This is a genomic window from Dyadobacter psychrotolerans, from assembly GCF_004349265.1.
Lineage (GTDB): Bacteria > Bacteroidota > Bacteroidia > Cytophagales > Spirosomataceae > Dyadobacter > Dyadobacter psychrotolerans.
On sequence record NZ_SMFL01000013.1, the window covers coordinates 57,672 to 173,014 of the forward strand.

Here is a 115,343-nt window from a genome sequence, read left to right on the forward strand (position 1 = left end):
CAATGTTTTCTGGATCTGGGCTACACGCTGCTTTACATTTTTAATAACCTCACTGCTGTTGGCTCCTTTGAGCATCATCACGACCGCACCGGAAACCTCGCCTTTGTCGTTGTAGGTCATGGCGCCATAGCGGGTTGCAAAGCTGGTCTTTACCTGGGCCACATCCCGGATAAACAATGGCTGACCATCGGCCAATGATTTAACAGCGATATTATTGATGTCATCCAGATTTTCTACCAATCCTTCGCTGCGGATGTAAAGCACAGTAGGCCCTTTTTCGATGTATGCGCCTCCGGTATTCTGGTTATTATTTTCTAATGCCTTAAAAACATCGTTGATCGTAATATTATAAGAAAGAAGCTTTTGTGGGTCAATTTCAATGGAAAACTGCTTTAATTTTCCTCCGAAACTGCTTACTTCCGCAACGCCTTTCACGCCCAGCAATTGACGGCGCACAATCCAGTCCTGGATCGTGCGCAGATCCGTTTCGTTGTACCGGTGTTCGTAACCTTCTTTCGGGCGAACGACATACTGGTAAATTTCACCAAGACCGGTACTGATCGGCCCCAGCTCGGGTGTGCCGATTCCGGGAGGGATAATGGCCTGAACTTTTAAAAGCCTTTCGGAAACCTGCTGCCGTGCCCAGTAAATATCGGTGGCATCATCAAAAACGATGGTGACCAGTGACAAACCGAACCGGGAAAAACTGCGAATTTCTTTTAGTCCGGAGATATTGCTGTTGGCCTGTTCGATGGGGAAAGTGACTAATCTCTCGATATCCGTTGCTCCGAAGGATGGTGCGACGGTAATGACCTGGACCTGGTTGTTGGTGATATCGGGCACGGCATCAATCGGAAGCCGGGTCAACTCATAGCTTCCGTAGCCGATCAGAGCTACGACGAGCAGGCCGATGATGAGCTTGTTGCTGACAGCGAAGCCAATAATTTTATTTAACATGATTGTATTGTTGATTTGAGAAAAATTAAAATGGATACGCAGTCATTTTAAGGACAATCACCTGCGTTCCTTTAAAAAATCAGCAATACTTGGGAGGCTGCCATATCCCGGACAGATAAGATGAATTGATCCGGTCATTGAGATGGAAGCTGTCCCGTTTCAAGAAATAACAGAATAAAGCTGGCTGAAATAGAAATGTTGGATTTGAAAAAATAGGTGTTACCCAGATCGCGAGATGGTCCTGGCCGGAAAGGAAAGGTAGTTTTTTGTCCAGATCGTAGTCGGAATGTCCGGATATTGCCTGCTGGTAGTGTAGCACAATAAAGTCGATAAAAGTAGATTTTTGATTCCATTTCTGATGCTGGCCGTAATGCTCAATGAGCATAGGTATTTTTACCAGTTCGATCAAATGAAAGTTCGAAAAGAGGTAAATAGCAAGCAACAATATGGAAATCTGCTTTTTCAATGAAGAACTTTTGGTTGATCTAATGATGAGATTATTCCTTAAACAACTCTTTTCAGTTCATCAGGCCGTTTTTTTAGGGGTCAGCACAAACTTGTTTTTAACAGCAATAGACTCCGCAATTTTAGCCACCACCAGCGTAGGGACTTCGATTTTGTGGTCTGTAAGTTTGACATCGAAGGCGCAGGTAATCGTGATTTGCCCACCTGATACGGCAAGCTGGCCTTTCAGTGTCCGGTTCTGTTTCACACCGTGCATGTCCATAATCCCGTCTACACTTACTGGATAACTTCCATCTTTACTGTAATCTATTGGCTCTTTAATTTTTCCCGTAAAAACCGCCGCCGGATATTTCTCGGTTTCCATGTAGTTTTCATTGAAGTGTTCTTCCATGAGTTTATTTGGAAAATGAAACCCACGCTGCTGCATTTTAATGGCAATTTCCCCGTTGGCTGTGTTCAGAATAACCAGCACCTGCTTATTAACTGCTGCAATATTTTCCAGCGGTGTTTCTGAGAAAAAACTCATCTCACCTGTCTTGGTCATATATAATTGACCATAACAGGTTACGGCTATGAGCTGGCTGACCATGACAATCAGCATCAGTCTAAATGTTTTAGTATCCACTGGATTTACGTTTTTTACTTTTATCAAAACTGAATGTACGTGCTACGTTAAAGCCATAGAAAATATCGCCGCTGTTCCATTTTCCGGTAGTCTGTCCAATGAACTGTTTCTCAATCATTCCTCTTGAATTTGTCAGGTGCAGCTGGAATACGTGGCCACCAGTTTCGATATCAAAACCAAGTGAAAGGGTATTTGTAAATCTGGGATCTCTCTGAATGGCGCCGGCGAATGTTTTTGGCGTATACCAATATTCGACGTTGAAAGAAGTCCGCTTGGTCAGTTTGTAACGTCCGCCCATGCCCAATGCATAGAGATTATTGGCATCGATCTGATTTTCTGCCAGGTTCCGGTGCACAATAGTCGGTGTTAGTTGAAGTGAAAATTTCTCACTGAACTTGCGGGCGATCAGCGCTTGAAACGTATAAGTTTGTCGCTGGGCAATCGTATAAAAAGGAAGGTCTGTTGATGAAGTGCTTGAATTATTGGCATCGCTGGCAAAAAGCGTAACGGATACCGGTATATTTCTAAATCCCGACGACTGTTTTAAAAGGCGGTACTTGGCAAATACATCAATGGTTTTCTGGTAGCTGCTTCTGCCGATGCCGATCATCAGCCGGTCCGTAAGCCCGTATTCCAATGCCAGCCTGATTTGGGATTCGTCCAGTCCGAAAAAATTATTCGCGCCAGAATTAACTGCACCAAACCGGTGAGAGATAATAAAGTCCATGTTGTTTTTTCCGACCGTTTCCACGGAATGCCCATTGATAATCCGGGTTCCTTTGAAAGTTGCCGCACTGTAGACGGTCGCCGAATCCTGAACCTGATCCAATTGTTTTAATAAATCGTCCTGTGCAAATGCAGATGAGCCCATGAGCAGCATCGCAACGGCTATACATTTTTTCATTCTCATATTATCTTAAGCGGTAATGGTCAAAATGTTGCTGGCCAGACTGGTTGTATAAACCCGGATGCCTTTTTTCCCTTCACTGTTGAGCCCTTTACCGGTGTTGTCGTATTTGGCTCCATGCGCAGGGCAGTAAAAATGATCTGACTGGTACATGATTTGGTTTTTGCCTTCGTGGCTGCATGTAAGCGTGGCAGCAATATATTCGGCGGTATTACTTTTCGCTATCACGACACCGTCTTTGACTACATAACCTCCATTATTCTTCAACGCCGCGTTTTCGGAAGCGGTTAAATCCAGCGTCAGGTTTGTGGGTGCCGGGCTCACACGTTCATTCGTGCAGGATTGCAGGTTTGCGCCAAAATAAACAGCGGCCAGGGCGGATCCGGCAAAACCCAGCTTTCTCAAAAATTCATGACGGTTTATATTGTCGGCTTTGGTGTTATGGTCCATGATTGTAATTGGGTTATTGTCGTATGAATGATATCTCAAATGTATGTGGAGCTACCTTAGCGTTTCCTCAAGATATTCTTAAGGTTAGCTTAAGATTTTAATCATTGGAAGAGATTCGGCAATGGCTGAACAGTATAACATGCACCTCTAAATCTTAACAAATGTCCTGAATAGCACATGATAAAGTTTACACACAACATTCCATAAGTTGTATACATCACAGATGTGCCTAAAAAGCGGCAAAAGCCTTTTGGTCAACCTATAAATGCTAAAAAAGAAGTTCGGCGGTGGTACCGTGACCGATCGCACTTTTGATCTTAAACTGGATCTGCATGAGCTGACACATCCTTTTTACAATCGAAAGTCCGAGCCCATTGCCTTTAATCTGGGGATGCTTTAAGGGGCTGGCGCGGTAAAAGGGTTCCTGTATTTTATCTATTTCATCCGCAGCAATACCAATTCCGCTGTCGATCACAGAGTACAACACGTTTTGACCGGTCTGACTGATGACAATTTTAATACCTTCCTTGATGATCGAATATTTAACGGCATTGGAAATCAGGTTCTCAATGATGATATCAAGCATGTACGGATCAGCATAAACGTCAGTGTGATCATCGGTTATCAGTTCTACTGACAAATCCTTTTCCGAAATTTGTTGCTGCTGCCGTTGCAGAATGGAACCTGTGAGTTCAGAAAGATCCACACGTTGATGATCCATCGCCTTTTTCTGACTTTCAAATCTTGCCAGAAGCAACAATTGATCAACCAGATAACTGATCCTGTCAATTTCTTTGATCGACAAAGCGACTTTGTCAATGTATTCTCCAGCGGTTCTTGGCTTCCGGATCAAAACTTCAAGCGTACCTTTGATTACCGCCAGGGGTGTTCTCAGCTCATGGGAAGCATCGGAAGTAAATTGTTTTTCACGCTCCACGGCACTTTCTATCCGATCCATCAGATCATTAATCGTAACAACCAGCTTGTTTAACTCATCTTTCCCCGCCGGAAGCGGAACACGCGCCGTAAGATTTTCATTGGTTATTTTACGCGCTGTATCAATTACACTGAGAACCGGTTGAATACTTTTCCCGGCGATCAGGCGTGTCACAAGAAATAGAACGAGCAGCACAATAGGGAAAGCAATCAGTAATACACTTTTGAGATTTTCAAGTACTTTTTCAGACCCGGTTATCGGAATCGCAACGATCAGATAACCAGCTAATTTATCCTTTTCTTTTAAGGCAACCTGAATCTGCGCAATGGCCAGTCCTTTCAATCTGGTTTGAAAAAATACCTTGTCTTTCTTAGTCAGATCTGTACTCAAATAATCCTGCTTCAGGTTCGGCGATTTTTCAATGACTGTTCCGTTCCTGTCCGTTATCTGCACAAATACCGGATTTACTTCGAGTTCACGGTGTTCTTTTTCAAACCATTCCTCTTTATCGGCAATGTAAGGCACACCACCCTTTACACCCACCTCGTAAAAATGTTTATCAGCCTGGAAAGTGATATCTTTTTCCAAACCATTAAAAACCGTAAGGCTCACAATATGATAAATGACAAAAAAAATAACCGCAGTTAAAATCGCCGTACTTAGTGTAAAATTGAAGGCAATCTTATTCTTAAAGGAAGTAGTCATATTTTCAGGTTCAGATCTCTTTTGCAATATAACCTATACCACGGATGGTCTGAATATAGTCTTCTTCCTTTGCAAGTTTGAGCTTTTTCCTCAAAGCGTTCATATAAACATCGATCACACCTGTGCTATAGTCGAAATGGATGTCCCATACACTCTCAATGATCCGGCTGCGCCTGCAAACCTTCCCTTTGTTTCTCAAAAGATATTCCAGTAGTGCAAACTCCTTTTGTGTAAGTTTTATCTCTTCTGTTTCTTTGAAAACCTGATGCGACAAAGTGTCGATCCGAATGGGGCCAAGCGTAAATTCAGCCTGCTCGCCTGTAACCGGTCGCAGCTGAACCTTGATGCGCTCTAAAAGTTCGTCGAAACTAAAAGGCTTTTTGATGTAATCGTTGGCGCCAGACTGCAATCCAAAGATCGTATCCTGAACGGTGTCGCGTGCGGTTAGGAAAATCACCGGAGTTTTAGCAAAATGTTTCCGGAATTCCCTACAGATCTCTACACCGCTTTTGCCAGGTAACATCCAGTCTACCAACAACAAATCATACTCACCGGTAAGCGCCATATCCAGGCCCGCTTTACCATCCGACGCAGTATCCACAGCATAAGACTCTTCCTCCAAACCCTGTTTTAGAAAATTCAGTATTCCTTTTTCATCTTCTATTATCAGGATTCTCATAGGCTTTCATTAAGTCTGATTGGGTGATTACTATAAAGCTAATTGATCGTAACTAATTCAGCATGTAAATGAAGGGCCGCAGTCCTATAAATTGACTTAAGGAATTCTTAAGATCATCTTAAATTTTGGCAGACTTATCGTGGATTTTCAGCAGACTTTAGACAATGATGGTGTAACAAGTATGGCTTTTGCCTCGCTCAAACTTTGTTTTGAGCTTACCATTTAGAGCGGTTTATCAGAACTAATCACCAAACACCCGATGCCAGCAATGATGATAAATTTAAATCAATAAAATCAGCAAGATAGCCCCAGCCATATCCGCCCCACCAACAGCCAGCGCTATGGATATGATATAAAAATACGAGCATAATCTTTGCTGGCAAAAAATGTCCGGTTCTAGAATTCGTGGTCAACTGTAACCCTTACTGGCTCAATATTTATAATGTAATCCAAACAGTTTTTCTAATCACACTACCGGTAGATCGCTTACTGGCAATAAGCTATTTATGAATAGGGACATTACTACAAACGAAGAACTAAGAATTGCTGCTTTGCGCAGTTATGATATTGTTTATGCTGCGGCTGAGCAAGATTATGACGAGCTGACCGCGCTGGCATCGGCAATTTGTAACACGCCAATTTCTCTGGTTTCTCTCATCGATCAGAACCGGCAATTGTTCAAATCCAGGCATGGGCTTACTATAACTCAGACACCCAGGGAATTTTCATTTTGTGCACATGCGATTCTGAATCCAGAGCAACCTATGGTAGTAACCGATGCAAGAGTTGATGAAAGGTTTGCAAACAACCCACTTGTTACCGGTGATCCTCATATCATCTTTTACGCTGGTGTGCCATTGGTTGATAGCAACGGATTTACCTTAGGTTCATTTTGCGTGATTGACCATGCGCCCAAACAACTTAGCGAGCAGCAGCTATCTGCATTGCAAGTCCTGGCAAAGCAGGTTGTAAGGATTTTTGAAAATAAAAAGTTTAGATCAGCTTCAAATACTGATGAGCAGAGCCTTGAAGCAAGGATTGAAAGTTTACTCAGCAAACGGACAAAGCAATTTATTACCGAAAATAAATCACTTAGTAATCTGTACAGGAAGGTCAGCGAAAACAACGATAATTTAAAAAAATCAAATCATAGCCTTCAACAGTTCGCTTTTGTGGCTTCACATGATTTGCAGGAACCACTAAGAAAAATACAGGCATTCAGCGAATTGATTTTTAAACGCCACGCTGATCAGTTAGGGGATGCAGCAGAATATTTATATAAAATAAAATTGGCCGCAGGCAGGATGTCGCAATTGGTTAACAATCTGTTGGCTCATTCCAAAATTCCAGAACAGCAACAGAAAACCTTGGTTTCAATGGACTGGGTCATTCAAACCGTTTTGCAGGATTTGGAACTGGCTATTTCGGAAACCGGTGCTGTCGTCAGCTATGACCCATTGCCGATGATCGAAGCAAACGAAACACATTTATGTCAGGTATTTCAAAATCTAATCGGCAATTCACTCAAATTCAGGCAAGCTGGTGAGCCCTTGCAAATCAATATCCAATACAAGAAACTATTAAAAGCGGATTTGCCCCCATTTGTTCATCCCGGCAAAATTTGTGAAAACTATCACCTGATAGAAGTTGCCGATAATGGGATAGGTTTTGACCAGCAGTATGCAGACAAGATGTTTGGTTTATTTACCAGGCTTGAAAATAGCAGCGAATTTGCTGGCTCCGGTATTGGGCTTTCGATCTGTGAAAAGGTAGTTAGCAGTCATGGAGGAGCTATCTGTGCACAAGGTCAAGTAGGAAAAGGGGCTGTTTTTAGTATTTATCTTCCCTGCTAGTTGCCTGTGCTGCTATTTGTCTTGCCCGGTATCAAATTTAATACGCCAATCAATGAAGAGCAATCCTGAGCAATCACCGACTTTGCCGTTAAGGGAAAAAACGCCAAGCATACTGTGGACTATCTCTCTGAAGAACATAAGATCTTCACAGTCGCCTATGACCGGGCAGGTATAAAAGGCGTCAGGGTAACTCCCAACATCCATAACTCGATCCAAGATCTGGATAAGCTTGTTACGGCCATCCAAATTTACAGTAAGTCGTAAGTCCATATTCAGCGATATCGAATTATTACGATATATCAGGACAAATCAGACAATGGAAATTACAATTAAAGCAATACTCTATCCTATTAACTGTACTATTATAGCTGAAAGGAGCACGAGTGCGGCATAAATTGCTTGATGGCTTGTGTTCATTTTAACCACGGTTTGAATGAACCCGTCTGGGCAAAGTATTTCTGTTAAAATAGTGCAAAACAATTCTGAAGTTTACAAATCTGTTTTTGAGTTCAAAAGGTGTACTATTTTGTTGTCTTGAAAAACAATATCCTATAATCCTTGAAAGGATAAGTAAACAAGACAAAATGGAAGTAGGTTATGCCCGTGTGAGTACGCAAGAACAAAATCTGGATTTGCAAATTGAAGATCTCTCAAATCTGGGTAAAAAAAGTCCTTACGGATAAAATTTCAAGCGCTAAGTCGGAAAAACCGGAGCTCAACAAATGCTTGATTAATATAACCTAACAAATTAAAGCTGCCCCCTAAGAAGCAGCTTTTTCAATTCAGTATTCGCTTGGCAATAAAATCACATCGTTGGTCACATAGATTTTAATCTTTTTTAACGGAAAGCCAGTATATCCGATTGGTTTCGTGAATATTATATGGTCATTACAATCATCGCAAGTAAGTATGGCAGTAGAACCTTCAAGATCAACTTTTAGAGTCCAAACCTGAAACTCTTCATTTTTGATCCGGAGATGATACTGCTGATAAGTAATTTCATCGATAAGCCAGTAGGCCCTAGCTCTTTGGGCAACAAATTTAATTCCATCTGTATACAACGTATTTTTTACTACTGGATGACGATACCACTGTTCAGTTCCTGTAAATACTGCAAGATCCGCATTTGTCAATTGTTCAGTGCTCATATTTTTTCCCTTTAATTGCCCTTCCACCGTTGGAGAACGATGCAAACAGGCACCAAGCGGAAGGCTAATAAGGCAACACCAACACGGGAGCGAAGCGAATGGAGCGGGCAGTGTGATTGCTGTTTAGACTGCATAGCGCAACTTGTATCGTTTCTCTCAGGTGGAAGGATATATTGGAAATCGTTTAAAATCTGATTTAAATCATCGACTGTCAGGTCATCGTTTCCAGTAGTAAATTATCGAACAGATAAAGCAAAACTGTACCGATTTAAAGTGTGTTGATCAAAACCGCTGTTATACCTATTTCCTAGACGATCTATAAATCTGAAAAGTGTACTGATTTAAACATTAGTTTATTTCGGTACACCTTCTTATCATATCTTCATGAAGGTTATGAAAAAAATTCTAAGAAGGTAACTTGTGGCTCCCAACGCCAGAGTCGGCAGAGAGTTTTCCGCATTCATGATTTGCCATTATGGGATAGATAAGAACTATTAATTACGAGTAGGTCTAGGATACTTTTCAAGCGTTCTAGTCATTTCAAGAGTTTTTCTTACGATGTTACTGGACGCATAGTCAATTTCATAGCTGGCATTAGCCACCTTTTCTTCCCTAATAGCTTTCTTACGGATTTTCACAATTGTACCTTGTATATTGTCAATCTTGTTATAATCAAATTTACGAACCATTCAGCTGATAATAAATAAGCATTTAAATTTCTTCCCTTCGAAATTAACTAACGCGGTGCAATTTTCTGCAATGACGGAAATGAGCATATACCGGAATCGACCGTTTAATTGAAGCACAAAGGATAAAATTTGTTGAGTCGCAATTTGTTTTACACTGAAATGACCATTTGTTACTTCAAAATTCTACACAACCATCTTAGATATTTTCTCCAAGTCTTCTAAAAAGTGGTTCGATAAATGTTCGGGAAGGGGTACTACTTTGATCAAAGACTTCCTTTTTCAGGAAGTCTTTTTTTTGGTCCTCATTTATTCTATATTTGATATTTTGCCAGACTTGACGGAGCCTTTTTTTCTTACTTGGCTTACTAGTCAGTCTGCTCTAAAGACGTATCAACGTATCAGAATGAAAGTATCACCCCTTGCACCTTTCAAAATTGTCTACTCAATTTTGAATCATGAATATCTCGGCTACATCTTCGAATCTTTTGTCGTTCAGCTAAATCATCAGGGGGAATTTTCATTTCAAATCCAAAACATTTCTTCCAAAAATATTAAAGAATTCAGTTCAGGCCTGGATGCTACAGATTTCGAACTTGTTGACCTAATTGATGATATTCAGCAGGATGCGATCCTGAAAAAATTTAATTCAAAGAAACTTAGCGCAGTTGATTTCTTTTTAAAAGTTTATGATGTTCAAAAAGGTGATAAGAATACGCAGGAAAATATTGCTCATTATCTGGAATTAAGTAAAGCGCGGATACTTGAAAGACTTGAAGGAAAAGAACTCTTTATTATGGGTGGCGATGGCAATCCGCTTTGGAAACCACTACTTTGGGAGATAGAAAAGGCAACAATACGATTTCATTTCGTCCGCAACGAAGACAATACACACTATTTCCCAACCATCCGTTTCAGATATGAAAAGCTTGATTTCCAATATAAAAACGCGATTCTTATTTGTGAAGAGCCTGCCTGGCTTATCGTTGGTGAAAGTTTATATCACTTCCAGGGACACGTTGACGGCAAAAAAATAAAACCTTTTCTTGCCAAAAAATTTATTGCCATTCCCGGTAATGTTGAGGAACAGTACTACCGAAAGTTTGTCGCTCCTCTCATTGCCTCTTATGATGTGGTCGCCCGTGGCTTCGATATCAGAAACATTACTTCAGCACCAAAAACAATACTTACCATTTCAGATAGTGCCGTCACGTATCGTAAAGCGGAACTTATTATGTTCGCAGATGCGGGCGCATCAGAAGTTTTGCCGGAAGAGCCTGAGGATGATTTCGTGATTCTGGATCTCTCATTTCAATATGGAAATTTTTCCTTCCGAATTGATGACCTGGCGACAGCGTCAAGTGTATCCGTTGAAAAGAAGGGAAATGAATATTCATTCTTTAAAGTTAAACGTGATCTTCGCGCTGAAAGAGATCAACTTGCAAGATTAAAAGACTGGGGACTAGGCATAAAAAACGGAAAAATCCGTTTGCCTAAGTCGGAGGCATTTGGCTGGCTACAAAGTAATGCAGACCAGCTGACTGAAAACGGTATCGCTGTTCGTCAAAACACAGCTGATACCAAACGCTATTTCCTTGGTTATTCGTCCCTCGATATCTCAATCCAGGAAGGAAGAGACTGGTTTGACATTCATGCCCGGGTTCAGTTCGGAGAATTTGAGATTCCTTTTTTACAGCTAAGAAATTACATTCTTAATCAGAAAAAAGAGTTCTTACTTCCAAATGGAGAAACAGCTGTTATTCCCGAATGGTGGTTTACCAAATATTCAGAGCTGTTTTCTTTTACGGAAAGCGGACATGACGAGGACAATCTGCGCCTAAAAATGCATCATCTTGCCCTTGTGCAGGAGCTGCAGGAAGAAAACCTGGCAACCGCAGTCATAAGCAGAAAACTGGAAAACCTCAGGGATTTTAATCACATCGAACCCGCTTCTCCCCCGTTGAATTTCAAAGGTATTTTAAGACCATACCAAAAGTCGGGTTACGACTGGCTGCATTTCCTGAACCAATACCGGTTCGGAGGTTGTCTGGCCGACGACATGGGTTTGGGTAAAACCGTTCAGACTTTGGCATTCCTTCAATCACAAAAGGAAGCTGGGATTTCAGAGCCGTCTATGCTGATTATGCCAACGTCTCTGATTTACAACTGGGATCTGGAAGCAAAACGGTTTACCCCTGACCTGAAAATACTGGTTTACACGGGCACTTACCGTGAAAAAGATACTGCTAAATTCCGCGATTATGATCTAATTCTGACTTCCTACGGAATTATCCGTCTGGATATCGATTTTATCAAATCATTCCGCTTTAACTATATCATTCTGGATGAGTCGCAGGCCATCAAAAATCCGGCTTCCATTATTACAAAGGCAGTCAGGAAATTAAATTCTGCTAACAGACTAATCCTAACCGGAACACCGATTGAAAACAGCACGCTGGATTTATGGTCGCAAATGTCATTTGTGAATCCGGGACTACTGGGAAGTCAGGCCTTTTTCCGTGATGAATTTCAGGTTCCTATTGAAAAAAAGAACGAAGAAGAAAAGTCTAAACGACTGTATAATCTGATCCGTCCATTTATTCTGAGAAGACACAAGTCGCAGGTTGCAACCGATTTACCAGAAAAGGTTGAAAGTATTCAGTATTGTGACATGACCGAAGAGCAGGAAAAAGCGTACGAAGAAGCCAAGGCTTATTATCGTAACCTGATCCTGCAAAGTATAGATTCAGATGGAATTTCAAAGTCCCAGATGGTTGTTCTTCAGGGTTTGACAAAGCTCCGTCAGCTGGCCAATCACCCGCGAATGGTCGATGGCAGCTATGAGGATGGTTCCGGTAAGTTTGAGGACGTACTTCATAAGATACAAACCGTAATAAGCGAAAACCATAAAATATTGATTTTCAGCCAATACATAAAACATCTGGATCTGTTTCGGGCACATCTTGACAAGCAAAAAATTATTTACTCCTATCTGGACGGCTCAACAAAAGACAGACAGTCGCAGGTGGAAAATTTCCAAACTGATGAAGGAATCAAAATATTTTTGATCTCACTGAAAGCAGGCGGATTAGGCCTTAACCTGACCGCAGCGGATTATGTATTTATCCTGGATCCCTGGTGGAATCCTGCAATAGAAGCCCAGGCCGTTGACCGTGCCCACAGGATTGGACAGCAGCGTACCGTTTTCACTTATAAATTCATTACTAAAAACTCAGTTGAAGAAAAAATTCTTGCCCTGCAAAGGACTAAGAAGCAACTGGCTGATGATCTGATCTCCAATGAAGACGGTTTTGTAAAATCCCTCAGCAGGGAAGACGTTTTGGGACTACTTTCTTAAATTATAAGCAGAATTTCAAATAAAAATCCCCGTCTGGTAAAATTACCGGCCGGGGATTTTCAATAACAGGGTCTTAATTTATCAGTTCAATAAAGCAGATGTTTCACGCGTGATCAAAGCTTCACGATCAGGACCGGTTGAAACAAAGGTTATAGGCAAATTAAGTTCTTCTTCCAGGAATTTGATGTAAGCAAGCAACTCCGCAGGAATTCCTTCGAAATCACGAATTCCATCTAATGACTGCTGCCATCCTGTGAAGTCGCGATAAACCGGCTCAACCGTTTCGTCACATAAGTCGTAGGGTAACTGGTCTGTCAAAGAACCATCCGGTAAACGGTAGTTTGTACAAACACGGATTGTATCAAAAATAGTCAAAACGTCAACTTTCATCATGATAAGCTGCGTTACACCATTGATCATCACTGCATATTTCAACGCAGGCAGATCCAGCCAGCCACAGCGACGCGGACGACCCGTTGTCGCTCCGAATTCACGACCTTCTTTACGCATTTTTTCACCCGTTTCTTCCAACAATTCGGTTGGAAAAGGACCGCTGCCAACACGGGTACAATATGCCTTGAATATTCCGAAAACCTCTCCTACCTGGCTTGGCGCAATCCCTAAACCGGTACAAGCTCCTGCCGCCATGGTGGTAGAGCTCGTCACAAAAGGATATGAACCAAAATCAATGTCAAGCAATGAACCTTGTGCACCTTCGGCAAGAACAGACCGGCCGGCAGTAAGCGCATCATTAATCACATATTCACTATCCACCAATGTGAACTGCTTCATAAATTCGATTGCTGCGAAGAAATTCTCCTCTGCTTGTGTAAGCGTAGCAGAATAATCGAATGCATAAAAATCAAGAATGACTTTATGAGCATCAACCAGTTTTTTATATTTATCGGCAAAATTTGGAGACAAGACGTCACCAACTCTTAATCCAAGACGCGCAATTTTATCCTGATAAGTCGGGCCAATTCCTCTCAATGTGGAACCAATTTTGGAATCCCCTTTTGATTTTTCGTACGCAGCATCCAAAAGCGCATGCGTTGGTAATATCAGCGATGCTTTTTTGGAAACGAACAGGTTACTGAACAGGTCCAGGTTATATTTTGCCAGATTTTCAACTTCTCTTTTAAAAACGATCGGATCAAGCACTACGCCGTTTCCAATGATATTCTGGATATCACTGCGAAAAATCCCTGATGGAATTTGGTGTAAAACATGCTTAATTCCGTCAAATTCAAGGGTATGACCAGCATTTGGGCCTCCCTGAAAACGGGCAACAACATTGTAACGCGGCGCAAGAACGTCCACGATTTTACCTTTACCCTCATCTCCCCATTGGAGACCAAGCAATACATCAACTTTCATTCAATAATTGATTACTAAAAAATAAATTCCGTAAGATTCGTCGGCCCAATCATCGGACCGACTGAAGACTAATTAATCCCTTTCGTGGGCGACTGACACTTCCTGTCCTATTTCATTGCGATTCTGGCAATTCTCTTTGGTACAGTTGCCATAAAAAATGAGCGAATGATGAAGAACACTGAAATTAAGCATCTCACCTACCATGTTCTGGATGGATTGGATGCGCGGATCACAAAATTCCATAACCTTATGGCAATCCGTGCAGATCAGGTGATCGTGCTGTTTGTTACCATATGATTTTTCAAATTGTGCAAGGTTTTTACCAAACTGATGTTTAGTAACCAGATCACAGTCAACAAGAACGTCCAGCGTATTGTAAACCGTAGCGCGGCTTACCCGGTAACGTTTGTTTTTCATGCTGATGTAAAGTTCATCTACATCAAAGTGATCTTCACGGGTATATATTTCTTCCAGAATCGCAAAGCGCTCCGGCGTTTTACGAAGTCCTTTATTTTCTAAGTAAGCCGTTAAGATCTTCTTGGCGGCTTCAAAATTTGGTTTGCTGGCTTGTGGCATATCTTTCTGAAATCTTGCGCAAATTACGCTTTTTTACTTAAACAAGGTGACTCTGTGACAGCTAAGCTGAAAATTTGAGGCTGCAAAAACAAAAATCAATTGGATAACAAGTACTGTATGTAATGGTTCATTTACGACTCTTTCCCAATCAGATTGGTATCAAAACGCTGAACATTGTAAACACCTTCAACCTGTTCCAGTTTACTGATCAGTATATCAAGATGGCTTGTATCCTGTACATAAAGGCGGATATCACCGTTAAAAACACCATCTTTCGTATCAATTGTAAGCCCGCGCATGTTGATGTGAAGCTCATTTGAGATGATCCTTGTCACATCATTAATCAACCCAACCCTATCCGTTCCGGAAATATATAGCCCGGCAAGAAATGCTTCCTGCTTGCTCGACTCCCACTTGGCCTTGATGATACGGTTGCCGTGTTTTGACATCAGTTCAGCCGCATTAGGACAGGTTGTGCGATGAATTTTGATACCTTCGTTAATCGTTACAAAGCCAAAAACGTCGTCTCCTGCAATAGGATTACAGCAGGGAGCGAGTTTATAATCAATTTTATCCATGTCATCGCCAATCAGCAAAGTGTCGCTGTCGGCTCTGTCGCCATGAATATTTTTTAAAAGTTTTGTAAAAGCTTTACCATCTCCGTTCACAGCCGCCGGAGGTATAACCGCAGTTTCTGTGGCCTTTCTTTCCTTGGAATCTTTATCGCGCTTAAACCTTTTCAGTTCATCCAGATGAATGTAGGCTTTGCCAATCCGGTAAAAGAAATCGGCAGACGTTTTGCATTCGAAAAAGGCACGAAGCTGGTTTGTTACTTCTGCATTTAATTCAATACCTAGTACTTTAAGTTTTTTCTCAACCAGTTGACGACCGTCTGTTTCATATCTGCGGTTGTCCTCTTTCAGAAAATCCTTAATCCTGGCTCTGGCTTTTGAGGTAACTACAATACGCAGCCAGTCTTCATTTGGCTTTTGTTTAGCGGATGTAATGATCTCGATCTGATCCCCATTATTCAGCACGTAACTGATCGGAACGAGAATCCCTCCCACTTTGGCAGCCATGCAATGTGCACCTACTTCGGAGTGAATATCAAAAGCAAAATCCAGTGCTGTTGCACCACTTTGCAAAACTTTCAATTCTCCCTTTGGTGTAAATACAAAAACCTCCTCATTAAAAAGGTTGCTCCTGAATTCATCCAAAAATTCAATGGCAGCTGTTTTATCACCAAAACCATTTTCCAGTGTTTCTCTTACCTGAGTAATCCACTGCTCTATATTTCCTTTAACCTTGGTATCGTTTCCCTTATATTTCCAGTGAGCCGCATAACCCTTTTCGGCAATTTCATCCATCCGTGAGGTACGGATCTGGACTTCAACCCACTGACCGCTTTTACTCATTACAGTGGAGTGAAGCGACTGGTATCCGTTTGCCCTTGGCGTGCTCAGGAAATCTTTCAAACGATCCGGATTGGGCTTGTAATGATCCGTTACAATAGAATAAGCCTGCCAGCAAATTGCTTTTTCACGATCACCTTCCACTGACGATTCAAGAACGATTCTGACAGCGAACAAATCATAAATTTCTTCAAAAGGTTTGTTCTGCTTACGCATCTTATTCCAGATCGAGTAAATCGACTTAGGCCTCCCTTTTAAAATAAAATTCAGACCCGCTGCTTCCAGATCCTGAGCAATAGGCTCCATGAATTTGGAAATAAAACGATCCCGGATACCTTTGGTTTCCCTTAGTTTTCTGGCAATAGCCCGGTATTCCTGCGGTTCGGTATATTTCAGATAAAGCTCTTCCAGCTCTGACTTTATACTGTATAAGCCCAAACGGTGAGCAAGCGGCGCATAAATAAAAATCGTTTCCGATGCTATTTTCAGCTGTTTGTCACGCGGCATACTGTCAAGTGTACGCATGTTATGCAGCCTGTCAGCGAGCTTAACCAGAATTACACGCACATCATCCGACAGCGTAAGCAGCATTTTCCTGAAATTTTCAGCCTGCTGCGATGTACCGTATTCAAACCTCCCCGAAATTTTGGTGAGGCCGTCAATAATCTTGGCTACTTTTTTTCCAAACAAGCGCTCAATATCTTCAATGCGCATGTCGGTGTCTTCCACAACATCATGAAGTAAGGCAGCAACGATACCGGTGGTACCAAGGCCAATTTCCTCTACAACGATTTGGGCAACTGCCAGCGGATGATAAATATACGGTTCCCCGGACCGGCGACGCATGTCTTTATGGGCCTCCACGGACGTGTAGAAGGCCTTTTTTATGAGTTTGGCGTCATTATCCTTTAAAAAAGGTTTGGCTGTTCTTAATAGCCTTCTATATTTTTTGAGAATATCCTTACGCTCCTGCTCCAGGTCAATAGTGAGGGATTCAACGAGTTGCTCCACTGCTTAGTAGTAATTGGTATGCTTCACCAAAATAACAAATTTTAGCGACATTATTCAATATCATTTTACCTAAAGATAATTTTTTTAAAAAAATTTGGAGGTAATAAAAAAAAATACATACCTTTGCACTCCCAATTCAACGATCACGTTGCATACGGAAACAAAAAAATAAGAGCGGGCGTGGCGGAACTGGTAGACGTGCTAGACTTAGGATCTAGTGCCGCAAGGCGTGGGGGTTCGATTCCCTCCGCCCGTACGAATAACAAGGGACTGACGGGGCGTCGTATTTCCTAATTTAATTAAGAAAACAAACTGCTCCGTAGTTAACCCGTCAAATGCCCTCAGGACTCTGTTTTGAGGGCATTTTTCTTTTCATTTTTCTAAAAAAAGGCATTTACAAATATCATAAAGCAACACATGGAAGTTTTATTAGAGAAGAATTCGCCAACATTAGCCTCACTTAAAGTAAAGCTGACCAAAGATGATTATCAGCCAAAAGTTGATAAAACCATTAAGGATTATTCAAAACGTGTGAATTTGAAAGGTTTCCGTCCTGGAAAAGTACCTGGCCATGTTATTCAGCGCATGTATGGTAAAAGTATTTTGGTTGACGAAGTAAATAATCTTCTGAGCACTGCAGTTAGCAGCTATATCCGTGAAAATAAATTACAGGTTGTGGGAGATCCTATTCCTGACCGCAAAAGCGCTGACGAAGTAAACTGGGATACCCCAAGCGATTTCGAATTCAGTTATAATCTGGGTGTTGCATCAGATTTTGATGTGAACCTGTCTGAACTTCCTGCTGTAAAACGCTACTCAATCAATGTAGACGACAAAGAATTCACAAAAACTTTGGATAGCCTTCGTGAGAGATTTGCTGACAGCACGCATCCTGAAGTAAGCGAGTCAGGCGATATGATTTTTGGCGAGCTAAAACAGGAATCTTCTGAATTCACGACCAACACCGCCATTCCTACAAAACAACTGAAGGAAGAAAGTCTTTCTAAATTCGTTGGTGTGAAAAAAGGTGACGTGATTACATTTGATATTCAAAATACTTTTACTGAGGAATCGGCTATTGCGCATGTTACCGGTAAAAAGAAAGAAGATGTAGGCAGCCTTTCAGGTGAATACACGCTGACGGTTGAAGACATCACCCGCCAGGCTCCTGCTGAACTGAACAACGAATTTTTCGATAAAGTACTGGGTGCAGGGGTTGTTGACTCTGAAGAATCTTTTAACGAAAAAGTTCTTGAAATTATAAAAGGCAATTACGAGCGCGAAACCGAGGCACTGCTTCGCCGCGATATCGAAACTGCTCTGCTTGATAATATTTCAATTGATCTTCCTGCCGAATTCCTTAAAGACTGGCTGGAAAAAACAAACGAAGGCAAATTCACACGTGACCAAATTGAAGATCAGTTCGCTGATTTCCAAAAATCACTAAAATTAAGTTTGATCAAAAATAAAATTGCAGATGCAGAATCTGTGAAAGTGGAATATCCTGAAATTCTTGAGTTCACCCGTCAGATGGTAAAAGGCCAGTTTGGTATTTACGGCGACGACGAGAGCATGAAAGAAACGATTGACCGTGTTGCACAAGGTTACCTAGCTGACAAAGAGCGTGATAACTACACCAGCATATTCAATCAGGTATTTGATGCCAAAGTTCTGGATATTATCCGTGATCAGGTTTCTACCGACGAACAAACAATTGAAGTGAGTGAATTCGAAGCACTTGCAAAAGGAGAAGCTCAGGAAGAAGTTTAATTTTAAAAGTTTACAGTTTTTAGTAAACAGTAAAGAGTTCAAAGTAAGCAGTTGATGCTAATTTTGAACTCTTTCGCTTTTTAGTACTGAGTTAACAGTATAAAATTTACAGGAAACAGCACGAAGCCAATGCAGCAGAAAACTGTTAACTTGAAACTGTATACTAAAAACTTCTAACTAAAAAAACTGTTAACTAAAATCCAATCCTCTCCCTCCGCTCGCCAATTTCGCGGACGATTCCTTCTCCGAACCACAATTTAAATTTCGCTTTCCATTGCTCCGCCTCATTCTGGAGACGGGCGTTAACTGCCATTAGTCTGGTATTTTCCTGACGAAGCCACTCCGTTTCCGAAAGTGTCATAGACCCAAAGCCTAGCAAATCGGGCAATGGCATATCCAGTAATTTGGCAATATTTTCAAGACGTGAGAAGGAAAGTTCGGTTCTTCCCCGCTCGACATCTCCGTAGGCAGTCGTGGACAAACCAAGCATATCGGCCATGTTTTCCTGAGAAAGGCCTTTTTGCAATCTGATTTGCCGAATTCTTTCTGATAAGTTTGATGCTAAACTCATGGCGTTTATTGTTAATTTTCCGACCAGTTATCAATAATAATGCAATATAACCAGGCATTAAAAAGATGACTCTCGCATTTTTCGATAATTTATCACACAAACAGGCAAGGATTATTCAATGAAATATTCAAATTTGTGGTCAGTAAGAAAACAAACTGCAATATTTTTAATAGAAACTAAGATATGGTGCTTTTTGTTCTTCTGAACATGTACCCTTTAAATTACATATCATTTTAAAATTTAGATTTATTCATGGATCACGGAAATGAATTTAGAAAATATGCCGTTCACCATCTTGGGATGAGTGGCCTTAAGGTTGACGGTTATATGAACCACACCATTGAAAATATGACCCGTTCTGTCATTGAAGAGCGTCCGATGAACTTTAGGGAAGTGGATGTTTTTTCAAGATTAATGGCAGACAGGATTATTTTTATGGGAACCGGTGTAGACGATAACATTGCTAACATCATTGTTGCCCAGCTTTTATTTTTGGAATCAGCAGATGCAAAAAAAGATATTCTGATGTATATCAACAGTCCGGGCGGATCAGTTTACGCAGGGTTGGGAATTTATGATACCATGCAGTATGTGCGTCCCGACGTTGCTACTGTATGTACAAGTCTTGCAGCTTCTATGGGCGCGGTACTTCTTGCAGGTGGTGCAGCCGGAAAACGTTCTGCACTACCTCACGCACGTGTCATGATTCATCAGCCATCAGGCGGTGCGCAGGGCACTTCGGTTGATATAGAGATCACAACCCGTGAAATCGTTAAACTGCGTCATGAATTGTATGAAATTCTTGCAAACCACACGGGACAGACTGCTGAACAGATCGGCATCGACTCTGACCGCGACAAATGGCTTCGTGCTTATGAAGCCAAAGAATATGGTCTGATTGACGAAGTTTTGACAAGAGATAAATAAGCTTGCTGAATATCTTTAAAACCGCCTGAGCACAATTTGTTCAGGCGGTTTTTATTTTGTGGCTATCTGTAATTTGGTAAGGCGCTCAAAAAACCGGAACTTTGGGGAAAATTTCCGGCCTGAATAAAAAACGTGTCAGACAAATTGTGGAAAAACCCGTATTAATGGTACTTCATAATTAAATCGTCATAAAAAGCAGCAAAGAAAATTTGACAAGAATAAATTTGGAAGGCGTTGCTGAAACAATATGCCCGGGCATATTGTTAAATTATCTCCTTTATATCGAAAATCATTTAGATTTTCTGCGTTAATAATCAATTGGATCGTACCATCACTGAATATATTGATCAATGGCACAAGTAAGTTGTTCGTTTTGCGGACGTAAGAAAAATGAAGTTGATTTATTGCTTTCCGGAATCGACGCCCATATCTGCAATCACTGTATTGCTCAGGGTTATCAGGTCATCACGGAAGAATTGGGTTCAAAGGAAGACAAAAAAGAAAAGAAATCGAAACTACCCAAGCTTAAATCAATCCCTCCCACTGAAATAAAGCGTTTTTTAGAGCAGTATGTAATTGGTCAGGATGAGGCAAAACGCTCTCTGGCAGTTGCGGTATATAATCATTACAAACGCCTCAACCAGGCTGTAAGCGAAGATGATGTGGTTATTGAGAAATCAAACATCATCATGGTTGGTGAAACCGGAACCGGAAAAACCTATCTGGCAAAATCCATCGCCCGTATTCTTCAGGTTCCGTTTTGTGTGGCGGACGCAACCGTTGTAACCGAAGCTGGTTATGTTGGTGAAGATGTAGAGACTATTTTGACAAGACTTTTGCAGGCAGCTGACTATAATGTTGAAGCTGCTGAACGCGGAATCGTGTATATTGATGAAATAGACAAAATTGCGCGTAAATCGGACAACCCGTCCATTACGCGTGACGTTAGCGGTGAAGGGGTGCAGCAGGCTTTGCTTAAATTGCTTGAAGGATCTTCGGTAAACGTTCCACCTCAGGGCGGCCGGAAACATCCGGATCAGAAAATGATCACTATCAATACAGAAAACATTCTGTTTATTTGCGGAGGTGCTTTTGACGGTATTGAACGCCACATTGGAAAACGTATCAATACACGCCCAATCGGATTTTCAGGAGACAACCGTATTATTGAAATATTTGACAAAGGAAATCTGATGCGGTATGTGACGGCAATGGATCTTAAATCTTTCGGTTTAATTCCAGAATTGATCGGCCGTCTACCTGTTCTGACACATTTAAATCCTTTGGACAGAGAAACACTCCGCCGTATTTTGACAGAACCAAAAAATGCTTTGGTAAAACAATACAGCAAGTTGTTTGCCATGGAAGGCATAAAACTACATATCGAAGATGACGTGCTTGATTTTATCGTAGATCAGGCTATGCAATACAAGCTCGGCGCACGCGGTTTGCGTTCAATCTGCGAATCGATCATGACCGATGCAATGTTTGATCTCCCTTCGCAGAAAGAAGTAAAAGAATTTACACTTTCTCTGGATTACGCACAGGAGAAATTTGATAAATCATCGATGGCCCTATTACGTTCTGTGGCTTAAAATGCTCCTGGAATACGGAATGCTCTGCTCGCTTTTAAGGCTGGCAGAGCATTTTCTTTTTTGTTTAAATAATTCTACTTTGGATTAAAATACCGAATTATGGAAAACTGGTTGGCAAATAAATCAATAGTAGTTATTGGCGGAACAACGGGCTTAGGATTTTCTGCATCCAAAGCCTTTGTCAGAAATGGCGCCAATGTAGTGGTGGTAGGAAGAAATCCGGAAAATTGCCTTGTAGCAGAGCTACAATTGGGAAGTACTGCCCGTGCAAAACAGGGAGATGCCACCCATCCTCAAACGGCACTCGATGCAATTCAGCTTTGTATCCGTGAGTTTGGAAGTTTTGACGGGTTGTATCATGTAGCAGGCGGCAGCGGACAGAAATTTGGAGACGGTCCGCTTCATGAATTGTCATTGCAGGGATGGAATCAGACGCTGGATCTTAACCTTACTTCATTGATGCTTTCCAACCAGGCTGCCATACGCGCTTTCATGGGCATGAACAAAGGCGGAGCGATTCTGAATATGAGCTCTGTGGTTGGTTTTTCACCTGCATCCAAACATTTTTCCAATCATGCCTATGCTACGGCAAAATCAGCTGTCATCGGTTTTTCAAAATCAGTTGCCGCTTCCTATGCTGAGAAAAATATACGGGTAAATGTGCTGGCTCCTTCCATTATCGAGGGACTTGAAGATATTACGGAACAGCAGGAGAAATTTGCAATTTCCAAACAACCGCTGGACGGAGGAAGATATGGAAAACCTGCTGATCTGGACGGAGCTGCAGTTTATTTTATGTCCGATTATTCTAAATTTACCACCGGCCAGGTTCTCACGATTGATGGCGGCTGGGACGTTACCGACGGGCAATCCTGACTAAACTGATATCAAGGTTTGTCAAATGGATATACTCCGAATCATTTTTTTGAGTTTATTCGCGTAATTTCGTTTATATATTATCCTTTGAAGTTACTCCTGTTCTAACGAATATACATTTACATGGCTACCGGACCGATTGTAACACTGACTATAAATCCTGCACTTGACGAAAGTTCCAGCGTTAACCGCATTGTTCCCGACAACAAACTTCGTTGTGAAACACCAACTTACGAAGCAGGCGGAGGAGGAATTAATGTTGCTAAGGCCATTCACAGGCTTGGCGGAAATCCAATTGCTATTTTTACGGTTGGCGGACCCACCGGTCAGCGGCTGCATAAGCTTGTTAAAAGCGAAGGAGTCGAAACCCTGGTGATTGAAACAAAACAATGGACCCGTGAAAACTTTCACATCCTTGAAACCAGTACAGGCTTTCAATATCGCTTTGGGATGCCGGGAACGGAAATGATGCCAACCGAGGTTCGTTCCATTCTTGAAACCATGGAAGAAATTGATCCAAAACCTTCATACATTATTGCCAGTGGCAGTTTACCTCCCGGTGTGCCGGAAGATTTTTACGGGCAAATAGCCAAAATCGCCCACAAGCAGGGAGCCAGGTTTATAGCAGATACTTCCGGTGATGCCTTAAGATTCGCAACTGAAACCGGAGTTTATCTTTTGAAACCGAATATTCTGGAATTAAGCCATCTGGTAGGTGTCGACAAGCTGGAAATGGATGAAGTAGACGATGCGGCACGTGCACTGATCATCAGAGGACAGTGTGAAGTTGTGGTCGTTTCTATGGGCGCTATGGGTGCTATGCTGGTTACCGAAGATCAGGTCGAGCACATTCCAGCGCCTCCGGTTCAGCCAAAAAGTACTGTAGGCGCTGGCGACAGTATGGTTGCCGGTATCGTTTGGACATTATCACAGGGAAAATCACTGCGCGAGGCCGTCCGTATGGGAGTTGCCTGCGGTTCTGCTGCAACCATGAATTCCGGAAGCGAGCTTTTCCGGATGCAGGATGTGAACAGGTTGATGGACTGGCTGAACAGATATGGAAAAAGATACTCTGCATCGGTTTAAACTCAGTTTTCCTGGTATTCAATCAAAAGGAGTTACGGATTATAGTAAGTTTTCCGGCGTAAAGTCTTTAAATAAAAAAGACTAACCATGACCGAGAAACCCTCCCGCCGGGAATTTGCGAAAATAGCTTCTGTAACCGCAGCTGCTGTTGCCACCGCCTTGACTTTCAAGCCGTTTTATATTCTTCATGCCAAACCCAAACCGGATGGGGAGGTAATCGGGCACGGAGCACATAAATACAAGGTACATCAGGGCTGGGGAAATCTTGATTCTTCAAAGTTTCCGATCAACAATTGTCATGAAATGGTTCAGGACAGCAAGGGCCGGCTGATCATGATTGGAGATGAGGTAAAAAACAATATCCTTATTTATGACCGCTCCGGCAAACTGCTTGATAGCTGGGGCCATGAATTTCCCGGTGGGCACGGACTTACCTTGTGGAATGCAAATGGTGAAGAGTTTTTGTTTATCTGCGATCCTAATTTAGGTAAAGTTTTTAAAACTGATTTAAAAGGAAAGATCCTGCTGACTATTGAACATCCTTCAAAAGTAGGTGCTTACAAGGAAACAGACGCTTTTAAACCTACCGAAACCGCAATCGGGCCGGACGGAACCATTTATATTGCAGATGGTTACGGTTCACAATGGATTTTGAGGTACACGCCAAAAGGGGAATACATTGGAAAATTTGGCGGTCCGGGCGATGAAGATGCTCAGTTTTCTACCGCCCATGGAATCGCGGTGGACTATCGGGATAAAACAAATCCAACACTGGTGATTACTTCCCGCGTTCATAATGCTTTCAAAAGATTTACCCTGGATGGCAAATATCTCAGTACAATATTTCTACCCGGAGCATTTGTCTGCCGACCGGTTTTCGACGGAGATACGATGTACGCCGGTGTATGCTGGTCGAGGCTGCGGTATCTGAACCAGACAAATAACTCAGGTTTTGTAACGATTCTTGACAAAAACAACAAGGTAATTTCCAACCCGGGAGGTACCAAACCTGAATACCGCAACGGGGAATTACAATTGATGGTGCAGGAAAAACCTATTTTCATGCATTGCCATGATGTTTGTATCGACAATGATAAAAATATCTACGTTTGCCAATGGAACGCTAAGAAAACCTATCCGGTAAAACTGGAAAGAGTTTAAATATTCTATGCGAGACTTATTCGGATCCGGGTAAGTCTTTTTTATTTTTTGAGAAGCCTTACGGTAGCCCCATTAATAACCATCGTACTAATCGTAAGTATAAGGTATGCCCAGCCAATGCTCATAACTGGCAATAACCAAAATACACCTACCAGAAAAGCTACAAAACCATAACCTGCCAAAAGCAATCCATATAAAATCCGGGCAGCTGCCTGGGGACCTTGTTGTGCATGTGTAAAAACAGCAAGCGTAGAAGTCATAATCGGAAATGGTGTAAGTATACCACTCCATGTCGGGCCGAGATAATCCGCGGCCTGCGTGAGGATCACTACAAAAAATGTAGCGACCAGCATTCTTAACGGAATGTCGTAAACAGGCTGTTTTTTAGATTCGGTTTTCTTTTCTGATTTAGGAAAAATATAGAGAACCCCGGTTAGCACGATCAGATTTAATACAATAGCTGCAGATATTGAAACTGTCCTTCCCAGCGAAGCCAGCGCAACAATAAAGAATGCCAGGTAACTGATCAAAACGCTTGGCAGCCAGGCAAGCCTTGTAGAGGAGATTGCATAAACCAATGCAAAAAATATGGTCCCGATTGAGCCCAGCAGAGCAGAAGGAATTGTTGAAACAGCAAATGGTGCGCCATGCTCGATGGCTATAAAAAACGAAATCGGTCCTGCGATCCAGGGAAAGCCCCCAATAAACCCTCCAAAGCCCTCACCCCACTTTCTGACTGCCATGGTCACGCCGGCAATCAATGGCGGCATCAATAAAATTTTGGTAATTAAAAGGTAAGACAAGTCAGCAGAATCGAAAAGTGAACTGCAAATTTACCAGAAGGCACGGAAACTTGGTAAAACAACGAAAATTCTTCGAAAATAACTTTGCAACAAAGTTGCACATAATGTATTTTTGCAACGTTGTAACAAGAATGAGTTTGCTTCTTCTTACTACCTTAAAGAATTCGCACAGTACAATGGCTTCGCAAATTTGGTAGCCGGACTTAATCGATCCAATGATAAAAATAGTCTTCGTCTTTTTTCTGTCAATTCTCGGCTCATTCACATATGCACAGAATCCGTCCTGTGCCTGTTTTATAAAAGGTGTGGTACGGGATCAGCATTCCGGATTGCCTATCGTTGGAGCAACGGTACTGATTGTTGGCCAGAACAATGGCGTTTTCACCGATCAGCAGGGCAAATATCAGTTCAACAATCTTTGTCCGGGAGCACATGAAATTGAATGCCGTATTGTTGGCTACAACCCTTTTAGACAAAAACTGGATTTAACAGCCGGGCATGAAGAAAATTTTACTCTGCAGGAAAGTGAAGTTCATTTAAAAGATGTGGAAATCACGGCACATCGTACCGACGCACCTTCGTCGCAGCCGCTGACTACTTTATCGGGAACTGAACTATTTCAGACCAGAGGTGAAAATCTTGCAGAAAGCCTGAAAAGCCTTACAGGAGTAACCGCCTTACAAACAGGGTCTTCCATTTCGAAGCCTGTTATTCATGGCATGCACAGCAACCGCGTTTTGATCATGAATAACGGTGTACGGCAGGAAGGTCAGCAATGGGGTTCCGAACATGCACCAGAAATTGACCCGTTTGTTGCAACCCGTTTATCTGTTGTAAAAGGAGCGGCTGGCGTACGATACGGTTCCGACGCAATCGGAGGTGTGATCCTGGTGGAGCCGGAAGAACTCCCTTTTGATAAAACACTGAGCGGAGAAGTAAACCTTGTCGGCTTTTCCAATGGCAGACAGGGAGTCGCGTCGGGAACGTTGCAGGGTAGAGTTAAAGGTTTCACAGGTTTTGGATGGCGGGCACAGGGCACAATCAAAAGAGGCGGTAACATCCGGACACCAAACTACTTTTTAGATAATACAGGTCTCAGTGAAAAAAACTTTTCGCTTTCAGCAGGCTACCGCCATAAAGGATTTGGTTTAGATATTTTTTACAGCCGATTTGATACACAAATTGGTATCTTTTCCGGCTCTCACATCGGCAGCGTAACCGATTTGCTGGCTGTTATTAAAAACGGAGAACCGCTGGTTAAATCCGGATTCAGTTATAACATAGGTCGTCCAAACCAGAATGTGACACATAACCTGATCAAAGCGGAAGCGCATTATCACTTCGATGACGGTAACCGGATCCAATGGACGATAGCCCAGCAACTAAACGACCGTAATGAATTTGATTTACATCGTCCCAGAAATGACTCGATAGCGACCCTTAACCATCCTGAGCTTACTTTTAAACTTAATACGCTGACCAACGACGTCGTATGGGATCACAAACCAATCGCTCAGAAAATTACCGGTCAGGTTGGAATCAGCAGTTTGTACCAATACAATTTGATGAGCGGAAGACCTTTGATTCCTAACTTCAACCAGTTTAACATCGGGATCTTTTGGATTGAAAGATATATTAAAAATAACTGGGAATTTGAAGCAGGCGCAAGGTATGACTACCGGACATTGAGCACACACAGGATTGTTAATCGGGTAAAAGTTTCTAACGATTTTACGTTTTCTAACTTCTCGGGAACGTTTGGGGCTACCAAAAATATATCCCGGCAGCTTTCCGCCCGCCTCAACGTTGGTACTGCATGGAGAGCGCCAAATGTCAGCGAGCTTTTTAGTGACGGCGTCCACCACGGAGCTGCCGCCTTTGAAAAGGGCGATTCAACTTTATTGCAGGAAAAAGCGATCAACACGGTGGGAAGTATTAAGTATTCCTCCGAAAAACTTACCATTGAGCTGGGCGGATACTACAACTATATCGCAGATTATATTTATCTAAAACCTCAGCCCGAACCTATTTTAACGATCCGGGGCGCGTTCCCTTATTTCAAATATACCCAAACTGATGCAATTTTTAAAGGAATTGATTTATCTGTTGGATGGGAAATTATCAAAAATTTTACGCTTACAAGTAAACTGAGCTACCTGCGGGTATATGACAAACGTAACGATGGCTACCTGGTTATGATCCCGCCAAACCGGCTGGACAACCAGTTCAAATATGAATTCCCGAGTTTCGGAAAATGGCAAAAAGTTTCTGTTTCCGCAGGAAATTTACTCGTAGCCCGGCAAAAAAGGGTACCTGCAAACAGCGATTTTTCTCCGCCGCCACCGGCTTACTCGCTTTGGAATATTCAGGCAGGTGGAAGTATCCCAATCTCTAAAAAGAATGAACTGGAAATTAACGTCTCTGTTCAAAATCTTTTCAATACAGCTTACAGAGACTACCTGAACAGATTTCGTTATTACTCCGATGATATGGGCAGGCAGGCTTCGCTTAGGCTGAAATGGAAGTTTGGCGTTTAAATTTAATTTTCACTTTTAATAAAATACGTTGCGCATGAAAATGAATCGTAAAATAATCTGGATGCTGCTTTTTGGGGTAGCTACTTTATTTACTCAATGCAAAGACTCAGGAGCAGTAGTAGAGCCTGATGATGAAAATGAACTGATTACTTCCGTAACACTAAAATTTGCAGAGCAGGGAACGACAAACGTCAGTACTTTCTCTTATAAAGACGCAGATGGTGAAGGAGGAAATGCTCCGACTAAATTTGATACAATCACTTTAAAACCTAATGCGACCTATACGCTTACGATTGAGTTGCTGGATGAAAGCAAATCACCCGTACAGGATATCACAAAAGAGGTAGCTGAGGAGTCGGACGAGCATTTATTTGTGTACACAGCAACCCCTGCGTCCCTCCTTACTTACACTTATGGCGACAAGGATGTCAACAATTTTGCTATTGGCCTTACAGGAAAAGCAGTTACAGGAGTAGCAGGAACAGGAAAGCTAAAAATCCAGCTTCGCCATCAGCCCGGTTCTAAAAACGGAACAGCATCACCAGGAAGTGACGATGTAAATCTTGATTTTGATTTGAAAATACAATAGTCAAAAACACAGGGAGAGACTCTTAAAAGTTATTAAACCCCTTGCGAGTCTCTCCTTTTTTTAATTATTGCATTTGGGGCAGGTACCCTGGATAAGCAGATTAAAATTTTCGGGCTTGTAGCCTTGCGGCAACTGAACCGCCGGAATGTGCAGATTTTCCAGACAATTGGTTTCTCCGCATGCATTACATTTAAAGTGTATGTGATCGTGCTGGTGTTTCTCTTCTGAGCAGTTGTTCGAACACAATGCATAACGCATTCCTTCATCGTCCAGAACTTTGTGAATAATTCCTTTTTCAAGAAAAGTTTTCAAAGTCCTGTAAATCGTAACGCGGTCATAATTTTCACCCAAAGCCCCTTCAAGATCGCCGTGGGATAATGCATTTTTTTTATTTATAAAAGCAGAAAGTACATCTTCCCGGCAGGTGGTTGTCCGAAGATGATGTCCTTTTAGTGTTTCTCTTAATTGCTCCATTATTTCCAACAATTTTAACTGGTTGTCAGGTCTCAGATAATAAGTAAACCTTTCCTGCCAAAGTTAAGTTCTTAGTTTGGTAAAATCCAGTGTTACAATTATCTGTCTATTAAATATAAAATTAATCAAACAAATCTATGCAACAGCGTTGCAAATGATTATAAATAGGCCTATTTTTGCAACGTTATTGTATTTAATATGAAAGCGACACACTCACACGGCAAAGCCGATTATATAGGAATATTAGGTTCAGTACTTTGTATTATACATTGTCTGCTTGTACCTGCGCTGGCTTTTGGCTCAACTCTAGGCCATAAACCGCATGCGCACATCGGTTTAGTATCCCTTGATTACCTTTTTATTCTGATTAACGGGGCGGCTGTTTATTACGCAACACGTGAGCATAAATCTTTATTACTTCGTATTCTTCTTTGGGGGGCACTTACAATTTTCGCCGTATCTCTGATTTTTGAAGGAAAGGCACCATTGTTCACGATACTTGGCTATGTTGGTTCTGCTCTTTTAATTGTTGGCCACCTGATTAATATCTACATCTGCCAGATTGCGCCCCGTATGAAATACCGTGTTTTCTGATTTGGTTACTTATCGTACTGTACTTCAAATCTCTCCAAATCCGGTCGTGCTGTGTGCTTCCGGTTTATTTCATATTCAAAAATTGTCTTTCCTAAATTTGCCATAAACGGTAACCCAACGGTCTCGTAATCATACTTATTATCGTTGATTATCTCATCTTCATTAGCATAAATTACAGCTGTAAGCATAAATTCAATGCCTTTTTCGAAATCGGCCACGTATGCGTTATCCAAAATATAGCCATATGCATCCCCTGATTTATTAAATAAACGAATATGCCTTGGTAAACGCGTTTTGGTAGCGCCAAAGATCAGGAACTTCACATATCCATCGTAATAATCATCGGTATAGTTTGCAGGAAAGCTGGTCTCCACAGGAAACTGCGACATGTATCTGTAAATGAAGGTATAATCGTCTTTCGTGAGATTAAACCTTTGCTCCACCGGAACCTGATCAGGAAAGTAAATGGCTTTTATTAATTTATGTTGTTCCTCCAGCGGAAAGAAATTTTTCTCAGTAAAATCAAAAGGTTTCTGGACCAACCTACCATCATTCAAAAAACCTTTACCCTGCAAAACAGGCGTTGGAGAAAAGTATGTTTTCGCCGAATAACGTGCCGGCTGTTCGTAAACCACCTTTCCATCCTTTTCAAACTTAACCGGATTGGTATACCGGTTATTCTCAGATCCTATGGGTGACTCCAGACGATGCGTAATCCTTGTATTTAAATATCCTTTTTGATGCAGCATCTCATTGAATTCTTCCTGACCAATAAATTCATATAATCTGTTAAAAGCATCATTATCGCTGGCAAGCAGAATTTTTCTGACATAATGGGCCACAGATGGTAAGCCATTTTCAGAAGTTGTATCACTATTTACACCGGTTTGTTCCGGCCGGGCAGCCCCGGTTAACATCGTTGTATTTTTGTCAATACCGAGTTTATTAAGCTTTTCGAAAGCCAAAACAACAGCTGCAAGTTTTACAGTACTTGCAGGATAAAAATAGTCGGCATTGTTAACGTGGTATCCATAAGTTTTAAAGTGCGGTTCGTTTTTCTGATTGCGGTCGATTCGTGTATAAAGAATCTGAATCTTGTATTTATCCGGTTCTTTCAGTATCTGAGAAAACCTTTCCGGATGTTTTTTTAGTAGTTTTTCAATAAAAGAATCCGTCTGAAATTGTGCGAAAGCCGGTAAAGAAAACACACCGATGAACAAGTGGATAAGTAGCTTATGAACACTAAATTTAATCATGGATAATCGGGAGCACGTATAAAACGAAGATACAATAATTTATTTTAAAGGTCGATTTGAATTATATTTTACTGACCGCAGCCTTTACATATTAACTATAACTATGGCGAAAATGGAAGAAAATAATTTACGCAGTCGCGGCTGGTTTGGCAAGTCGGGTAAGGACGGATTTATATACCGCGCCTGGATGAAAAACCAGGGATATCCGGCAGATGAATTTGAAGGAAGGCCTGTTATTGGCATTTGTAATACATTTTCTGAGCTAACTCCGTGTAACGGGCATTTTCGTGAACTGGCTGAATCGGTCAAAAGAGGAGTTTGGGAGGCAGGCGGGTTTCCTTTGGAGTTTCCAGTCATGTCACTAGGCGAAACGCTGATGAAACCAACTGCGATGTTATACCGTAATCTGGCAAGTATGGATGTGGAAGAATCTATCCGTGCAAATCCGATTGATGGTGTGGTGCTGTTATGCGGCTGTGATAAAACAACTCCTTCCCTGGTAATGGGTGCTGCAAGTGTAAATATTCCAACCATTGTTGTTTCCGGCGGGCCTATGCTTACAGGGCGTTACCGCGGTAAAAGCATTGGAACAAGTGACATCTGGCGATTTAGCGAAATGTACAGAAAGGAAGAAATTTCCCAGGAAGAACTTACAACCGCAGAAGCCTGCATGTGCCGGAGTGACGGCCATTGTGCTGTGATGGGAACTGCCTCCACCATGGCTTGTATGGTAGAATCGCTTGGGCTGACCTTACCCGAAAATGCAGCTATTCCGGCGGCAGACTCACGCAGGAAAGTACTGGCGCACCTGTCGGGAAGAAGGATTGTTCAAATGGTTAAAGAGGACCTGCGGTTATCCCAGATCCTGACAAAAGAAGCCTTTGAAAATGCGATTATGCTCAACGCTGCCATTGGCGGCTCGACTAATTTTGTCATTCATCTTTTGGCAATAGCAGGTAGAATCGGGGTGGATCTTTCGCTTGATCACTTTAATGATCTTTGTGCCAAAGTACCTTTGCTTTTGAATCTTCAGCCCTCGGGCGGATATTTTATGGAAGACTTTTACTATGCCGGCGGCCTGCCTGTTGTAATAAAAGAAATGATTGGAATGCTGCATCCGAATGTGATCACGGCAAACGGAAAAACCATGGCTGAAAACTGCGCTAACGCAGAATGCTTTGATGCTGATGTAATCGGCACCTTGGAAGAGCCTGTTAAAAATCTGACCGGACTTGCCGTTGTTCGCGGCAATTTGTGTGTAAATGGGGCTGTGATCAAACCTTCGGCTTCTTTAAAACCTGAATTAATGCAACATCGGGGAAAGGCTGTAGTGTTTGAAGATATTGATGATTACAAAGCCAGACTTGATGATCCTAACCTGGATGTGGATGAGAACAGCGTATTGGTTCTCAAAAATGTTGGACCAAAAGGTTACCCGGGAATGCCGGAAGTTGGCAATATGTCTTTACCTAAAAAGTTGCTTGCTCAGGGGGTAATTGATCTGGTTCGCATATCCGACGGACGAATGAGCGGAACCGGTTTTGGAACAGTTGTTTTGCATGTTTCTCCGGAAGCAGCTGTCGGCGGCGTGCTGGCGCTGGTTCAGGATGGTGACATTATTGAACTGGATGTAGAAAACAGAAAGTTAAATTTAGAAGTAACGAATGAAGAACTCGAACAACGCAGGGCACTTTGGAAACCATTGGAATTGGGCTATAACCGAGGTTATGTTCATTTGCATATCAATCACGTGATGCAGGCGCATGAAGGAGCTGATCTGGATTTTTTAAAAGGAGGCTCGGGAGATAAAGTGACGAGGGACTCGCACTGAGGCTTTTACCCTTTTTATTTACCGGTCGGACGGCGAAAAAGCCGTCCGACCGGTGCGCTATCCCGTCTGATGGCTTTTCCGCCATCAGACGGGTAATAAATAAAGTAATAAAGTGAAACTATAAAAATTCAAAATGACCAATCAAATATTCATTAACCAGGTTGCGATCGTAACCGGTGCCGGACAGGGTATCGGTTTTGAGATCGCAAAACAGCTGGCTCTACAAGGTGCAGGCGTGATTTTGAACGATGCTGATGAAACGATGGCCACACAGGCAGCAAATACGATCCGAAACAAGGGAGGTGATTGTGTTGCTTTTTCAGGAGATGTATCCTTACCCGAAGTTATTGATGGAATGGTAGAAGAAGCGGTGCGTTGTTTCGGAACGCTGACTATTACCGTAGCTAATGCAGGTATAACACTCTTTGGCGATTTTTTTGAGTATCCGCTCGACAGTCTTAGAAAAGTGCTGGATCTTAATCTGATCGGATCTTTTTTGCTCACCCAGGCAGCAGCCAGGCAGATGCGGATACAAAAAACAGGAGGACGAATTTTATTGATGTCTTCTGTCGTCGGCCATCAGGCGCATGAATTTCTAGCAGCTTATGCAATGACCAAGGCAGGATTGGAAATGCTTGCCAAAAATCTGGTTCTGGAATTATCTCCTTATGGAATTACAATCAATACGGTCGCACCCGGCGCTACGCTTACGGAAAGAACGTTAAACGAAGACCCAACTTATCCGAAGATCTGGTCAGCGATTACGCCAATGGGAAGACCTGCAATTTGCGAAGACATTGCCAATGCAGCACTTTTTTTACTTTCACCGCATTCAGGACATATTACCGGACAAAGCCTTGTTGTGGATGGTGGCTGGACTTCCGTGAGCCCCTTGCCGGATTTGAGTAATATGGAGAAAAATAAGGCGGGCAATTAATCCAGTCCGCCCGCAAATAACTGCGCTTCGAGATCGTCCAGATTACCATCCTGAGATACAAAAAGTTCTCTCGGTTTGGATGATGACAATGGTTTGACCGTCATAAAACTGCGGTACTGTTCATCGCTGATAATGTGAAGCTGTAAGGCTCGTTTCAATACCATAGGAAAAGGCACTTTGAAAAAATTCGCAATGTCTGAGGCAAGAAATCCCGGGATCTTTGAAATATCATCTCTGAAAAAGCTTTCCACTTCGCTGTAAGGAAGTAAAGCTTCAAAAATTAACTGTTCGGCTCTGTTGGCAAGAGAAACCGTTGTCGGATACGAACTGCTCAATCCAAGCGAAACCGTAAGCAGGTGAATTTGGTAATTACGCTCGTTAATATCTGCTTTTGCATTTACAAATACCCAGCCTTTCTGCCTGTATATAGCCGAGAATCCTTTGAAAACATCCTCAACATGATGAAGCTGCGCAATTTTTATACCCTCCGGATATGGAAGTTTATGGCCTATCTGATGAACAATATCCTGCGCATAACTAATATCAGCAGCTTCACCTGCCGGTTCAATCATCCAGTCTCCATCAACTAAACCATCAAAAAGAGCATCCGCCGACCGCTGGCTCTCAACCTGTCCCAGATGCAGGACAATACGGTTACCACGGACTGAAAAATCGAGTGGAAGCTGGTTTTTGGGTTGTTTTCTTGGCATAATTATGAAGAACTTAATAGTATGGATATCAAAGATACATCCTTCCGCTTTGCACCGCAATATGATTACTGCTTTTTATCTCCAGTTCAAAGTATTCAGAAGCTGAAGCATGTCCTTTTGGATGTAATCAATGACAGGGCGGAGGGAATCGTTTTTAGTTGCAACGGGGAAATAAATAGCGCCTCTTAAAAAATGATTTGTGCTGTCTGTAGTATAAAACTGATATGGGCTCGGTACATCACCCTCGATTTTAAACAAAGTTACCGTTCTGCCGCTCCTGGTAAGAATCTTACTTTCCTGAATGGATGATGCACGTATCTGATGTTTTCCTGCCAGCTTATATGAATCATTGATGTATTCTTTCAGTCTGTTCTGGTCTTTCATCAAAGGCTTGTATGTGAGCTGTATGTTCGCAGCGAACTGGGGGTACTGTATAAATAACCAGTCCTTCTGTGCGATTGAGAAGGTATCCGGCAGCACTTTCGCCCATTTGGAAAACTCAAAAGTGTAAGGATGAACCTCTGTTAATTTTTGAAACTTATGTGAGGGTAGCGAAATCCTGTTGTATCCCTTTGGTTTTGGCACATAGTTCTGCTCTTCTTTTCCACAGGCGAAAACGGAGAATGACAAAAGTGCATAAACAGCAACTATGACTTTTTGCAGAGAGAAGGTTTTTTTTTGCATGACTTAAAATTTGGCGGTATCAGGGCGCAAAGCTAACGAAAGAGGCTGTATTTTATTTTTGCAAATTTACCGGTTATCACAAAAAACAGGGTAACCCTTTTGGACTACCCCGCCTGATATAAATGTCCGATTATTATTCCACCGTAACCGATTTGGCAAGGTTTCTTGGCTGGTCCACATTTCTTCCACGCATCACTGCGATGTAGTAGGATAGCAGCTGCAATGGAATTACAGAAAGTAAAGGTGTAAGAATTTCATGCGTTTTTGGCACTTCGATTACAAAATCTACCATCGTCGGGATCAGCGTGTCGCCTTCAGTAACGATCGCAATAACCCTTCCTTTTCTGGCTTTCACTTCCTGAATATTCGAGACAATTTTTTCGTACGAGCTATCGTGCGTTGCAAGAAAGACAACCGGCATATCTTCATCGATCAAAGCAATCGGGCCATGTTTCATTTCGGCAGCCGGGTAACCTTCTGCGTGGATGTAGGAAATTTCCTTTAGTTTTAAAGCACCTTCCAGTGCCACCGGAAAATTAAGACCTCTGCCCAGATAAATAAAGTTTCTGGCATAAGTAAATATGAAAGCGATTTCCTTGATTTTTGAAGCATTTTCAAAAACCCGCTCCACCTTCGACGGAATGTTTTCAAGCTCAATTAAAAGCTGCCGGTACGTTTCTTCCGAAATAGTGCCTTTCCTTTTGGCAGTTGCCAGGGCAATGAGCGTGAGCACAGTAACTTGAGCAGTAAATGCCTTCGTACTGGCTACGCCTATTTCCGGCCCCGCGTGTGTATATGCACCTGCATGTGAAGCGCGCGCTATCGACGAACCCACCACATTGCAGACTCCAAATATGATTGCTCCCTTTGATTTGGCCAATTCAATAGCCGCAAGGGTATCTGCCGTTTCACCTGACTGAGAAATTGCGATCACGATATCATTTTCCTCAATTACCGGGTTTCTGTACCGAAACTCAGAAGCATATTCTACCTCCACATTGATACGTGCCAGTTCTTCAAACAAATATTCGGCTACCAATCCTGCATGCCAGGACGTTCCGCAACCCACAATTACTATGCGTTTTGCTTCTGCAAGCTTATCCATGTAGTTGCTCAGTCCTCCCAGATGCAGGTGTGCGTCTTCTGCTTTCAAGCGACCGCGCATGCTATCGGCAATCGAACGGGGCTGTTCAAAAATTTCTTTGATCATAAAATGATCGTAACCACCTTTTTCTATTGTTTCGAGTTCCATTTCCAGCGTCTGGATGTATGGAATCGTTTCTGTATTATCCAGATTTTGAATACTGAGTTTTCCATCTCTTACCAGGGCAACCTCATAGTCGTCGAGATAAACTACATCTTTGGTATATTCGATGATCGGGGTCGCGTCGGAAGCGAAGAAAAACTCATTCTCTCCTACCCCTATTACCAGCGGACTTCCTTTTCTTGCAGCAATAAGCTGTCCGGGATGATCCACAGACATTACCACGATTGCATAAGCACCAACAACCTCCCGAAGTGCCAGTTTGACTGCGTCTTCCAGAGAACCGCCTGCTTCTTTTTGAATGTCTTCTATGAAATGGATAAGAACTTCCGTGTCAGTATCACTATGGAAAACATGACCTTTTTTCAGGAGATTCTGCTTGATGGTTGCGTAATTTTCAATAATACCATTATGGATAATTGCAAGCTTACCGTTGTTGGAGAAATGAGGGTGGGCATTCACATCATTTGGTTCACCATGGGTTGCCCACCTGGTATGTCCGATTCCGATAGTTGATGTCAGCTTTTTACCTGCAAGCTGTCCTTCCAGGTCAGATACCTTTCCCTTTTTCTTATAAATATTCAATTTTGCGTCTTCCAGCAAAGCGACGCCCGAGCTGTCATAGCCGCGATATTCCAGGCGCTTAAGTCCTTTAATAATTAAGGGTAACGCATCCCTTTCTCCCACGTAAGCTACAATTCCACACATAATGATGTCAATTTTAATTTAAGTGTATGTTGTTAAAAACGTACAAATAAATAGCAATCATCAAAGGATAACAAGGCAAACAATAAAAATTATCCAATTAATGCAAAGTGTTCGAACACACTCAATATCAGATTAAAATTTAAATAAAATAACTTTTTGACCTGTTTCCCTGGCCTATCGTCTTAAAACAATCGATTGGAAAAGGCACAAAAAAAGGCAACATTTCTGTTGCCTTTTAAAGAGATATATTTATCTGATCAGCTCATCAGATCCGTATACAGATTGTAATAAGATTCTGAAAATTTTTCATCCTCTTCTTCAAGCTCAACACGTTTCGGTGCATCATTGAAGATCTGATTCAAACTTTCGCTGCAATGTTCGTCAGCTTTAATAACTGCATCAGCATAAGCACAGCCAATTTTAACAAATCCTTCAAAATCCGCAGAGTGAAGATGTGCCAAAGCCTCATCGCTCACATCCATTGCTTTTGCTTTATTCATCAAATCCGCGTCGAATTTGTAATCAAACGCATTGTTATGAACTGTAAATACGCTTTTTGTATCCTTGAACATAGGATCGTTCCTATAAGTCGTTTTAAGATACATTGGAATCAGAGCCGTCATCCAGTCATTACAATGAACAACATCCGGGGCCCATCCTAGTTTTTTAACTGTTTCAAGAACACCTTTGCAGAAGAAAATTGCACGCTCGTCGTTGTCGTCGTAAAAATTATTTTCTTTATCAACGAAAACTGATTTACGGTGAAAATAATCATCGTTGTCTATAAAATAGACCTGCAATTTCGCATTTGGTATAGAAGCAACTTTTATGATAAGTGGCTTTTCTTCATCGCCTACGGTAATATTTATTCCTGACAGTCGAACTACTTCATGAAGCCTGTTTTTGCGTTCATTAATAAGACCAAAACGGGGAACAAGAATTCTAATTTCTGCTCCTCTTTCCTGCATCGCCTGAGGTAATCTTCTCACGTAATCGGCAACATCGGTGGTCTGAAGGAAGGGATTGATTTCACTGGCTACATACAAAATTCGTAGTTTCTCCATATATACTTAGCAGTTTGTGAAAAAAAGTTTTGCAAAATTATACAAAAAAAATCGCAAAATCAAAAGATATTCCAAACAATATGTAATATTGCGCTCAGTTTGGGAATATCCATGCCAAATCTTTTGGAATCACCTTACGGGAGCATTTTTTTACCAGCGAACAGCAAATCCGCCGGATTCACAGAAAACCCCGGCAACTCCTAAAATCCAGGTCTTCATTACATGGAAGTATTTACTTCAATACAAAGTCTGCGCAGTTTTTTACACCAACAGCGTTCCCAAAATAAATCGATTGGACTTGTCCCCACCATGGGCGCATTACATGAAGGACATATTTCTTTGCTCGATACCGCAAAGTCAGAAACCGATATCACCGTCTGCAGCGTTTTTGTCAACCCGACCCAGTTTAACAATTCTGAAGATCTTGCGAAATATCCGAGAACACTCGAGCAGGATTGCAAAATGCTGGAAGAGGCCGGCTGTTCTGCCGTTTTCGCACCCTCTGTTGACGAAATGTATCCTGAACCTCCTGTAATGACTTTTAATTTTGGTACCCTGGAAACAGTCATGGAAGGCGCTTCCCGGCCAGGTCATTTTAATGGCGTTGGAATCGTTGTTTCAAAACTCTTTAATATTGTTCAGGCGGACAGCGCTTATTTCGGGCAAAAGGACTTACAGCAGGTTTCCGTAATCAGGCAAATGATATCAGATCTTGCCTTTCCTGTAAAACTGGTTGTTTGTCCGACCGTGAGAGAAGTAACCGGACTGGCGATGTCCTCGCGCAACCAGCGATTGAGTGCACAGGAAAAGGATTTGGCCGCAAATATTTACCAAATTATCACAGCTGCAAAAGACGCCTTACTGAATGCTGAAGCAGTTGAAAATGTAAAACAATCGGCGGTAGAGAAATTCTTGGCTTTGCCGGAATTTACCCTTGATTATATCGAGATCGTGGATGTTAAAACGCTGCTTCCGCTTGACCGGCTAAAAACAACTGGCTCTACCGCAATTTGTGTCGCTGCTTTGCTTGGGCCTGTCAGGTTAATAGATAATATCGTTTTCTAAAAAAAACGGGTGCAGATGTTACCACCAGCACCCATCTATAAAACCAAATAACTATTAAGACAATTTCCAGTCACCTCTGTATTTGCGGGTCACATACTGATTAGCTTCATCAAAGTTCGTCACCTTCATACTTTTTCCATCCCAAAGCAATTTTTTGCGCCCCGGGAAAGTAAAGTTTTTACCATCAGCACTTGCCTTGCGAAGGTTGTAGCTGCGAATCGCAAGATTACCCATGATAACCGTTTCTGTAAGCGGACCTGAATAATCGAATGTTGAAGTAAGCGCTTTGTGTTCTTTACTGTCAAAACCTGCTTTACAAGCATCTGTCCAGGCTACATGGTGACCAAATTCAGGCAGTGAAGTGTACTTGGTTTCAAATGCTCCTTTTGGCATTGTCAGTTTTTCTCCGCTTTTCAAATACACTTTTGGGTCCTTACCATACGTAGCGCACATCATTACACCCTTATCGCCAATCAGCATCGCACCATTGCTGCTATCCGGCTCGCCAAGTGCGTCATCCGCCGGGATCAGATCCGGGTGGAACGGACGAAGGCCACCGTCATGCCAGGTCATGGTCATTTCCGATTTATTGATTTTCGTAGCAGGGAATTTAATCTGCACACGGGAAGATGGCGGACATCCTTCAGGAATATATTCCGGTGTCCAGTCTTTCAGGAATACTGCGCCCACGCTGCATTCTACCTCAGTTGGATAACCAAGGCCCAGAACGCGGAAAGGAGAATCGATCAGGTGACATCCCATATCTCCCAGAGCACCTGTCCCAAAGTTCCACCATCCGTGCCATTTAAACGGATGATATGCCGGGCTGTAATCAACCCAATCGGCTGGGCCAACATATAAATCCCAGTCAAGTGTGCTTGGCACTTCTGATTTTTGTGTAGGAACCGGAATCCCCTGTGGCCAGATCGGACGGTTAGTCCAAACATCCACTTCTTTCACTGTTCCGATCACTCCCTTTTTAAACCATTCTACCATTTGCTGCTGCGCCGGGTTGGATGCACCCTGGTTTCCCATCTGAGAAACCACTTTATGTTTGCGGGCTGCCTCGGTAAGATAACGTGCTTCATTGATGCTATGCGTCATCGGTTTTTGCACATATACATGCTTTCCACGGCTAATCGCCGCCGAAGCAATCACTGCATGTGTATGATCCGGGGTTGAAACGATAAGGCCGTCAATATCTTTACCCATTTCATCGAGCATTACCCGAAAATCCTTATATTTTTTTGCATCAGGGAATTTATCAAAACATTTTTTTCCATAAGCCCAGTCTACATCACAAAGCGCCACTACGTTTTCTGCTCCCTTATTCCAGGCATTTGTAATGTCAGAAAAACCTTTACTTCCAATCCCAACAGCTGCCAGGTTCATCTTGTCGCTTGGTGCACGAAATCCTTTACCTAAAACATGGCGGGGAACTATAAAAAAACTTCCAATTGCTGCTGCCGTCGTCTTTTGCAGAAAGTCGCGACGGGTTACATCTTTCAGCTTATTTTCTGTACTCATTGGTTTGGTATGAATAATAAAGGTTAGTAATTAATAGTTTAAAGCAGATTACTACGAAAAATTACTTAATGGTACTAATTCAGTCATAAATATAATGATGTTTGGATGTAATCAGAATTACGTTGCTTTTAAATAATTATTGAGAACCTGACAAAATCTTCCCCTGAGATCATGATTTTTAAATCGGAACCGTATCCTTCTACCGGTTGTTTTGAAGGCAAGGTTTTATTCCTGTAACTTTGCCGGAGTAATGCAGTAAATTAATATTAACTCGTACGATTGAGTAATGCAAATAACAATCATGAAATCCAAGATTCACCGGGTTAAGGTGACTCAGGCAGAATTGAATTATGTAGGTAGTATCACCATTGATGAAGATCTGATGGATGCTTCTGGTTTGATAGCGAATGAACAGGTACACATTGTAAATAATAACAACGGCGAACGCTTTGTAACATATGTGATCAAGGGAGAACGCGGCTCCGGTATGATCTGTCTGAACGGTGCGGCAGCGCGGCGTGTGCAGATTGGCGATATCATCATTATCATCGCTTATGGAAGCATGTCGCAGGAAGAAGCAAAAACATTTCAGCCCATGGTCATTTTCCCTGATCACAACAACCGACTGGTATAATTACTTTTTCTTCCGGCCAACTCCCATTTACACAAAGTCCTTACAATGAAAAGTGCGTTACGTTATATAATCTCGCTTGGTTTAGCAGGAGGTTTAATCTGGTTTGTTTTTAAGGATATCGATCTTGCCGACATGCTGGAAAGGTTCGCCCGTTCCGACTGGCGATGGATTGCAATTTCCTGCACGTTTTTATTAATGGCCCACATTTTCAGGGCATGGAGGTGGAGCATGCTCATGGAGCCGCTGGGTTATAAACCAGGCTTGTTTAACAGTTCAATTTCGGTTTTAACCGGTTATTTTGCCAATTATATCGTTCCCAGAATGGGTGAAGTCACCCGTTGCGGAACGTTATACCGTTTGGAACGTGTGCCCGTGAATCTCAGTTTCGGTACAGTTGTAGCTGAAAGACTTTTCGATGTTATCATTTTGCTCGTGCTGATCGGCCTGAACTTCATCCTGGAATTCGAACGATTGAGCACATTTTTTACCGATTTTTTTCAAAGTAAAATATCAGGAGGGCAGGCAGGAGCAAATTCAGGAAGCGGGCTTATCCTTTATCTCTTATTAGCCCTGATCGTATTTATAGCGACCTCAGGCATTTTTATTTTTAAGAATAATGCGGTTAAAGACAAACTTCAGCAAAATGCACTCATTCAAAAAATTGTGGTATTTGCAAAAGGAATGCTTGAAGGGTTATTAAGTATCCGGAAACTGCGTAGCCCGGGTTTATTCATTTTCAGTACTGTTTCTATTTGGGTACTTTATTATCTGGTGTCTTATGTGCTGTTCTTTTGTATTCCCGAAACGTCTAACCTGGGGCCTTTAGCAGGATTAACCTTACTGGTTGTTGGAGCAATAGGCATGACGGCTCCAACGCAGGGAGGAATTGGCGCCTATCACCTTTTGGTGGGCAATGTCATGATTCTTTACGGTTTGTCGCAGAAGGATGGTATCACGCTGGCTACTTTCATTCACGGCGCACAAATGTTGTTTATGCTTGCGATCGGAGCAATTGCATTTTTAATTGTTTTGGTAAAAAAAGATAAATTCGCCGGAGAACCCGCACAGGTTCCCGCCGGCAACTGAAGTAAGTTTTAAATCCTGAATCCTTCACACAAATGAGCCAAACGGAAAGTAAAATTTTACGCCTTGATGAAGCGGTTAACCAGGTTGCCGACTGGCAGCGTGCCGGGCAAAAAGTGGTTTTCACCAACGGATGTTTTGACATCGTTCATCTGGGGCACATTGATTATCTTGAAAAAGCACGGGCTTTGGGCGACCGCCTGGTACTTGGACTTAACACCGATGCATCGGTAAGCCGGTTGAAAGGTCCGCTTCGTCCCGTCGTGAATGAATATGCCAGGGGCCGGTTGATGGCAGCACTTTCTTTTATCGATGCTGTCATTTTGTTCGACGAACCAACCCCAAGTGAGCTGATTGAAGCCTTAAAACCTGACATTTTGGTAAAAGGTGACGATTATACAGTCGAAACAATCGCTGGTGCGGATTTTGTTCTGAGTAATGGAGGTGAGGTAAAAACGATAGCACTTGTGAAAGGTTATTCGACTACCGCCCTGATTGAGAAGATAAAACAAGGCTATCAGTAACCGGACAATATTGCAGAATCCGTACGTTATGTTTAGGTATTGTTTTAAAATGAACAAATTAATTATTTCGTAAAATTTAAAGAAAAATATAATTATGGCTGGTGCATATGTAATTGGTATACTCGTCATGATCATAAGTTTTTATGTTCAGTGGCGTTTAAAAAGAAAATTTGAAGAATATTCGCAGGTAGGATTGAGCAATGGAATGAGCGGAAAAGAAATCGCTGAAACCATGCTTAGAGAAAGTGGTATATATGACGTCCGTGTGGTTTCGGTAGAAGGAAAACTTTCTGACCATTACAATCCACAGGATAAAACAGTGAATTTAAGCCCGGATGTATACTACGGAAGAAGTGTTTCGGCTGCGGCTGTTGCATCTCACGAATGCGGCCACGCGGTACAGCATGCAACTGCTTATAAATGGCTGCAGTTCCGTTCGCAGATGGTACCTTTCCTGAGCGTTTCATCGTCTTATATGCAGTGGATCATTTTAGGCGGAATTCTATTGCTGAATACAACCCCGATTCCGTTGGCAATTGGTGTAGCATTGTTCGCACTTACGACCCTGTTCAGCTTTATTACACTTCCGGTTGAATACGATGCCAGCAACAGAGCATTGGCCTGGATCAAGAACAATAGAATTGTAAATGAGCGTGAATACGTAATGTCGGCAGATGCTTTGAAGTGGGCGGCACGTACCTACTTGGTGGCGGCTATCGGTTCATTAGCAACATTGCTGTACTACGTTGGAATTCTGATGGGTAGAAGAGATTAATCTTTAAGAGAATACCGATTACGAAAGGAGAGGAAATTTATTTTCTCTCCTTTTTGATTTAAATTCGCGAAAGAAAATGATCATCACACTTCCAATGGACTCTATTACAGAAGCACGTCGTTATATCCAAAATGCCAGAGAAATACTAAGTGAAAAGGCAGGAAAGAAGGTGGTCGTTATTCGGACAAAAAGTATATCAGAATGGCTGGGCATACAGCATACTCCGGCGTGCTGGTAGCGCTGGATGCAGTACTTCCAAACGATAATAAAAAAACCAGAAAGAGTGTGGAATGCTATCAGAAAGAACTTTCCGGCATTGACAAAAAAATTACTGCTTCATTTGATGATGTCTACAAAATACTTCACCTATATATGAGCTACGATGGCCTTCAAAATGCAAAAGTGATTGCAATAGCCTTGCAGGAAGCTGAGCATATTATTAGTTGGACGGAAAAGAGGTTGGGATCAGCCGCCTGACTAAAACTAATTTTTCAGCTGATTCCAGTAAACCACCACATTATGAGTTGCCCTGCCTGAGGCGATAACATCCAGGTCACCATCTCCGTCCAGATCAGCGGATGTAACATCTTCACAGGCCATTTTGATTTTTTCATCCAAAGTATATTCCTGCCACTTTTTACCTTCGGCATCAGAACCAACAAATATGCGCACACCGGTTTCACCAATCACATTCGGATTTCTCCATCCCATTACAATCTGGTCACGTCCCTGACCAAAGAAATCTGCACAAACAAGCGCGTGTCCTTCTTTAATTTTATCTGTCAATACAGTACGGTTGTCTTTGGAATAAACGACCAGACTGTTTCCATGCATCGGTTCAACCGTGGTCGTGAACAACTGATTTTTACCCAGGCTGCCGGTACGGATTTCACCAATGCCTTTGTCGGCAACCATCCAGTTTCCCGACGGAGCCCAGCCGTTGGCGCCGTTTAGGAACACCTGTGCTCCTTCCTTTCCTGCGACAGTCATACCCAAAAACCTGCCGGAAACTTCCATAGGTTGAAAATTATGCGTCATGTGCATGCCGGTATCCAGCAACTCATAAGACCAGATGCCTTTTCTGTTTTCCGGTACATCAAAAGCAATTGCCTTCACTCCCGCCCCATCACCTGACACGTTTCCCTCACCATGCAGCGGCAAAACCATTAGCTGGTAATCACCTTCCGTTTTTTTTAACCATTGCATGCGGTGAATCGTAACTTCGTGGTGCAGGCGAACGGGTTCCCAAACCTGGGTCCTGTCATTTGGTGCATTTAAATAGAATACAGCCCCTGATTGTTTGATATTTTTAGTTTCGGATGGATTCCATTGTGCACCTACCGCAACCTCCACTTTTCCGTCACCATCAATATCTCTTGCTGCAATGCAAACATTATCCTGTTCGGTAAGGTCCTTTGCCATCACATAGCGCGTCCACGGCTTGCCCTTTTCACCCGGATTTTTATACCAAACAATTTCTTTTTTATCTGCAAGCAAAATATCAGGTTTGCCATCACCGTCCACATCGCCTGTGGTAACGCCATACCCAATACTTATTTTATCATCGATTACCTCTCCCTTAAAGGTTGCAGTCTGGGCAAATGCAGCTTGTAAAAAAGCGAGGAGCGCTGTGAATAGTATAAATTGCTTTTTCATGTGATTAACTTTCAGAATAAAGTAACAGACAATCATTAATGTCTATTTTTTCCCAATATACTTCAAAAAGATCAATCAGGATATTTGAAAACACAGATTTTTGTGTGGCTTTGATACGCTTTACCTACTTTTGCAAATTAAAGCAACGCAATTAACCATTCATGAAAACGATCCCACTTCACCAGATACATGTTCAATTAGGCGCTAAAATAGTGCCGTTCGCAGGATTCGAGATGCCAGTACGCTATTCGTCCGATATGGAAGAGCACCATGCTGTCAGGAATAATGTGGGCGTTTTTGATGTATCGCACATGGGTGAGTTTAGTGTTAAAGGTCCGAAAGCCCTGGATTTGATTCAGAAAGTTTCGGCCAACGATGCTTCAGTTTTGTATGATGGAAAAGTTCAATACAGCTACTTACCAAATGCTGAAGGCGGTGTGGTAGATGATCTTCTGGTTTACCGGATTGCCGAAGACGACTACATGCTGGTGGTAAATGCCTCAAACATTGAAAAGGATTGGAACTGGATTCAGTCGCAAAATTCGGAAGGTGTGGAAATGACAGACCTTTCAGCAGACCTTTGTCTTCTTGCAGTTCAGGGTCCAAATGCAACCGCGACTTTGCAAAAACTAACTGAATCTGACCTGGCTTCCATGGAATATTACACATTTCAGATCGGAACAATGGCCGGAATTGACAACGTTGTGATTTCAGCAACAGGTTATACCGGTGCAGGCGGATTTGAAATATATGTAAATAAAGAAAATGCGGAGAAAATGTGGAATGCCATTTTTGAAGCAGGTGAAGAATTTGGTATAAAACCTGTTGGTCTTGGTGCCCGTGATACCCTGCGTCTTGAAAAGGGCTTCTGTCTGTATGGAAATGACATCGACGACAACACATCTCCTCTTGAAGCAGGGCTGGGCTGGGTTACTAAATTTTCAAAAGACTTTATTAATTCTACTTCTTTGAAACAACAAAAAGAAGCTGGTCTGCAAAAAAAACTGGTTGGTTTCGAAATGATTGATCGCGGTATTCCACGTGGACATTACGAATTGTGCGACGCAGAAGGAAATCAGCTCGGCGACGTTACATCCGGAACCCAATCGCCAACACTGCAAAAAGGAATTGGTCTTGGTTATGTTCCGACAGCTTACAGCAAACCGGACACTGAAATTTTCGTAAAAGTACGCGAGCGCCTGTTAAAAGCCAAAGTCGTAAAACTTCCTTTTGTAAAAGGTTAATCATTAAGCAGTAAAACTTTCTATTCTTATAATCCCGCATTGTCCCCCGGTATGAAACAACTTGATGTCTGCCTGACGCCTGACCTTCTCCATTTACATAAACTTGATAATTCAATCGTAGTTGTTGCTGACATTTTCCGGGCTACCTCATGTATGGTAACCGGCCTTGCTTACGGAATTAAAAGTATCACTCCGGTTGCAACAATTGAAGAATGTAAATTTTTGCAGGACAAAGGTTTCATCGCTGCTGCGGAACGTGATGCAAAAAAAGAAGAAGGCTTTGATCTGGATAATTCTCCTTTCAGTTATATGGATGAAAGGTTAATCGGTGCGGAAATTGCAATGACAACCACCAACGGAACGTTATCTATCACCAAAGCACGGGCAACCGCTGTAAAAGTAATGGTAGGTGCATTTTTAAACCTGGGAGCCCTCGCAAATCACTTACGTTCCGAGCCTTACGATGTGCTTGTGCTTTGTGCCGGCTGGAAAGGAAGACCGAATTTGGAAGATACACTTTTCGCCGGCGCTCTGGCCGATGCTTTAAAGGATCAGTTTATGCTCAGGGAAGACGGAACACTAATGGCCCAAAGGTTATTCGATCAGTCCAAAGAAAATTTGCTGGCAGCCGTATCCAACTCATCGCACGTGAGAAGACTCCAGAGATTGGGTATACAAAAAGATATCGCTTACTGTCTCCAGAAAGATCTTTACGATATCGTGCCTGTGCTTCGCGGAAGTACTTTGGTTGCAATGCATTAACAGGAACACGCTTTAATTATTGAAATACTACATGTCTAAGTTTATCATTTTTCTTTTTCTTGGATTGTTTGGCTACGCCGGTTCGGTGGTCGCACAGAGAAGTACGGTTACAAAAAAACCGGTTGTTGCTCCTAAAAAAGCTGAACCTGTTAAAGTTGCTGCCCCGGTAAAAACTACACCTGTTATTCAACCGGATACACTGAACAATGCCCTTGCTACTGATTCAGATACAATTCCACAAAGCGGACTTACCGAAAAAGAAGCCGATGAACTGGCTGCAAAGGCAGAAAAGAAAGACACAATTGACGTTTATAAAATTAAAATAGACGACATCGCCTATTTGACTGTATGTCCCGGAACAACAATAAACATTCCGTTTACGACAGAAGGTCCGTTTGACGATGAAAATACTTTTGTAGCACATATTATTGACGCGACGGGCAAATCCGTTGCTATCTCACTTCCTGCCAAAAAGAGCCCTGTGAGAGCCGTTATTCCTTCCTACAAAATTGGAGGGGAAGTTTACCAGCTTCAGATCGTCAGCAACATGTCCGTTGTAAAAAGCCCGCCGGTTTCCATTCGTCTTTTACAGACACCAACCGCGCGCTTGGAAGTGATTGACGGTACACAGGCAGCAAGGATTATGCCTGGCCAGGAGGTACATTTAAAAGTAAATCTGGGTGGGACAGCCCCTTGGTCTTTCCGCCTGTCTGACAGTACCAATGTACTTAATACACTATCAAATCCGCATCATCTAATTGTTAAACCCGCTCAGATCAAAGCATATAAGATCCTTGGCGTAGCAAATGCGTGCGGAAGCGGCACAACTTCGGGAGAAGCTATTGTTAATGTAGACAACAATCCCGAACCGAAACTGGAACTAAAAGAAGTTGATAAAATTGCAAGGGTTTGTAACGGTATTCCGTTTCAGGTTCCTTTTAGTGCGACAGGAAAATTTAAAACAGGAAATCATTTTGTGGTGCAGATTGCCGATCGCACCGGCGCTTTTAAAAACATATCGTCCCCAGATTCATCAGGATACATTGCGACGCAAATCCCGGACACTTATAAACCCGGTGAATACCGGTTGCGTGTAACTTCTTCTGCTCCATATCTTGTAAGCCAGGTTGCAAAAATCACCATCGTTTCTCCAACTGTTACGACACTTTTAAAAGACTCTCTTTATCTGAATGAAGACCAGACAGGAGAATTAACGGTAACTTTCAACGGAGGCGGCCCGCCATGGTTTGTACTGCTGTCGGACGGAACATACGAAAACAACATCCAGGAGTCTCCTTATAAAGTGAAAGTGAAACCTTTTTACGATACCAACTATCAGATTACTTCTGCCGGTGGACTTTGTGGTGTCGGCAAGTTTTCAGGAAGAGCGAAAGTAGCTGTAAAAACACCTCCGGTAGCAATTACCCTTGAAAAGCTTTCACAAAATATGGTTTGTTCAGGTTCGGTAATTGAAATACCATATAAAACCGTCGGGCGCTACAATCCGGGCAATAAATTTGTTGTGCAGATGACAGATAAAAACGGAAGGTTTGTGGATATCCCAACTACAATCACTCCAACAACCATGAATGTGAAACTGACCTCTGTTGCCTCAAGCGACACGATCAGAACTCATAAAATACGTATCATCTCATCTTCTCCGGCGGTGTCGAGTGCTATCGAAGAAATTGACATTATTGCGCCAAACAAGGCGTTGGGAGAGGTATCCGGCAAAGGCTTTATAACCGCAGGCAGATCGACAAGAATCCAGTTAAAATTCAAAAACGGATTACCTCCCTGGTCGTTTACACTTTCTGACGGTACGTCTATTAACGGAACATTTTTAAATCCGTATTTAATTTCTGTCTCCCCTACATCTACAACTGAGTATAAACTTGCGTCATTAAAAAGCGGATGCGGTACCGGAGTTGGAAAAGGTTCTGCATTAATAACCGTCGAAAATTAAAAGGGCGAATAACAAGGATCGTGAGAAACGGAAAGAAAATGGTTTCTGATTTTTTCCACAAGCCGGTAATTACGGCTTGTGGAAAACTATCTTTTCTGTTTTTTTTGATTGTTAAATTAAATTTTGCGGCTGCTCAGGAAGTGCCGCTGGGACAATGGGACACTCATTTCAATTATCAGTCTGCCCGTCATGTTGTAAGTACCGGCAACCGGATTTTTTCATCTTCTTATAACGGACTGTTTAGTATTAATCCTGAAGACAAAAAGATCAAAATCTTGTCAAAAGAAGATGGTCTTAGCGAAACGGGAATTAATAGTTTTGCCTACGACCAGGAATACCGTACGATGCTTCTTGCATATAGAAGCGGGAATATGGATTTATTATATTTAAATGACCAGTCGGAACCCGAACAAATTATTCCCTGGCACGTTTTTACCAATACATCCGGTCTTCCTGATAATAAACAGATTAACCGGATTCTCTTTCAAAAAAGCGTTGCTTACCTGGCAACTAACTTTGGCATTGTTGTACTGAACACAAAATTACAGCAGGTTGGAGAAACCTACCGTTACATTGCAACAAACGGCGCAGAAGCAAATGTAAAAGACATTGCTTTTTCGTCGGATTCGATCTACGCGCTTACTTCTACCGGAATTTTGGCCAGCTCCATGAGCGCCACGGTTAACAGGCAGTTTTTTGGTAACTGGAAGTTGCTTTCCGTACCGTTTACGGCAACCGCAATTGTTTCTCATAACAATCTCATCTATGCCGGTTTTCCCGGAAAGGGCGTATACCAATTAGCCAACGGCTCCTGGATATTAATTTACCCAAGCATCAGTTTCTATTATTCATTTTACAGCTCAACCGAAGGCCTTATTGTTACGCTGGAAAATAGCGTTGTCAGTATTCCTGCCAACGGCTCGCCAGGGGTTTTCAGGTCCTCATTGTTTTTATCTCCAAAGGAATCGATCGTTACTTCTGCTGACAAAATCTGGACAGCAGATAACAAAAACGGGCTGGTGAGCAATACTGAAGGAGATTTTAAAATCTTCCTTCCTGAACAAAAAGACACTACTTTGTTCCCGCGTACTGATTCAAGCATTGTTGCGCCTGATGGATTAACATGGACTCATTTGCCATCCTATCTTGGTGGAGGAATATCCGTAAAAAATCCTCAAACTAATCAGGAACGATTTCTGACTACTGCTACAAATAACGGAGGTCTTCCCTCTTCAACCGTTAACAGCCTGGCAGTAGATCAGGACGGATATATCTGGTTTGCCGGCGATAAAGGAGTAGGTTACTTTCTCCCAGACGAGATACTGACCAATTCCCGGGTAAATGCAGTACTTCCTGTTTTTGGACAAAGAAGACTTTTTTCAAATGAAAAATGTACCGCTCTTGCTATCGAACCAGGAAACAGAAAATGGATCGGAACATTAAACGGGATTTATCTTTTTAATGCAGACGGCACAGAAATGATCAGCCAGTTTACTGCCGAGGAAAGTCCGCTTCCATCAAACGCTGTTACCTCACTACGGTTTGCCCCTGAAACCGGAATGCTCTTTGTGGACACACCAAACGGGATGGTATCTTATCGCAGTAATTCAACCAGTTCGGCCGAAAATTTTTCATCTGTGACTATTTTTCCAAATCCGGTGAGACCGGGTTATGGCGGGCAGATTGGCTTTAAGGGACTTATGGAAAAGTCTACGGTGAAGGTTATGCAGCTTTCAGGAAGACTGGTTTATGAAACGAAGTCAGAGGGCGGCACAGCTTCATGGGATCTAAACGATTATAAAGGAAACAGAGTAAAAGGCGGAGTTTATCTGATCCTGATCATTTCCTCAAACGGAGACCAAAAACTTGCCGGAAAATTGGCAGTTATTGATTAGTATGACAATAGAATAATTTTACTAAGTTTAATCAAAAATCAACAAACACAGTATTAGCCGAGCTTCATGACCCAGCCCGAAAAGCCCCCCTACATCATTGGAATAACCGGAGGCAGCGCGTCCGGAAAGACCTATTTCATGAAATGCCTGCTTGATTCCTTCGCAAAAGAAGAAGTAACACGTATTTCCCAGGACAATTATTATCGTCCGATACACGAAATTCCAAGAGATGAGAATGGTGTCGAAAATTTCGATTTACCCGAAACCATCGATCACCATCTGTTTGCAGAACATATTGCTGTCCTGCGTGCAGGGAGGGAAGTTCATCAGAAAGAATACACCTTTAACAATCCGCTGATTGTACCGGAAATACTTGTTTTCGAACCACGTCCTATCATCATCGTGGAAGGCATATTTGTATTTTATTTTCCTGACATTGCGCGTTTGATCGATCTTAAAATTTTCGTCGACGCCAAAGAACATGTTAAGATAAAACGCAGGATTATCCGCGACAACAATGAACGCGGTTACGACCTGGATGACGTCTTATACCGCTGGGAGCATCACGTAGCACCTACTTACGACAAATTTATCCAGCCCCTCCGCTCAGAAGCCGATGTTGTAATCAATAATAATTCACGCTTTGATACCGGGCTGGAAGTCTTGGTTGGTTTTTTGAAAAAGAAGCTTGAAGAAAGGAAGGAATAAAATATCTGAATAATTTACGATAAAAACAGAGGCCCTCTCGATACATATTGTCAATACCTTCGTATATACATCTGGAAATAATGGTGTATAATCCGGTATTGACTTTAATCGAGATCAAATTGTTAAATTCCTTCTGTCTAAGGAATTTATATTAACTTTGTTTACTGCAACTTTTATATATAAACACTATGAAAATTTCTACTATGCTAAAGCTGGCTTTCATTGTCAGCCTTTTAACATTCTCAGTAAAGTCGAATGCACAATATGCAAACGATTGGCTGAACGATAAGTTCGACCAAACTTTTGTGAAGATTGGAGTTCAGAACGCAGGGTTGCAAAAAATCACTTTTACTCAACTTGGAGCAGCCGGATTAACTGTCAATTCTGCAAATAAGGAATTGCTTAATGTTTATTACCGTGGTCAGCTTGTAAAGATTGTACGAATCAACGAAAATGATTTTGAGTTTTATGCTGAAAAGAATGATGGGTCGAGAGATTCATTACTTTATCGCCCGGTCACTGCACGAATAAACCGTTATTACAGTCATTACTCGGACCTTGGCTCTTATTTCGTAACGATTGGAAAGGCAACCCAAAAAGCCGTATCAGTTGTGCAGCCTGCTTTGTCAGGAGATCCTTTGGGTTATCATTTAAAAACTGACCTGACTTTATTTAATACGGCCACGGTAGATTATTCTCATGGTCCATGGCAACTTTATTATCCTTTCCCAAGCGAAAGTTTTCTAAAAGATGGAGAAACCATGACAGGTCCTTTTATCCTGGGCCAGGCGGTTGTTACAAATAACTTCAGTGTTCCAAGGCTGGTAACAGGCAGTGATGTGCCGTTTCCAAAATTGGATCTGATGATTAATGGTCGCCAGAATGGCACCCAAAAAGTGAAGGTTCTGCTGGGATCTAGTACTGTTCCGGCATTCACCTTTAACTTCAACGGCTTTACCGGTGCTAAAACTCAGATATCAATTGATCCGCAAACAAACATCAGCAACGGGCAGGGTTCCTTTTCCGTGCAGGGCGATGTCGGAGCGTCAGATGTATATAGATTCTCACTTACCTATTATACTTTAACATATCCACAGCAAACGGATATGCAGTCCGGTAGTGAATATCTGTTCACATTTCCGGGAACAACAAATACCGCAAGCAGAATAAAAATACTTAATGTTCCGAGCAATCCAACTGTCATTGACATTTCGGATCCGCTTAATCCAAAAGTGGTAACAGCAACAGTAGCTGATAATGCAATTGATTTGATGATACCACGTGAAACAAATAAAACACTCAAGCTTTACATTACAGGTGGCAATGTGTCTAACGCGCTTATAAGTGCTGCGCCATTCTCAAAAATCACACCTTCTTCCCATAATTACCTGATTATAACAAATGCTGATTTAAGATCAAAGGCGGATGAGTACGCAGCATACAGAGCTTCGGCAGCCGGAGGATCCTTTAAAACACTGGTAGTAGATATTAAAGACGTTTACAATCAATTCAACTATGGTGAGCCAAGCCCGCTTGGAATCAGACAGTTTACCGAATATATGTTATCACAAGGAATAGATGATAATCACCATTTATTCCTGATCGGCAAAGCAGTTTCAGCTACCCGATATTTGACTAAGGAACTGCCTGGTTATGTTCCGACTATGGGTTACCCGGGCTCAGATATCCTATTGGTTGCCGGACTAAATGGTGCTAACGCTGATGCACCTGCTATCCCGATTGGAAGATTAGCAACTAACGACCCTGCAGATATAACAAATTATTTAGCGAAAGTTAAGTTATATGAAACCAAGGCAAATAAAGAACTTTGGAGAAAGCAGGTACTTCATATAAATGGTGGTCACACCAATATATTGAATCCCGGAACTCCTTTTGAGGCACCTGGTCAGATCCCACAGTTCAAGGCAATCCTCGAAGGTTTGGAACCATTGGTTGAAGATCAAAATACGTTTAAAGGAAAAAGTGTAAAACCGTATGTAAAACAAGGTTATGTGGAACCAGGTAATACAGTACCTGTAGATATTTCTGCGGATCTCAACGCTGGCGTAGGGATGATAACCTATTTTGGACATGGATCCCCTAACGATACAGATTATGACCTGGGCAGATTCAGCGCCGTTGCTTCGTACAACAACGTTGGCAAATTCCCTTTCATGTATTTTAATGGCTGTGGTGTATCAAACATTTTTGCCAACTATGGTAACAACACGACCAACCCAAGACAAGAAGCGCTGGCAAATACCTGGGTTTTGGCAAATGGTAAAGGAGCAATTGCCAATATCGGAGGAACTCTGTCAAGCTATGTGGAACCAACAGAAAAATATCTGCAATACTTCTATGCTGAAATATTTTCCAAGCCTGATCCGATCATTTCCGGACGTACCTCTGCAACCAACCGTGAGAGTATCGGTAAAATCATGAGGACAGTTGCCCAAAAAACATTGATCGATAATGTTCCGGCAACTTTGGATATTACCAATATTCATCAATCACTACTTCTTGGTGATCCGGCAATCATTATCCTGAGTGTAGATCCTTCTTCCCTTCCTGTAAGCCTGACATCATTTAAAGGTGAGCTTGTTTCTCCAAAAGAAGTGCTTTTAAGCTGGACAACAAGCGAGGAGGTTAATAACAAAGAATTTAATATTGAAAGAAGCGGGGATGGAAAAGGATTTCACCTGATTGGTACTGTGGATGGAAAAGGTACAACTACCGGGTTAAATATGTATTCTCTTAAAGATACCAGCCCTCTTAGCGGACTTAATTATTACCGTCTGAACCAAACTGACTACGATGGAAAAATCACCACATCAAGAATCATTACTGTGAAGAATGAAGTTGATGGCCATGTAATTTTCCCTAATCCGGTTTCAGGAAATGAAGTAAAAGTAGCGGCTGAAAATGGCGCCGTTGTTAAAGAATGGAAGCTTTATGACATCAAAGGAACTGTAATTAGAAAATCGGTTATCGGAGAAAGTATTTTGTTAAACAACGTATTATCCGGCCAGTATATTCTGGAGGTAACAACTTCAGACAACGTGGTGACGAGAAAAGTTGTCATTAGAAAATAAGCTGAATAAAAGATTAACCAGGAAAATGTAAATATGAACCTCCGCACGCTCTATCTGATTATTATTACTACGCTTATGTTCTCCGGATCATTTGCACAGAAGTTTACAAATTCCTGGATAAAATATAATCAGCCGTACATAAAATTATCTGTTAAGGAAAAAGGAATCCAGCGAGTTTCGCTGGATTCCTTATCAAAAAATGGCTTTCCTGTAAGTCAGACATCAAAATATCAACTATTCAATCGCGGCAAACAGGTTGACATCATAGGAATTGAAGGAAACGCTCTTGTATTTTATGGAGAACCCAACGATGGCGGACTTGACTCAGTATTTTACAGACCCATAACATCAAGGCTTAATCCTTATTTCAGTTACTATACGGACCTGGGATCTTATATTTTGACTGTTTCCACTACAGACATCGCCAGAGCTCAGACCTCGGACCTTGCTCTTGACACTAAAACCACACCGGAAAAATACCATCTCGAAAAGACCGTAATACTGGCTAATACATCAAAGTCTGATTACTCAAACGGTCCCTGGCAAATTTTTGAGCCTACCCCGGCACAAAGTTATTTTGCCGATGGGGAAACGATGACCGGCCCGGCGATCATCGGCTCTGATCTTAAAAACTATGATTTTCAGCTAAATAATTGGGTTACCGGCACTGATGTTCCTAACCCCATTTTGCAGGTAATGGTTAATGGCCGAAATACAATCGGCTTCAACATAAACTTATCTGTTGGTAGCAGAATCGCAAATAATTTTAACTTTCAGGGTTTTAAAGGTACAATAGCTAATATCACCCTCAACCCAATGACAGACATCGCAGTCAACGGCAAGGGTAACTTCTCATTACAGTCTACCAATAACAGCACCAGTGTCAGATATTCACTGACTTATCACATATTAAAATATCCTCAGTCCTTAACCATGGCGGGCAGAAATTTCTCTTATTTCAACCTTACGCCAACTTCAAACAAGGTGAGCAGAGTTGTAATAAAAGATGCTCCAAAGAGCGCTTTGATTTTCGACGTTTCGGACCCGAGTAAACCTGTTCAAATAAAAACAAGTTACTCCGGCGCTGATCTTGATTTTATGGTTACAAGAGTTACCAATAAGGAATTAAAACTATTTGTAACAAATGAATCAAAAACTGTTCAAAAAGTTACGCCAATCGTATATAAAGAAATTAATCCCCAGGATTATAACTACATCATAGTAACCGCTTCTTCGGTAAGAGAATCAGCAGAAGCCTATAGCAGTTATCGGAAATCTGCCGCAGGCGGATCTTTCAAACCTTACATCATCGATATCAAGGACGTTTATGACCAATTCAGCTTTGGAGAACCACATCCGGCCGGAATCAGAAACTTCGCAGATTTTTTTATCAGTAAGGGCGGAAACGATAAATACCTTTTACTGATAGGAAAACATTTAGCGCCTACAAGGTATCTGGTAAAAGAAATACCTGATGAGGTGCCTAGTGTTGGTTTTCCCGGATCTGATGTTTTGCTCGTATCGGGTTTAGCAAATACGAATCAGGATGTTGAAGCAATTCCTGTTGGAAGAATCAGTGCATCAACAAATGAGCTGGTTTATAATTACCTTGATAAAGTCAAAGAATACGAAGCCGGCAGTATTATAGATCGAAAAAATGTGCTTCATCTTAACGGCGGTAAATCTTCTTCTGAAATCTCTCAGTTCAGAGACCTTCTCGCCTCTCTTACTCCCCTCGTACAAAACGCAGGTGGAGAAGTTAAACCGTTTGTTAAACAAACAAATATTGAAGTTGAACCCGTTGTAATTGCTCCGGAAGTAAACGCCGGTGTTGGTTTAATATCTTATTTCGGCCACGGATCTCCAACTGTCACTGACCTGGATTTTGGCTATGTTTCCAAATCCGAAAGAGGGTATCAGAATAAAAGCAAATACCCGCTCATGTATTTTAACGGCTGTGGCGTAGGAAACATTTTCAACTCATATACTAATCCTTTATCTACCGACTGGGTACTAACAAAAGACAAAGGTGCAATAGCTGTAATTGCAAATTCACATTTAAGCTATTATTCGTCATCCGCAGACTATATCAAAGCGCTCTATGCAGAGGTTTTCAGCCCGCTTAATTCAATCGAAGAATCTAAAACCATAGGGCATATACATCAGAAAGTTGCCGCTAATATTACAAAGACGCCCGTTGATGTTTACATGATATCAAACTTGCACCAGGCACTTTTACAGGGAGATCCGGCTCTGAAAATTTCATTTAATAACCTTCCGGATTACACAGTTGCAAATTCCGGCATATTTGTTCGCAGTAAAATTTTAGCGCAAACTATCGAAAAGTCCGACAGTCTGATAGTGAAAATAAATGTTTCAAATGTTGGTAAAATATCAACCTCCGAAAATCTGAATGCAAAGGTGACACTTAGTTTTTCTAATGGCCAGGCGAGTTTAGATAAAACAATCACAAAAGCCATGTCCGAAGCGAAGGGTGAAATTACATTTACGATCGCGAACAATAAATTTTTAAATAAAATCGGTGTCATTCTGGATCCTGCAAACCTGATCAAAGAATCCGGTAAAGAAAATAACTCAGCCGAATTAATTATTCCATGGGAAAATATCAAATCGTTAAACAGTTATCCGGAAGAGTCCGTTGAGGACTTTGTGGCCCCTCAGGTCCTTGCATCATTTAATAACCAGGTCATTGAAAACAAACAAAAAGTACCTGTCGCAGCTCGTTTAACGATACGCTTAACCGACAACAACACTCTTACTGAAAACCCGTCCCTTGTTCAGGTATACCTAAAAAGCTGCTGGGATGAATCCTGTGAATTTGTACAGGTTAACAGTAGTCAGATTGAAGTCTCTAAAATTGACCTCAAAACTCTTTTGTTTTCTCCTGATGTAACACCTTTGAGTGCTGGCCAGTATGAATTGCTGGTAAGATCCTGGGATATGAGAGGTAACACCGTAGTTGAACCTTATCGCGTTCAGTTTGAACTTACCGAATCTGATGAAATAGCGAAAAGTCTGATTGCCAGTCCGAACCCGTCCACTGACTACATCCGATTCAAAACCGAGGTTTTGTCGAATAATAATGAACCCATTGAGTCAAATATATTTATATACGATACGCATGGAAGACTGATTAAAACCGCCACTACAAGTTTTAAATCGGGAAATAACGAGTGGTATTGGTATCCAAAACAGAGCGGAAGTTATATCTACAAGTTTGTATACTACTGGAAAGATGGACGTAAGCAAGAGCTGTCCGGTAAAGTAAGTGTAGTGCGATAGTAAAGGTGGATACTGGCTACAGATAAATTAAAAAAATGAGGCCGACCTAGAAGTTAGCCTTATTTTTTTGATAGCCAGATAGCAATACTAAGTGCCCGGTAAATAAGCCTTGAACAAGTTACATAGTTAAAGTTGGAGAGATCGCTCTTATTTAATGTAGTCCAGGTTATGTCAAATTTCTTTTTATCGATATAATCCCAAACTCCTGACGAACTGCTCAGGAAGTCTCCCCCGCCCTGATTGTACAAATCAATCACAGTTCGTCTGCTGTAAGCGCCCGCCGAGCCCTTTCCGGCTCTTAGCCGTACTTCATCAGGCAGAATCCCCTCTAAACCCTGTCTCAGATGATTTCGTCCGATCCCGTTTCCAAATTTTGTCTCATACGAAGCGGACATGCATAATTCGAATAGCGGTTTATAAAAAAATGGAAACCTAAAACTGATTCCCTTTGAATTGGCCAGAGTAAAGAGGTCACGGGAAACGTCAGGTGAATTCGTCAGATATACACCTTCAACATCGTCAGTATATTGTCCATAAAAATCATAAGGATACTTTTGCTTAGAAAAATCATTCAAAGGTAAGTTTTCGTTGAGTAGAGATGCAGGTAACTTTTGCCCAAAGTATTTCCTCGTTGCCTTATTGAAACTGCGTCGCATATAGCCAAAAATTTCATCCCTTTCCAAACCAAAATGCTTAACGAGCCAAATGATCTTCGATGTATTCTGCTTTAAAATTGCCCGGTCAAGCTCACGAAAACACCAGTATTTTTCAAATGTTCTTATTCTCTGCTCAACTGACAAACTCTCCCAATCAGCAAAAAGATATCCCATCGGCTGAATAACAGCAAATTCTTTCAGCGCATTTCTAAGACCTATAATATCGCGTTTTTCAAGAAATTGATTGAAATACTCATAGGTGCCAAACCCCGTTATGCTGTCTCCATCATGTCCGCTAAGAAGAACATTACAACCTGTTTCAACCGCTTTATTTATTACAGATCCATGCGCGGCGTTAGGGAAAACACCATATCCCGGCCTTCCCAAAATAGAAATATACTCAATCTCATAATCCAAAATCCTGTTTGACGGGACTACGTTGTGGTGATCCAATTTGAATAATTCAGCGATTTTCTCGACGTAGACAATTTCATCAGCATACTTTGTTTTTAAATCAAAATAGAAAGTATTTAGTTTGCCGGTTCCATAAGCCAGTTGAGCAAAAGCGCAGATCGAAGATGAGTCCAAGCCGCCGCTTAAATGTGCCCCAACAACGTTTCCTGTTCCGACAGATGTTATCACAGATTCCTTAAGCGTATCGGAGACAGCAAGAAATAACTCTTCATTTGAATTCGATGACGGCTTATTATATCTTAAATATGTTTCAACAGCCACTCCGCTTCCTGAAATTTTTACACTGTTGCCAGGTGGCACAAGCCTCACATTCTGATAAAAGGTATCCTGATGAGCATTACCAAATTTCGCATCCATTGACAAATATTTAGCAATGTGATACTTATTTTGAAGGGGCCTGTATTCCAACGGAATCAGGCTCATGAGAGTGGGAAGACTATTAGCAAAAACGACAAACTTTGCTTCAACAAAGTAATAGTAAATGGGAATGATACCAAATACCCCGGATATTAAAGTTAATATTTGAGATTTCGAATCCCAGCTAATACCAACAAAGGTAGATTTATCTAAATTTTCTTCAATTGCACTTTCAAGACTTTGGCGATAACCGCTATGCAACCCTTTCTTTTCATACTTTATTCCATCCAAAAGGAAGAACAAGGGATAAAAATTACGTTCGTCTTCGCTTCGGTCCTTTATATAGAAAAAACCACAAGGCAGGTCTATCTTGTAATAGCCTGCCTTGTGGTTTTGTTCGAATTTGAATGATGTGTCAAATGAAATTAAACCTTGGCATATCATTTCAAAAAATTAAGGTTTTAAAGTACCACCACCATCATCATCAACGCTGCCTTTGTTCGCTTTTGTGATTGTAGCAACTTTACCGATAAATTTTAACGAAGGTTTTTTGTACGCCTTACGCGTAGCAGATACTTCCAATGTTTGTAAGTGTTGTGTTTTCATAATAATCAGTTTTGTAAGAAGATTTACAGTTTAAAGGCCATTTTTCATAATATCCATGCAATGTTACGTAATCTTAAAATATAAACCAAACTTAAGGTTAAAAAAGCCCATTCGCTTGATTTACAACTCCTAAAAATTCATGAATTACCTTGAAATCTCTCAGTAAAATCCCGAATTGACATAAACTACCCCGGCTGTGCAAACGTCATTGTCAATTTCCTTTCGCACGGGTTCATAATATCAAATTCAGGTAAAGATTGAAAATAGTACGTTGTATTCGACAGAAAGTAACATCCACTTACTAAATAATTTGTCTGCAAATATATTATTCTAATAACTTTGCCACTCAAAAACCAGAATCCGGTTGATCTAGTTTTATCTAAATATCCAGGAATAATGGTTTAGTACACACACAACGATAAATCTTATAAATCCTCCTCATGAAAAAAAAGTCCCTGGCGCTGCTATGCCTTTTCTATGTGCATGCGCTTCCCTCAGCATTTGCTCAGTTAAACATCACTTTTCCCTTAGATCGCTCCGTTTTGCAGCGTGATAACAACAATCAGGCTGTTATCCATATTGCGGGCTATCTCACAACCTGCGCTGACCGTATCGAAGCCAGGTTTGTTCCAATTAAATCAAACCCTGAAGGTGATGTGATGGGTAAACCCGCTCCGGAAGGAGGTGACTGGCAAATAATCTCCGGTGCCACTACCTGCAACAATTTCAGTAGTTCTATGACTGTCACCGGAGGTTGGTACCGCCTTGAAGTCAGGGGTATCAAAAGCGGACATGCCAACATAGAAAGTTCCGTGCAGCACGTTGGTGTCGGAGAAGTTTTTCTGGTATCAGGGCAATCAAATGCGACAGGCGGAGATGGAAATCTAAGTGGGCCAGGCGCCAGCGAAGACGCGGTGAGCAGTGTGAACTTTCGCACAGATTATGATGCCTACGCCAACATTACCGTGAAATGCCCGGAATATGTACATCTCGATAAAGCAACAACAACAGCTCCATTTGGAAATTATGCATGGTGCTGGGGATTGTTTGGAGACCGGATGGTAAAAAAACTAAATGTGCCGGTCATGATTTTTAACGCGGGCTGGTCGGCTACCGGGATTGAAAACTGGAAACAGTCAATCCCTACAGACGCGGTTTCTTATGCCTGGTATGGCATTCCCTATCCCGCCGGATTGCCTTTTGGCATCATGCGAATCGCGCTAAACCACTACATTGCCCAATCCGGGATCAGAGCAGTATTATGGCATCAGGGAGAAACGGATACCAAAGTGCAAACAAGCCGCGAATTATACCGAGATGACCTGACGAATATTATCAATGAATGCCGTAATCTCTCCGGTAAACCAAATTTGGCCTGGGTTGTGTCGAGAGCTTCCCGTTATACGTTCACTGCGCAGGGTGAGCAAACAGATGCAAGCCATACATCCGAGGCAGTGATCTCGGCCCAAAATGATGTCATCGGCATTACAGGCCCTGGATACAACCCTGCCTACAAGGTCAGCAATGTTTTCGAAGGACCGGCAACAGATGACTACTGGAATAGTGACTACAGGCTGGATCAGGTACATTTTGCAGGTGACGGGCTTGATTCCCTCGCCAAGTTCTGGGTCAATAACCTCAATGATGATTTTTTTCAGAACTCACAGCCATCAGCTGCAATAAAACCGGCGGACGTTGTGATAAATCACCTGACTGGCTCCAATACCATGTTTACAGCCTCTTCGGGATGGAATAGTTATGCCTGGATGAACCAAAACGATTGTAACGTCATCAAATCTACCGATCAGCAATGGACAACAGGGGCGGGTTTGGTTAGACTCAAGACAACCGATACTAATGGTAATGTTGTATTGACACCTTCGTTTTATGTCCCGTCCGCTTCTGCCCTTCCCGTTACGCTTAAATATTTCAAAGGGACTACAAATAACCAGATGCAGGCGCTTCTCCAGTGGGCAACAGCAGAAGAAGTTAATGCTTCACATTTTGAAGTTCAACGCAGTTACGATGCCGAGAATTTTTCTCCTGTTAGTAAAATAGAGGCGTTTGGAAATACAGCCCAAGCCAGAGCGTATAAATTTCGCGACGATCTTCTCACACCCGGCATTTATTACTACCGGCTCAAGCAAGCAGATAAAGATGGAAGGTATGAATTGAGCAGCATTATCAGTCTTGGTGTTTCCGGAGAGACATCGATAAAACTTTTCCCGAATCCTGTTTCAGAAATTCTGAATATTCAGTCTGACAAAGCCATCTATTCGCTCGAGGGTTTTAATTCGGCCGGGATCAAAATTTTGTCGCGGAAGGAAAATGCTGCCAGCCTGACTATTGACATGACTAAGTATGCCCCCGGAATTTATACTTTTAAAGTAAACGGCGAAAGTTTTAAAATTTTAAGATAGGATTAAAATACTGATTTTTAAAAAGGTTGCTGATCAGGTCGGCAACCTTTTTTGTACATGACCCCACCAAGCGGAATATTATGGTTTATAGAAACAAAAAAGGTTTTTATTGGCCTTAAAAAAGAACTTTAACATGTAGCCTTTACTTTATTTTTTAAATTATACTATTTTGGAAACATTTCATACATACACTATTGTTGTGACTATATATTTGGATTTTTCCGGGTTGATAGATTACTTTAAAATAAACTTTCATTCCAAATGCGCATAAAAAAGTCATCCATAATTACCACGCCTGACATCATTTTGATTGGTGCAGGTATCATGAGTGCCACTCTTGGAGTATTGCTTAAAAAATTAAATCCTGCGTTTACCATTTCTATTTTCGAGCGTCTTGATCGCGTAACTGCTGAAAGTTCTGATGCATGGAATAATGCCGGAACGGGTCATTCTGCCTTTTGCGAACTTAACTATACACCTGAAAACGAGGACGGTACAATTGAGATTACAAAGGCTATCAAAATTGCTGAATCATTTGAAGTCTCTAAAGAATTCTGGTCTCATTTGGTTGAGGATGGTGTTATTGAATCACCCGACGAGTTTATACGTCACATTCCGCACATGAGTTTTGTATGGGGAGATGATAACGTAGAATATCTGCAAAAACGATTTGACGCGCTTACAAAACATCATTTGTTTGAAGGAATGCAATATTCTGAGGACAAAGCTGAACTAACCAATTGGATTCCGCTGGTTATGGATGGCAGAAACCCGGATGAAAAAGTTGCTGCAACCAGAATGGAGCTGGGAACGGATGTAAACTTTGGTGCTTTAACAAAGGCAATGTTTGGTTATCTTGAAAAACAGCAAGGTGTAAAACTATTCCTGAATCACGAAGTTGACGATTTTGAGCGCGGAAAAGATGGCTCCTGGACAATAGAGGTCAAAGACCGGGATTCTAAAAAAGCTCATTTTGTTCGTTCCAAATTTATTTTCATCGGTGCTGGCGGAGGCTCATTACCTCTTCTTGAAAAATCAAATATTCCGGAAGGAAAAGGATTTGGAGGTTTCCCCGTAAGCGGGCAGTGGCTGGTTTGTACTAAACCTGAAATTATTGAGAAACACCAGGCAAAGGTATATGGAAAAGCGGCTGTTGGATCACCTCCAATGTCTGTTCCCCATTTGGATACCAGAGTTATTGATGGAAAAAAAGCACTGTTATTTGGACCATATGCCGGATTCTCAACGAAGTTTTTGAAAAACGGATCTTACCTGGATTTACCGCTATCTATTAAATTCAACAACATCAAACCGATGCTGGCGGCAGGTATTCACAATATACCACTGACAAAATATCTGATTGACCAGGTAAGACAGTCTCCTCAGGACAGGCTTGAAGCGCTAAACGACTATGTACCAGGCGCAAAACTTGAAGACTGGGAATTGGAAACAGCCGGACAGAGAGTTCAGGTTATCAAAAAAGATAAGGATGAAGGTGGTGTTCTCGAATTTGGAACTGAAATGGTAACAGCGGCAGACGGCTCGCTGGCTGCTCTTCTTGGCGCTTCTCCGGGAGCATCCACATCAGTATCCATCATGCTCGATTTGATTCACCGCTGCTTTAAAAACCAAGCTACCTCGAAAGAATGGCAGCAGAAATTTAAGGAAATCATACCTTCTTTTGGTAAGTCACTGGCAAAAGATGCAGATCTGGCTTTGAAAACGCGATCAAGAACAACAGAAGTGCTAAAACTTAATACGTCATATCTCGAAGAGGACGTCACTGCCTGATTAATAAAATCAAAAAAGAATAAGATATAAGGGGTTCTGATTCGGTTCGGAACCCCTTATTGTTTATAAAGCGATTGAGGGCTTAGTGATCTTGTCAGACACCTTCTGTTCGATTGGCAGCAGAACATGGAAAGTCGTCCCTTTATCTACCTCACTTTGAAACCATATTCTGCCACCATGTGCCTCTACGATCTGTTTTGAAAAAGGCAGACCAATACCAAAAGCCTGCTCTCCTGCAGTTCCTGTTCTTTTTGACTCACCAAACATATCGTAAACTTTATCCTGCAAAACAACAGGAATACCTATTCCATGATCCGCCACCAACAATTCGACACCTTCTTTATTATGTCTGAGACTTACGCTGATCTCGGTTTCCGGGAGACTGAATTTAATCGCATTTACAATTAAGTTGCTTACAACGCGGCTGATTTTTTCATGATCCGCCATAACCTCAATTCTTTCAGAAGAGTCTACAATAATATTTTGCATTTTTTCCTCTGCCTTAAATCGAAGCTGTTCTACACATTGATCAACCAAATCAGACATATTTACCCATGTCTTTTTCATTTCCGAAGGCCGGTTTGTCAAATTAGCCGTTAAAAGATCATTGATCATGTCAATAGACTGCCAGCTGGACTCTTTTACGAGTTCCAGCATTTTGTGATGTTCCAGATTAAGTTTGGCTTCTTCCAGAATAATATCCGCAATGTTGGCAATAGCACCGATTGGATTCCGTAGATCATGCGCCACCACTTTTAAAATCCGGTCCTTATCATCGCTGCTTAGCTTCAAATCCTCGAGGGTATGTTCAAGCTGTCCATTTTGAAAGCTTACCTGCTTGTTCAGTCTCGTAAGTGTGGCAATGTTATTTTTAGACGCTCGCCAGTTTCGCCATAACAGGAATAAAATTACTACCACAAGCATAGAAAACAGTATGGCTGCATACAGCCATATTTTTTTTAGCTCATTTTCGCGGCTAAGTGATATATATTTATTTTTCTGCTCGAGGCGCTGAAATTCCTTATCTAGATCCGCCGTCACCATTCTCTTATTTACGTCATCAAGAGAATCTTTTAAACTCATATATTTTAGAAGGTGAATATATGCCTCGGCTTTTTGCTGGCGTTTGTCGTAATAATCCCAGTTGAATTTGCTCAGCCGGATTTCAGCCTCAGGATTTTTTACCGAATCAAGGGATAATTCCAGCTGCGACGCAATCCCTTGGGCCTTTTCGAGTTGGTTGGTAGTGATATACAACTCACCTAATTTCAATTTCGATAATTGCGCATCGCGGTTGTCGAACCCTTTTTTACTATTAATTTCTATACTTTTCAAAAGCAGTTTTTCCGCAAAGGCAATATCGCCCGTTTTATAATATAAATCAGCCTGGTTACCATAAATAACCCCTTTGGCCATATCGATATAATCTTTCCTGTCAGGAAATTTCTTTCCATTCTCCGCAATGAAGTCCAGCGTTTGTTTGCTGTAAACCAGCGCACTGTCTATTAAATCAAGCTTGCTGTAACTTAGCGAAATATTTCCAAGCAATTCCTGCTTCATGGCAAAACCACGGAAGTCGTCAGGACATAAATTCATATCCTGGAAACACTGCTTAAAATGGAGTGCCGCCTCTGCATACTTGGCCTGACGATAACTTACCATACCCAGGCGATAGGTATATTCCGCAAGTGCACAGCGATTTAGGAAGGTTTCTGCGGTTACTTTCCCCTGATAGTAACACTGGTAAGCTTCGTTATATTTTTGAAGTCCAAACAGCAAATCACCCTTGCAAAACAAGGTGGTAGCGTATTCGTTTATGTATTCGCTTTTTAATTTTTTCGTGGAAAGCAGTAAAAAAACGCTGTCCAAAGTTTCCACTGCACGATGGAGATCTCCGGTTTTTCGATAATAGTTATCGCCCAGAAAATTGTATCGGCTAATTTCATCACCAATACCCGGGAACATTATTTCCTGGTAAGCGGAATCATAAAAGGCCAATGCTCTTTTTGTATCGCCTACATCAAGAATCCGGTTGGCTTTTTCCCTAATCTGAATTGCATATTCTGTATGATCTCCGCTTTTTGGCGATCCGGTTTGACAAGAACAAACGCTGAGTGTCAGGACACATATCCATACACAGGAGAATTTCAAATAACCAATAAAACTTTGATTATTAAACTTGGGCATATTATTCTGCGTGCCTCCTTTTGAGGGAAATTATAGTTAGGATGGGTTAATCCGAAATGTATACACAAAGAGCAAATACATTTCTTCTATAAAATTACCTCAATAATTCGTTTTCGACACATTTGGTTAGTAATATTTCCACAAACTACTTCTGCAAAAATTGTAAATAGAATTCTGTTTTCCAGAAATTGTTTTTTTCTTATTATTAAAATGTTTTTTAATAGGCTATTTCCAAGACACTCCAAGTTTTGTTTCTGCCAAATATTTGGCATGAAGGTATTCTATCACAGTGCTTTACAACTATAGAGACTTTTTTATCAAAATTTCGATTGACTTACAAATTTAACGACCTCAGAAATCGCAGTCCATCAATCGCAATTGATTCTTTTGAGGGCTCAATTTGCCTCCAGATCGATGCAGCTTTGGCAATAACCTCTACATCAGGCGTGAAAGATTCAATGACGATATCGCCGGAATAGTTGATTTTTTCAAGTGCAGCAAATATTCTGTCCCAGTTAATCTGATCACCGCCGGGTGTTCCGCGGTCACTTCCGGAAGCATGAAGTAAACCAAGACGGTCGGCAGCTTTGATGATCGCCAGCGCGGGATCTTTTTCCTCAAGATTCATGTGAAAGGTATCCAGGTGTACAAATAGCGAATCACTTCCTACATCTTTAATCATTCGCAGTGCTTGTTCGCAGGTATTTATAAAATCAGTTTCATAACGGTTAAGCGGTTCAATAGCGAGCCTTACTTTTTGATCAGACGCGTAAACGCATAAGTCCTGTAAATTTTTCACAACCAAATTCCATTGCTGCCTGTATTCACTTTCGGATACCAGATCCGCCCTGCCTACGGATGAATAAATGGGACCGGCAACCAAATCACTGCCCAGGACCGGCGCAATGTCGATGAGTTTTTTTATATATTCCAGAGAAGTTACCTGCTCTTTGCGGTTACCTCTCAAATCCCGGCCCGGACCAGTGGCAGCACAAACAGAACGGCAAGCGAGGCCACATTTATCCAATTCGCTTTTTATAAAAACAGGATCGATAAGCTCAGGTTCTTCCAGGGCAATTTCAACAAAATCAAAACCCCACTCTTTAAACAACGGAAAGAAAGTTACGCTGTCGTTGGTGAACGGCGAAGAAAACAAATAGGTATTCATTCCAAATTTCATGATGAAGGATTTTTTTTATTGAATAAACTTCTTTTTGAAAGGAAAAATTATCTGCTCCTTATGTGAACAACGCTCATGCTCAACTTTCAAGAACAATCTAACGAGCACGTCCCGCCGGAACCAAAAGCCAAAAAACCCCAGGTTTTAACCTGGGGCATCTTACACATTGCTCAATTTTGGCTTTAGCCAAAGTATTATTATCCTGTGACTCTGTGAATTTTATCTCCAAACCTATCGGTACTACCTACTTTTTTGCTGTGTAAAAACTCTGACACCCTTTTTATTTCCGGTTACAATATCCGGCAGGCCGTCTTTATTAATGTCCTCAACCGTGACGTGTAAACCAACTCCTGAATCATTGTCGATTTCATGTTTGATCCACTGCGGCGTTTTACCCGGTTTGTACTCGTACCAGTTAATTACGGCCGGTTCAAATTCACCCGGGTCATTTCCATTGTGGGCAAAATAACGTTTCCCTGTGATCAGGTCCGGATTGCCGTCGCCATTAATATCGGCCAATGCGAGTCCATGTGACTGTGAAAAGGATTTATCAATTTCATGATGCGTCCAGGTTGCGTTCCCCTGTGCATCTTTCCCCTGCTCGTGCCACCACATTCCATAGTCATGAGCCGATGCGCTGATCACATCATTCAGTCCGTCACCGTTCAGATCCATTACATACATCTGGGAGCAATCCACTCCTAAATCTGCTTTGTGAAAAACCCAGTCAGTATCCTTACCATGTTTCGCTGGCCCTGCGGCCGGACCTTCCCACCAGCCATCTTTTACCAAAACATCTTTTCTGCCGTCTCCGTTAACATCGCCATAGCCAATCCCGTGTGTATACATATGTGTGGATTGTTTTGGGTCGCTGCTGATCACATACTGCGTCCATTCGGTGTCTCCTTTTTTAACCGGTGATTTCATCCAGATTACTTTTTTTGCAGTCGGATCATTGCAGAGAAGATCCAAACGACCGTCACCGTCAATATCCAGCAGCTGCGGGGATTCATTACCTACCGAAGAGTGAATAATATGTTTGGTCCAGTGACCGGGTTTGTTCTGCGGGTTTTCGTGCCAAGCGGCTGCTTTTCCCGGCCAGTCGATCCGGATCAGATCTATCCAGCCGTCCTGATTTACATCCATTGCAAAATCCAGAAAAGAATCGCTATAACTTCCCTTCACGATAAATGAATCGGGTTTGGCCAGTTCATGGGCTTTCCAGTCCGGCGCTTCGAACCAATATGCACCGGCCAGTACATCCTTTTTACCATCTTTATTTACATCGCCCATGGTAGCCCCCTCGGCGATAAATCTCTTTGTCAATTCAGTTTTATTAAAAGAGACGGTTCGCCCTTTTTTTTGCTTCTGAGCAAAAATTGTCTGACTTGTCAACAACAAAAACGCCATACAGCCTGATAGCAACAGATATTTTTTTGTATTAATCATTTCAATTTTATTGGTTTAAGAATATAGGAATTGTCGCTGATCCAGGATGGCATTAAATTATTTAACACTGAGTAAAAAGTCCATAAGTGAATAAAAGTCCTTTTCAGGAATAATATTTCTAAACTGATCAGGCATAACCGTATACTTAGATGCTTTATATTCTTTCATATCACTTTTAGAAACAGAAAATTCCTGCCCGCTTAAATCCGCAAAAACCATGGTTTCGCCCTCTGTTCTACGATATAAACCGGTTATTGCTTTCTCATTTTTTAAAGTGATATTATATGTTCTGAAAGCTTCGGTAATATTTCGGTTTGGATCCAGAATTTTCTGTGTTAAGGCCTTGTGCCCCCAGTTTCCGATTCCATCCAGCTGTGGCCCAACCAGCCCGCCCGTTCCCCTGATTTGATGACAGCTGCTGCAATTTTGAATAAAAATAGCTTTTCCTGCTTCTGTTCCGGCATTAACCGGCTTGTATGCTGCAATACGATTGTCGATAAGCTTTTGTCTTTCCTCTCTTTCGTTTGCTCCGGAAGCCAGGAATTGGTCGAGTTGCTTTTGCTGTTCGACACTCGCATTACCGGCAAACCGTTCTTTAACAGGAACCTCTGCCACAATGTCCGCATTTACCTCATCATCTTTAAAAGCGCTCAACAGGTAAGATATACCCTCCGAAGTATTGGAAAGAACGGTTGCAATAACTACCTGCAGACTCCTTGCTCCGCCGGAAAGCTGTTTTTTAAGTGTTTCATAAACCGAAGCAGAAGGAGCCTGCGCAACCGAAACAGCTAGTTTTTCCCTTAAAACAGGTAGCTCTGACGGATCACTAAGCACAGCTGTCAGGACCGCTGCATTGGCTTTCGGATTAATGCTCATTAAGGCACTGGCTGCTGCACTTCTTACCTTATAATCCATCCAGGTGGCCTGAACAATTTGTTTTAATGCAGGCTCCAGTGATTTTACTTTGTGTTCTCCGGCGATTTCTGCCGCCAATATGCGCTGCTCAACAAGTAAAGCGGGTGCTTTTGCCGGCATTTCCAAAACAGCAGGTTCGAGTTTACCAATTCCCACTGATCCAGTCAGCGAACTGTCGACGGCTTCGATATATCCCATCTGGCCGGCATACGCATTCAGATCAAAGGTTGTATTTTTTATTAAATCACTAAACTGAGCTGTTTGTTTCTGATCAAGTCGATATTCACTGATAACTTTACCGCTTTTAGCCAAACGGATTTTCACTGAATTGTTTGAAATTCCTATTTTCGACTCACGATTATGTATATCATTATCAAATACATTCATGTTTAAAGAGGCAGGCAGCTTAAAGGGAACAGAATATAAAGCCGCCTTTGGCGCATAACCGCTTTTTTCACTCAATACGATCCTGAAAGCCGGCATCACATTTGTTAAAAACTGATCGGACACGATCCAGGGATTTATTTGTTCCCCGGTTCTCACCAGCGGTCTGCTTTTCCAAAGCTCCTGGTCTTCTGAAATATTTTCCAGAAAGCGACGTGATAATCCTTCGCCCCAGGCTTTCATTTTTTGCCCGGGTGTCACGCCGCTTTGTTTCACGCCAGCCTGAATCGTTTTATATAAAGTAAGCTGTGTTTCGGGATCATTGGCAAATTTCTCCGAGATCAGCCCAATGGCAGACTCGAGCTGATAGGGCGAGACATAACGGCCCACATATTCCAGACTATTGATTAAGTCAGAGGTTGGCAGGGTATGGTTCATGACATAATCCAGCACAAAAGAAGCCGACGCGGTAGAGGGCACATCCAGCATCGTTTTGGTTAGCAATAACAATTGCTTTTCATTCCACTTCAAACCAGGCACTTTCCACATCACACTATTATCCCGCAGATTGTTTCTCACGCCAAGCATAGCCGTATACCTCAGATGACTGTCTTCGGGGCTGGTCTTTTCATATAAATTCAGCAAGAGCGAAAGATTTTCCGCCCGTGGAAATTTTGTTAAAATCTCCGCCGCTGTCCGTTTTACAAAAGGGTCACCATTTTCAATACCAGCATATACAACCTTACGATGCTTATCGGATAGAGAACTTCTTTCGGTAAGTATTCTGAAAGCATGCAGCTGAACGACAGTGTTACTATTGCTTAAAGCTTTATCTAAAATATTGTCATCCAACGCACCCAACCGATGCAAAACCCAAAGGCTGTGAACCTGTGCAAACTGATCGGAAGAAGAAGCCAGCATCACTTTAACCGGTTCTATTGCCTTGTCCTTCCACGTATCAACCAGGCGATCAGCAACTTTAAGCCGGGTACTAAGCTGAGGATTTTTCAGTCCATCCAAAAGCTGCTGCACAGTTGCCTTCGACCAGTCTGTTACAACCCTGGATTTATTTGCCTGATCACCTTTGTAAGTAATTTTCCAGATTCGGCCGCTAAGCCGGTCTCTTCCCGGATGATTAAGCGCCACTTCGTAATGGCCAATTATTCGGTTATAAAAATCAGCGATATAAAGCGAGCCGTCAGGTCCAAGTTTTACATCCACCGGCCGAAACCAGGGATCCTTGCTAACCAGAAAAGGTTCTTCTTTTTTTGAAACTGGTGTTGAACCTTTGTAGGTAATGGTGTTTCGATCGATCCGGCAGGTTACAACATCACCTGTAAAAAAACTGTTTTTATAGGTTTCGGGAAACTGTGTTCCGGTGTAATAAACCAATCCTGCAAGGGCAGTTGATCCTAATTCGTAACTCATCATCTCCGGTGCAAAACCAATTCCGACTGGTGCTTTTTTACCAAAATGCGGATAATCTCCTCCGGGAATCAATTGGGTAATTGGTTTGGTATGACAGTCCACTGAAAACAGATATCCTTTTTCATCATAAGCATAACCAAACGGATTTACCCTGCCGAAGGTAGTCTGCTCCACCCTGCTGCCATCCATACGAACCCGAAAGGTATTGCCGGAAACCATTGTGATCGAGTCGCCATCGCTGCCGGCAACGGTTGATGTGTTGGAAAACCCATGGCACACATGCACCCATCCATCATAACCCCGCATGATATTGTTGACCATCCCATGCGTATCCTTATGACCAAACTCCCCCAGTAAAACTTTTTTACTGTCTGCCTTGCCATCATTATTGGTATCCTTAAAGTAGTACAGGTTGGGTATGCTATACGCAATGGCTCCGTCGGACACCGGCATAATGCCAATCGGGATATTCAGGTTGTCATCGAAATTGGTAAAAGTTTCCGCTTTGCCGTCACCGTCTTTGTCTTCAAGAATTGTAATTCTGTCCTTACCATCGCTCATTCCGGCGGCCATCGGGTACTCGGACGATTGTGTCACCCAAAGTCGGCCGCGGTCATCGAACTCCATGTTCATGGGTTTTGTGATGTTGGGTTCGGAAGCAAAAAGTGTCACTTCAAAACCCGGCGGGAGCTGAAACGCAAGCCGTTCCTGTTCCGGAGTTTGATATGCACTTGTACGAATGTGTTCAGCGTAAATATCGGTTGCAGCCGGGTTGGATTTCACCGCTGCCTGACTTACTTTTTCAGTTTTTGGAGCCCGGCAGCTTTGCGCATACAATAGAAATGCTCCGGTAAAAAACGCCGCGACAAGCGCTTTTATGTGTGGCAAAGTTTTCATCAGTTCAGGAACAGCTTAGAATAATTCAGAATTTTATTATAAAAATCATTTTTAAAACAAACTACGGAACCTGCTATTTCTACTAATCAGGGTTCTGAATACCGGTAGTTAAGTCTTCCTGCCGGCGCGACATCTCCATTGATCCAAAAATCCATAATATCACCCTGCTGCTGCATATTATCACTCCATTTAAATTCGAAATCCAGTTTTCCACTTACGCCTAATAAAGCCTTCGGCACTTTAATTTCTAGTTTGTTACCATTCACGGCGTAGTCCACTTCACCCGCCTTTTTCCAATCCCAGGCAGCAGCCGTTTTTTCAAGAATGGCTTTTGTCCCCGGATTAATACGGTTGATCACGACGTCGTATCCTTCCCAGCCTGTATTTTTGTCCCGGTCTGTATTGATAAAGAGCCGCATCCAGTTCGCATCCGTTTTCGGGCTGATCGGAGCAGCAGTTTCTACATAGAAATAAATAAAACTATTGTCACGGGTTACTTTCGAAAGCACAATGTCGTTCCTGCCCGTATTATTCACATACTGCAGACTTCCCCACCCAGGGCTGTTCCTATGGATTGTGTTTCCTTTGTATGACCGGAAGACAGGGTTTACCTTTGCCCATTCGGTAAACTTACCATCGATGGCAACGGTTGTTGGTGAAGAAAAATATTCGGGTGTCGGCATGCCTTTAAAACGTCTGATATTGGACATCATCTGGTAATAATAATTATCTCCGTGACCACCTTTCATGGGTTCCACATCCCGGCTGCCCTCCTGGTTAAATTCATCGGGAAAAGCATTGGTTTGTTTTTGCCACACATCGTAACGTCCTGCAATCCATTCATTCCAGCCTGTAATAAATATAAACTCAGGATTGATTTCCAAAGCCTTGTCCCACTGCTCCTGAAAGTTGTAGCCATAATTTACAGCATCGGGTTCGGTAATCTGCCCGCGGGCGTGTGTATAACTTCTGCCAAAGGCTCCCGGTGCATTCATGGCTGTCAGGCCGCGCTCTTTGCTCCAGTTCTGTGCAACACCCACCGTTGCCTGCTCAAAGCCACCGTCCGGTTTCTTGTAAAAACCATGCTGCGGAAAGATTTCCAGCCAACCCCAATGATCTGCTTTTTCGGGTCCTTTGTTATATACTGGCTGGCCTGTACGGAAGGAAAAAAACTCTCTCATTTCCTTTTTCATCGCCGGATCATTCGTACGTCCTTTAATATCTTCCGAAAAATCCGGTGAACCCATCACGAGCGGTTTACCCTTCCACATAAACCACAAATCCTGGTACTTTCCGGCTTTGTACAGATCTGTATAAATTTCTCTTAAGATTTCCTTGCCGCCATCACCTACCCAAAAAGGCAGCATAAAGGCGATCTGCGGCGTTTTTACTCCGTCTTTTCTGGCTTTTGTAAAAACCTCACATAGTTTCATGTACGATTCTTTCCAGGTAATGTTGCCATTGGTACAATCAAAAACGATCACGTCCACTGCCGCATCCGCAAGCATCTCAGCATGTTTGCGTAAAACCCACTCATCGGTATCCAGGTAATATCCAAACAGCGGTTCTGCCCAAAACCAGGGACTATTACCCTTTGGCCAGATCGGATTTTTATAATCTTCCTTTGCTTTTGGATCGCGGGAAAGATATTCGGTAACGTTGTATGGAGGACTTTTCACACCCGGCTGCGTATGCCAGGTCCAGTAAAACAGTCCCACGAATTTATCTTTTTTAACACTGCCTACATCGCTGTGTTCTGGTAACTTTCTGCCCACTGCATCCGTAGCCGGAAGTCCGTAGCCGGCGTTTTGCAAAACAGGCTGAGCGACTAGAACTGTGGTAAAAATTGAAAATATCGAGGTCAGTACAGTTTTAAGATTCATGATCAGATAGGTTTAAGAAATAGTAATCAGAAAATTTTCAAGGCTAATAGATAATCTAAAATGTTAGCGGATGCCAGGCTGTATTCCATTTTGCCCAGCCTTCCCCGTAAGAATAAGACAGGTATTGCTGAACGGCAGGATTTATATGCCCGCGTTCATCACCGCTCCACCCGCAGTTATGCAGAAAGGGTTTAAGATTGGTACGCAGCTCGCCCGTTTTGCTGAAAAGGATACCATCGGCCGATTCCCAGAGAACAATGTAACTATTCGCAGTAAGTCGTGATGCGGTATGAATTGCCTGGAATTTTTTGAGATCATCGCGGTATTTCACATCACAATGATCGGAAGCGGTAAGTGCACTTTTGTTAATCGCAGTCCCGTGGAAAGTCAGTTCTGCAGGCCAGTTTTCATTTTTGATATCGGCGGTAGCAACACGGGTTGTTGTCAAATCCTGCCCTTCGTCGTTCCAGGAATAGTAGACAAATATTTTTTCATCCATAATTACCATTGAAGGTTCCCCTGCTCCCCAGGAATCGACATCGCCATTAAATGTGACTATTGGCTGAGGGTGTCCACCCCAGCCTGCCCCATTCCACTTTTCCCACGGGCCCGAGGGGGATTTAGAACGGCAAACATAAACGTGGTTAAAAAGTCCGCGAACATCTTCTGTCGATGTATAACCCAGGTAATAATAGTCTCCGGATTTGACAGTACCCGGATCACAAACCGAAAGCCCATCCCTGCTTCCTTCGGTGGGTTTCAATACCATTTTGTCGGCGGTCCAGGTTTTACCTCCATCGGATGTCCGCCGGTAAGCCGCCTGGTCCCAGTAAAGTGCCTCAGAAGTTTTTTCCAAAACGCACCATGCTTCGTAACTTCCATCCACAACCTGCCCGTTGAAATAATTGGTCACATTGGTTATCGGTTTGCTTTTTTTCCAAACGCCGGTTGTTCCCTCAGGTTCGCTTAAAACCCACAGATATTCACCGGCAGGAATTTTAGAAACATTGGTTATCTCAAGAGCCTGATTATCTTTAAAACCAACGTATTTTTTCGAGTCAACCGGCATCGATGCAATCGTTGTATTATAATCGGTTTTCCATTTATAGAGACTGAGTGTCAGATTACTATTGATTTCACCCCAGTTTGGACATGAAACCCGGAGCGAGTAAAATGGTTGGGAAATGGAAAACCGTTGAGCTGCCGTGTTGCCGGAAGCCAAACTGACCGGCAGGTGATTGTCATCTTTTATAAAATTTTCTATTTTCTCTCCATAATAGTCTCCCTCCGCAGCAAACCAGGCGTCGATGGAGCCATCTTTATTCGTCATGAGCGAGGGGCCGTAACGGTATACGCCGGCCACGTAAATATCCCAACCAACCTCTGCCACCGGGACGGCAGAATATCCTTTTTCTACCTCACCAACTTTCTTTGCCGGCTCCTTATTCTTACAGTTCAGAAGCAGCCCGAGTGCTCCGAGTAACAGCATTTTTCTCATAGTAACTGGTTTGGTTGCTACCGGATCGGTTTGTTGTAACGCACTTCACTCCAGTTATTTATACCAATGATCTTTTTTGCAAACTCCGTTGCCTTATCCTCATTAGGTGTATCTAAATCGCGGTAAACATACCAGATCGGTTTTTTGCCTCCGGGATCCTGCGCATCGTCGGGAAACCGGCGCAGCCCTATTCTAAGTCCGCCTTCACCCCGATTATCTACCCAGTTATGAAACTGATAGGCATCGATCCCGTCGAGTACCTGCATCTTTTTCCACAAATAGGCAATACTTGCAGCCTGTTCGTTCAGGTTTTGAGGCGTGTAATCTTTTGAGTTCGGACCTTGTTCGGACAAGTAAACCGTTCGTTTGAATTTGCCTTTGTACATCGCTTCCGGGCGTTTGACCCAGGCATTCAAAACTTCTATGTTTTTGAAGGTGATTAAAGGCGTATCAAATGTAAAATCCGCTTTTTCGTCCAGCCAGCTTTTTGGTTCAAACAGCGATTCAGGATAAGGATGGTGGGCAATCCCCCAGTCAAAATCTCCTTCAACAGCCGAATATTTTAAAAGGATATTCAGCAGATCGCGGGACAGATAAAAATGTTTGTCCTCCGTCCAGTTCCAGAAATGGGTTAGTGTAATAAATGCTTTTGCATGCGGATTGTATTTGCGCGCAATGTTCTGAACGAGCCGCATGGATTTGTGATAAGTATCCATAAAAAGCAGCGTATCCTTTTCACCCATGTTGGTCCAAACCCAACCTGCATCCACTTCATTATGAATAATCCAGCTTTGTACTCTGCCATATTTTTTATCAAGGCGACTATACCTTTTAGCAATGAAATCAATGGCCGCTGCATAATACTCCGCGCCTTTTTCGGAAGTCATGTTGGCCATGCTGTAAATCCCGGAAGGATCGCAATCCGGATGCTGGAAGATTTCACCGATTTCTTTATCGGGACAGTTTATCGCCTTGTCGATCAGTATGATAGAAGAAACGACGATGTTTCTTTTTGCAGTTTCCTGCAGGGTTTTGTCATTCGCTTCAACCCAGCGTTTGTCAGCGTAATAAGTTTTACCACTATATTCAAACGCAATGGTGCTTTCCGAAGCCTTTGAGCGCATCATCTGAGTGATCCACATGTTTACTGTTGCACTGGTAATATTAAGTGAATCAAGATCTTCCATAAATTGATTAGCCGCAAAACCGCCAAGACCCTTTTTGCCGGTTGGTTTTTCGTCCGGCAGATTATTCAACGATTTAATATCATCAGCATATCTGGCCGCAGATTGCAGCTTAAAGTCATTACCCATTTTTTCAACCACAACCCACTTGGAAAGTAACCTGTCAGACTGATGATCCGCAACGGTTACGTAGCGTGGAACAATGATTTTAAAATCTTTCTTCCCTGCAGTAACCGGATATATCCTTTCAAAAGTTTTTATTAAAACAATATCCTGATAAATAGGAACCTCGGCCAAAAACAGATTTTTCCCAGCCTCGGCGACAACTCCTTTAATTTCAATATTCTTCTCATCAACTGAGACATTACTGATTGAGGAGGGAAATTGGGTTGTCAGATAGCTTTTGAGCTTTATTTTAAAATCCAGCTCACTTTTCTTTTTTTGCTCAAGATTTGCTGCTCTTTCTATCTCCTGCGCATTTGGTTTGCGAAAACGGATATTTCGCATCTGAATTTGATACCTGCGTGACGTCCCAAAATCGAGTCTTAGGAAATCTCCTTTTTTACCCCACTTACCCATGTCCTGTTTCAAATCAATCGAGAAACTGGTCCAGCCCTCTCTTACTCCAAGCTCGGTTTTGATGCTCTTGCTTTCTTCTATCGGCGGAGCGAAGAAGATTTGAAAAACATGAAGCGCTCTTGGTGCGAAGTATTCGAAGGTCAATACCGTATTTCCTGCGTCAAGATCGGTTTTCAATGGTTCTGTAAAAAGATAAGGATCCGGTCCGGTAGCTGCAATCTGATAGGTTCCGGGACTGGGCTCGGTGATTTCAAGATCATTTTTCTTGTCATTAACCAGCCTCACCGGGTTCTCCTGCGCATTCGCAATGGACACCGTGAGAAAGAAAATGAGAGACAAAAAGGAATTTTTCATTAATAAAATTTTAAATGAAGCAGTAACTGTCTGCTGATAATCAAAAGCCTATTGACTGACAATAAAATTAAATCGTCCGCCGGGAGCGGCATCTCCGTTAACATACCAGTCCAGCGGATCTGCATCGTTCTGCATATTATCCGACCATTTAAATTCAAAACTCAAATCACCTGATGATTTGAAAATGCTCTTTTTAGGCACCGTGATCATCATTTCATTACCCGCCACCTTGTGCTTCACCGTTTGTACATCCTTCCACAACTTCCCGTCATATTTCTGCAAGGTTTTACCGCCTGCAACCCGGAAATCATAACCCTTCCAGCCAGTTTTGGGATTTTTATCGGCATCGATATACAGGCGCATCCATTTTTCACCGGAGTTTGGTGTGATTACCGTAATCGTTTTAGCGTAGAAATAAACGTTGTTTTTATCCCTGGCCACTTTCATTTTATCAAAATCATTTCTTCCTGTTTTGTTAGTATAAACTGTAACAGGATCTGTTTGAGCTCCAGGATGATTTCTTTCCTGCGTGTCGCCCGTGTAATCCTGATATACCGGAAGTACATCAGCCCAGCCTATAAAATCGCTGATCGTTTTGGCAGCACTTAACTTAGGATTCAATTCGATACCCTTATATTTTCTGATGTTACTTACCAGCTGCATATAATAATGATCTTTCAGGTTGGCCGTCAGCGAGGGCTCGATATCCCGGCTGTATTCCGGACTGGCCTGATCGCAGAACCAGGAGTGTTCAGGGTTTTTATCATGGCTTTTAAATTTACCTGCGATCCATTCGTTCCAGCCGGTCACATAAATAAAAGGCGTGTTTTGTTTTATGGCAAAATCCCACTGTTCCTGTACGTTGTAGCCGTGTACGATATCTGTTTCCGGATTTCCCCGTGAGCCGTTCCGATAGCTTCTTCCCCAGTTATCCAGGTTTCCGTAAAATGCTGATCCGCCCATTCCGGCAGAAGGGTTCGGATGCTGGGCAACCGATACATTTACAATTTCTGTTTCTCCGCGCAGATTGGTATAAACCTGCTGCGGTCTTTTAAATTCAATCCATGGCCAGCCATTTACCTTCTGGCGTTCGGTTGGCCACTGCGATTCACGGTAAGTAAAAAAGGATTCATAGGGTTTGCCTTTCGATTCTGCTGAAATCCCCAGGATCAGCGGTTTTCCATCCAGATAATACCAGCATTCGGGATGGCGGTACAGTGCGCCGGTTTTGTAAAAGTTATCATAAGCTTCCTGCATGGTTTCGCCGGAAGCTGTATTGGTATAAAAAACAATTTTAGGCGGATTTTTTCCCTGAGCACGAACAGCTTCCATCGCTTTCATTAGCACGTCAGCCTGTTTTGGATAAGTCAGCCGGTTGGTCGCATCGATTACAAGCAGATCTACACCTGCGTCGGTAAGCAGTTGAATGCTCCGAAGATGTACCCAGTATTCGTCCGCTTTGTAATAGCCATAAATCGGTTGTCCCCAGTAGTACATACCTGCATTTAAAGCACCTCCTCCCCAATTAGGATTGTCAAAATCTTCAAGCACTTCGGGATGTTTCGAAACAATTTCGTTAAGGTCCCAGGCCCTGGCAGGTGCAACATCATGCCATAAAAAATAAAACATGGCAATCTGCCGGTTTGCTTTCGGATCACCGACAACGTCGTTTTGCGGAATGGTTCGGCCCAGGTCATCGGTTCCTGCCAGGGGCTGACCAAACAGTTCAGGAACATGTAAACCGAGCATTAAAATGACAACACCAAATCGAATGATGGTTTTGAGCATGATTTAAGGATTAGGGGTAAACACAGGAATAAGGTTGCGCTTCCAGAAACAGGTTCTGAAAGCGCATGAAGATTTAGGAATATGAGTACTTTTTAAAGACTATTTTAATCAAGCCATCCCGGATTCTGCCAGTTTGCACCTGAAAGACCGATTACTTTATCGACTTCGGTCTGATCGATCGGATACATCAGATACTTATCCGACCATGCATTTCTGTCCGGAAATTTGAAGCGTTTGTAGCTAAGCGCTGTTCCGGTTTTGGTGATACGCATGCCTGTTACAAACTTGTCTGTCTGGCTAAGGATTTTCCAGCGGCGAACGTCAAAGAAACGGTGTTCTTCAAAAGCCAGCTCAATACGGCGTTCGTTTCGGTACTTTTTCTCAAAGGCATCTTTGGTCAAACCCACGGCGAAGCCCGGCATACCCGCTCTTGCACGTACAGCGTTAACCGCTTCTCTGGCTGTCATTGTAGTTGCTCCGGTTTTCACTGCAACATCGGGACCGGCAGACTGATATGCAGATTCAGCAAAGTTTAGATAAAGTTCCGCGAGGCGGAACAAACGAACGGCTCCGTCCGCATCATTATTTTGTCCTGATTTGTAGTTGTTAAACTTGCGCAGGTAATAACCCGTTCTTGTATTTTTCCTGTTGATATCCGAAATCTCTTCGGTACCGCCTACAAAAGTTTCCACCTTTTTGCCGGCAGGCTGATCCAGATTTCTGACCGCACCGTTATAATAAATAGAAGCATAAAAGCGCGGATCGCGGCCAACATAAGGATTTGCCTCATCATAACCGGAAGCACTGTTGATGGTCGGCACAAGTTTGGAAGCATCAGAATATCCTGTGATCGGCGCTTCTCCGTTTGCCATTTCGTAGCTGTCCACCAGGTCCTGCGTCGGGCAGGGACCTGTTCTGTCCATACCCGGGTTGGTAGGCATACCTGCATAACGCCAAACCTGCATCTTGGTCCCTGACTGATAAATAGTCTCTTTATCAACTGCACGCTGATCGTTCGATGAAGTAAAGAAATACAAAGCGTACGCATTCTGAGCTATATCGGCAGCTGGTTTATCGTTAAAAAGGCGGTATCCGTTTGTCAGACATTGAGAAAGCGCTTCGCCATTTATAGTTGTTGCATCGGCCCAGGTGTATGTTCCGTCAGACCATAGCGGGCTGGCAGCATAAGTAACTGCCTCGGATTTGATCGCATATACAATAGCACGGGTCATTATGCCATACTGGTTGTCGTAGATCTCCCAGGGTAAACCATCTCTGCTTGCAGGAAAAGACAGTGCTTTATCGCAGTCAGCGAGAATGAATTTTACCACATCCGAAAATTTGGCCCGAACATCCTTTGAAAAATCGTGATTGATTTCCAAGGGTTTATCAAAAATCGGCACACCGCCGTAACGTTTGATCAGCTGCAGATAATAAAGTGCACGTAAGGTGTGAGCCTGGGCAGTCCAGGCCGCTTTTTCCCCTTCGGTCGCGTAAACAGTTGCAGTTTTAATACCTTCAATAAAAGTATTACACTTCCTGATTCCGGTGTAAAGACTTCCCCATGGACTTTTGTCAACTGAATAAGCTGCGTAAGTCAGGGAAGTGATGTTACCCCCGTACCAAACAATATAATTTGAGCCGGGTGTGATATCATCTGCATCCTGGGCTTCATCGGTATAAGAAGAACGGTCCATGTAAGGAGCCGGGCTAAATCCGTAACAGGAATTTAAATATCCACGGGTCCGGTTATAATCACTGAATACCTGCTCCATTGTAATCCGTCCGTCGCTTGGCAAATCGAGTTGCTCGTTACAGGAGAACAGCAAGCCTGAAACGATGGCGGCGAGAAAAACACTTTTATATTTTTTCATACTAAATAATATTTCAGATTAGCAAAATTTCTCCGTTAGAAGATCACATTTACACCCACATTGTAAACCCTGTACACCGGGAAAGCTGAATATCCACCACCCTCGGGTCCGAAATCGTTTGACTTCATTTTGTCCCAGGTAATCAGGTTCTGGCCGCTTAGCAGAAATCTTATTTTTTCCGTAGAAATTGCCTTTGAAAGCCCCGCAGGCAAGGTATAACCCAGTTCCAGGTTTTTTAGGCGCAAGTAAGATCTGTTGTACAAATAGTAATCACTGCCTTCATGATTGACAGATTTTGCAAGTGAGAGCGCAGGAGAAGTGATTGGTGCACCACTTTCGTAACGTTCTTTTGTCCAGGCCTGGCTATGCAGCGCCCCGAAAACACCGTCGAAATCCGTTTCAAAAATACCCTGTCCGTTAATCAGTGTTTCATATTTGCCCAGTCCCTGGAAGAGGAAGTTCAGGTCAAAAGATTTGTAGGTAACACCTCCTGTCAGCGAATAAACAAGCCGTGGCATGGAACCTGTACCTACCGGTGCTTTATCACGTTCATCTATTTTACCATCACTGTTAAGATCCCGGTATTTCAAATCACCCAAACGGGCTTTTCCAAATCCGTAAGCCAGATTACTGCTGGTAATCTCAGCCTGTGTATTATAAAATCCGTTACCGTTGCTGTAATCAACCAGATAACCAAACTGCTGTTGGTAAGAATACCCTTCCTGCCATTTTCTGAAAGGATAATCTTCGGTTTTTAAGGCTTCGTTGACACTGACAACTGTGTTTTTTGCATAACTGATCATTCCACCGGCAAAAAACGACAGGTCACGGGTAACCGCTTTATTGAAATTAAGACCGATTTCAAAGCCTTTGTTTTCAAAAATACCCGAATTTGTTTGCGGATAGAAGTTCAAAGGAACACCCTGATATAAAGGAATGGTTGAAAAAGCACTTACGACCATGTTGTCCATTTTTTCCTTAAACACATCAACAGAAAGCGAAAGAGATTTAAATAACCCTAAATCAATACCCGCGTTCTGCTTTGTTGAAACTTCCGCCTGGATGTAAGGATTTCCCCTTTGGTTTTCATTTATATTGTATTGAAGGTAAGCAATAGGGCCTCCGCCGCTAACCGTTACATTGTCCAGATATGCAAAACGTGCGAGTCCGCTCTGGTCATTGGCAGTCTGACCATAAGATGCTCTAAGTTTCAGATTACTTATGACCGACGAATTAGCCAGGAATGGTTCGTTAGACACGACCCAGGCAGCAGAAATTGCAGGCGTGGCAATATAGCGGCTGCCACGTGCATACTGTTCAGATCCTGAATAACCTACATCAGCCTTGACAAAATACTTGTTATCAAACCCATAACTTACTTCAACACCAGAACTTACGCGGTTGTAAGGAAGCAAACCCGGAGAGCCGTTATCTGCTTTTGTAAGGTTTTGGTAAAACATGTAAGCCATTCCGCCTACACTGTGCCGGCCGAAATCACGCTTGTAATTCGCAGCGATGTTATAAGTCAGGTGATAATAGTAAGAGTGACTTTTGCCATAAGCGAGCGGCGTATTGGTTTCAGAACCTTTTTTGGTAAATGCAAGTGCATTTGCATTGTTGGTACGTACCCAGCGTTCGTAATTTTGAGTTGTGCCCAAACTACCCACCGCGTTGGTCTGGTAAGCCATAATACCTGTCAGATTCAAACCTTTTGTGAGAAAACCCATGTCCAGGTCAAGGCCAAATTGTGAGGTAATGTTGGTAACGGTATGGCGATAGTATCCCGAGCGGTTGAGCATACCGAAGGTTGGAGATCCTACACGCTCTGTTGTGATCACCTTTCCACCCGGATCTAAAACTTCTCCGCCTGAGCCAAGTACTTCGGGCGTTAGTGGTCCGTACATCGTGGGCGGAAGTTGAAATAAACTGCTGTAAATGCTCGCGTTACCAGCCCCCGGCGTACGCTCACGTTTTACATTCCCACTTAACCGGATAAATGCTTTAAGGTATTTGTTCAGGTTCATATCCACATTTGAGCGGTAATTCACCCAGATATTATTGGCATTTGTGGAATACTTTGGCTGGTCGGTTTTAAATTGTCCGCCCTGGTGCATGAAGTTAATATTAGAGAAAAACTGAACCTTATCACTCCCACCGGTTACGTTTATTCCGGCACGCTGCATCATTGCAAAAGGTCTCATATACTGGTCGTACCAGTTATTGTCCGGATATAACTCCTTATTCTCACCAGAACGGTAGCCGGCAATCTGCTGGGCGCTAAATAGATAATTGGCTGCCTGTCCGTCATTCATTGCGGCCTGATTTCTCATCTCAGCATAATCCCCGGAGTTGTAATAAGTTGGTCTGGTTGTAACTTCCTGCAAGGACTGATCGAACCGTGCTTTGATCTGCAGCGGGCCTTTTTTACCTCTTCTGGTTTTGATTACCATCAAACCGTTTGCTCCCTGAATACCGTACAGCGCCTGTGTAGAAGCGTCTTTAAGGATTGTCACCGATTCAATTTCATTGGCCGTGATATAATCCAGCGTCTGGTTGCTGTTGTAGGCACAAATGATCCCGTCAATAATCACCAAAGGACCATTTGCTCTGGCTGCTGAAAGCCCGCGGATGTATAGATTCGTAGTTGCCCGGGATAATTCCGATGATGCTTCTATTGTGGTCAATCCTGCCAGACGACCTGCAAATGTTTGGGTAAAGTTAGCGACCGGGGCTCTTTCAAGCTCTTCACCCGTTACCGTCGAAACAGAGCCGGAGATCTCATTACGCAATTGCGTTGTGTATCCCAGTTGGATCACTTCATCTTTTGCATGGGGATCAAATTTAAGTTTGATATCCAGTTCCTGTTTTTCTTCGATAGAAGCCGTTTGACGGGCAAATCCTCTTCCTGAAAAAACAAGAAACCGGCTTTGGTCGTCGACAACAACAGTGTACTCACCCTGTGCATTCGAGGAACTTCCGTTTTTTCCGTTTTCTGAATTTACGATTACTCCCGGAACTGGTCTTCCAAATTCATCGGTGACGATTCCGCTTACGGAGACCGACACATCCTGTGCGCTGAGTTTTATGCCAATGGAACACGTCAGCATAAAAGAAAGCAGCAGGGTTATTCTGATAGTTAATTTATGTATCATTTGATTTAATCTTCTAAGTCAATTAAAAACCTCTTTCTGCTTACCAACCCGGATTCTGCCAGTTTTCCCCTGTGATTGCTACCAAACGGTTTGATTCGGCAAGCGGAATCGGCAAATACATGAATTTGTTAGAATAGCTTTTGCGTTCCGTAGAGCGCACCAGACGGCGTCCGTAGGTGTAAGTACCATCGGCGTTTCTGATGATTTCCGCACCGGTGATCCATCTGTCTGTTTTAGAAAGATCTGCTGTCGGTGCCGACCAGCGTCTTACATCAAAGTAGCGGTTTTCTTCCATGGCCAGCTCAACACGGCGTTCATTGCGAACTCTCCTGATGAGCTCATCCTTTGCCAAACCTGCAGGCAAATCAGGCATACCTGCCCGGGTTCTGATTTCATTGACGGCCTTCACGGCATCGGCGAGCTGTCCTGCTTCGGCTGCAGCTTCAGCGAAATTGAGGATTACTTCCCCTAGTCGGAACATCTTCCAGTTTGCTCCGGCGATTGCGTTGTCATTACCTGAATTCGGGTGAAGAAACTTGCGTTCAAAATAACCTGTACGTGTTGCACGCCGGGTTGTAGCGTGTATACCTGTTTGCGGTTCGCCTACGTAGGTAGCGATGATACGCGTACGGTTTCCGATCGGTGCGGGATAGTTTTCCTTTGCCTCCGGCGATTCTGCAAAAGTCCAGAGTGCTTTTCTTTTTGACCCGTTATAATAAATGGACGCATAAAAACGCGGATCCCGGTTAGCATAAGGATCGTTAGGCTTAAACAGTGTATTGGCTTTATTGTAGTTTGGTTTTAAATGCTGGTCGTCCAGATACGGAGTGACCAGATCAAGTATTGGCTGACCATCTTTCGTTTCGTAAGAATCAACCAGTTCCTGCGAAGGACATGTTCCTGTTTTATACCCATCCTGCGCACCAATACCGTCAATATCCCAGATATTCCCCTGTCCGTCACGGCTTTGAAAGATCGTTTCCCTGTCAACCGGATTAGAGGAATAGGTCATTGAACGCGTAAAGTATTCATTATAAAGCGCAGTTTTCTCATTTTTATCCGGCCCCAAAAATGCTACGTCCGAAAGATATGTCTGAGGTACATTTACTTTGTTATAAAGCTCATATCCGTTTGCTTTCAGATTGGCCAGTGAAGTTTTATTAATCTGATATGCTTCCTGCCAGATATCTTTACCGCCGTTATTGAGTGGACTTGCTGCAAAGAGAATCATTTTGGATTTGATGGCCTCAGCAAGTGCTTTGTTCACTCGACCGGCTTCCCCGTCGGTGGTAATTCTCCATGGAAGTTCGGCTGTTCCGAGCGCTACATCGCAATCCTCGATGATAAACTTGACAACCTCATAGTAACTTCCTCTTTTTACAGTAGAAAAGTCATCAGAAAAAGTATATGGTTCCCTTTCAATTGCAAGTACCGGTCCAAACCATTTCAGCAATTCTGAATAATAGTAAGCTCTCAGCAAATGCGCTTCGGCTTTCCAGCGTTTTGCATCAGCCGGATTTTTAACCGCAGCTTTGTCAATACGACTGATAAAATAACTACAGTTACGGATTGCGTTCCAGTATCTTGCCCAGTAGTCGCCATTACCTGCATCGGCACTTATGTTTGTTATCGGGTGATTTCCCGCGGATGCATCTCCATTATAATACCGGCCCGACATCAGTCCGGATTCTGCTTCGGCATCTGTGTCCCAGGCTTCGTCACTCCATACAACGGGTCCTCTTTGCCAAAAATAATACCGGGTTCCTTTCACAGGCATGTTACCGTAACAGCTGTTAAGGAATGCGCCGGTTTTATCATTGTCGGCAAAAATCTCATCCATCGTAAGCTTGCCGTCCGGTGCCATGTCCAGTGCATTCTGACAAGAACTTACGACTAAAACCGACAGTGTTAGCGACAATAAAATATGTTTAAATTTCTTCATTTCAATCAGGAATTAGAAGGTAATGTTTAAGCCCAGGTTTGCCATTTTGGTAACAGGATAGCCGATTGCGCTGTTATTTTCAGGATCCAGGTGACCCATTTTCAGCTTATCCCAGGTGAAGTAATTCTGAGCACTTACGTAAACCCGCAAATTGTGTACACCAATTTTCGTCAATGCGTTTTTAGGCAAAGTGTAACCTAAAACGATATTTTTCAGACGGATAAACGAACGGTTCATGATAAAGAAATCATTGGCCGTGTGGTTGGTAGTACTGTGCGTGCTCAGCGCAGGATAAGTTATTTCTTCTCCGGCTGCATAACGCTCCGGCGTCCAGGCCTTCTTGTGATAATCAAAGTAAGTACCTCTGATCGTGTATTCATAAACACCCTGGTTGGCATAATTGGTATTGTATCTTCCTATTCCCTGGAAAAAAGTAGTGAAGTCAAAACCTTTATAATCAAGGCTTAATGTTACACCATAGGTAACACCAGGAATGCTGGAATAGCCTATCGGAGCCTGGTCTTTATCGTTAATGATTCCATCTCCGTTCAGGTCTATATATTTAAAATCACCAACTCTTGGTTCTCCAAAGCCGTATTTCGTTTTGGCAAGATAGCTGTCAAGTTCTTCCTTGGAATTGAAATAACCGTTTCCATTTGCATAGTCGATTTTATAACCCCATGCCTGCCCCAATCTGAAACCTGTGGTTCTGTAACGATAAGCATAGGTTGCGTCATTGATCGACTCATCAACAAACTTTACTACGTTCTGATTGAATCCGTAATTTCCTCTAATCATCAGTTTCAGATCTTTGGTGAGCATCTTGTTGTAGGTAAGCTCAACTTCAAATCCTTTGTTGTTCACTTCTCCCATATTCACACGAGGAATGTTACCCAGCGGAACACCCTGAAAAGCAGGTATCGTACCACGGGAAATAAGGATATCCGTTCTGTTTTCAATAAAGTAATCAAATGAAAGATTGAAATCCTTTAACACTTCAAGATCAACCCCATAGTTTTGCTTTTTGGCAACTTCCCATGAAATATCCGGATTACCCAATAGTCCCTGGTTCACTTGCTGACCTAAACCAAGACTCCCTAACGGACCGCCTCCGCCCATGGTAATATTACTTTGGTAAAGGAAACGTGCGCTTCCCATCTGGTCATTTCCAACTTTACCATAAGAAGCTCTGAATTTCAGGTTCGTAACGACTCTGTTATTTTTCATGAAAGCTTCATTGCTAACAACCCATCCTGCGGAAACTGCCGGAAAGAAACCAAATCTTCTGCTTGGCGCAAATTGTTCTGAACCGTTGTAACCCATGTTAAATTCAGCAAGATACCTGCCGTCGAAACCATAAGTAACACGTCCGGCGACGCCCAATACATTAAAAGGGATTTCACCTGCTGTTGACTCCCAGGTATCACGCTGCGCCAGGATCATACCCGTTACGTCATGTTTTTCACCAAAAGTTCTTGCATAATTAAGAGAACCCTGCATGTTAATATTGTAACGTGAGTCAGCACCTTTTGATAAGGAAAGAAGACTCTCATCCGAACGTTTCACTGCATAACTTAAAGTGTTTGTTGCAGGATTTACCTCAGCCAGATATAATCTTTGAGATACATTTCCTGACATCGCTGTTGTCGATTTGGAATCATAAGACAACATACCTTTTACGCTAAGTCCTTTGGTTATCCTGCCTAAGTCCAGTTCAAGACCAAAAGAGGCGTTCAGGTTGGAACGAACTTCGTTGCGGTAACCAAAACGGTTCATGATTTCAAAAGCCGAGCGATCCATGTAACCCGGATCAACGATTTGTCCCGGCGCAACACCAAATCCGTCGATTGTAACCGGTCCCGGTGTGATCGGAAGAATGGTCTGAGCCTGGTATAATAAGTCAGTCATCATCCAATTGGTATCGTTACCGTAAAGCCAGGCGGCAGGCATGTTAACCCGCTCGATGTAACTGCCGATGTTCAAAAATGATTTTATGTTCTTGGTGACTTTATAATCAAGGTTAGCACGAAAATTAAAGCGGTCCATTTTTGCAGACGGGTCATAACCAAGCACTGACTTTGGCTCGGTATTCAGGTTTCCGCCCTGATGAAGAAATGCGCCGTTTACAAAATAAGAAACCTTATCTGTACCGCCGCTCACGTTCATATTTACCCTGGTTTGAGGAGAGTAACGGGAAATGTATTCACGGTAATAATCATGATCAGGATACATATATTGTCTTACTTTCGCCTGCTGCGCATAGTCGGGTGCATTTGGATCCAGTCCTGCCAGTGGATTTGCATAACGGTCCATCACTTCCTGGGTAAAAGGAAGCGGTGTAATGCCATCATTACGCGAAGCTTCATTTCTCAAAGCCATATATTCCAGAGAATGAAGTCTTTCCGGCTCATGCGTAAAAGAAGAATAACTTTGTTCGGTATTGATTGTCAGCTCTGTTTTTCCGGGTACGCCGCGTTTGGTGGTAATCAGAATAACACCATTTGCACCTCTAACACCAAATACAGCCGTCGCTGACGCATCTTTCAAAATAGAAACAGAAGCAACCTCGTTTGCATCCAGCGTACGAATGTTATCACGGGGAACACCATCGATCAAAATCAGCGGACCTTTACCATTCGTAGTAGCGGCACCACGCAGATACATGGTCGCGTCGTCACGGCCTGGCTGGCCTCCGCCGGATTGTATGGATGTTAAGCCAGGAAGCCTTCCTGCCAATGCGTTTGCCAAACTAGCTGATGAATTTTGCTGTAATACTTCACTCGTTACCGTCGAAACTGCACCGGTTACTGATACTTTCTTTTGCTGGCCAAAACCTACCACAACAACTTCTTCAAGTGCTTTTTCATCCTCTTTTAAAACCAAATCGATAACCGACTGACTTCCGACAGGAACCTCCTGGCTTAAAAATCCAACGAAGCTGAAAATCAGAACTGCCGAATTATCAGCCACAGAAAGCTGATAGGTACCATCCGAGTTGGTTGTACTTCCCTGTGCAGTGCCTTTTACAACAACACTTACACCTGGCAGCGGATTGCCCTTTTCATCGTCCACTCTTCCCCGGATTGGCTTATCCATGGAATAATCAGCGGATGGCTGCAATGGGTAGTCATCTGCCGTAGAAGCTTCTGAACTTCCCTGTCCGGCACGTTTTAAAAGAACTGTCTTTTTATTAGAAATCGAATAGCTGATATTTAACGGTAGAAACAACGCATCGAAAACGTTTTGCAAACGCTCGTTGCGCACGTTAAGGGACACCTTGCGGCTGGCTTTGATTATCTCAAAACTATACACAAACTGAACCCTGCTTTGGCTCTGAATTTTTTCCAGTACTTTTTCGATGTCCATCCCGCTTACCGTTAGGGATATACGTTGATCCAGAACTTCCTGGGCACGTAAATCATTGGCAAAAGAAATGCCAATAAACAGCATGGACAATACAATCTGCAGTATCGTGATTCTCATAAGTTTGAACAGAATCTCGCCTTTTTGTCGACGTTTATTCATAATTTTGACAGGGTTTTGTGATTTAAGCGATTTACGGGGCCACGTCCTCTTTGCTCTCGGAAGAGACTTTGTTTACCAGACAAAGAAAGAAGATTGAATGTACAGGCCGGGGTATGTTACCAGCATCTCCGGCTTGTTTAGTTTAAGTCAAAATGTTACATAGGCGAATTGTTTAGAAATAAAATTCATCCGGATAGTGCTCCGGCTTTTAATTATTTACAGCCTTTCGTATTTATAATTATCTGTCCATCAATGGATTCAAAATTCGCTTCCATTACTGCACAGATCATGTTGAGTTTTTCAAAAAGTGGCTCGTTACCAAGTTCGGCGGTTATGGTGCAGTTTGCCGTCAGGTCTTCGTCAAATACAATGTCAACTCCATACGCCTTTTCGAGCAATTCAAAAACGGAGGCTACACTTTTTCGTTTGAAGGAAAAATTTTGATTGTCAGCAGGCAGATTTAGTATTTCGGGCTGATCTACAACCTTTCTTACAATTTGCAGGTTACGCCTGCCCAGGGTAGCCTGTTGATTGGGTGTTAGTATCATCCCATTCAGCGACCGGCTGTCTCTGATCGCTTCCCGGGAGTTCTGGGCAAAAACAGAAACCTTTCCTGTTTTAACCACTACACTAACCTCCTTGTCGTCCTCATAGGCACGCACGTTAAAACTCGTCCCTAAAACCTTAGTAATTAATTCGTTGGCATAAACATAAAAAGGCTGATGCGGATTTTTATGAACCTCAAAAAAAGCTTCACCTAAAAGATATACTTCCCTTTTTTCAGGATTAAACTTGTGTGGAAAACTGATCCGTGAATTACTTTGCAAAATAACAGAGCTTCCATCCGGCAGATTGACCAGTTGTGACTGATCGGTATCATTTATAAGTTCGTCAAGAGATTCGGATGCATGACTTTTAGTTAGTGTATAGTATGGACCCGAATTTTGAAATACATTCTTCCAAAAAATTCCACCTAAACCCGCTACCAACAAAATGGTAGCGGCCACCCGAAGCCATCCGGGCTTCCACCAAAAGTTTACCGAATTACTACTTCCCGAGTCATCCAGAGATTCCACTATTTCCGACACCCGGACTTTTACTTCCTGAGGCGTAACGATATCCAGGTCTCCTTTTATTGACAAAAGGATTTTCCTGGCTTGCTCCATGTTTTCATATTGCGCCGGATTTGATTCTATATACTTCTTCCATAATAGATCCGAGTCTCTCCTGAATACCCAATTTTGAAACTTTGCATCGTTCAGCCAATCTTCAATGCCGAAGTCATTATAATTATTCATGGAATTGTCAAATTACTTGCCTATTACGATGAGTATTCGACAAATAAATAGTACCCATGAGAACTGAAAATATTTGGTATATTTTCAATATTTTTTTTCACCCGTTAATTACGGTAGCAGTAAATTGAAAATGAAAGCAAGCAAAATCGTTTTACACTGCCAATACTCGCGTAGTTTTTGAATACCATATTGAAGATAATTAGCAACAGCCTGCCGCTGAAGTCCCATTACTTCACCAATCTCATCGTAAGAAAGATTTTCGTAGTATTTCAGATAAAGCGCTTCACGCTGTCTTTTGGGCAGGAGTTCAATGCCATTTTTAAGGCGATTGCTGGTAAGCTGATCGGTCTCGGACAAAATCCAGTTTGATTCTGCCGAAAGTCCGTCTTCCGGAAAATCGCCATTTTCTGAAATGTCAGAAAACACAGACTGCTTTTTGATCCGACGGATCAGATTGTTTCTTAACGACTGAAAGAGGTAAGGTTTAATGGAAATGACGTAATCTAACTTTTCTCTTTTTTCCCATACTTCCAGAAAAAGATCCTGGATGCAATCTTTGATCATATCACGGTCAGAAGTGAACCGTGTTCCATAATGGTGCAGCGCCGTATAATTCAATTCAGCAATTTCTCCAAATGCAGCCTTATCCCCGGCACAAACCTGCTGCCAGCGTGTGGCCTGGTAACTATCTGGCAAATATTCTGCTTGTTTCACGGACGTATCAGGAAAAATTTACATCGACAATTAACTGCACTTCAATAGATCCAATTAAATCTTGTAATTGGCATGTAAATATGGATAAACACTTTACGTCAACTATCCTGCGCTATCATGCTTTTATGAAATATTTTCTAAGATTGTATCAATCATCTTCAAAAGAAAAGCCTGTTCAAACTACTTATATAAGTTTGAACAGGCCTGTAATTACTCAAATAAATTTACTCCCGCAGATAATTTCCGTAACCTACGATCAGGACAGAAAGAACGATAACGAGAATACCGGCAATAATGGTTGTAAGCGTCTTTTTTGAAATTCCTTTCCACTCCTTTAAAATCAAACCCCAGGAATTAGCTATAAGGATAATAAACGCCATGTGGAGAATCCAGGAACTTGGTCCGTTTCCAAGCTTGCTCTCTCCCATTCCGTAAAAAAAGAACTGAAGAAACCAGGTTGTTCCGGCAAGGGCAGAAAAAATGTAATTGGAAACCAAAGGCGTTTTTGAATTGGTGTAATCACCAAAAGTTTTGTTGCGGGCGTTCAGCAACATACACCAGATAAAATTGGTTGTAAGCCCGCCCAGTAGAATCACAACATAAGTCACATTGTTTTGAAAAAGAAATTCGCCATTACCCGGATTGGCCGCTTTCCAAACTTCATTAGCTTCTTCTGCCATTACTTTACCTGCATCGATACCAAAGGCAAAACATGCGCTTAAAATACCTGAGATTATAGAGACGGTCAATCCAAGACCTATTTTGAATTCAGATTTTTCGTCGGCAATAAACCCGCTTTTTTTAAGATCGTCGTCTTTCATTGCGCCGGCCTTTCCGCAGATGATAATACCGATCACACATACCAGCAAACCAAGCAATACCATTTGGCCCCAGTTGCTGTTGAAGAGATCCGAGATAGAATCTTTACCGGCGGTTGGATTAAACTGGTAGTAAACCGAAGGGATCAGCGCACCAAAAACAGAACATAATCCCAGGATGATGGAACTACCCAACGAAACGCCCAAATAACGTACGCCCAAACCATAGGTAAGCCCACCGATTCCCCACAAAACCCCGAAGAAGTAAGTCAGTGCCAAAATACCACCATTGGTATGTGCTATAATTTCTGTAAAACCGGGGATCGTCAGATATGCAGCAACAGGCGGAACGATAAGCCATGAAAAAATTCCACCTACGATCCAATAGGTTTCCCAGGCCCAGCCTTCAACTTTTTTATAAGGGATGTAAAAACTTCCGGAAGCAAAACCTCCAATAAAATGAAAAAGTACGCCTAACAGAGCTTGCATGAGGTTAAATTATTTTTGTTTCGGTTTGAAAAAACCTGTCGAAATGAACCATTCAAACCGTAATATGCCATGGTATAAGTCACCGCGCATCCTGTACCGTACTGCTTGAAAAGACAAATTTTCCCCGATTTATTGTAATAAAAGTATTATAGCAATTTCTGCAATGGCTAAGTTACTGAAAGTAAGAGCCCGACTTTATAACTATTTCAATTTGTGATTTACTGTATTTTTTTTGAATTATTCCCACTCAATCGACCCTTCACCGATCTTATTTTATCACCACCTTTTTAACTGTGCGCGATGCGCCGCTCTGCAATTCAAATAAATACAGTCCCGGAACCCAGTTTAATGTTGACACTTCGAACTCCTCGTTCGCTTTAACCTGTAAACTCTGACGGATAGTCAATCCCGTGATATTCAGAATTCGCAATGAGCCTTTTATTGAAGATAATACTTTAATGTAATCACTCGCCGGATTGGGGAAGACTTTTACTTCGTTATCAATTGTCGGTTCCGTACCGGTAATTGTTATAGGTAAAATATTGGTAAGCAGCCTCAGACCACCTGCATTCGTACCTACGGCCACGTCAGGTTTGCCATCACCATTGTAATCCGCTACGGCGGTCGTCAGGTATCTGCCCAACACAGGAGCAGATCCTTTGCCGTTGAAATCAACGAGAAGACTCTCGCGGGTTGTCCATTTTCCCCAGGCAGCTCCGTAAAACAAACGCATTGTGCCCGTGTGATCGACCGTCAGCAGATCCGGGCGACCATCCAAATCGACATCTTCCGCAACCGCATGTACAAACCTTCCTTCAAAGTTGAGCCCTACACCGGCAAAAGTATCGGTTTCAAGCTTAAACGTAAATTGTTTATTACTACCGGTATTTGTATAGTAATAAATGTTTCCAAGCGGTTTACCCACAATCAGATCCAAATCACCGTCACCGTCTGTATCGTAAAAAAATGGATTATCTCCGATCTGTGCTTCTGACGGCATTGTCAATAAAACGGCATCTGCGATATTTAGCTGCACTGCTGCACCCTTTGCGGCTTTATTGGGAATATACCTGAACTCCGGTTTTATGCCGGAAGTAGAAACGCCGGCAAAACCCAGATCCGGAACACCATCTCCGTTAAAATCTGCCCATTGTGGTTTAAGATTATACAATCCCAAAGTTCCGGGAACTTCCAGATAATTTTCAGAGCTAACTTCGTATTGTGGATTTTTATTTGTTCCGGTGTTTTTTAGAAGCCAGAATCCGCCACGAAATCCGGAGGTTCCCTGAATCCCGCCGGTTCCGATAACCATGTCGAGATCGCCGTCTCCATCAATATCAAAAAAAGAAGGCGCTGCGTTTTCACCTACATCGATCATTTGATCCTGCAGGAAATTCTTTTGCAGCAGCTGAAAATTGGGATTATTCGTGGTACCTGCATTATGATAAAGCCAGTTGGAAGACTTAAAATCAACCAGATTTCCATCATTTGTCGAAACGCTTGGAGCTACGATTAGATCTTTTATCCCGTCAAAATCCACATCTTCCATAAATGCCGCCGGAAAAATGTAAAACGACACCGGGCTAACAGCGGGATAAGTGTTTGTGTAACTAGTAAAATTAGCAATCAGGCCGTTTGCAGAATTTTTAAGAAAAGAAATGTGCTCATTACTCACGTGACCGACCAATAAGTCACGTTTACCATCACCGTCAAGGTCCTGCAGTAAAATTGAATTCCCTGCATGCATCACCCTTCCACCGGAATTATCTACCACTCCGCAGGCAGCTCCAAAAACAAAATCTTCACCGTCTCCCTTATGAAAATTACCCCAGCAGTCTCCATTTCGCATAAATACAGGCGCTTTGGCACGTCCCAAACTATCGGGAACGCCATATTTTTCCATGCTAAGGTTCTGATGGAGTTCGATATTCGTTCCCGAAAAATCAAACGTCAGAATATCCAGGTCACCGTCTCCATCAATATCTATGATTCCGGGAATGTCCGGCCCGGACACCTGCAAGTTAAGATCTGTTGAAAAACCTTGTGTATTGAGCGCATCCCTTTGAAGTTTCCACGACCAGACAGTACCTGTTTTAATTTGTTTGTATACGGTAATACCAAGAGATGTACTCGCAAAAAGATCTTTAAGTCCGTCTCCGTTATAATCCGCCAGAATCATCCAGTTATCAACCTTGGGGAAAAGCTGCTCATAATAAGGAGCATGTATAAATATTTTTTTAGAAGCATCCGCAGGATTGGCCGATGCGATAAAGGTGGTGACTTTACTGTTGGTGCGATCGAAAACAACAAGATCCTCGGTTGTATCATTGTCGAGGTGCATTTTTAGAAATTGTGACGCATTCAATCCGCCGGCCCAGGGGTTTACCAGTTTTGCACCTTTCGCCGAAACCGCGACAGTTGAGTCCATCCGGAACCAGGATTGCTGCGCTGAACTTTCACTGGCAACACCTATACAAAAAAGAAGGAAAAATAAGGAGGTATATTTCGTTGGCATCGTTGAATAATAATCCGTTAATTTTGTCATCCGTCAAACAGATTCTTAAACCTAACGAAATAAGAATCCATTTGATTGAGCGATTGGAACAAAGTTTATTAATGCGCCGGAACATCAATGTTTTCAGCCATTCCATTTTAAAGATTTTTACAAAAATTGCCTGATTATATATGTATACGCCTACCGAAACAATCTACGACATTTACACAAACGGAGCCAAAATTTCTACCGATACCCGCCTGATCACACCCGGTTGTATATTTTTTGCTTTGAAAGGAGATAAATTTGACGGAAATCAATATGCTGTGCAAGCTCTGGAAAAAGGAGCGGGTTATGCAGTTGTGGATGATGCCAGCCTGGGCGAAAACCCCAAATTTCTTCTTGTTAAAGATGTTTTGGCTTCATTACAGGACTTGGCCAGACATCACCGCAAAACATTCACTTTTCCTGTAATCGGATTAACCGGCTCGAACGGAAAGACAACTACGAAAGAACTGATCGCAAAGGTGCTGTCGATGAAGTTTAATACGTATGCAACAAAGGGTAATCTTAATAACCACATCGGCGTTCCGCTAACAATCCTTTCTGTTGACTGCGAGAAACATGAAATAGTCATCGTTGAAATGGGCGCCAACCACCAGGAAGAAATTGCCTTACTCTGCTCAATTGCGCAGCCTACACACGGATTGATTACCAATATTGGAAAAGCACATCTGGAAGGTTTTGGAGGAATGCCGGGAATCATAAAGGGCAAAGGTGAATTGTATGATTATCTGTCGAAAAAGAAAGGAACCGTTTTTGTAAATGCGGGAAACGATACGCTTATGGAGATGGTCAGCAAAAGACGCGCGTTTGGTGAAATCGTTTTTTACTGTTCACCAACCAGTCCTGTCAATCCTGAATTGATTGAGGAAAGTCCGGTTGTCATATATAAAGGAAACAACCAGCGTAGCGTAACAACCCATCTTCCCGGCCACTACAATTTTGATAACATTTGTGCAGCGCTGGCAATCGGCAAACATTTGGGTGTTGAAGATGAAGATGCACACGAAGCGATCGCCAATTATCAACCGGATAACAACCGCTCACAGGTTGTACAGAAAGGAAGTAATACGGTGATTATGGATGCATATAATGCAAATCCCTCTTCGATGGCTGCGGCAATTAAAAATTTCGCCCGGATGGATGTTTCAAGAAAAATACTGATTCTGGGTGATATGTTTGAATTGGGCGATGCCGCTCCGGAAGAACACCTTGCACTTGGTAAACAGATTGCGGATGAAAAATTTGATATTGTTATTCTTGCCGGAACACTCATGCAGCACGCCCTTCCTGCACTTCCGAAAGCCTATTACTTTCCTGATAAATTCTCGCTTCATAACTGGGTTATGGACAATCCGCAGGAAAACACACATTTTCTCATAAAAGGATCGCGTGGGATGGCACTGGAAACGATTCTTCCGCTCATACCTGGCTGATATCTATAATTACTTTAATTACTAATATAATTATATAGTACAAATTTATGGCATTATAAACGAAACTTATAACATCCCATTTTGTATAGAAGAAACTAAATCCATTTGATTAAAACAAGTCTTTCCTCCAATAGTACCATGCCAAAAATTGCCTGCAATGAGCTTCGGTTGTAAGTTTGCAACATCAAAAAATACAATTTATAATCTCACGAGCAATCATGGCAAATAGACTTTTATCGGTTGGATCTACCTTCCCTGAATTCAAAAAAACATCTGTAGTATCTCTTGAAAAAGGTAACGAATTCTACGATATCACTTCTGAAGATCACAAAAACGCAGAAAAATGGATGGTAATGTTCTGGTGGCCAAAAGACTTTACTTTTGTATGTCCAACTGAAATTGCTGAATTTGGCAAACACGTTGATGACTTCGCAGACCGCGATACAATCCTGATCGGTGCTTCTACTGACAGCGAATTCGTTCACCTTGCATGGCGTAAAAACCACGACGATCTTCGTGATCTTCGTTTTCCGATGCTTGCTGATACTTCAAAATCATTGGCAGAAGAGCTTGGAATTCTTGAAGCAAACGAGAAAATCGCTTACCGCGTAACTTACATCGTTGATCCACAAGGAATCATTCGTTGGGTAAGTGTAAATGACCTTTCTGTTGGCCGTAACGTTACTGAGGTGATCCGTGTATTGGACGCTCTTCAAACTGACGAACTTTGCCCATGCAACTGGGTAAAAGGTGAAGCTACTTTGGCATAGTTTTAAGTTTTTAGTAAACAGTTTACAGTCGGCATACTCTTTACTGTGAACTGTTTACTAAAAAATAAAGTCGCTGTAAACTCTAAAATATCAAGATTAGAGCCCCGGTGAACTATTTACTGTAAACTGTTCACTTCTTCTTCCCCACTTCAATCTCACTAAAATGTATCCATTTGCAGCAACAGGGAATACAAAAGACTCTCTGTATAAAGAAGTTAATTTACCGGCTGAATTTGAAAGTGTACTAATCAATAAATTGGCAGCGCTGGATCACAGGTATTTGAAAGATCTTAAAATCAATTTGAGCAATGTTCTGAAATCGCAGAACATCAACCGTAAGGATGCGCTTCTGATCGCTTTATCGGTAGCCATCAATGAAAAAAATGCTGCTGTCATCTCTGCACTTGAAGAGCTTGCAGTGAATGAAGGGGCTGATGAAAAGGAAATTGCTGAGGTTGCAGCCTGCGTCTCTCTGATGAATGCCAACAACGTTTTCTACCGTTTCAGGCATTTCATGCATAAAGAATTTTACGACACAGCACCGGCCGGAATTAAGATGAGTATTATGGTTAATCCGGTTTTGGGCAAAGAATTATTTGAACTTTTAAGTCTTGTTGTTTCAGCTTTGAACGGATGCGAAATGTGTGTAACCTCACATGAACAATCGGTTTTGAACCATGGAGGAACACAGGCACGTATATTTGACGCAGTAAGAATCGGAGCTATATTTAAGAGCTTTACTGTTTTGGTTTAATCAGACTTAGACTTTCCAAGTCTTGAAGGCTTGGAAAGTCTGGGCGACCCCGTCTAGGCGACCCCGTCTAGGCGACCCCGTCTAGGCGACCCCGTCTGGGCGACCCCGTCTGGGCGACCCCGTCTGGGCGACATAGAAGCGTGATCTTGAAAGGATTGCGCTTTTTTGTATATAAAAACTCAATTTTAGGCTTCCGACAAAATATCTGTCAATTTTCCCCATCCACCTGTTCTTCTCTTTTATTGGCCGTAAATGGAGCCACAAAGAGATAAATAATCTATTTTAAACCTTAAAACTCCAAATTTAATCTATCACAGTTCCTATGGATGGTTTTTCTGTTTAATTTTGTAATATAATTTTTGAAATAAACTAAAACTTAAATAATGGCAACGTCAACCGAAACGTACATTCCTTATAAGGTTAAAGACATCTCTCTGGCAGAGTGGGGTCGCAAAGAAATCACATTGGCAGAAGCTGAAATGCCTGGTTTAATGTCGATTCGTGCTGAATACGGACCATCACAGCCCCTTGCTGGTGCGCGTGTAGCTGGCTGTCTTCACATGACAATCCAAACTGCAGTGTTGATCGAAACACTTACTGCATTGGGTGCAGAGGTTACCTGGTCTTCATGTAATATCTTCTCAACTCAGGATCATGCAGCAGCAGCAATCGCAGCAGCAGGTATTCCGGTTTATGCCTGGAAAGGAATGAACGAGGAAGAATTCAACTGGTGTATCGAACAAACTCTTTTCTTCGGGGAAGATCGCAAGCCTCTGAACATGATTCTTGATGACGGAGGAGACCTAACCAACATGGTTTTTGACGATTATCCTGAATTGATCGAAGGTATCAAAGGACTTTCAGAAGAAACAACAACCGGTGTTCTTCGTCTTTACGATCGCCTTAAAAATGGTACGCTTCATTTACCTGCAATCAATGTAAATGATTCAGTTACCAAATCTAAATTTGATAACAAATACGGCTGCCGCGAATCCCTTGTAGATTCAATCCGGCGTGCAACTGATTTGATGCTTGCCGGTAAAGTTGCTGTTGTAGCGGGTTACGGTGATGTTGGTAAAGGTTCTGCTGAATCTCTTCGTGGAGCTGGCTGCCGTGTATTGGTTACTGAAATCGATCCAATCTGTGCGCTTCAGGCTGCTATGGATGGTTTCGAAGTTGTAACTATGGACGAAGCTGCAACCCGTGCCAATATTTTCGTTACTGCAACAGGAAACTATAAGATCATCACAGATCGTCACTTCCTTGCAATGCGTGATAAAGCTGTTGTTTGTAACATCGGTCACTTCGACAATGAAATCGATATGGCTTGGTTGAACGGTACTTACGGTGCCAGCAAATCTCAAATCAAACCACAGGTTGACATTTATTCCGTTGAAGGTAAAGACATCATCGTTCTTGCCGAAGGTCGGTTGGTAAACCTGGGTTGTGCAATGGGTCACCCATCTTTTGTAATGTCTTGCTCTTTCTCAAATCAGACACTTGCTCAAATCGAACTTTGGACAAACACAGATGCTTACGAGAAAAAGGTATACGTTCTGCCAAAAGCGCTTGATGAAAAAGTTGCTGCTTTCCACCTTGCCCACGTTGGTGCAAAACTGGAAACACTTTCTGACGAACAGGCTGCTTACATCGGCGTTACAATCGAAGGTCCTTACAAAGCTGACACTTACAGATATTAATCTGCTTGTAATATAAGGTTCATTATTTTAAAAAGTGCTTCTCAAAATCCTGGGAAGCACTTTTTTTTGCCTGCTGATATTTTCACAAACGGCATAAAAAGTAACGGGCTCAGATCTGTTGATCCGAGCCCGCTCTTTATTTCTTCAAATCAATTGTTCTACACCACCTTACCCATCACATACATCTCCTCCATGGTGGGCGTAGGATTTCCGCCTTTTTTTTCCAGAGTAATGGCAAAGGCTACGGATCCGTTTTTCGTATTTTTCATCTTAAGTAACTTCTTTTCAAATTGTTCATCGAGCATACCCAGATCCACGGGAGCAGGAGCACCATCTACAATACTCCAAAGCTGATACTGCTTGCCTGCAGGTGCCGGAGGCAGGTTTTGAATGTCAAGCATGACCTCATTGGTTTGCTTATTCCAAAATGCAGATACGTTACTTTCCGGTGATTTTGGAAGTCCGGCAAGTTTTACCAGCTTAAACTGAGGATCACGATACATCGCTGCAACCTGCTCTGCATAAATTGCATCCTTTTTCATATTCTGCATTTCTGCAGACATGGCTTCGTTAGTTTTTCGCATGTCGGCTACCTGCATCGCAGACCATCCCGCAAAAAGTGTCAAAAGTATAGAAGCCGCAATTGCAAGTTTTGCCCAGAATGGCGTTACCTCCTTAACTTCTTCTCTGACAAATGCGTCGCTGATCACTTTTGCATCAGCCGATTCCAGAGGAGCAGGTATTTCTACAAAATCCCCATTGCGAATGTCATTACTTATATTTTTAGCAACGTTAGATTCTTCAATTGCAAATTCCTCGTCAGGTTTCTGAGCATCGGGAGAATCAAAATTCATCCTGGAGAAAAGTGATTCTTTTAACGACGCAGGCGGTGCTGTCTGGTGTTTCAGTGCATATTCTTCCAAAGCGCTTTCGGTTCTCAACAGCTCTTCTTTTATCTCCGGATAAATGTGAGACATACACTCCACTTCCTGCTTTTCCTGAGGAGAAACAGTGCCCAATACATATTCCTCTAATATACCGGACTCTATGTAGGCTTGGATATTCATACTGCAAAGTATTGTTTTAACTCTTGTAATGCTGTTCGGATTCTTGATTTTACCGTACCCAACGGGATACGTAATTCTTCGGAAATTTCTTCATGAGTATAACCCTGAAAATAGGCCATGTCAATCAGAATTTTCCTCTCGGGCCTGAGCATATCAATGATAGCTTTCATTTCCGAACTGGTGGTCATTGAATCCTCAGATACGTCTCTCTCATTTTGAACAGCTCTGTCGTCAATATCATCCATGATCGGTTTTCTTCCCTCCACCCTTGCAGCATCTATTGCACCATTACGTGCAATGTTCATGATCCATGTAAACAGTCTTCCTTTTTCCGGATTGTATGAAGCAATATTTTTCCAGATTTTCAAAAAAGATTCCTGTAATACATCGGCCGCTCTCTCCTCATCCCTCAATGTTTTCGAAATGATATTAAACAAAGCTCCTGAGTAGTGATCGTATAGAAATTCGAAAGCGGTACGCTCGTTTCTTTGCAGAGCCGCCACTAATTCTTCTTCCGAATATTTTAACTTACTGGTCGCCAAGAGTTGCTTAACATTAAATTGTATGTTTCTTAATGGCAAGCTAATAAAATTTCCGAAGATCTGGAGATGAGGTATGTAAAATAATACAATCACATAATCCGGCCCGGGAATTGCTACAAGCTGCAGTATCGGTGGTTTTGGCGTGAAAGTGCCCCTATAATTTATCATCTTAGTGTGTTTTAAATGATATACGATCATCACACAAAAATGGATCAACTAATTCAGGTTTTTAGAACTTGTGAAATGATAAAATTTACTATTCTATACAATTCTGTAACAAACGGTAACAAAAATGATATTATTTCCTCAAAACCTCTATACGCCAATAGGTGAGGTATAAAAAAAAGGAGGTTATGCTTAACAGGTAAATGACGTTTCTGGAATCAATCAGGCCTTTGCCCAAAGCGGTGTACTGACCATCCAGCGCAACCCAGGAGAATATCTGTGCAAACGTTCCGCTTTCTAAAAGCTGTGATACCGCGCCGAATCCAACGTAAAGGATAAATCCCAGGAAAACAGCAAGAATAAAGGCAACGATCTGATTATCATTTAAAGAAGAACTCCATATACCGATTGACACCAATACGCCGCAAAAAAGCAGTAAGCCAATGTAAGAACCCGCAACGGCCGCTGAGTCAATATTTCCAGCCGGATTCCCTAGTTGATATACGCTAAAATAGTAAAGTACCGTAGGCAGGATCGTAATGATCACCAGCACCCAGTTAGCGAAAAACTTCCCCAGGATCAGATCGCGGTTACGAATCGGTTTGGTCAGTAATAATTCCAGGGTTCCATTACGGCTTTCTTCGGCAAATGACCGCATCGTAATGGCGGGGATCAAAAAGATCAGAACATAAGGAGCCAGCGAAAAAAACGAGGCCAGATCCGCATATCCATAATCCAGAATACTGGAATCAGGAAAAACCCAGACAATTAAACCAACAGCCGTCAGGAAAACTGCCATAACAATGTAGGCAATCAGTGAGTTAAAAAAACTTCCTACTTCCTTCTGAAATATTGCTAACACTGTTTTAAGTTAATGGTGAAATAGTTATTCGAAAACAGGCTTTTCGCGGCGCAGGATTGCTGACAGAACCAATGATATAATAAAACCCATAAAGATGTAACCAAAAACACCCATGGCAAACATAATACCAGGTGACATAAATTTTTGCGAGAATGCCATTGCTTCATCAATTTTTGCATCATCCATTCCTTTCGCCTCAAAATCGGCACGAACCTTATCAAGGCCTTGCGTAAGGATGGTAGGATCTATAAAGCGTATGTAAAACATGGTGAACATGGACGATAAAAATCCCATCACTGCCGACAGAAGCGTACCCAATCCAAGCCCTTCTCCATATGACATAAATCCTTTATTCTGTTCACGATATTCCTTCATTCCCATCACCATGATCACGATCATGAAAACAAACGACAACATCGGCAGAAACTTATTCTGTGACAGTCCGGAAACGTTGATTATAGTCGTATAAATCATAATTACGACCGACCCTAATACGCCATATTTAAGCGCAACACGTGCAGTAGATACTTTTTCTTCCATCTTTTTGATTGTTTAGGTTGTTGAAATAATTAACAAAAAAATCCGCTTATTTCATAACGTCGCCCGAAAAATCAAACAGGGCTTTTGTAATATCCCGACCTGGTAAAATTAAGATTTATTCTGATAAATGCCGTAATCCTGTTTTCTAAAAATCAGCGATATGATCAAAATAGGGATGATTCCTATCAGAAGCTTTTTACTTATTTCATCTTTAATAAGGATTGACGGCTTATCATTTTGAGTTCTTTTAAAAATCTCAAGAAATTCGTTATCAGAAAGATAGTTAAGCTGCGTTTTTCGTCCGTCTGTAAGCAATTGTAAATTGCTTGAAATGTAATCTGCAAATACGCCCGGGTCTACATACGAAACGAATAAAAAGATAAGCCAGCCATTTATTATAGCGGCGATACACAATACTACATAGCCGATCGTAAGCGCCTCCCACAAATGTAAAAAGCCGTTTCTGAATTTTTTACGATAGTACCAGCAGGCTCCCGCTATAAGAATCGCAAATACGCCCATATCCATAACTCTGACATTACTTAACGGTGCAATCCCTACGACGTACAGTGTAAGAAAAAATATAAAAGCCGACAGGCCTGTTATCAAACCAAATATCAGCGATACTTTTAATAAAGGTTTGTTAAAATAATCAATAATTGATTGCATAAATTTATTTAAAACTAAATTCACTGTTTGGACAAACCAACAGTACGCTCCTATTCAAACCACTCCAGTTTTCCATTGTTCACAACACCGCGAACTTTACCTTTTAATGTTTTTCCAAGAAACGGCGTGTTTTTCGATTTGGAATAACTTTTATCAAAACTCCATTCCGTTTCCGTCTCAAAAAAAGTAAGGCTAGCCGTAGTGCCTTCTACGATACTTTTATTTTCAAGCCGTAGAATTCTCCTTGGCTGAGTCGTCAGTTTCTCAATAATATCTCCTTCCGAAAGCCCGCTATACATAACCGATAATGCGAACGCAGTTTCCAACCCTGTTATACCAAAATCAGCATGGTCAAATTCAAGATTTTTACTTTCTTCATCATGTGGATTGTGATCTGAAACGATGGCATCGATGGTACCGTCAGCCAGGCCTTCACGAATCGCAGCTGCATCGTCAGCAGAACGAAACGGAGGATTTACTTTCAGGTTTGTATCAAAGTCGATTAGGTCACTGTCCTGATAAGCCAGCTGATGCGCAGCAACGTCGCAGGAAACAGGCAGGCCTTTTTTCTTGGCGGCTCTGATTAATTCGACGGCTTCCCTGGTAGATATCAGAGAAACATGCAGCACCGGTTTATCAGATTTATAAACACTTTTTTCCAAAGCGTATTCAAGTAATTTCAGATCGCGGCTCAGCATCATTTCTTCTGCCAAAGAAGGAATTCCCTTCATTCCGATGAGTGTACTTGTAACACCCTCATGCATTTGCCCGTAAAGGGTGAGCTGCCTGTCCTCCGGACGATTCATCAGCAACGCATCCAGCGGCCGCAGGTACAATATTGTTTTCAGGAAAAGATCCGCATTCTGCACCGGATGTTCACCGTCAGTAAAAGCAATGGCTCCAGCCTCATGCAAATCGATCATTTCCGTAAAGTCGACGCCTTCTGCTTTCCGGCTCACTGCCGCTGCCACATGCAATTTTACCAGCCCTCCTCTTCCCGACTGACTGATATAATTAAGTGTGTCCTTGCTATGTACAACCGGCTCGGAATTCGGAAGTAATACGATTTCGGCAAACCCTCCTCTTGATGCTGCCTTCCGTACCGATATCAAATCTTCTTTGTGCTCAAAACCCGGATCTCTGGATGCAACGCGCATGTCAACCCAGCCGGGAGAAACACTCATTCCCGCGCCTTCCAAAACCTCAGCCTGGTCAGCAGTAATATTTTCTCCAATTTGTTTTAAAATACCATCTTCGATGAGAAAATCCCTGACCTGTCCGTTTAATGATGATTTGTTATCTACAATCCGGACTGAGCGAATTAATACTTTCATAAATGTTCTGCAAGATTACAGCTCTCCACGGCTATAATGTATTTTGGTATTACAAAAAAAAAGCTCCCTTCGGAGCTTAAGGCATTTTATCAGGCACCTATAAATGTCTGATAATCTTCTGCTGAAAGAAGACCATCGGTATCATCAGGGTTTGATAGCGTTATTTTAACCATCCAACCTTTGCCATAGGGATCCGAGTTCACCAGTTCAGGTTCTCCGTCCAGTGCATCATTTACTTCAAGCACCGTACCGGCAACAGGGATAAATAAATCAGAAACCGTTTTCACTGCTTCTACCGATCCAAACACTTCTCCCTTCTCCAGGGCATCACCTACCGTGTTGATATCTACATAAACGATATCGCCCAATTCCTGCTGCGCGTGCTCCGTAATTCCAATGAAAGCAGTATCACCTTCGATACGTATCCACTCGTGATCTTCTGTATATTTCAGTTCCGCCGGGAAATTCATAATTATATAATCGTGTAAGTTTGGAAAGTCTTTTCATCGCAAATTACAGGATGTAGACTGTATTTTCCAAATGGAAATTTTATTCTGCCAAATTGAATTTGATCTGAACACCTCCGGAAGTGCTGGCCCTGTAAAAGGAGTTCGACACCAAAGGATCATTAAATGTCCTGTCAAAGTAAAATTGAAGACTTAACCTGTTGTTAACCATATAATTAACAGTTGGTCGTAACTGAAAATTAATGTTCCCTGCAATAGGAATGTTTTCTCCGTCAAATTTACGCTGAATGGATCTCGTATCCCGGAAAGTCATTCCGAGTTGCATCGTCATATCATTTTTCAATTTCTTCTTAACTCCATTTATTTTAAACGGAAGCGGCACATTGTTTTTCGTAAATCCGATATTGATGGTAACATCCTGGTTGAACAATTCCGCCACCTGTGAGTTCGATAAGTTTAAAGCAACCGTCCGGTCCCGGTTGTATTCAAAGCGGGCCGTGATCTTGCTTTGCGTCCTGAATTCTACACCAAGCAGTGGCTGAAACCGCTCTGAAAGTGTGATTGTACTCATTGAGAAAACTGGAATGTATTGTCCCAAATCATTCAGACGCGACGAAAGCGGATAACCGGTTACGGCCAGGTTCACATAAAGCGCTGAATAATCCAGTGAAGAAGTGAAATTACCCACGCTGTAATTGGAATAGTACTTATGTTTTAGTGTAAATGCACTGAATAATCTTTTAAAACCCGGCAACTGTGACAACCCGTTGTAGCTTACATCCCAGTTAGGCATCGGAAATTTCAGGAAAGGATTTGTGCGGACCTTGCTGGTATCGGCAGTTCCCTTTCCGGAATAGGCCGCAAAGAAAGAAGCGATCAGTACATCCTGGGAAGTTTCTGTGTATTCTCCTTTAATTTCTGAATGATTACGGTTGTTCAAAACTTCAATCATTTTATCACGATACGCCCTGAACCGGTCAAAAACAGGGGATGAATTATCCCGGTTCATTTTGGTAAATGCAGTGCGGAAAGACCAGAACGACATACTAAACTGCCCGTTTCTTAACGGACTTTGAGAAGCAAAATTCCCGGTTTCGTCAGGTCTGTAAAATTCCTGATAAGCATCCTGACGAATCAATCTTGCATCAATAATCATCCTGAAATCCTTGAAAGGTTCCAGTGTGGTATTGGCAGAAAAATTCTTTGCAATAGTTTGCTGAAAAGGCTGATTCTGTACGGTACTGGTTGTAACCCATCCTTGTTGAGCCGCCTTCACCTGGAAGTTACGATCCTGCTGACCAAGTACAAACGGCAGTCCCGGTGCATTCGCATTATCGAGACCGAAGTATTGAGGCGCTCTCAGATAACCCGGCAAAGCCGTTGTTTCCAATACCGAATAACTGAAATTTATACCACGTACAGTCATCAATAACCTCGTTATATTTTTAACAAGATTGGTTGAGTGCAGGTCAATATCTTCAATATCACCGGGGCTTCTTGCAAAATTCTTACGTGCCGCGGAAGGTGTATTGGCAAATTTCAGATAGCGTAATTTGTTGTATAGTAAAACAAAATCAACCTTCCCTGTTACACCGCGTTCACGACTGTTACGAATGATATCGCCAAAAGGTGCTCCCGTTGTATCAACCAGCCCTAACGCATTCGCCTGATACTGGTAACCGATGGCATGTTTGTAATCTGCGCTCATCCAATCCAGAAGCGGAATTTTGTCAAGCGGCAAACGGTAAGTAAAATTGATTTTCTGATCAAAATTCTTAATCCGTCCCAGCTTTTTAAAGTTTGTCCAGAGCGAATCTTTTTTATCTGCGGTATTGATATCGCCCATTGGCTCGTCGATCACTGAATTGGCAGAAGAATTGTAAGCCAGCGTCATGTTTCTGGTCAGGTTCCAATTCAGGTCATAATACCTGTTGAACCAAAAATACTTCTCATACATCGGTTGAATCCCCTCGGTTGTCAGGTCTGAATTTCTGAGCTGTGTTTTCAGAAAGCGACGATCCACATCAGCACGAAGGGAAACCATATTAGGAAGTAACGTCAGATTGAAGTCTTTCACCAGTTCCATCCACCTGTTTTTTGCCTCCCATTTTTTGAAGGGTTCAAACGCCTTCGGCTGACTGCTGTAAACATATGCTATCCCGCCTTTATACATGCGCTGCGCATATTCCTGGGTTAAAATATTCCTTCGGTTATCATCGCTGAAAGCGTATGTAAAGGCGAAGTTCTCAAAATCATAAAAATGATTTTTGGCTCCGGGTTTCGTTTTGATTTTTCTTACGTTCGAAAAATTAATTCCTCTTCTGACCGCATTATCCTCAACCATCCTTCGATAACCGTCCCTTGCTTCATCGGTCAATAAATTATCCAATGAGGTATTCAGCTCCGTATCCGGATCAAGCGGATCAAAATGCGGTTTAATATTTCTGCGGTCATAACTTAAGAAGACTGGAATCTGCATCCCCCAGCTTTGCGGGAATATTTTATCCAAAGCAATGTTGGAAGAGAATCCGTATTCGGTTGTAAAATCTCTGGACCTCTCGCCTATTCTTTGCTGCACACTTCCAAAACCAAAAGTCTCAAGTCGCCCTGAAGCAGTAAGGGTAGCAAAATCCGCAAATTTTATGTCTGCCTGTGCAACTGCCGCAATACCGCCCGTTTCGTCAAATCCTTCCACATGCATTTCATCCACCCAGATACAAAAGCTCTTTGAGCGTTCATCAGAAGACTTCGGGTTTCGCATCCCGATCATCATTACCCGAACCGAACTAAGGTCCGGATTTCCGACAACGGTTAGGTTGTAACGACCATCGGCACTGGTAATAGTGAACGGAACACCCTGGTTTCTTCCCATTTGCCTGTTGCGCTGCGCTTTCGCATTGATCAGATCCGACAAGGCGATATTAAGCTCATTACCTTCCGGCCAAACTTCTCCGGCATCCGCAGCAGAAGTAAAGGGAAAAGCACGGCTTGCGCGTAGAGACGCAAGATCGATTTCGTAATAGTTTTGTGTAAGATCGGTACCTATTCGCATAAAGGCGCCAACCATATTATCCTCTTCCTGCTCATTATGCATGTGTACATACATCCGTAGCCTTTTTCTAAACTGCAGATCGAGGTTAACATTTTTAAATACAGCTCTTGAATCTCCATCCCGAAGGTCTGTTACACAAAGACTCATTGATTGTTCATTAAGCAGTAAGGGAGGACGTTGTGTGTTATCCTGATCGCGAATCCAGCCCGGAGGAATTGTATAGATATATTTGTTAGGTTGCTTGTTATCCTGACCATTTTCTTCAATGCTTACAGTCCCCACCGTAAACTTGGCATCGTACGGCTCAGGAACTTCCTGCAAACCGCCTGCATCCAGGTTGGATGTATATTTACGATACTGCTGTCCGATCATCTGGAGCTGGGCAAAACGAAGTACAACCGGCTGGTCAAAATCCGTCAGATACATACGCATAAATCGGATTGATTTAAATCCGTTCATATTGCCAACCTGTCCGGAAAACTCTTTAATCGGAACACGGAAAAGATACCAGGTCTGTTTATCTTTTGTATCAATGGTTTTATCAACGATAAATCCTTTACCGATTTCCATTTCGGTCGGCCTAAGGTTTATTTCATATTCGTAGTAAGATTCATTGTCATTGATTGTGTTGTCGACATTCATATCTTCTCCATCCGGAACGTTGGTCGATGCAGGTGTGACTGTTGTTGCACGCCCGGCACTTTCAGGGGAATTGTTTTCCATACCCATGTAGTTTTTATAACGCTCAAGAACCTTGGCATTGGCCTGATCAAGCTCATCTCCCAAAAAGAAGTTAAAGTCATCTCCGGAGGGATCCTCTTCAAATCTTGCTCTTACTCCCTGTGGCAGGGCATCCAGATATCTTCTAAAAAATACCCTTTCCTCTTCATTGCTTAATCCGTCAAGTCCAACATCCTGACGTTGTCGCGCTCCGGTTTCATTGCTGAAAGCATTGATCAGATACTGTGATTTAGTAGCATAACCCCAGGCAGTTGAGTCAACATTATCTCCAACGATTTTGGGACCGATTGGCAAACCGTTTTCGAAATTATAGCGCTCGTCAGGAATCACATCCTCGGAAATATCTCCCAGATTAAAGACCAGCTTACCGCCTGTTGTATTGTTGACACCAATATTATTCCCGGAAGCGTCTTTTGTACCATCCCGGATGACACCATTCGGTCCTTTAATAAAAGGATCCAGAATCCAGAACTCTATGCTTTCAATGTTGGCGTTATCAAAATCATTATCAGAAGTAATTGCCCTGCTGATTCCGCCAAAATTTTGCCTTGGTAATTTAAGGCGTCCTTCCGGAGTTAAATCAGTGTTGTAATTATACATTCCTCTTTCAGTAGGATAGTAAGCAATATCCAGAATATTCTGAGGATATGTTACAAGACCTGCAATAGCACGATTTGGGAAAATCTGATTTGGTAAATATAATTTTTCATAATAATTACTGTCTGCTGCATCGATATTCGATGGCAGCTGATATCCGCCGCCACCCAGTCCCTGCTGGCCGCCGAAGATATTGTCAATTGTATAAGCAGAAATTTTAGCGCGCTTGTAGCCATATGCCAGCGAAGTTCCGTTTTGGCCTACGGAAAACTTAGGAGGAACTCCGGCAAGTCTCCATTTTTGTGGCTGACGAGCCAGATCGTATACCGTACGGGTTGCTTCAAAGTCATCGACCAGTGAGCGGTTATTTACATCTTTTGACACACCAGGAAAGAGCTTGGCAAATTCCGCCTTAAACCGAATACTTGACATTTCCTTTGTTTGTAAAAAAGGAAGTTTGTCAATTAGCCTGGTAAGAAATGGCAGGTCCTTGCGCATATTAATATCAAAGCCAAGGATCGTGTTGTTAACCGGCTCATTTCCAATCGAAACCCGCGTAAGAAAACCCGCAGGTCTTTCACGGTATTTCATGGCGGTAAAACCAAGACTCATATCGCGGTTTAGAGCATAATCAAGTCTTGTTCCGAGCAGTGACCGGATCTGGTTTTGAAACATATCCGGACGTTCAAACTCAATGACAATTTCTCTGCCCGAATTCATAACACTCTGGTTCAATATCCTGACACGACCGATCTGAGCCTCTACCAAATAATCAGATCCGGCTGACAACGGCACACCTCCGGAGGTAACAGTAACCGACGTTTCCACGACACCAAATGGCAACTGCACCTCAGCACCTTCACTCGACTGATAAGAACCTTTAAGGAAGAATTTATTTTTTTCTGAAATCTGCTGGGCATCTATCATGGTGGTACGATAGAGCTCATTGAATACGTATTTGCTTCTTGCCTGATCATTTCCGGCACCAAACTTTCGCGCAAGGTTTGTACCAAACGGTTCCAACACGGGGAAAATAATCCGTCCGGTTTTACTGTCTACCGTTATGCCTTCGACGTAGTCAAAATTACCGTCAGGCTGTAAATCATTAACGGGATTCAGACGATCCAATCCCATAAGGCGGATCAACGGAATATTGGCTATATCGCTATCCTGCAGATTAGGATTATCAATTCCGGTTAAATCATCTTTATAAATCACCCTTAACTGAAAACCCTGGCGATCAATCTGGCTGGTTCCCAGGGAATAAATATTTTTCATCATCAGATCCCACATCGGAAGATTTGTATTGTTCCGTATGGTAGATGATTTAAGCAGTTTTAAAACGATTACCTCATCATCCTTTTTGGATTGATAATCTTCCGTAAGCTCTCCTACTTTATATGCCCTTCCATTTAAGGTATATTCATAAGCTACCGCCAGAACCTCATCATTTCTAAGGGTATTGGTCAAAGATATATACCCAAGCTGTGGATGGAAAACGTAATCTCTTTCAGCAACAAGCTTTTTGGCCCCTCTTAACAATTCGTAATCGGTGGTTTTCCCAAGACCTAAGGCTGTGACAGCCGAGTTGGTATTATCAACCTGACGAAAAGCAGTATTTGCCTGTAGGTTTGCAAAGAGTCCGTTTGCTGCGTTGGCCGCAGGCGAAGTCCGGTTGATCGGCTGTAAATTTGTGTTCGCATCTTTGAAAGGCGCCGGTTCTCCAAGGTCAGCAAAACCAACAATATTTCTTAATGATTCAGTAGTAGTTGTACGGTTCGTCACATACACCTCCATACGTGTTATCGTAACTCCGGAGGTAATCGTAGGTGTAGTAGTCAGAGAGTTTTCATAGATATTTCTAAAATACTGCGACAAAAAGAAGTTTCGGTTTTCATCATAAGTATCTGCACGAAGTTCAAATTCACGCCCTTGTGCACCACCTCTCAAAACAATTCTTTCTTTGCTGGATTTTTGCTGTGAGGCAACTATTGTTGCTCTTAAACGGCCAAACTGCAGATCAGTCTTTAATCCGAACAAATTTTGTACACCGGGAATCAGCTGACTGTTAACGGCCCAGTTAATATTACCGGCTTCGATTTTTCTGATCCAGCTTTCTTCGGGATTTTTGTAATTCAGCTTAATCGCATTCTCAAAATTGAAGTTTGCTTTTGTATCAAAATTAGTCTGAAATCCCAGCAGATCACCCAGCTTCGCATCGAAGTTAATATTGATCTGCTCATTGAAAATAAACTGTGTATTTCTTCTCTGACGTATCGGAATCGTTGGGTTATCCAGAAATTGGTTCATCACCCCCAAATCGAGCGATACAAATCCGGTTGGTTTAAAATTGATAAAATCGTCTCCTAACAATTTAGAAATAGCCGGAGGAACATCCAGTTTTGGCAGCAAACCTCTTGCTCCCATAGCACTTTTGCCATCCTGCCTTCCGGCATATTCACGTAACAAACTTTTGAAGGCACGGTCTTCCTGGATTTTATCATATTCCTCAAGACTCATCGCCTGTGGCGCGCGAAAATCAAAACTACCGGTTGGTGTCTGAATGCTTTCGGTTACAGCGAGTTTGCCGGTAGTGTCCAGTAAAATGGTAGTTGAAATATTAGACGGGTCCCGTAGATAAAAAGGAGAACGCGGACGTGGCTGGATAAACTTATTAGAATAATAATCCTTCCAGCGGGTAATCAGCTGACTGCCCGACTTGTCTATATTTTTTTTGGTAGTGTCCTCTGTCAGCGTATCAGCAAGCAGAGTGTAATCCAGCTCTGCATTGGAATAGACATCCTGATTTACCGACACAGAGGCCAGAACCACCGCGCAGCTGGATATCGTAATTGCCTTAAAGAGCAGAGAGTAAAGTGTTGACGACAAGGCTAATAATCTTATTTAGAGAAGGTTAGAGCTTAGATCCATTTCCATCATATACATGCGACCGGGCAAAGTAAATACGATACTATACCAACTTCCATATTCCATACAGACTAGCGCAATGCGAGTTTAATCAATTGTTCAACACTCAGATCTTGTCCCTCCCGCTTAATAATAGCGTCGATACTTTTTTCTGCAGTTGCTTTCGGAATTCCCAGTGTTACTAATGCTGCCAATGCTTCACTTTTTGACGTATGGGGCTGATTGGAGACCGTTTTGTTATCAGTCATCCCCCATTCCTCTTTACGAATCTTGTCTTTTAATTCTAAAATGACACGCTGCGCAGTTTTAGAGCCAATTCCTTTGATAGACTGAATCAACCGTAAGTCTTCATCCACAATACCCTGACGGATTTCGTGAGAGGAAAGAGAGGAGAGCATCACCAGGGCGGTAGATGGTCCCACACCGGAAATACCAATCAGGTCCAGAAAAAGCTTTTTTTCATCCGCTGCCCAAAAACCATACAAAACATGCGCATCCTCCCG

At 42.3% G+C, this 115,343-nt stretch carries 83 protein-coding genes and 1 tRNA gene (2 of these 84 cut by a window edge); 36 read left to right on the forward strand and 48 right to left on the reverse strand.

The window, feature by feature from the left end:
• The 7 genes from E0F88_RS26430 to E0F88_RS26460 form a co-directional block, all read right to left on the reverse strand.
• Nucleotides 1-957, reverse strand: partial view of a CusA/CzcA family heavy metal efflux RND transporter gene (locus E0F88_RS26430; RefSeq protein WP_131961299.1) — the beginning only. Its footprint begins 3,402 nt before the window's first position; the window shows 957 of its 4,359 coding nt (coding positions 1-957); its start codon is at nt 955-957; the stop codon falls past the left edge of the window.
• A gap of 79 nt (nt 958-1,036) precedes the next feature.
• Nucleotides 1,037-1,423, reverse strand: a complete 387-nt coding sequence (locus tag E0F88_RS26435; RefSeq protein ID WP_131961300.1) for a hypothetical protein — start codon at nt 1,421-1,423, stop codon at nt 1,037-1,039.
• 60 nt (nt 1,424-1,483) lie between these two features.
• Nucleotides 1,484-2,047, reverse strand: a complete 564-nt coding sequence (locus E0F88_RS26440; protein ID WP_229213922.1) for a YceI family protein — start codon at nt 2,045-2,047, stop codon at nt 1,484-1,486.
• The gene (locus tag E0F88_RS26445) at nt 2,037-2,951 is read right to left on the reverse strand and encodes a DUF5777 family beta-barrel protein (protein WP_131961301.1); all 915 of its coding nucleotides are present in this window, start codon (nt 2,949-2,951) and stop codon (nt 2,037-2,039) included. The genes E0F88_RS26440 and E0F88_RS26445 overlap by 11 nt, the downstream gene beginning before the upstream one ends.
• 12 nt (nt 2,952-2,963) lie before the next feature.
• Entirely contained in the window at nt 2,964-3,404 is a 441-nt protein-coding gene (locus E0F88_RS26450) for a Rieske 2Fe-2S domain-containing protein (protein WP_131961302.1), read from the reverse strand.
• Nucleotides 3,405-3,672: 268 nt separating this feature from the next.
• The gene (locus tag E0F88_RS26455; protein WP_131961303.1) at nt 3,673-5,046 is read right to left on the reverse strand and encodes a sensor histidine kinase; all 1,374 of its coding nucleotides are present in this window, start codon (nt 5,044-5,046) and stop codon (nt 3,673-3,675) included.
• A gap of 10 nt (nt 5,047-5,056) precedes the next feature.
• Nucleotides 5,057-5,725, reverse strand: coding sequence for a response regulator transcription factor (locus E0F88_RS26460; RefSeq protein WP_131961304.1), 669 nt, complete (start codon nt 5,723-5,725; stop codon nt 5,057-5,059).
• A 506-nt stretch (nt 5,726-6,231) separates the two neighbouring features.
• Between E0F88_RS26460 and E0F88_RS26465 the strand changes: the two genes are divergently transcribed.
• From E0F88_RS26465 to E0F88_RS34105, 3 genes are all read left to right on the forward strand, one after another.
• Nucleotides 6,232-7,578: a GAF domain-containing sensor histidine kinase gene (locus E0F88_RS26465; protein WP_131961305.1), complete on the forward strand. Its 1,347-nt coding sequence runs from the start codon at nt 6,232-6,234 to the stop codon at nt 7,576-7,578.
• Nucleotides 7,579-7,692: 114 nt separating this feature from the next.
• Nucleotides 7,693-7,842: a hypothetical protein gene (locus tag E0F88_RS33800; RefSeq protein ID WP_165940158.1), complete on the forward strand. Its 150-nt coding sequence runs from the start codon at nt 7,693-7,695 to the stop codon at nt 7,840-7,842.
• A gap of 320 nt (nt 7,843-8,162) precedes the next feature.
• Nucleotides 8,163-8,261, forward strand: a complete 99-nt coding sequence (locus E0F88_RS34105) for a recombinase family protein (protein WP_220466383.1) — start codon at nt 8,163-8,165, stop codon at nt 8,259-8,261.
• Nucleotides 8,262-8,360: 99 nt separating this feature from the next.
• Here E0F88_RS34105 and E0F88_RS26475 read toward each other — a convergent pair whose 3' ends face one another.
• Complete coding sequence (locus E0F88_RS26475) at nt 8,361-8,726, reverse strand: DUF6876 family protein (RefSeq protein WP_131961306.1); 366 nt, start codon at nt 8,724-8,726, stop codon at nt 8,361-8,363.
• Nucleotides 8,727-9,818: 1,092 nt separating this feature from the next.
• Here E0F88_RS26475 and E0F88_RS26480 point away from each other — a divergent pair.
• On the forward strand, nt 9,819-12,770 hold the full coding sequence (locus E0F88_RS26480) for a DEAD/DEAH box helicase (RefSeq protein ID WP_131961307.1): 2,952 nt from the start codon (nt 9,819-9,821) through the stop codon (nt 12,768-12,770).
• An 81-nt stretch (nt 12,771-12,851) separates the two neighbouring features.
• Here the strand turns inward: E0F88_RS26480 and E0F88_RS26485 are convergent, their stop codons facing one another.
• The 3 genes from E0F88_RS26485 to E0F88_RS26495 form a co-directional block, all read right to left on the reverse strand.
• A complete protein-coding gene (locus E0F88_RS26485; protein WP_131961308.1) occupies nt 12,852-14,147 on the reverse strand; it encodes an adenylosuccinate synthase in 1,296 nt (431 codons plus the stop codon).
• Between the two features lie 72 nt (nt 14,148-14,219).
• The gene (locus tag E0F88_RS26490) at nt 14,220-14,723 is read right to left on the reverse strand and encodes a Fur family transcriptional regulator (RefSeq protein WP_131961309.1); all 504 of its coding nucleotides are present in this window, start codon (nt 14,721-14,723) and stop codon (nt 14,220-14,222) included.
• 131 nt (nt 14,724-14,854) lie between these two features.
• Nucleotides 14,855-17,146, reverse strand: coding sequence for a RelA/SpoT family protein (locus E0F88_RS26495; protein WP_131961310.1), 2,292 nt, complete (start codon nt 17,144-17,146; stop codon nt 14,855-14,857).
• A gap of 174 nt (nt 17,147-17,320) precedes the next feature.
• Here E0F88_RS26495 and E0F88_RS26500 point away from each other — a divergent pair.
• Together E0F88_RS26500 and tig are read left to right on the forward strand one after the other, a co-directional pair.
• Nucleotides 17,321-17,402, forward strand: a tRNA-Leu gene (locus E0F88_RS26500).
• A 161-nt stretch (nt 17,403-17,563) separates the two neighbouring features.
• Nucleotides 17,564-18,916 (forward strand): trigger factor, encoded by a 1,353-nt coding sequence (gene tig / locus E0F88_RS26505; RefSeq protein WP_131961311.1) that lies wholly within the window; start codon nt 17,564-17,566, stop codon nt 18,914-18,916.
• A gap of 193 nt (nt 18,917-19,109) precedes the next feature.
• On the opposite strand, the gene E0F88_RS26510 is transcribed toward tig, so the two are convergent.
• The gene (locus E0F88_RS26510) at nt 19,110-19,487 is read right to left on the reverse strand and encodes a helix-turn-helix domain-containing protein (protein WP_131961312.1); all 378 of its coding nucleotides are present in this window, start codon (nt 19,485-19,487) and stop codon (nt 19,110-19,112) included.
• Nucleotides 19,488-19,739: 252 nt separating this feature from the next.
• Here E0F88_RS26510 and E0F88_RS26515 point away from each other — a divergent pair, with 252 nt between their 5' ends.
• The 5 genes from E0F88_RS26515 (at nt 19,740) to E0F88_RS26535 (ending at nt 25,132) form a co-directional block, all read left to right on the forward strand.
• Nucleotides 19,740-20,414, forward strand: coding sequence for a ClpP family protease (locus E0F88_RS26515; RefSeq protein WP_131961313.1), 675 nt, complete (start codon nt 19,740-19,742; stop codon nt 20,412-20,414).
• A gap of 350 nt (nt 20,415-20,764) precedes the next feature.
• Nucleotides 20,765-22,009, forward strand: coding sequence for an ATP-dependent Clp protease ATP-binding subunit ClpX (gene clpX, locus E0F88_RS26520; protein WP_131961314.1), 1,245 nt, complete (start codon nt 20,765-20,767; stop codon nt 22,007-22,009).
• 99 nt (nt 22,010-22,108) lie between these two features.
• Complete coding sequence (locus tag E0F88_RS26525; RefSeq protein WP_131961315.1) at nt 22,109-22,885, forward strand: SDR family NAD(P)-dependent oxidoreductase; 777 nt, start codon at nt 22,109-22,111, stop codon at nt 22,883-22,885.
• 123 nt (nt 22,886-23,008) lie between these two features.
• Nucleotides 23,009-23,971, forward strand: a complete 963-nt coding sequence (locus tag E0F88_RS26530) for a 1-phosphofructokinase family hexose kinase (RefSeq protein WP_131961316.1) — start codon at nt 23,009-23,011, stop codon at nt 23,969-23,971.
• Nucleotides 23,972-24,058: 87 nt separating this feature from the next.
• On the forward strand, nt 24,059-25,132 hold the full coding sequence (locus E0F88_RS26535; protein WP_131961317.1) for an NHL repeat-containing protein: 1,074 nt from the start codon (nt 24,059-24,061) through the stop codon (nt 25,130-25,132).
• Nucleotides 25,133-25,173: 41 nt separating this feature from the next.
• Here the strand turns inward: E0F88_RS26535 and E0F88_RS26540 are convergent, their stop codons facing one another.
• On the reverse strand, nt 25,174-25,902 hold the full coding sequence (locus E0F88_RS26540) for a hypothetical protein (protein ID WP_131961318.1): 729 nt from the start codon (nt 25,900-25,902) through the stop codon (nt 25,174-25,176).
• A 248-nt stretch (nt 25,903-26,150) separates the two neighbouring features.
• Here E0F88_RS26540 and E0F88_RS26545 point away from each other — a divergent pair, with 248 nt between their 5' ends.
• Both E0F88_RS26545 and E0F88_RS26550 read left to right on the forward strand, forming a co-directional pair.
• Nucleotides 26,151-28,472: a TonB-dependent receptor gene (locus tag E0F88_RS26545; protein WP_131961319.1), complete on the forward strand. Its 2,322-nt coding sequence runs from the start codon at nt 26,151-26,153 to the stop codon at nt 28,470-28,472.
• Nucleotides 28,473-28,506: 34 nt separating this feature from the next.
• The gene (locus E0F88_RS26550; RefSeq protein WP_131961320.1) at nt 28,507-29,061 is read left to right on the forward strand and encodes a hypothetical protein; all 555 of its coding nucleotides are present in this window, start codon (nt 28,507-28,509) and stop codon (nt 29,059-29,061) included.
• A gap of 60 nt (nt 29,062-29,121) precedes the next feature.
• Here the strand turns inward: E0F88_RS26550 and E0F88_RS26555 are convergent, their stop codons facing one another.
• Nucleotides 29,122-29,535 (reverse strand): Fur family transcriptional regulator, encoded by a 414-nt coding sequence (locus E0F88_RS26555; protein ID WP_131961321.1) that lies wholly within the window; start codon nt 29,533-29,535, stop codon nt 29,122-29,124.
• Nucleotides 29,536-29,733: 198 nt separating this feature from the next.
• Between E0F88_RS26555 and E0F88_RS26560 the strand changes: the two genes are divergently transcribed.
• Nucleotides 29,734-30,129, forward strand: coding sequence for a MerC domain-containing protein (locus tag E0F88_RS26560; RefSeq protein ID WP_131961322.1), 396 nt, complete (start codon nt 29,734-29,736; stop codon nt 30,127-30,129).
• A gap of 5 nt (nt 30,130-30,134) precedes the next feature.
• On the opposite strand, the gene E0F88_RS26565 is transcribed toward E0F88_RS26560, so the two are convergent.
• Entirely contained in the window at nt 30,135-31,385 is a 1,251-nt protein-coding gene (locus tag E0F88_RS26565) for a serine hydrolase (protein ID WP_131961323.1), read from the reverse strand.
• A 112-nt stretch (nt 31,386-31,497) separates the two neighbouring features.
• Between E0F88_RS26565 and E0F88_RS26570 the strand changes: the two genes are divergently transcribed.
• Together E0F88_RS26570 and E0F88_RS26575 are read left to right on the forward strand one after the other, a co-directional pair.
• On the forward strand, nt 31,498-33,216 hold the full coding sequence (locus E0F88_RS26570) for an IlvD/Edd family dehydratase (RefSeq protein WP_131961324.1): 1,719 nt from the start codon (nt 31,498-31,500) through the stop codon (nt 33,214-33,216).
• Nucleotides 33,217-33,349: 133 nt separating this feature from the next.
• Nucleotides 33,350-34,153: an SDR family NAD(P)-dependent oxidoreductase gene (locus tag E0F88_RS26575; RefSeq protein ID WP_131961325.1), complete on the forward strand. Its 804-nt coding sequence runs from the start codon at nt 33,350-33,352 to the stop codon at nt 34,151-34,153.
• On the opposite strand, the gene E0F88_RS26580 is transcribed toward E0F88_RS26575, so the two are convergent.
• From E0F88_RS26580 to E0F88_RS26595, 4 genes are all read right to left on the reverse strand, one after another.
• Nucleotides 34,150-34,863: a hypothetical protein gene (locus E0F88_RS26580; protein ID WP_131961326.1), complete on the reverse strand. Its 714-nt coding sequence runs from the start codon at nt 34,861-34,863 to the stop codon at nt 34,150-34,152. The genes E0F88_RS26575 and E0F88_RS26580 overlap by 4 nt on opposite strands.
• A 75-nt stretch (nt 34,864-34,938) precedes the next feature.
• Nucleotides 34,939-35,547 carry a gliding motility lipoprotein GldD gene (gene gldD, locus E0F88_RS26585; protein ID WP_131961327.1) on the reverse strand — a complete coding sequence of 203 codons (609 nt, stop codon included), beginning with the start codon at nt 35,545-35,547 and terminating at the stop codon, nt 34,939-34,941.
• 133 nt (nt 35,548-35,680) lie between these two features.
• Nucleotides 35,681-37,519, reverse strand: coding sequence for a glutamine--fructose-6-phosphate transaminase (isomerizing) (glmS, locus tag E0F88_RS26590; RefSeq protein WP_131961328.1), 1,839 nt, complete (start codon nt 37,517-37,519; stop codon nt 35,681-35,683).
• A gap of 257 nt (nt 37,520-37,776) precedes the next feature.
• Complete coding sequence (locus tag E0F88_RS26595) at nt 37,777-38,583, reverse strand: glycogen/starch synthase (protein ID WP_131961329.1); 807 nt, start codon at nt 38,581-38,583, stop codon at nt 37,777-37,779.
• A gap of 222 nt (nt 38,584-38,805) precedes the next feature.
• Here E0F88_RS26595 and panC point away from each other — a divergent pair, with 222 nt between their 5' ends.
• A complete protein-coding gene (gene panC, locus E0F88_RS26600; RefSeq protein WP_131961330.1) occupies nt 38,806-39,648 on the forward strand; it encodes a pantoate--beta-alanine ligase in 843 nt (280 codons plus the stop codon).
• Nucleotides 39,649-39,702: 54 nt separating this feature from the next.
• Here the strand turns inward: panC and E0F88_RS26605 are convergent, their stop codons facing one another.
• On the reverse strand, nt 39,703-41,175 hold the full coding sequence (locus tag E0F88_RS26605) for a Gfo/Idh/MocA family protein (protein WP_131961331.1): 1,473 nt from the start codon (nt 41,173-41,175) through the stop codon (nt 39,703-39,705).
• A 286-nt stretch (nt 41,176-41,461) separates the two neighbouring features.
• Here E0F88_RS26605 and panD point away from each other — a divergent pair, with 286 nt between their 5' ends.
• The 6 genes from panD to E0F88_RS26630 all read left to right on the forward strand — a co-directional run bounded on the left by panD (nt 41,462) and on the right by E0F88_RS26630 (nt 44,668).
• On the forward strand, nt 41,462-41,809 hold the full coding sequence (gene panD, locus E0F88_RS26610; RefSeq protein WP_131961332.1) for an aspartate 1-decarboxylase: 348 nt from the start codon (nt 41,462-41,464) through the stop codon (nt 41,807-41,809).
• A gap of 45 nt (nt 41,810-41,854) precedes the next feature.
• Nucleotides 41,855-42,895 carry a lysylphosphatidylglycerol synthase transmembrane domain-containing protein gene (locus E0F88_RS26615; protein WP_131961333.1) on the forward strand — a complete coding sequence of 347 codons (1,041 nt, stop codon included), beginning with the start codon at nt 41,855-41,857 and terminating at the stop codon, nt 42,893-42,895.
• 32 nt (nt 42,896-42,927) lie between these two features.
• On the forward strand, nt 42,928-43,416 hold the full coding sequence (rfaE2, locus tag E0F88_RS26620) for a D-glycero-beta-D-manno-heptose 1-phosphate adenylyltransferase (protein WP_131961334.1): 489 nt from the start codon (nt 42,928-42,930) through the stop codon (nt 43,414-43,416).
• Between the two features lie 94 nt (nt 43,417-43,510).
• A complete protein-coding gene (locus E0F88_RS26625; RefSeq protein ID WP_131961335.1) occupies nt 43,511-44,191 on the forward strand; it encodes a zinc metallopeptidase in 681 nt (226 codons plus the stop codon).
• A gap of 76 nt (nt 44,192-44,267) precedes the next feature.
• Nucleotides 44,268-44,429 carry a hypothetical protein gene (locus E0F88_RS34385; protein WP_229213923.1) on the forward strand — a complete coding sequence of 54 codons (162 nt, stop codon included), beginning with the start codon at nt 44,268-44,270 and terminating at the stop codon, nt 44,427-44,429.
• Entirely contained in the window at nt 44,393-44,668 is a 276-nt protein-coding gene (locus E0F88_RS26630; RefSeq protein WP_229213924.1) for a DUF5618 family protein, read from the forward strand. The genes E0F88_RS34385 and E0F88_RS26630 overlap by 37 nt, the downstream gene beginning before the upstream one ends.
• A gap of 6 nt (nt 44,669-44,674) precedes the next feature.
• On the opposite strand, the gene E0F88_RS26635 is transcribed toward E0F88_RS26630, so the two are convergent.
• Nucleotides 44,675-45,847: an FG-GAP repeat domain-containing protein gene (locus E0F88_RS26635; RefSeq protein ID WP_131961336.1), complete on the reverse strand. Its 1,173-nt coding sequence runs from the start codon at nt 45,845-45,847 to the stop codon at nt 44,675-44,677.
• 161 nt (nt 45,848-46,008) lie between these two features.
• On the opposite strand from E0F88_RS26635, the gene gcvT reads away from it, so the two are divergent.
• The 7 genes from gcvT (at nt 46,009) to porU2 (E0F88_RS26670) (ending at nt 58,817) form a co-directional block, all read left to right on the forward strand.
• Nucleotides 46,009-47,091, forward strand: a complete 1,083-nt coding sequence (gene gcvT / locus E0F88_RS26640) for a glycine cleavage system aminomethyltransferase GcvT (RefSeq protein WP_131961337.1) — start codon at nt 46,009-46,011, stop codon at nt 47,089-47,091.
• Between the two features lie 51 nt (nt 47,092-47,142).
• A complete protein-coding gene (locus E0F88_RS26645) occupies nt 47,143-47,853 on the forward strand; it encodes a 2-phosphosulfolactate phosphatase (protein ID WP_131961338.1) in 711 nt (236 codons plus the stop codon).
• 31 nt (nt 47,854-47,884) lie between these two features.
• On the forward strand, nt 47,885-49,819 hold the full coding sequence (locus E0F88_RS26650) for a hypothetical protein (protein ID WP_131961339.1): 1,935 nt from the start codon (nt 47,885-47,887) through the stop codon (nt 49,817-49,819).
• Between the two features lie 20 nt (nt 49,820-49,839).
• Nucleotides 49,840-51,714 (forward strand): PorZ beta-propeller-like domain-containing protein, encoded by a 1,875-nt coding sequence (locus E0F88_RS26655; RefSeq protein ID WP_165940159.1) that lies wholly within the window; start codon nt 49,840-49,842, stop codon nt 51,712-51,714.
• 66 nt (nt 51,715-51,780) lie between these two features.
• Nucleotides 51,781-52,422, forward strand: a complete 642-nt coding sequence (locus E0F88_RS26660; protein ID WP_131961341.1) for a uridine kinase family protein — start codon at nt 51,781-51,783, stop codon at nt 52,420-52,422.
• 188 nt (nt 52,423-52,610) lie between these two features.
• Nucleotides 52,611-55,514, forward strand: coding sequence for a putative type IX secretion system sortase PorU2 (porU2, locus tag E0F88_RS26665; protein ID WP_131961342.1), 2,904 nt, complete (start codon nt 52,611-52,613; stop codon nt 55,512-55,514).
• A gap of 33 nt (nt 55,515-55,547) precedes the next feature.
• Nucleotides 55,548-58,817 carry a putative type IX secretion system sortase PorU2 gene (porU2, locus tag E0F88_RS26670; RefSeq protein ID WP_131961343.1) on the forward strand — a complete coding sequence of 1,090 codons (3,270 nt, stop codon included), beginning with the start codon at nt 55,548-55,550 and terminating at the stop codon, nt 58,815-58,817.
• A 59-nt stretch (nt 58,818-58,876) separates the two neighbouring features.
• Here the strand turns inward: porU2 (E0F88_RS26670) and E0F88_RS26675 are convergent, their stop codons facing one another.
• Both E0F88_RS26675 and E0F88_RS33805 read right to left on the reverse strand, forming a co-directional pair.
• Nucleotides 58,877-60,748 carry an asparagine synthase-related protein gene (locus E0F88_RS26675; protein WP_131961344.1) on the reverse strand — a complete coding sequence of 624 codons (1,872 nt, stop codon included), beginning with the start codon at nt 60,746-60,748 and terminating at the stop codon, nt 58,877-58,879.
• Between the two features lie 9 nt (nt 60,749-60,757).
• Entirely contained in the window at nt 60,758-60,910 is a 153-nt protein-coding gene (locus E0F88_RS33805; protein ID WP_165940160.1) for a hypothetical protein, read from the reverse strand.
• Nucleotides 60,911-61,350: 440 nt separating this feature from the next.
• Between E0F88_RS33805 and E0F88_RS26680 the strand changes: the two genes are divergently transcribed.
• Nucleotides 61,351-63,330: a sialate O-acetylesterase gene (locus E0F88_RS26680; RefSeq protein ID WP_131961345.1), complete on the forward strand. Its 1,980-nt coding sequence runs from the start codon at nt 61,351-61,353 to the stop codon at nt 63,328-63,330.
• 261 nt (nt 63,331-63,591) lie between these two features.
• Nucleotides 63,592-65,121: a malate:quinone oxidoreductase gene (locus tag E0F88_RS26685; RefSeq protein WP_131961346.1), complete on the forward strand. Its 1,530-nt coding sequence runs from the start codon at nt 63,592-63,594 to the stop codon at nt 65,119-65,121.
• A 63-nt stretch (nt 65,122-65,184) separates the two neighbouring features.
• Here the strand turns inward: E0F88_RS26685 and E0F88_RS26690 are convergent, their stop codons facing one another.
• From E0F88_RS26690 to E0F88_RS26765, 16 genes are all read right to left on the reverse strand, one after another.
• The gene (locus E0F88_RS26690) at nt 65,185-67,308 is read right to left on the reverse strand and encodes a tetratricopeptide repeat-containing sensor histidine kinase (protein ID WP_131961347.1); all 2,124 of its coding nucleotides are present in this window, start codon (nt 67,306-67,308) and stop codon (nt 65,185-65,187) included.
• Nucleotides 67,309-67,642: 334 nt separating this feature from the next.
• Nucleotides 67,643-68,488, reverse strand: a complete 846-nt coding sequence (locus tag E0F88_RS26695) for a sugar phosphate isomerase/epimerase family protein (RefSeq protein WP_131961348.1) — start codon at nt 68,486-68,488, stop codon at nt 67,643-67,645.
• A 240-nt stretch (nt 68,489-68,728) separates the two neighbouring features.
• On the reverse strand, nt 68,729-69,937 hold the full coding sequence (locus E0F88_RS26700; protein WP_131961349.1) for an FG-GAP repeat domain-containing protein: 1,209 nt from the start codon (nt 69,935-69,937) through the stop codon (nt 68,729-68,731).
• A 57-nt stretch (nt 69,938-69,994) separates the two neighbouring features.
• Complete coding sequence (locus E0F88_RS26705) at nt 69,995-73,561, reverse strand: PVC-type heme-binding CxxCH protein (RefSeq protein ID WP_131961350.1); 3,567 nt, start codon at nt 73,559-73,561, stop codon at nt 69,995-69,997.
• A gap of 86 nt (nt 73,562-73,647) precedes the next feature.
• Nucleotides 73,648-75,444, reverse strand: coding sequence for a glycoside hydrolase family 71/99 protein (locus E0F88_RS26710; RefSeq protein ID WP_220466384.1), 1,797 nt, complete (start codon nt 75,442-75,444; stop codon nt 73,648-73,650).
• A 55-nt stretch (nt 75,445-75,499) separates the two neighbouring features.
• Nucleotides 75,500-76,942 carry a glycoside hydrolase family protein gene (locus E0F88_RS26715; RefSeq protein ID WP_131961351.1) on the reverse strand — a complete coding sequence of 481 codons (1,443 nt, stop codon included), beginning with the start codon at nt 76,940-76,942 and terminating at the stop codon, nt 75,500-75,502.
• Nucleotides 76,943-76,959: 17 nt separating this feature from the next.
• The gene (locus E0F88_RS26720) at nt 76,960-79,059 is read right to left on the reverse strand and encodes a DUF5722 domain-containing protein (protein WP_131961352.1); all 2,100 of its coding nucleotides are present in this window, start codon (nt 79,057-79,059) and stop codon (nt 76,960-76,962) included.
• Between the two features lie 48 nt (nt 79,060-79,107).
• Nucleotides 79,108-80,847 (reverse strand): hypothetical protein, encoded by a 1,740-nt coding sequence (locus E0F88_RS26725; RefSeq protein WP_131961353.1) that lies wholly within the window; start codon nt 80,845-80,847, stop codon nt 79,108-79,110.
• A 104-nt stretch (nt 80,848-80,951) separates the two neighbouring features.
• Nucleotides 80,952-82,721, reverse strand: a complete 1,770-nt coding sequence (locus tag E0F88_RS26730; protein ID WP_131961354.1) for a RagB/SusD family nutrient uptake outer membrane protein — start codon at nt 82,719-82,721, stop codon at nt 80,952-80,954.
• Nucleotides 82,722-82,756: 35 nt separating this feature from the next.
• Complete coding sequence (locus E0F88_RS26735) at nt 82,757-85,873, reverse strand: SusC/RagA family TonB-linked outer membrane protein (RefSeq protein ID WP_131961355.1); 3,117 nt, start codon at nt 85,871-85,873, stop codon at nt 82,757-82,759.
• 40 nt (nt 85,874-85,913) lie between these two features.
• A complete protein-coding gene (locus E0F88_RS26740; protein ID WP_131961356.1) occupies nt 85,914-87,815 on the reverse strand; it encodes a RagB/SusD family nutrient uptake outer membrane protein in 1,902 nt (633 codons plus the stop codon).
• Between the two features lie 12 nt (nt 87,816-87,827).
• On the reverse strand, nt 87,828-91,298 hold the full coding sequence (locus E0F88_RS26745) for a TonB-dependent receptor (RefSeq protein ID WP_165940161.1): 3,471 nt from the start codon (nt 91,296-91,298) through the stop codon (nt 87,828-87,830).
• Nucleotides 91,299-91,552: 254 nt separating this feature from the next.
• Nucleotides 91,553-92,638 carry a FecR family protein gene (locus E0F88_RS26750; protein WP_131961358.1) on the reverse strand — a complete coding sequence of 362 codons (1,086 nt, stop codon included), beginning with the start codon at nt 92,636-92,638 and terminating at the stop codon, nt 91,553-91,555.
• Nucleotides 92,639-92,746: 108 nt separating this feature from the next.
• On the reverse strand, nt 92,747-93,352 hold the full coding sequence (locus E0F88_RS26755; RefSeq protein WP_165940162.1) for an RNA polymerase sigma factor: 606 nt from the start codon (nt 93,350-93,352) through the stop codon (nt 92,747-92,749).
• Nucleotides 93,353-93,576: 224 nt separating this feature from the next.
• Nucleotides 93,577-94,659, reverse strand: a complete 1,083-nt coding sequence (gene rhaT, locus E0F88_RS26760; protein WP_131961360.1) for an L-rhamnose/proton symporter RhaT — start codon at nt 94,657-94,659, stop codon at nt 93,577-93,579.
• Between the two features lie 268 nt (nt 94,660-94,927).
• Nucleotides 94,928-97,204, reverse strand: a complete 2,277-nt coding sequence (locus E0F88_RS26765; RefSeq protein ID WP_229213925.1) for an FG-GAP-like repeat-containing protein — start codon at nt 97,202-97,204, stop codon at nt 94,928-94,930.
• Between the two features lie 140 nt (nt 97,205-97,344).
• Here E0F88_RS26765 and E0F88_RS26770 point away from each other — a divergent pair, with 140 nt between their 5' ends.
• The 4 genes from E0F88_RS26770 (at nt 97,345) to ahcY (ending at nt 101,876) form a co-directional block, all read left to right on the forward strand.
• On the forward strand, nt 97,345-98,652 hold the full coding sequence (locus E0F88_RS26770) for a UDP-N-acetylmuramoyl-tripeptide--D-alanyl-D-alanine ligase (RefSeq protein ID WP_131961361.1): 1,308 nt from the start codon (nt 97,345-97,347) through the stop codon (nt 98,650-98,652).
• A 218-nt stretch (nt 98,653-98,870) separates the two neighbouring features.
• On the forward strand, nt 98,871-99,422 hold the full coding sequence (locus E0F88_RS26775) for a peroxiredoxin (RefSeq protein WP_131961362.1): 552 nt from the start codon (nt 98,871-98,873) through the stop codon (nt 99,420-99,422).
• Between the two features lie 163 nt (nt 99,423-99,585).
• On the forward strand, nt 99,586-100,176 hold the full coding sequence (locus E0F88_RS26780; protein ID WP_131961363.1) for a carboxymuconolactone decarboxylase family protein: 591 nt from the start codon (nt 99,586-99,588) through the stop codon (nt 100,174-100,176).
• 383 nt (nt 100,177-100,559) lie between these two features.
• A complete protein-coding gene (gene ahcY, locus E0F88_RS26785; protein WP_131961364.1) occupies nt 100,560-101,876 on the forward strand; it encodes an adenosylhomocysteinase in 1,317 nt (438 codons plus the stop codon).
• A gap of 158 nt (nt 101,877-102,034) precedes the next feature.
• On the opposite strand, the gene E0F88_RS26790 is transcribed toward ahcY, so the two are convergent.
• The 9 genes from E0F88_RS26790 to ruvA form a co-directional block, all read right to left on the reverse strand.
• On the reverse strand, nt 102,035-102,943 hold the full coding sequence (locus E0F88_RS26790) for an anti-sigma factor (RefSeq protein ID WP_131961365.1): 909 nt from the start codon (nt 102,941-102,943) through the stop codon (nt 102,035-102,037).
• Nucleotides 102,940-103,653, reverse strand: coding sequence for an RNA polymerase sigma factor (locus E0F88_RS26795; protein ID WP_229213926.1), 714 nt, complete (start codon nt 103,651-103,653; stop codon nt 102,940-102,942). The genes E0F88_RS26790 and E0F88_RS26795 overlap by 4 nt, the downstream gene beginning before the upstream one ends.
• Before the next feature lie 130 nt (nt 103,654-103,783).
• Complete coding sequence (gene gldF / locus E0F88_RS26800; RefSeq protein ID WP_131961366.1) at nt 103,784-104,512, reverse strand: gliding motility-associated ABC transporter permease subunit GldF; 729 nt, start codon at nt 104,510-104,512, stop codon at nt 103,784-103,786.
• Nucleotides 104,513-104,536: 24 nt separating this feature from the next.
• Nucleotides 104,537-105,052, reverse strand: coding sequence for a DUF4199 domain-containing protein (locus E0F88_RS26805; RefSeq protein WP_131961367.1), 516 nt, complete (start codon nt 105,050-105,052; stop codon nt 104,537-104,539).
• Nucleotides 105,053-105,160: 108 nt separating this feature from the next.
• The gene (locus E0F88_RS26810; protein ID WP_131961368.1) at nt 105,161-105,721 is read right to left on the reverse strand and encodes a DUF4199 domain-containing protein; all 561 of its coding nucleotides are present in this window, start codon (nt 105,719-105,721) and stop codon (nt 105,161-105,163) included.
• Between the two features lie 50 nt (nt 105,722-105,771).
• Nucleotides 105,772-107,055 carry a dihydroorotase gene (locus E0F88_RS26815; protein ID WP_131961369.1) on the reverse strand — a complete coding sequence of 428 codons (1,284 nt, stop codon included), beginning with the start codon at nt 107,053-107,055 and terminating at the stop codon, nt 105,772-105,774.
• A gap of 89 nt (nt 107,056-107,144) precedes the next feature.
• On the reverse strand, nt 107,145-107,525 hold the full coding sequence (gcvH, locus tag E0F88_RS26820; protein ID WP_131961370.1) for a glycine cleavage system protein GcvH: 381 nt from the start codon (nt 107,523-107,525) through the stop codon (nt 107,145-107,147).
• 79 nt (nt 107,526-107,604) lie between these two features.
• Nucleotides 107,605-114,801, reverse strand: coding sequence for a T9SS outer membrane translocon Sov/SprA (gene sov / locus E0F88_RS26825; protein ID WP_131961371.1), 7,197 nt, complete (start codon nt 114,799-114,801; stop codon nt 107,605-107,607).
• 110 nt (nt 114,802-114,911) lie between these two features.
• Nucleotides 114,912-115,343 carry the 3' portion of a Holliday junction branch migration protein RuvA gene (gene ruvA / locus E0F88_RS26830; RefSeq protein WP_131961372.1) on the reverse strand. The gene runs 159 nt beyond the window's last position, so 432 of the gene's 591 nt are visible here — the last part of the coding sequence; its start codon lies off the right edge, out of view; the stop codon is at nt 114,912-114,914.

Excerpts from the sequence above, each read along its gene's own strand:
- E0F88_RS26445 (WP_131961301.1), bottom strand. The coding sequence starts at position 2,951 with ATGAAAAAATGTATAGCCGTTGCGATGCTGCTCATGGGCTCATCTGCA.
- E0F88_RS26450 (WP_131961302.1), bottom strand. The coding sequence starts at position 3,404 with ATGGACCATAACACCAAAGCCGACAATATAAACCGTCATGAATTTTTG.
- E0F88_RS26455 (WP_131961303.1), bottom strand. The coding sequence starts at position 5,046 with ATGACTACTTCCTTTAAGAATAAGATTGCCTTCAATTTTACACTAAGT.
- E0F88_RS26460 (WP_131961304.1), bottom strand. The coding sequence starts at position 5,725 with ATGAGAATCCTGATAATAGAAGATGAAAAAGGAATACTGAATTTTCTA.
- E0F88_RS26465 (WP_131961305.1), top strand. The coding sequence starts at position 6,232 with ATGAATAGGGACATTACTACAAACGAAGAACTAAGAATTGCTGCTTTG.
- E0F88_RS34105 (WP_220466383.1), top strand. The coding sequence starts at position 8,163 with ATGGAAGTAGGTTATGCCCGTGTGAGTACGCAAGAACAAAATCTGGAT.
- E0F88_RS26475 (WP_131961306.1), bottom strand. The coding sequence starts at position 8,726 with ATGAGCACTGAACAATTGACAAATGCGGATCTTGCAGTATTTACAGGA.
- E0F88_RS26480 (WP_131961307.1), top strand. The coding sequence starts at position 9,819 with ATGAAAGTATCACCCCTTGCACCTTTCAAAATTGTCTACTCAATTTTG.
- E0F88_RS26485 (WP_131961308.1), bottom strand. The coding sequence starts at position 14,147 with ATGAAAGTTGATGTATTGCTTGGTCTCCAATGGGGAGATGAGGGTAAA.
- E0F88_RS26490 (WP_131961309.1), bottom strand. The coding sequence starts at position 14,723 with ATGCCACAAGCCAGCAAACCAAATTTTGAAGCCGCCAAGAAGATCTTA.
- tig (WP_131961311.1), top strand. The coding sequence starts at position 17,564 with ATGGAAGTTTTATTAGAGAAGAATTCGCCAACATTAGCCTCACTTAAA.
- E0F88_RS26510 (WP_131961312.1), bottom strand. The coding sequence starts at position 19,487 with ATGAGTTTAGCATCAAACTTATCAGAAAGAATTCGGCAAATCAGATTG.
- E0F88_RS26515 (WP_131961313.1), top strand. The coding sequence starts at position 19,740 with ATGGATCACGGAAATGAATTTAGAAAATATGCCGTTCACCATCTTGGG.
- clpX (WP_131961314.1), top strand. The coding sequence starts at position 20,765 with ATGGCACAAGTAAGTTGTTCGTTTTGCGGACGTAAGAAAAATGAAGTT.
- E0F88_RS26525 (WP_131961315.1), top strand. The coding sequence starts at position 22,109 with ATGGAAAACTGGTTGGCAAATAAATCAATAGTAGTTATTGGCGGAACA.
- E0F88_RS26530 (WP_131961316.1), top strand. The coding sequence starts at position 23,009 with ATGGCTACCGGACCGATTGTAACACTGACTATAAATCCTGCACTTGAC.
- E0F88_RS26535 (WP_131961317.1), top strand. The coding sequence starts at position 24,059 with ATGACCGAGAAACCCTCCCGCCGGGAATTTGCGAAAATAGCTTCTGTA.
- E0F88_RS26540 (WP_131961318.1), bottom strand. The coding sequence starts at position 25,902 with ATGCCGCCATTGATTGCCGGCGTGACCATGGCAGTCAGAAAGTGGGGT.
- E0F88_RS26545 (WP_131961319.1), top strand. The coding sequence starts at position 26,151 with ATGATAAAAATAGTCTTCGTCTTTTTTCTGTCAATTCTCGGCTCATTC.
- E0F88_RS26550 (WP_131961320.1), top strand. The coding sequence starts at position 28,507 with ATGAAAATGAATCGTAAAATAATCTGGATGCTGCTTTTTGGGGTAGCT.
- E0F88_RS26555 (WP_131961321.1), bottom strand. The coding sequence starts at position 29,535 with ATGGAGCAATTAAGAGAAACACTAAAAGGACATCATCTTCGGACAACC.
- E0F88_RS26560 (WP_131961322.1), top strand. The coding sequence starts at position 29,734 with ATGAAAGCGACACACTCACACGGCAAAGCCGATTATATAGGAATATTA.
- E0F88_RS26565 (WP_131961323.1), bottom strand. The coding sequence starts at position 31,385 with ATGATTAAATTTAGTGTTCATAAGCTACTTATCCACTTGTTCATCGGT.
- E0F88_RS26570 (WP_131961324.1), top strand. The coding sequence starts at position 31,498 with ATGGAAGAAAATAATTTACGCAGTCGCGGCTGGTTTGGCAAGTCGGGT.
- E0F88_RS26575 (WP_131961325.1), top strand. The coding sequence starts at position 33,350 with ATGACCAATCAAATATTCATTAACCAGGTTGCGATCGTAACCGGTGCC.
- E0F88_RS26580 (WP_131961326.1), bottom strand. The coding sequence starts at position 34,863 with ATGCCAAGAAAACAACCCAAAAACCAGCTTCCACTCGATTTTTCAGTC.
- gldD (WP_131961327.1), bottom strand. The coding sequence starts at position 35,547 with ATGCAAAAAAAAACCTTCTCTCTGCAAAAAGTCATAGTTGCTGTTTAT.
- glmS (WP_131961328.1), bottom strand. The coding sequence starts at position 37,519 with ATGTGTGGAATTGTAGCTTACGTGGGAGAAAGGGATGCGTTACCCTTA.
- E0F88_RS26595 (WP_131961329.1), bottom strand. The coding sequence starts at position 38,583 with ATGGAGAAACTACGAATTTTGTATGTAGCCAGTGAAATCAATCCCTTC.
- panC (WP_131961330.1), top strand. The coding sequence starts at position 38,806 with ATGGAAGTATTTACTTCAATACAAAGTCTGCGCAGTTTTTTACACCAA.
- E0F88_RS26605 (WP_131961331.1), bottom strand. The coding sequence starts at position 41,175 with ATGAGTACAGAAAATAAGCTGAAAGATGTAACCCGTCGCGACTTTCTG.
- panD (WP_131961332.1), top strand. The coding sequence starts at position 41,462 with ATGCAAATAACAATCATGAAATCCAAGATTCACCGGGTTAAGGTGACT.
- E0F88_RS26615 (WP_131961333.1), top strand. The coding sequence starts at position 41,855 with ATGAAAAGTGCGTTACGTTATATAATCTCGCTTGGTTTAGCAGGAGGT.
- rfaE2 (WP_131961334.1), top strand. The coding sequence starts at position 42,928 with ATGAGCCAAACGGAAAGTAAAATTTTACGCCTTGATGAAGCGGTTAAC.
- E0F88_RS26625 (WP_131961335.1), top strand. The coding sequence starts at position 43,511 with ATGGCTGGTGCATATGTAATTGGTATACTCGTCATGATCATAAGTTTT.
- E0F88_RS34385 (WP_229213923.1), top strand. The coding sequence starts at position 44,268 with ATGATCATCACACTTCCAATGGACTCTATTACAGAAGCACGTCGTTAT.
- E0F88_RS26630 (WP_229213924.1), top strand. The coding sequence starts at position 44,393 with ATGGCTGGGCATACAGCATACTCCGGCGTGCTGGTAGCGCTGGATGCA.
- E0F88_RS26635 (WP_131961336.1), bottom strand. The coding sequence starts at position 45,847 with ATGAAAAAGCAATTTATACTATTCACAGCGCTCCTCGCTTTTTTACAA.
- gcvT (WP_131961337.1), top strand. The coding sequence starts at position 46,009 with ATGAAAACGATCCCACTTCACCAGATACATGTTCAATTAGGCGCTAAA.
- E0F88_RS26645 (WP_131961338.1), top strand. The coding sequence starts at position 47,143 with ATGAAACAACTTGATGTCTGCCTGACGCCTGACCTTCTCCATTTACAT.
- E0F88_RS26650 (WP_131961339.1), top strand. The coding sequence starts at position 47,885 with ATGTCTAAGTTTATCATTTTTCTTTTTCTTGGATTGTTTGGCTACGCC.
- E0F88_RS26660 (WP_131961341.1), top strand. The coding sequence starts at position 51,781 with ATGACCCAGCCCGAAAAGCCCCCCTACATCATTGGAATAACCGGAGGC.
- porU2 (WP_131961342.1), top strand. The coding sequence starts at position 52,611 with ATGAAAATTTCTACTATGCTAAAGCTGGCTTTCATTGTCAGCCTTTTA.
- porU2 (WP_131961343.1), top strand. The coding sequence starts at position 55,548 with ATGAACCTCCGCACGCTCTATCTGATTATTATTACTACGCTTATGTTC.
- E0F88_RS26675 (WP_131961344.1), bottom strand. The coding sequence starts at position 60,748 with ATGATATGCCAAGGTTTAATTTCATTTGACACATCATTCAAATTCGAA.
- E0F88_RS33805 (WP_165940160.1), bottom strand. The coding sequence starts at position 60,910 with ATGAAAACACAACACTTACAAACATTGGAAGTATCTGCTACGCGTAAG.
- E0F88_RS26680 (WP_131961345.1), top strand. The coding sequence starts at position 61,351 with ATGAAAAAAAAGTCCCTGGCGCTGCTATGCCTTTTCTATGTGCATGCG.
- E0F88_RS26685 (WP_131961346.1), top strand. The coding sequence starts at position 63,592 with ATGCGCATAAAAAAGTCATCCATAATTACCACGCCTGACATCATTTTG.
- E0F88_RS26690 (WP_131961347.1), bottom strand. The coding sequence starts at position 67,308 with ATGCCCAAGTTTAATAATCAAAGTTTTATTGGTTATTTGAAATTCTCC.
- E0F88_RS26695 (WP_131961348.1), bottom strand. The coding sequence starts at position 68,488 with ATGAAATTTGGAATGAATACCTATTTGTTTTCTTCGCCGTTCACCAAC.
- E0F88_RS26700 (WP_131961349.1), bottom strand. The coding sequence starts at position 69,937 with ATGATTAATACAAAAAAATATCTGTTGCTATCAGGCTGTATGGCGTTT.
- E0F88_RS26705 (WP_131961350.1), bottom strand. The coding sequence starts at position 73,561 with ATGAAAACTTTGCCACACATAAAAGCGCTTGTCGCGGCGTTTTTTACC.
- E0F88_RS26710 (WP_220466384.1), bottom strand. The coding sequence starts at position 75,444 with ATGAATCTTAAAACTGTACTGACCTCGATATTTTCAATTTTTACCACA.
- E0F88_RS26715 (WP_131961351.1), bottom strand. The coding sequence starts at position 76,942 with ATGAGAAAAATGCTGTTACTCGGAGCACTCGGGCTGCTTCTGAACTGT.
- E0F88_RS26720 (WP_131961352.1), bottom strand. The coding sequence starts at position 79,059 with ATGAAAAATTCCTTTTTGTCTCTCATTTTCTTTCTCACGGTGTCCATT.
- E0F88_RS26725 (WP_131961353.1), bottom strand. The coding sequence starts at position 80,847 with ATGCTCAAAACCATCATTCGATTTGGTGTTGTCATTTTAATGCTCGGT.
- E0F88_RS26730 (WP_131961354.1), bottom strand. The coding sequence starts at position 82,721 with ATGAAAAAATATAAAAGTGTTTTTCTCGCCGCCATCGTTTCAGGCTTG.
- E0F88_RS26735 (WP_131961355.1), bottom strand. The coding sequence starts at position 85,873 with ATGATACATAAATTAACTATCAGAATAACCCTGCTGCTTTCTTTTATG.
- E0F88_RS26740 (WP_131961356.1), bottom strand. The coding sequence starts at position 87,815 with ATGAAGAAATTTAAACATATTTTATTGTCGCTAACACTGTCGGTTTTA.
- E0F88_RS26745 (WP_165940161.1), bottom strand. The coding sequence starts at position 91,298 with ATGAGAATCACGATACTGCAGATTGTATTGTCCATGCTGTTTATTGGC.
- E0F88_RS26750 (WP_131961358.1), bottom strand. The coding sequence starts at position 92,638 with ATGAATAATTATAATGACTTCGGCATTGAAGATTGGCTGAACGATGCA.
- rhaT (WP_131961360.1), bottom strand. The coding sequence starts at position 94,659 with ATGCAAGCTCTGTTAGGCGTACTTTTTCATTTTATTGGAGGTTTTGCT.
- E0F88_RS26765 (WP_229213925.1), bottom strand. The coding sequence starts at position 97,204 with ATGACAAAATTAACGGATTATTATTCAACGATGCCAACGAAATATACC.
- E0F88_RS26770 (WP_131961361.1), top strand. The coding sequence starts at position 97,345 with ATGTATACGCCTACCGAAACAATCTACGACATTTACACAAACGGAGCC.
- E0F88_RS26775 (WP_131961362.1), top strand. The coding sequence starts at position 98,871 with ATGGCAAATAGACTTTTATCGGTTGGATCTACCTTCCCTGAATTCAAA.
- E0F88_RS26780 (WP_131961363.1), top strand. The coding sequence starts at position 99,586 with ATGTATCCATTTGCAGCAACAGGGAATACAAAAGACTCTCTGTATAAA.
- ahcY (WP_131961364.1), top strand. The coding sequence starts at position 100,560 with ATGGCAACGTCAACCGAAACGTACATTCCTTATAAGGTTAAAGACATC.
- E0F88_RS26790 (WP_131961365.1), bottom strand. The coding sequence starts at position 102,943 with ATGAATATCCAAGCCTACATAGAGTCCGGTATATTAGAGGAATATGTA.
- E0F88_RS26795 (WP_229213926.1), bottom strand. The coding sequence starts at position 103,653 with ATGATAAATTATAGGGGCACTTTCACGCCAAAACCACCGATACTGCAG.
- E0F88_RS26805 (WP_131961367.1), bottom strand. The coding sequence starts at position 105,052 with ATGGAAGAAAAAGTATCTACTGCACGTGTTGCGCTTAAATATGGCGTA.
- E0F88_RS26810 (WP_131961368.1), bottom strand. The coding sequence starts at position 105,721 with ATGCAATCAATTATTGATTATTTTAACAAACCTTTATTAAAAGTATCG.
- E0F88_RS26815 (WP_131961369.1), bottom strand. The coding sequence starts at position 107,055 with ATGAAAGTATTAATTCGCTCAGTCCGGATTGTAGATAACAAATCATCA.
- gcvH (WP_131961370.1), bottom strand. The coding sequence starts at position 107,525 with ATGAATTTCCCGGCGGAACTGAAATATACAGAAGATCACGAGTGGATA.